The following is a 113,337-nucleotide window of genomic DNA, read 5'->3' as shown; positions in this document are numbered from 1 at the left end:
AATCTGAACAGCATCAGTTGTGACTTTCATGGCCGTGTCTGTTGATTTTAATTTCGCGAACGAAGCGATCTTTTGATTTGGTCTTCCTTCGTCGTACAGTCTTGCAGCTTCTTGAACAAGCAGTCTTGAAGCTTCAGTTTCACAGGCCATGTCGGCCATCATAAACTGTAGACCCTGGAAGTCGAAGATTGGCTGGTTAAACTGTTGGCGAGTTAGAGAGTATTTTACAGACTCATCAAGCGCTCTTTGAGCAAGACCAACACCGATTGATCCAATCGTGATTCTTCCTTTGTCTAAAGCGGCCATGGCCACTTTAAAACCTTCGCCCTCAAGAAGAAGTCTGTTTTCTTCAGGAACAAAACAGTTTTCAAAAATCACTTCGCGGGTTGGACTTGTTCTCCATCCCATCTTCTTTTCTTTTTTACCAAACGACAGTCCCGGAGTTCCGTCTCTAACGATGAAAGCAGAAACACCCTTGCTGCCTTCAGCTCCTGTTCTCGCCATTACGATGTACGTTTTAGCGATTCCACCAGACGTGATCCAAAGTTTTGTTCCGTTAAGGATATAGCCGCCGTCAGTTTTTTTCGCTGTCGTTTTCAGCGAGCTTGCATCTGAGCCAGCACCTGATTCACTTAAACAGAAAGCACCGATTTCCTGACCGGCCGTTAAAGGCGGAAGGAAAGTGCTTTTTTGTTTTTCAGTTCCAAAGTCGTTGATGATTGATTGAACCATCGTTGAAACCGAAACAGTCACAGCGTAGGGGACAGAGTACTTTGCGATTTCTTCTAAAGCGACTGCGCAGTCCTGGTAAGTTAAACCAGCGCCACCGTAAGCTTCAGGGATAGTCATCCCACAAAATCCAAGTTCACCTAAATCAGTGAAGATCGACATGCGGAATTCTTCTGTCTCATCATCGTGTTCCATGAAAGGCTCGATCTTTGCCAGACAGAATTTTTCTAATTGTGACTTAAGTTCTACTTGTAATTCGTTCATTATTTATCCAATTCCTTAAGCATGTTTTTAGCGATGATCATAATCATAACTTCGTTTGTACCAGCGCCGATTTCGTTAAGCTTGTTGTCTCTCATCATGCGCTCAAGCGGGAACTCGCGAGAGTAACCGTATCCACCGTGAAGTTGAATAGCGTCCAGAGCGATCTTCGTTGCCATTTTTGGCAATTGAAGCTTAACCATTGCAGCGTTAACCGGCCCTCTTTCTCCAGCATCGTATTGTTTACAAACAGAGTAGAGGAAAGCTCTCATCATTTCTGTTTCAGCTTTCATTTCCGCGATCATCTTTTGGATCAACTGGAAGTTTCCGATTTGTTTTCCAAATTGTTTTCTTTCCTGAGCGTATTTCACACACTGGTCAACACACGCCTGAGCGATACCAAGCGAGATACCGGCAATCGTGATTCTCTCGATGTCCAGGTTTTTCATCATGTGGTAAATTGAGTCGCCTTCTTTTCCTACTAGTTGAGAAGCCGGAACTTTTGCTTTATCAAAAACCAGCTCTCCAGTTGGAGATGATCTCATACCCATTTTATGAATTGGTTTTCCAACGTGGAAACCCGGTGTTCCTTTTTCGATGATGAACGTCGAAAGATTTTTTCTGTCTTCACCAGTTCTTGTGTACACATAAGCTACGTCAGCGTACTGAGCGTTTGTGATCCACATTTTTGTCCCGTTAATCACATAGTGATCACCGTCTTTTTTTGCTTTTGTCTGGATACCAACAGCGTCTGAACCGAATTCCGGTTCACTCATTCCCATACAACCGATGTGCTCACCAGTGATAAGTTTTGGAAGGTATTTTGCTTTTTGTTCTTCAGAAGCGTTGTTTTGAATGTTGTTTACACAAAGAATAGTATGCGCAAGGTATGACAGGGTAGAGCCTGCACAGGCCTTACCAAATTCTTCCATAACGATTGTCGCAGCAGTGGCCCCAAGCCCAGCTCCACCGTACTTTGGGTCAGCGGTAATTCCAAGAACTCCCAGTTCTCCCATTTTCTTGAATGCATTGATGTTGAAAGATTCATCGTGATCGTGTTTCTCTGCAAATGGAGCAAGTTCTTTGCTCGCAAAATCTCTGCACACAGATTGAAGTTCTTTTTCTTCGCTCGTAAAAAACCACATTGCTTAACCGCCTTTTCAGTGAGTATAATTTTCTTAATAAAAATAGAGAGAATTTATAGCAAATTTCTCTTAACACTGTAAGACATGAGGTGTTAGTAGTGACTCTCACGACCCCTGTTCCGCGCGACCAAGACACTGTTTTTCCCGGAGAGAACTGGTTTTTCTACTGGAAAACGTCGGCGTCCCTATGGAAAACTAAACTTCAGGAGTTTCCTGGAACAAAAATTATTATTCCGCTTAACTGGTCTTTTCATTCGGAAACCGGAGATCAATTTGATTTCGGAGAACACAGGCCAGAGACAAACTTAAAAAAATTAGTTGAGATCGCCCAAGAAGTAGGAAAAATGGTCGTTTTTTTTCTGCCAGTCACACCTGCGCCTTTTCTGCCTAACGGAGGTCTGCCTCACTTACTAGCTAGGAGCATTGCGCTAAATGGCGAGCATATGGCCTACGGGGTGATTGACGCCGACGATCATTTAGTGAAAATTTATTCATTTTTTGATCCTAGAGTTTTTGAAGCCTTTGATAAATTTGTCAAAAAACTTGGACAGTATTTTTCTCAGGCGACGATCAATGCCGACGTTTGGGGTATTCGTTCAGGGTATTTCAAAGAAGGGCAGTATAGAAGTTTTATTGAAGATTCATCAAAAACTTTTGAACAAGCTTTTCACCGTTTTCTTCAGACAAAAAAATCAGCAGATGAAACGCTTTCTCCTATCGAAGAGCGTGCACTGTCGTTTGAATTTAATAAAACAATTCAGAATTTATACGAAACCAATGCCCGTGAATCCATCAAAAATAATTTTGAAGGAACTCTCGATGTGGCTTTTTTGGGAGCGGGAACAGATAACTTTTTAAAGCGTCTTTCGGGAACAATCTCTACGGTTGATTACTCGGGTGAGCTTTATGAAGCCCTGGCAAAAGATATTATCCCATCGTCAGTTCTGCTTCCTCATCGCTTGAAAAAGGGAGTGTTAACCAGAGAGCTTAACGACCTGGTTGCCAATTCATATTTACCGGCGAGATTGGCAAGTTCTGCGTACGATCACGACGACATCAACATGTTTCAGCCGCTGTCGTTTTTTAAAGTTTATGAGAGAGTCGACGGCGTAAGCTCACTCTTCCAAAACTGGAACGATTTGCACTTATGGCCTTATTTAAAAGGCTCATTCGGGTGGAGTTACAAAGTCATTTCCAATGACACGTTGAAACTGCATGAAAATAAAACTCCTTATCAGGAGCATATTCATCTCTTCCATGGTCACGATGTAGACCGCACGATTTTTAATTATATTTTAAAAACGTTTATGAACGGTGGCCGAGTGATTTTAAACCGCTCGGGGCTCTCGGATGAATTTGCAAAACGTTTTGAGACTTTTTTCTTAGAAAATAATTTAAATGTAGAAAAAGTTCACTTCCAGACTCAAATCCAGAATATCGCGCTGGGTGAGGGAAGATTGGTTCTTATCGAAGGCGAAGGCTTTAAAGAAATGGATAAAAATGATTATCTAAATTTCTGGAAGACTTTGGTGGAAACTTTTTCACTGGTACATGTACCAATTCAAAACGTAGACGGGATTGATTTCTATTGGAGAACGAGACCAAGCTCGGCCAATGAATTAAAGTTTGAAGAGGTCAGACGCCTTTCACTTTACAACCCGACTAGTTACCGCAAAAAAATTAAAATGAGCCTGACAAAAAATTTTGTCGTGTACAAAGTGATCGATGAAATCAACGTTATCGTTCAGACTTATCCAAACGAAATTGAAATCGAACTTTCTCCGGAAGGTTCAGTGATTGTAGATTTTGGAGTGTTCTCATGAGAGAAATTGAATATATCGTAGGTATCTACAACAACTTCAACCCTTACCCGGAAGAAGGACAAGAAGAGCACTACTTCATGCTTTATCTTTTAGATGAGAAAGGTCTTCTGGAAAAAGAAGGGGCACAAAAACTTTTTAAGGAGCGTTTTTTAAGCGAACACTTAGAAGGTGTGAAGTGTCCACCGAATATGATTGGACCGTTTCTAGCACTGGAAAACGTCAACCAATTTGCTTTTGCTTTATGTGAAGAGCTTAACGCTGCTCAGGTGAGTTTAATGTCGGTGAGTGAGTACAATTCTCTTCTGGAAAATTCACAACTGGCCTCTGATTTTCATCGCGACCTTTTAGAGAAGGGGAATGTGATGGAGAACATCGAAAGAAAGAAAAAAGGATTCTTAAGCAGATTTTTTAGCTAATTTAGACAAAAAAAAGCCCCTCATAGAGGGGCTTTTTTTATGGATTAAAGAGTTTGAATTTCTTCGTCGATATCCGGAGCAATTTCCTGCTCATGAGGAACCGATACATTATTGATCAGGTCGATTTCAGCTTCTTGTGGAGCTGAGATTTTTTCAACTGCAGTCTTAACCAGCTCTCTTTTTGGAGCTGAAAGTGTTTGAACAGCTTCATCTGTTTGAGCCTCTTCAGAGAATTGAACTGTCGATTTTGGCAATTCAACTTCTGCTGCTTTTGCTGGAGCTTCAGCTGTTAACGTCTGATCTACAATAATTTCTTCTTCTGCAATTTCTTGCTTTGGCTGAGCAGCTTTTGGCTGAACGAAGTTCGCCATTCCACCATTTGTGTAATACAGAGTGAACCCTGCATAAATCACGTTAGGATTTTTGATTAGCGGCTTATTGTTTTCCCAAATTGACTTCCACTTTTTAGGTGTAGAGTACACAGTGTTTGAGATTGTTCCTAAAGTTTCACCAGTTTTAATTAAGTAAGGAGATCCAGCTGGGTTCCAAACAAATGGAGCTTCTGGAGCACGGTACTTAAGTTCTGTGTTGGCACGAAGAGCAGTGTTGTTGCCAAGACCTGGGTTCATGTTTTTGATGTCTTTCCACTTCGAGATATCGCCGTAAAGTTTGAAGGCGATTTGCATAAGCGTTTCACCTTTTTTCACTTTATAAGACTTCACTTGCCCTGCTTCGCTATAAGCTGGAACTTCTGGCTCTGATTTAATTTCAGGAAGAGCTTCTGAAACTTCAACATGTGTCTCTTGAGACTTATCTGGAGTTAAAGCAATTTGTGATTCTTTAACTGTTTCACCTGGTCTGTCAGCAGAGAATTCATCTTCAAGTGACTTCAGGTCAGGATCGTTAGCTGAAATGTTTGATGGATTATCAGTGTGTGTTTCACTTGTTTCTTCCATTGTCTTGCTGAAGAGATCATCTGTTGCATCAGCAGAAGATGTTGTGGCCGGAGCAGAGTTTAATTCATCACTGTTAGACGTTGAAGTGCCATCAGTTGGTTGCTCAGGAGTTTTGAATCTTTCGATTAACCCACACGAAGATAAAACCAACGACAGGAACAATATCTTAAACATCGTTTTATTTTTCAATGAAAACTCCCTTGGAATGCATGCCTATTTAAAACAATAATAACATGTTTATTTTAAGGGAATTAAGAATGTGAAGGCAGAGTGGGGAAAACTTTTCCCTAGTGTGCAAGACTTAAATCTTGAGTAAACTCGTCATTCTCAAAATCAAATTTCAGAGGGGAATACTCAACTTCTACCTGAAGCGGCTTATGATCCGAGCCTTTGAAATCTCCGTCGACTTTTGCGCGCGTGACTTTTAAATCTTTTGTGTGAAGGAAGTGATCCAGTGGATACCCGTTAAAAGTCATTCGATTGTCCGGAAAAAAGCGTGCTTCAACCAGGTTTAGTTTCTGAGCGTACTCCTCCAGAATTGTGATGCGATCTCTATTCCAGGTATTGAAGTCACCTGAAAAAACCAGAGGAGAAGGAATGTCCTTAATGCGTTCATAGATGCGGTTGAGTTCGTGGCGGAAACTTTTTGTCGAAACAAAATTGATTCCATGAAGGTTCACCACCGTCAGCTCTTTAGTTGAAAAACGGATAGGGTAGCTGGTGATCAAAGCAACTTTCGGAGAATTCACCACCGGCTCTAAAGTTTCAGTGCGGATAAATTCAGTGTAAACCGGTTTGACGGCACTGATATTGGCGACCCCTGTTCTCACTTTTTCTTTACCTGAGAAAAAACTAGTCGCAGTTGTGAAATAAAAATGCGGAAGGTAGCGGAAGACATCCATCATGTTAGGATCGAGAAAGACTTCCTGATTCATGACGATATCGCGGTCTAAACTAAGGGCAAGGTACTCGGGTTTGAAGCTCTCTTCAGTTCCTTTGTGCAGGTTCCAGACGAGGAATTTAAACTTTCTGGCCGGCAGTTGGTTTTTGGTTACATTCCCAAAAGTCCTGATAACTTCCTCGTCACCTGGGACGGGAAAAGCAACCTCTGGCCTGTTGACGAAGACGCTCTGGGCGAGAGAGCTCTGGGCATACGAGCTAGAAGCTAATGAAATAAGGGCGTTAACTGCGAATAAGCTAAGGATAAAGTTTTTCATCTTAAAAGCGTAAACCAGCTGTTTTGGTTTGTAAAAATTACTTTTTGAAGGCCATCCCCTGTGAAGTTTGTTATAACGCCCACACTTATGAGCATTAATTTAAAACTAGAAAAACCTTCTTTATACGCCCTGACACTCGTAGAGCTTCGCGATTACCTTGCTGAAAAGGGACTGGCGAAATTTGCGGCCGATCAGATTTACCAATGGATGTACAAATTCCATGAGCGCGACCTTTCAAAATGGTCGAACATTTCTAAAAAAATCCGTGAGGATTTTGAAAATAATTTTGATTTAACTCTGCCAACAGTTGTTTGGAACGGTCTTTCAAAAGACGGGACGAGAAAATTCCTGGTGAAGATGCGCGACGGACAGACAGTTGAAGCGGTAGCTATTCCGGCAAAAGACAGGCTGACTCTTTGTATCTCTTCTCAGGTTGGATGTGCGATTGGATGTACGTTCTGTCACACGGGGACAATGGGATTAAAGAGAAACCTTTTAGCTGATGAAATCGTGGGGCAATTCCTGGCGATTACTGACTGGTTAAAGGCCAATGTCAGCACTGAAGAAAAACTCACAAACATCGTTTTCATGGGGCAGGGTGAACCGCTTCACAACTACGATAACGTCAGAAGTGCTACGATCATCTTTATGGAAGACAAAGGCCTTGGTCTGTCTCAAAGAAAGATCACACTTTCAACTTCAGGACTTGTTCCGCAAATTGAAAAAATGTGGGATTTTCCACCGGTGAATATCGCCATTTCTCTGCATGCTGCTCACAACGATATCCGCTCTGAACTAATGCCAATCAATAAGGCATTCGATCTTCAAAGACTTTTTGAAGCTATCAGAAAAGTGCCACTAAAAGCTTATCGCCGCATCACTTATGAATACATTCTGATTGCTGATCTTAACGATCGTCAGGAAGATATCGACGGGCTTTGTGACCTGTTAGAAAAGAGTAAATCAAAGATCAACATCATTCCATACAATGACTTTCCGGACTCAAAATTCAAACGTCCGAGCAACTCAAAGATCATCTGGTTTCAGGAAGAGCTTTTAAAACGTGGTTTTGTTTGTACGACAAGAACCACAAAAGGCCAGGATATCCTGGCCGCTTGTGGACAATTAAAAAGCGAATACGAAAAACTGAATCTTTGGGACGTGAATAAATCAAAAGCCTTCGAGATGCAGTTTTCTAAGTAAAGTCAAAAAGCTTAGTGTCTGCTTTCTGATTCCATACGATACAACCAAGGTTTTGGTGCTTCGGCCGGTTCTTCTTTAACTTCAGGCTTAACGTCGTAAACCTTTTTCTTCTTCTCTTTGGCGATTACCGAAGAAGGCTCTCTGTCAGAAGCCTCTTCCTCAGATGCGATCTGACGGTCTGTCACGGCGCCCGTTTCCACCTTGTAGTGATCACCAAATTCAGCCGTCTTCATCTCTTTAGAAGGGGCAGCGTGCTTTTTGAAACTAACCTCAGGGTTTTTATATTCAGTGGCCACTGCCATTGAACAAATTGCCAGAGTCAGAAGAGATAGTGAGATCATTTTTGTCTTCATACATTCACTCCTTACCGACCATATCGGATCAAAATGCTCATCGGTTTAATTATTATAGAACTTGAGGGAAAAGGTCGGGCTTTCTCGAAGTTTGTTTACGTTCGCCTATGTTTTTGAGACTATAGAAGGGATTTATTTTAGTTTTGATCAAAAAATGGAGTTTTTGTGACCTCATCTAAAAATACCAAGGCCTTATTTGGCATTTTCGCCATGGTTTTCGTTTTCTTCGTCATCTTAATCGCTTTTGCTTTTATCACTATGAATGCTTTTAATGAGACCTCACTGGTTCAGAAAAAGTCTAATAGCGCTCACATCGGTGTTATCACCGTTGATGGGGTTATTATGGATTCAAAAGACACAATCGAGCTTCTGCAAATCGCTGAAGAAGACAAACAACTTCAGGCCATCATTTTAAGAATTGATTCTCCGGGCGGTGCTGTTGGACCGACTCAGGAAATTTATGAAGAGATTCAGCGTATCGACAAAAAGAAACCGATCTACGCTTCTTTTGGCGGTATCGCGGCCAGCGGTGGATACTACCTTGGTTCAGCAACGAGAAAGATCTGGGCAAGCCCGGGAACACTAACAGGATCTATCGGTGTCATCATGGAGTTTATGGACCTTTCAAAACTTTATGAGTTTGCCAAAGTAAGCCCACAAACAGTGAAGGCCGGACGTTATAAAGATGCGGGAAATCCTGCGCGCGCTTTAACTCAGGAAGAGTCAGATATGATGAACAAGCTGATTGCCGGAGTTCATAAGCAATTTATCAACGACATCTTAAAGCGCAGAGCTGACAAAATTAAAGGCGACATTACTGAACATGCTCAAGGACAAATTTTCTCTGGCGAAGAAGCTAAGAACATCGGTCTGGTAGATGAGATGGGAAGTTTATGGACAGCTGGAAGAGCTATTCATACTGAAATGAAAATGAAAGATGAGTTTGCTTTAAAGTTTATCGAAAAGAAAAAGAAAGTAGGGCTCTTTGATTTGATGGGATCTTTGGAAGAAAGTATCAGCAGATTAAACCTGAGTTCTCTAGCAACGATGGATCAGTCTCCACGTTTAATGTTTAAATAGGTTATAAAGAAATAATGGAAGCAATTCTCCCTTGGATACAAGAACATTTACTGGCCGTGGTGGCGATTTTAATCACCATCGTACTGGTTTATCATTACCTGATTGAAAAAGAGACAGGTGCAAAACTTTCTAAGCGTTATAGAAATTCAATCTTTGAAGCTCAGTCAAAGATTTTCCTCAATGCAACTCAATACCTGATCTCAGGGAACAAAGACCTGGCGATCAAGGAATTTTTAAGCGCAGTAGATATTAACCGTGAAACGATCGAGACTTATTTTGCTCTCGGTGGACTATTTAGAAGTAACGGTGAAATTGAAAAAGCGATCAGTATTCACCGCTCGCTTATTGCCCGCGAAAACATTTCAGAGTCTCACCGTCTGCGCGCACTTAAGGAGTTGGCGCTGGATTTTGATAAAGGTGGATTCATCGATAAAGCGATTGAAACCTACCGCGATGTTTTAAAAATCAACCGCGACCAGTTTGAAGTGATCCAGGCCCTGTGCCGTATCTATGAAGATATTGAGGATTGGGACCAGGCCTACAACTACCGCATTATGCTCTCGAAAGTAGGGCACAATAACCAGGCCGAAACGATTTCACATATCCTGGTTCAAAAAGCGAAACAGTATTTTGAAAAAGGTGATTTCAAGAAATGTGAAGAAGACCTGGAAGATGCTTTTAGGTTTGCTCCAAGTGTGTCGGCAAAAATCCTGCGTCTAAAATTGTTTTTAGTAAGTGGTGATTTAGAGCAGGCAAAATACTTATTACTTGAGATTTTAAAAGAACATCCAATGTATGCCTCTTTTGTTTTCGTTTCAATCGGCGAAGATTTTAAGACAAGTAATGAAGCCCTGAAAAAAGATTATCAAGCGCGCCTGGAAGTTTTAAGAAAGTACTTCCTGGATTTAGATGACAAAGACCTGACGACATCAGCATCTGTGGTTTTATCTAAAGTTCGCTTGTTAAAAGAAGCGGGCATGATCAATGAAGCCTTTGAACTCTTAAAAGGCTGGATGGACACTAATAAGAATTCATCAGAAGTGATGAAGGTAGAATACATTAAACTTTTAATTGAGCTGCAAAAGAAAGATGAAGCTCTTACTCAGACCAGAGGACTACTGGACAATCTTCACCAGACATTGGCAAAACACTATTGCCGTCAGTGTGGATACAATTCAGACAGCCTTTTCTGGAGATGCCCTCAGTGTCACGAGTGGGAGACGATCCAATTTAGATGGAAGGTATAATGTCTAAAACTATTTTAAGCATGATGCTTATTTTAAGTTTTAATCTCGGCGCTCAGACAACGGCACCGTTGACTAAAACATTAGTGGGAGTGAAGTACTTCAACCAGATGATGGGGAACGTACATCAGAATGCTTCCCGCTATTCACAAGTTTTAACCACAATCAGCTGTAATCATCCGGTAAAAGTGATGAAAGAGACATCTAAAGATGGAAAAGAGTTTCTTTTATACGGGGAGAATAACTGGTATTCGGTAGTCGTTGGCCCCTATGAAGGCTTTATCATGGCCGACTACTTAAGCGATAAAAAGAATGTTTGTTTTGAGGAAGAGTACTCAAAGTTTTTTGACGGACTTAACCTTGATATCAATGACCTTTATTACTGGGCGAGACTGTATGATCAGTACGTTCAGGGGAAATCAAAGGTGCGCTAATGAAATTATTCATCCTACTCTCATTACTAATGTCTTTATCGGCCAGCGCCGCTGAAGGGCATGGCGAAGCTAAAAAAGAAGAGGCCGCTCCTGCTGCTAAAGAAGGGGAAGGCAAAGAGCTTTTGGATTTTAACTCCATTAAAGACCTGATTAAAAAAGATGGACTGGAAGATGAGTTAAAAAAGAAGCAGGAAGAAAAACGCGTTTTCTTAGATAAGAAGAAGCGCGACGATATGAAACGCTACAACGTTCCCGGTCAGGAAGAATTCTGGAATATGTTTTCTGAATTATGGCTGGTAAAAAATGCGACGTTTTTAAAATGGGATTTCCACAAGCCGGAATACGACTTGGAAAAGTCATTTATCGAACTTTTGGAAAAGCAGGGAATCTATGAGAAGAAAATTAAAATTCTTCTTTTAGACACAACTGAAGTTATCCATGCGGCCTTGCCGACAAATGACAAAGAATACATCTTCTTATTGTCTCAGCCTTTTATCAGAACAATGGATCTCTCTAAAGTTGAGATCTCTTTAATTCTCTTTGAAGACTTTTTAAGGGCTAGACGCGGCTATTTTAAAAACTATGTGCTTTCAAAAGACCTGGAGTCTTACTTAGGCTCTAACTTCAATGGGAAGCCATTTAATAAAAAGCTTATTGATGACCATCTAAAAAAATACAACACGCTTCTTCTGGAAAAAGGCTTTAGCTTCCAGGAGCAGTTTGAAGTGACAACGGAAATGGATGCTCTTTTAAAAAGTGACCTGAAAATCTGGAACACTTACCTGACTTTATTAGAGAAGATCGATGCTCTGACAAAATCGAACACTCTTTATAAAAAATACGCTCAGATTTACCCTTCGCCCGAGCTTCAGCTCAATTGGCTAAGGCCTAAACCAAGTCGTTTTTAATGAAAGAAACGCTGTCCCACTACTATGAAGAGACACTGGCCTTTTTTCGCTCTCCTTTAGGGCGCCAGATGCTCATTTATTTTTTCTTCTATGCCTTTTTGTGGGGCTTTCATCTTATTTTGATTTCTCTGGTGTCTTATTTTCATCTGCTTTTAAATCACAACATCAGGACAATCGGTGATTGGATTGGAGACAGGGGATGGACTCTCATTATCATCTCCAAACTGGTGGTGTTTTACCTGACAATGCTTTTTGTTAATTTAAAGACCAGAAAAATCTTTTCTCTTAAAAGTTATTTCCGCAACAGCATCCAGACTCCTAGACTGGAGGTGTTTGTGGCGATTTTATTTCTGATCATTGGTTTGATGGGAATCGGAGAGATGAGATTCAACAAAACGATGATTGTTGAAATTGATCGTTTAATCTTATCCATTGCCGGAACGTTCATTTTTTTTTCAGTCGATTATGTCCTCCTGGTTATTCTCGATGTTTTTTATCCAATCAGAGATGACAAAACACGTTTAAAGAGAATTTTTTTATTTCCGTTTTTATTTTACTTTTTTACAGCAGCAACTTTTGTTTACGAGCAAACAATAACGTTCAAACTTTATCCGCTTTTTTTCCTTCTCCTTTATAGTGGAGAGTGGAGACGAAAAAACTGGACGCTTCCGGCGTTGTTTCTTTCAGTGTTTATCATTCCGGCCTTTTCTCTTATGAGCCTTGATCCGGTGTGGGGAGAGATCTACTCGCCATTTGCACCAACAAGAAAAATTGGATGGGCTTCATTTCTTATTCTGGTGGCCTTCGCTGTCGGATATCTGCAATACACTCTGAAGAAGAAACCAGAGTATATCTATCGGGATTAGACGATTTAACTTAATAATTTAAGAAAAATTGTCTATGATATTAAGGCATAAAAAATTCTTTATTTCATCAGGAGTCAAAGACTGTGGAAGGCGCAAAATTAGATATTCTCAACATCATCTGGCATTCAGGAATTATTGTAAAAATCGTACTGGGACTTTTAGTTGCTGCTTCGGTTTATTCTTGGGCCATCATCTTAAAGAAGAAAAAACTTTTTGCTGAAGTTGAGGAGAACAATAAACGTTTTTATGAGATTTACCAAAACTCAGAAAACCTAAAAGACATCATGATTAAGTCAGAGATGCTTCCATTCTCACCATACAAAGCTCTTTATACTAACGGTTATAAAGAACTGGTAAAAATGAAAGAAGCTTATTCTGGTCAACACCAAAGCGGTTTAGCTTTCCACTTCCAGAATTTCGGAATGGGAGTTTTAGAGCGCGGTCTTAAAAAAGGTGCAAACGAAACTAACGACGAACTAAGTAAACTTCTGCCAACACTGGCTTCAATCGGTTCAGTAACTCCATTCGTAGGATTATTTGGAACTGTTTGGGGGATTATCGACGCTTTCGCCGGTCTTGCTGGTGGTGGTGGATCAATCGATGCAGTTGCTCCTGGTATTGCTGAAGCCCTTGTTGCTACAGCTGTCGGTCTGGCAGCGGCGATTCCTGCTGTTTGGTTTTACAACCACTTCAACAGCATCAACGAAAAAGTTAACTCTGAGATGGAAAGCTTTGGACAAGACTTCATTAACGTTGTTGAGCGTTCAGTAATCGAATAGTACGGAGTTAAAGATGGGATTCAGTACAGGTAAGAAAAAAGGCGCAATCTCGGATATCAACGTCACACCACTTGTCGACGTAATGCTCGTGCTTTTAGTTATCTTCATGGTAACGGCACCTTTAATGTTAAACGGAATTAAGCTCGACCTGCCTAAAACAAAAGAAGTTAATCCAGTGAATCTAAATGCCACTCAGGTGATTGTTTCTATCAGCAAGTCTGAAGAGTTTTTCCTGGGGAAAGATAAAATGCTTTTAGGTGAGTTGGTTCCGGAAATTCAAAAGCAGTTTAAGGCCAATAACACAGACACTGTTTTCCTTCGCGCTGACTTCGGTCTCGCTTATGGAAAAGTGGCAAGACTGATGTCGCACTTAAAGCGCGGTGGAATCCATAAGATTGCACTGGTTACAGTTACAGAAGATAAAAAATAAAGACAAGAAGTAATAAAGAATGAGAGTCTTTCAAACTCCAAAATTTAATCATCCAGGGTTTAACTTCTTTTTAAGACGTTCAACCTATATCCACGCAGCACTCGTGGCCTCTACTTTAATTGGTGGAAAGGTCGCTTTTGATCTCAATCGTGCTGAAAGAGAAAAGAACCTGGAATTGATCCAGGCTTCGGTTCGCGTTGATATGGTGGCGATGCCCACTCACACGTTGAATGAACTTAAAAATCTCTCAAGTGGAGTAGAGGAAGCCAAGCGCGAAGAAAAAGCACCAGAGGTTGAAAAGCCGGTGGAGAAAGTTGAGCCAAAACCAGAACCAAAAGAAGAGCCAAAAGTAGCTGAAGAAAAACCGGACGCAGGTCCGACTTTTGAAGAAGCAAAGGCCGCTCAAAAAAGAAAAGATTTCTTAAGCAAGCTTAAGACGATTGGAAATAAGAAAGTTGACTCCGAAGGAACTCAAAAAGCTGAAAAAGGTGCTTACGGCAGTAAAGAGACAGCTTTAAAAGACCTGGTTCTTTCTGGAAATAAATTATCTAAAGGAACGGCGATGTATGGGGAAGGTGGAGCTGCAGAAATGACGGCTTTCCAGGCCTATGCTTCACGACTTCCAGATTTAGTTCGCCCGCATTGGAAACTTCCAAGTTTCTTGATGGATAAAAACTACAAGGCCCGCATTCGCGTATGGCTTAATATGAGTGGTGAAGTCACAAGAGCTGTTGTGTACCAGTCAAGTGGGGACAATGAGTTTGATCAAAGAGCAGTTGAAGCTGTGAAAACAGCATCTCCTTTTCCAGCACTCAAAGAAGAGTTTGGAAGAAGGGCCATGAATGGTGATATATTGTTAGGTTTCCCTTTATAAGAGGTTTTATGAAAAGTTTATTAGTCGCAATGATGATTTTCCTTTCAGTGGGTGCTTTTGCTCAGGATGATAACCTGACAATCGTCGCTGTTGGTGAAGCTACATTAGAAAAAGATAAAATGGTCATTCAAGATCCATATATGTCAGGAACTTTAACAGCTGCTCAAAAAACGGCAGCTTCAGAACTCGTGAAATTGATGAGAAACGATTTTTCTTTTTACCAAAAGAAATTCTTCTTGGTAGAAGCAGCTCCTAATAATACATCTGTTCGCCAACCAACAAACTATGAGTACTGGCAGTCTAAAGGTGTGCGCTTTTTAGGAACGGCATCGGTTGATAAGGCCGGCGAAAGCATGAAAGTAACAGTTGTTTTCGAAGATATTAAAAACAGAAAACAAATTTATAACAAAACAGAAATGGTGACGATCGCTACTCTTCGCAAAGAAGGGCACGAGATGGCCAATGGTGTTTATAAACAAATTATCGGGAAAGATTCAATCTTCACTTCTAAGATCGTCTTTGTTTCAGACAGAAACACAAGAGGGAAAAAAACAGTGAAAGAAGTCTATATGATGGACTTCGATGGAAAGAACGTCACTCAGATTACAAATCATGGTGGGATCGTTATTTCTCCTTCTATGTCTCAAGATGGTCGCTACCTAATATACTCGCTGATTTCCAACTCAGCTAAAAAAAGAAACAACGACCTTTATCTGATGGACATGAGAACTCGCGAAACTAAAATCATCTCTAATAGAGATGGGGTGAATTCGGGAGCTATCTTCTTAACTGGTGGAAAGAGTATTGCGCTTACTCTGACAGTTTCAGGAAACGCTGAAATTTATGAAATGAACCTGGCGACTCAAGAGTTAAGAAAAATCACTAATCACTTTGCTGCAGACGTTGACCCTTCTATTACATACGATGGTTCATTAATGACGTTCTTATCGGATAGACCTGGAAAGGCCATGATTTACACGATGGACCCACGCGGGACCGAGTCCAATGTAAAGAGGATCAGCTTCGTAGGTCAGTTCAATGCAACTCCGCGCTTTTCACCGGACGGAAAAGAGATCGTCTTTTCTTCTTGGCTGGATAACTCTTTTGACCTTTTTAGAATCTCATCTGATGGCCAGGGCCTTGCCCGCCTGACGAAGGATTTTGGCTCTAATGAGGACCCGAGTTACTCGAATGATGGGGAGTTTATCGCCTTTACTAGCCAGCGTGTTATCTCGCGAGTTAAGGCCGACCAAAATATCTACATTATGGACCGTGATGGAGGGATTCTAGGGGCCATTACCGCTGGATTCGGGAATTGTATAAGTCCTAGATGGTATAAGTTCTAGAAATCACGTAAATGTGGAAAAAATTTTAGACAACCGAGCATTTTAGTCTTGTAAAATATTCAGACGCACTGTATTATTTACTGAGTAACGCAACGCAGTTTTTAATACTAAATTGTCCAGGAGTTTTACAATGACTAGTTCAATGATTAACCACAAGACAAGCCTAGAAAACCTAACTTCATCACTTCTTTTAAGCCTAGATGAAGCACACTTTTTTACATCTCTAAACGCTTTCTTCAAAGGTCATATGAACGCTCATAAAGTTCAGGTCTACAAAATCCTGGAAAACGGTTCAGCAATCCTTATGTCAGAAGACGGACACGCAGTAACAAACGGTCTGGTACTGGATAAAGGTGTTGGTGCTGCTGGATATATCGCTCGCACAAAAAGAGGATACTTTTCAAATACAGTAGAAAGAGACCCGGTTTTCACAAGAGAAGCTGCTCTAGGTGTAAAAGCTGAGCTTTGCCTTCCAATCTCTGCTGACGGTGTTGTTATTGGTTCAATCCACTGTCAAATGCTAGATAACTCTCGTGAATTCTCACGTGAAGATATGACTTTTGGTATGTCGGTTCTTGCAGATATCAAGAGCCCAATCCAAAACATGAAAATGTACCTTGCTGCTAAAAACCTTAACGAAGCTCTACTTCGTACAATTGAACTTAAAGAAAAAGAACTTCAAGAGTCACGCTCTGGAGTGAAGATTCAAGATTCTTTCAAAATCTTAGAAAAAGAAATCATCGGTAGATCACAAGCAATGAAAGACCTTCTTTCTCTTGTAGATAGAATCGCTGATAAAGAAATCTCTGCTTTCATCATGGGTGAAGCAGCGACAGGTAAAGAAATGATCGCACGTCGTATTCACTGCAGATCACACCGTCGTGACAGAGCTTTCGTAACTGTAGACTGTTCAACAATGAACGAAGCTCAGCTTGACCGTGAAATGTTTGGTCTTGAAAACCACATGGGAATGCTTGAAGTTTCAAACTACGGAACGCTTTTCATCAACTCAATTGAAAAGATGACTCCAGCTATCCAAAATAAACTTGTTCAGTTCATTAACAATAAAATGGGAATTAAAGCTGACAACGGTTTCTTTAAGTCTGACGTAAGATTAATCTCTGCTTCAACTAAAGACCTTATGGAACTAGTGCGCGAAGGAAAATTCAGAGAAGACCTATACTTCGCACTAAGCACAGTTGTACTTAAAGCTCCAGCTCTAAGAGAAAGAAAAGAAGATATCGAACTAATGGCGAACTTCTTCCTTAACCAAAATAAAGCGAAAGAAGCTCATAAGTCTTTCTCTCCATCTGCGATCAAAGCTCTAACAGAGTTCAACTGGTCAGGAAACGTGAGAGAGCTACAAAACGTAGTAGAGCGCGCTTACATCCTTGCAGAAGGATCAATTATTGAAAAACTACACCTGGACGAGCATATCCAGTCTGCTTCTGAAGCAAAAATCGTAGCAGCAGCTCCTGTAGTAGCTAAGCCGGTTGAGTTCCAACACGTAACACTAGAAGAACTAGAGAAAAACCACATCATGGGAACTCTTGAAAACCTAGGTGGAAACAAGACAAAAACGGCTAAAGTTCTTGGAATTACAGTTAAGACTCTATACAACAAACTTCACTCTTACGGAGTTGAGTTCGATAAGGAAGCTTAATTTGTTGTAATTGTTAGGTGAAATACAGTAATATTAGAAAGTTGGAGGATACACCATGTCACTAGAAACAAATACAGAAGCAGTCGTAGAGAGCCCGAAGACTCCGAGGAACTTTAGAACTGCAATCGATATTGAAAACTTCTACCGCTTCGTAAACGATAACGACCTTAGAAGAGAAGCAAAGATCATGCTTGAGCTTATTCAGCAAAAAGTAATGATCACGGTTAAGAAGAAAAAGAAAGAAACTAAAAATCTTAATAAGAAGAACCTACATTAATTAATTAAACGAAGGCCTGCTCATAGATGAGTGGGCCTTTTTGTCTAAAAAGAAGTGTGAACATGGATGTCGCAAACTCAGAAGGCCTAAAGGCTTCACAACCTAACCAAAAAAATCACGTCATTTACGATCCGATCTATGGCTTCATTAAGTTGAACCCGATTGAATTTGAAATCATCTCCAGCCCTTTCTATCAACGTTTAAGATGGATTAAGCAGCTGGGATTTTCTTGTTATGTTTTCCCGGGAGCTGAGCATTCGCGTTTTCACCATTCAATTGGTGTAATGTTTAACGCTCATAAAATCTTGGAGTCATGTGGACGCGCCGTCAGTGAAAAAGAACTAATGGATGCAAGCTGCTTAACTCCTGAATGCGTCTATCACAAGAGTTTGCGTCTTGCGGCCTTAATGCACGATCTGGGAACGTTTATGTTCTCACACACGACAGAGATGGCCTACATTGAGTACGGTGAGACGACAAAAGCAAAAGGTGGAAAAGGTCTTCCTGATGACCATGAAAACCTGGGTGCTTTCATCATTAAAAACACAGATTACCCTGGAGGGATCACTTATATCCTAAAAAAGTACGGTATCAACCCGCAGAGAATTTCTGATTTAGTAAAGGGAGTAGACGAGTCTATTCTCGCTAACCAAATACTGCACTCAGAGGTTGACTGTGACCGCATGGACTACCTTTTAAGAGACGCTCACTACACAGGTCTTTCATATGGTTCGTACGACCGCGATTATCTTCTTTATCATTTTCAAGTTAAGCGCGTAGACAATCACGACATCTTAACGATTCGTCACAATGCTCTTCATTGTGTGGAAGACTTTTTGACCAGCCGTTTTTCTTGGTACTCACAAGTTATCCGCTCTCCTCGTGGAGCGAAATTTGATTCGATTGCCGAGAGAGTTTGCCACTATCTTTTAGAAAAAGGTTACATCTATAAATACAGTGAACTTCTGGAGATGATCGAAAAAGATCCAATGAAGTTTTACGGCTTCAACGACAACTACTTCATGACTTTAGTCCACAAGCACTACAACAATGGTGACCTGGACAAAAATCCAAAGATTAAAGACATGGCCCGCGTGATTCTTTTAGCGAGTGGTGGAAAAGCGATTCGTTGTGAAGAGTTTAAGTCGAGACTTCTGTCTCAGGACGACCCGCAGGCGGTTGAGCGCTATTATAAGCGCGCCCATGCGAAGTTTTTGGAGATCGAAGAGTTCCTAAAGAAAAAAGGTGGACCCTCTGACTGGGTCATTTCTGATATCCCGAAAAAGTCGATTATGTTCGTCAAATCCCCTAAAAACGTGGCCCGCGGCTCAACGACCGGCAAGCACAACATCCTCCTGGACCGCGATCCGGTGAAGATGGCCATGGAAAACGGGGAGATCAAGCTTCTGGCCGACGTCGAGAATTCGCTAATTTCCAGACTTTTTAACAGTAACAACTTCATCCCGAACGTTTATTGTTCGACTTCTGCCTATGAACTTCTCCTAGCAGAGGGTGTTATTGACGGGTCTTTTAGTTAATCCTATAAAAAGTACCTGAGGAAAATTGGCAATTATTCAATTTTCTATCTAAAAATCCAAATGTAGGCTAAAATTTAGCTAGGGAATCTAGTATGGATTTCCTGCAGGAATCAGGACGATTTCTGTGATGGACTTAGGAGTGATGGTCAGTATGCAAAATTTTTCTCAAACAGCGAACCACAGAACTATGAAAGCTCCACAACAACAAGGCCAGAAAGGTCCCATTTTTTATTGTGAAGACGTCTCGGTTCAATTCGACGAAATTATGGCCCTTAAAAATGTTCAATTAACAATTGAGCGTGGAGAAATTATTTTTCTTACGGGTGCTAGTGGTGCAGGGAAAACAACTCTTCTAAAAGTTCTCTCAGGATTACAAGACCCGACTTCGGGACGTGTGATCAGACCAGAAAAAGGTTCAGGTAAAAAAAGTCTATTCATCTCCAACGTCTTTCAAGATTTACGTTTAATGGGGAAATACACTTGTGAAGAGAACTTAATGTTCTCATATGATTCTTCAATCTATGCCAACAAGGCAGAGTTCGTTCAAGACCTTAATGAACTTGCCCGCATCTTAGGAATCAAAGACAGACTTCACTTAAAAATTAACGACGCCAATGGGGGCCTTAAGCAAAAGGTCGCTATTATCAGAGCGCTTCTGACTCGCCCGGATGTTTTAATTGCAGACGAGCCGACGTCATCACTTGATATCGACAATACCAGAAGACTTTTTGATGTTCTTAACCTGTATAATGTTAAGCGCGGATTAACTGTCGTGTGGGCCACTCACAATAAGGATCTCATTAAGAGTTTCACCGGCCGAATTATTCATTTAGACAATGGACGTTTAGTGTATTCGGGGAATGCATGTTTTATCTAATTCAATTTTTTAAAATTTTATTTAAGTCTCCAGTGAGAGGCTTCTTTCTGTTTTTCTTTTCTATTCTTTTTGTTTTCTCAATCGGACAAAAGAACTATTTAGAAGAGCAATTCACCAGAATGATTCCTGAAAATAAAGCGGGGGATTATTTCTACGCGCTTATTGCTTCAAGTGAATCTTACCAGTCTGTGGCCCGTCAGATGAGCGCGCTTCCTGGCGTATTCAAAGTTGAGATTCTTTCAGAAACGCAGATCAAAGAAGAAGTTAAAAACATCTTAGGTTCACTTCAGGTGGACATGACTGATTCAAACCTGGATTTAAACTATGCCGGGTTAAAAGTTATTTACACAAAAGATCTTAAGCCAAGAGCAAAGGATTTAGTTCGCGATTACCTTTCTCACTTAGTAGGAGAAGGCAACATCACTCTTGGGGCCATCAAATCAAATGACCAGATTGCAGATAAGCGTGCTCAATTTATTGGCGTGATTAAAACATGGGGATACTCGTTGTATCTATTCATCGTTTTCATCTTCTGGACGATCTCTCTTCTTTCAGTAAGAGCGAAAATCGCCGAAGCTTCATACCTGCTTGAAAGTTACCAAAGAAAGAAGAAAGTAGGACTAAAGATGGCCTTAAATGGGCTGACATTAATCTTCATCCTTTCTGTCGCTTTCACTTTTATTTTAGGCATGCCTCAGCTTATTAACCTTCTGGTGGCCCTTGCTGTCTTTGTTGTGGGGATTTTCCTTCACGCCAAAAGATACCAGTGGGAGAGCCGCTCGTGATGATGGCCAAATCTCTTCTTATTATTCCACTGATCGTTTTGACTGGAGCTGTGTCAGCTCAGTCGGCCGTCGGCGTACCGCAAGCGAAGGAAGAGAGTGCTGATAAACTTAACGTCTTTGAGATGAAGCGCAAGCTTCAGGATCAAACTAAAAACATCCAGAATTTAGCTAAAGAAGTGGCCAATGTTGAAGTGACATTGGGGCTTAACAATAAAAAATATCTTAAGCTTGCTGAAGAAAGAGCACGCATTGAAGAAAGCCTGGCTTCGGCCAGAAGAAATGCCGACTTCGACAGCGAGACACTAAAAAAGAATTACTCACAGACAAAAAATCTTTTGATGGGTGTACTTTTAAATAAACTCGAAAATACTGAAAACTCTTCGGATATGCTTGCTAGAAAAGTCATGATCGAAAAGCTGCAGAAGAGACTTGCAGACCTCGATGGAATGATGAAGTCCAACAAGGCCCTTCAGACTGACGTCGATGGCCTATACGCAAAACTCCAAGAATCTATGGACACGGAAAAAGAACTCCTGGCCGTGATGGGAGAACTTGAAGAAAGGCGCCGCGAGCTTAGAAGCTCGCTGGATCAGCAGACAAAAAACAATGCTGACATGAAGGCCCGCTTTGACGAAGAAAAAAATAAGCTGGCCATCAACCAGAAGTCTAAAAGAATCGTCGAAGAGCGCGAACGTCTGGCACCAATGCAGATTACAGAAGAAATCAAAATTCCTTCTCAGCCTCTTTCTGGTGGAGAGTTTTATCCACCAATCTATTCTTACCAGGCAATGGAGTACCAAAAGAAAGGGGTGACGTTTAATTTCCACGGGAAAAACGAAGTGCGTGCGACTAAGGCCGGCAAGATCGTTTATACCGGGACACTGGCAAATTATGGAAACGTCCTGATGATTGACCATGGGAATGATACCCGTACTGTTCTTTTGGGGCAGTTTGATTACTCGGTTAAAAACGGCGACAGCGTCAAGGATGCGCAGGTCGTAGGTTTCACCAATCCAAGATCAGGCAATGGTCTGGGAGAGGGAAGGATTTATTTCGAAGTTAGAAAAAACAATTTAGCTCAAAATACATATTTGCTGTTGGATAAGAAGTCGCTCGCGAAAAATTCATCTCACTAGGCAAATAACCATGGAAGGAGTCGTTATGAAGAGAGCTGTGACAAGTCTCTTGGTCGGTCTGTCGTTGATGTCTAGTGCTGCTTTTGCAGCTCCAGCAGAAGATCTTGCAAAAAAATCACGTTATGAAAAATTAGAACTCTTCAACAAGGTGCTCTACCTTATTGAATCGCAGTACTACCGCGAAGTGAGCACTGATAAGCTTATTGAAGGCGCTATCAACGGGATGATGAATACCCTTGATCCTCACTCTGCTTATCTCGACAGCGAAGTCTTCTCAAAAATGCAGGAAGAAACTTCTGGAGAGTTTGGTGGACTTGGAATTGAAGTCACACAAAAAGACGGAGTCCTGGTTATCATTACTCCAATTGAAGATTCACCGGCATTTAAAGCGGGGATCAAAGCAGGAGATAAGATCGTAGAGATTAACCACGAGTCAATGGTGGGAGCAAGTCTTCAGCAGGCCATTGATAAACTTCGTGGAAAAATGAAGTCTAAAATTGTACTGGGAATCGTCAGAGATGGCGTGGATGGTGTGAAGAACTTTGAACTCACTCGCGAAATCGTTTACCTCAAGCCAGTTAAGTATGAATTGCTACAAAATGCTTATGCTTACGTTCGCCTGACTCAGTTTCAGAAAAAATCTGCTGAGTATATTGTCGATGCTCTAAAGAAAATGAGAGAGCAGTTAAAGAAAGAACCTTTAAAGGGAGTGATCCTTGACCTGCGCTCAAACCCAGGTGGATTATTGGATGAAGCTGTTGATGTTTCTTCAATCTTCTTAAAAGAGGGGATTGTCGTTTCAACTGAAGGTCGCGATCCAAAAAATAAAGAAATCCGTTACGTGAAAAAGAGTGGATACAAAGAGCTTGAAGTACCACTTGTGGTGCTAATTAACGGTTCTTCGGCCTCAGCTTCTGAAATCGTTTCTGGTGCTCTTCAAGACGCTAAACGCGCCATCATCATGGGGACTCAGTCTTTTGGTAAAGGTTCAGTTCAGTCAGTGGCAAAAATCGATGACACAAGTGGAGTGAAACTGACAATCGCTCAGTACATGACTCCTACTGGAAGAAAGATCCAGGCCGTAGGAATCAATCCTGATGTCACAATCGGTGAAGCTGAAGGTGAGTGGTATGATGAAAACAGAAAAGAGTCTAGCTTCATCAGAGAAAAGGATTTAAAGAATCACTTAACAGCGACGATTGAAACGGCAGAAGAAAAAAAGATCCGCGAAGAGCAGGAGCTTAAAGAAAGAATCGAGCGCACAGAAAGATTCAAAGCGATGAGAGAAAAGAAAAAGCAGGCGAAAAAACCTGAGGCAAAAGAGCCGGTCGTTGCTGGAGATGATGAAGACGATTCTAAGCGCGTGGCCCCGGGTGAAGACTATCAAGTGAACCAGGCCATCAATTATTTAAAAAATATCGGTCTGATCAAGACACTAAAATTCTAAAAAACTTACAGACCCGCTTCGGCGGGTCTTTTTTTGCCCAAATAACTCCCAGCAACAGGCCTTTAAACTTTTCACGCTCCATCGTTTTAGTAATACTAGTAGGCAATGAGTCTAGAAGTTAAAAAAGTCTCCGAAATCGTCGGGGAAATCAAAAATTTACTCGAACATGAATTCTCTAACGTTTCCATCGAAGGAGAGATCACCAATTTGTCATTGTCCTCATCTGGGCACTGGTACTTCACACTCTCAGATAAAGACTCAGCAATTAGCGCCGCCCTTTTTAAAATGGATGCCCTGAGAAACCCTTTGATGAAAACCATCAAGGACGGCTCGAAGGTTGTGGTTGTCGGCGACATCAATGTTTATCCAAAAAGAGGAACGTTTCAAATCATCGTTAAAAGAATTGTGCCCGTGGGGACGGGGGATTTAAAAGAGCAGTTTGAAAAACTAAAAAGAAAGCTCGCTAGCGAAGGCCTTTTTGATATGGATCAAAAAAAGCCGATCCCTCAAATGCCTAAACGAGTCGCTATCATTACCGCTCAAAGAGGAGCGGCCCTACAGGACTTCATTAATATTTACCGCCGCCGCTCTATTTGGATGGATCTCTTGGTGATCCCGACATTAGTTCAGGGGGACGATGCTCCAAGAGCAATCCGCGCTTCTCTTCACAATGTTATTAAGTATTCTATGGAAGCTGAGCCAGCAAAAAAAATCGACCTGATTGTCCTTGCCCGCGGGGGAGGAAGTTTAGAAGATTTATGGGCCTTCAACGATGAAGGACTAGCTTACGATATTTTTAATTGCCCGATCCCTATTATCAGTGCCGTCGGACACGAAGTTGATTTTTCAATTTCTGATTTTGTCGCCGATCTTCGCTGTGAAACGCCGTCAGCGGCGGCGGAAGTCATCACTCATCACCAGACGATGATTAAAGATAAAATGACCAATCTTCGCTCGCGCTTAAAGAATGTGATGGATTATAAAATAAGCCGTCTGGAAAACAGGCTTAAGCATGCTCATCCACACGCTATTTTAAATATTCTTCTTTCGAGGCTGGCCTCTTTTCAAAAGCGACTTTCAAGATGTGCGATTCACCAGCGTTTACATGAACTCACGAATATTCATGAGTTCTATTTAAGCCTGGATGAAAATTTGGAAAGAATGAAGCAGATACTAAAAGAACGCTTTAAGGACTATCACCACCGCCTGGATAAATCCCGCGATGTCTTAAAAGTTTTAAACCCTAAAAATGTTTTAGAGCGTGGTTATGGTTACCTGGAAACAGAAGCGGGGAAAGTCGTGGGCTCTACTGCTGATTTTGATAAAGCTCCAAAGGGAGTGTCATTTAACCTTCACTTCCACGACGGTGCAAGAAAAGTAAAATCCAATGAAGGCTAAAGGGAAAACCAAAATCCAATTCGTTGTCGATCCCAGCTTGATCTCAAAAGATCAATCAGAGTTTCTTGTTCGCGTTTTACAAGAAGAGAAAATCAAGTACGCCACCAATATTCAAGATTTAGATGACTTTACTCCCGGGCTTTTTTTCGTAGAGAAAAAAAACCTGAGAAAAGTGAGTCGTTTTAAAAACAAGATGATTGTTCTGCCGGCCCAGGACCAAAGTGATGGGCTTTCAGTAAGTAAGATCAATTTCAATTCTTACGAAGAGATCTCACATTTTATTGATAAATTCTTCCTGGCCGAGCGTCACCTGCAGATTCAGGAGAGAATCAAAGAAAGCGAGAGGCTTTACGATATTATTAAAACCTACCTGGATGAAATTAATATCGAGGCCAATGGAGCGGAGTCAAAAAAGATTTTTGAATCTATTCTCGATTTAGAGATGCTGCTTTTACAAGAAGAGTCTCTTCTTAGTTGGAACACGCATTTTAAAAGCTTTTTAAAAAAGAGCAATGAGCTTCAATCTCTGGCCCTGGTCACCAGCAGTGGGCTTTCTCAGGAAGACTTACAGGTTGATGAGAACTCTCTTATTTTTAAGCTTCCAAGTGAAGATTATTATCTTTTTATGCGCTTTAAGCATTTTGATGTGAAAAAAGACGCAGAATTTGTCGAGCTTCTACTTTCAACTTGTATGCGCACACTTCAGATTCTCGACCAAAAACTAGTTAAGAGTGATGGAGAGATTGATTTCTGGAAAAAGATCTTTTCAAAAATCCCGTACCCGATGGCCGTTATTTCAAGCCTAGGGGATCTTCTTATTTACAATGAATCATTTGCCAAGATTGGAATCCTTCCAAAAGAGTGCCTGCGCTTTAAAGATTCAGAGAGTGCGGAAATCTTTCAGAATTTCTATAAGATCAGACGCATTGATTTTCCTATTAATCTTATTCAAGTTTCTTATTTTGTTTTTTATACAACTGATAAAAACCAAATTCAAAAAAGTGGAGAGAAGCCGGCGAAAAAAGCTTCTTCTGTGGATGAATTGGGGATTATCTCAAGCTCTATTGCCCATGAGTTAAATAATCCTTTGGCTGGGATTTTAGCGGCCCTATCACTGCTGTCACTTGAAGGCGATTGGTCTCCCGATGCCTTGTCCGATTTAGAAGACATGAAGAGTGGGGCCAAGAGATGTAAAGAGCTGGTGGAAATCTTTCTGGGATTTTCTAAGTTTTCTCCGAGCACTCATACACAGGTCTCGATTAGAGGCTCACTTGATCAGGCGATCAATCTTCTTCGATTTAGAATGATTGAATCTAACCTGCGCCTGGATATGAAATACTCACCTACGCTGGAGCATTTTTCTCATCAGATCAATGCCTCGATCATGTCGATGATCTTTTACCTAATCTGTAGTGAACTTATGACTGCTTTTGCCCACCACCGCCTGGTCACTCAGGTTCAGCATGGGGCCTTGTCGGGAGAGGTGTTGGAGTTTTCTAATCAAATCGTTTTAAAACTGGATGAAGACTTTGAGTACGAAGATAAAATTGTCCAGTCAAAACTGATTCAGCACTTACTGGTTTTTGAAAAACTAGAAGTTAACTTCCTTAAGCAGGAAATCCGTCTAATCTATCGTTCTTAGGAATGAACTTAAATTAAAGATACTTGTGAGGGAAATCGTAGTCGTTCGGGTTTTCACTCATAAACTTTTCAATCGGGTCTTTTAAGTCCTGATTGGTGATCTTGGCATTCTGGCGCTGAATAAGAAGCGTGTCGCGGCTTCCTTTTAAGTAGGCGATCAGAAAGTTGTTGATCATTGGGTTTAGGTGATCCTTTTTCATTTTCCCCTGGGCCATTCTCGCACTCTTAGAGTTGATGTATTGAACCAGTTTGTTTTGGTGAGTCGGGTAGCGAAAGACCAGCTCGAGCTTCTGGTGAAGGGCACGAAGCGGGTAGATCACGTACTGCTCAGGGATCAGGTGATTAACCACGATAAAGTCCGCTGGCATTTCCTGTGGGTGCTGAAGATCGACAGTCTTTGGGTCGATACCATTAAATTCGCACAGCTTTTTAATCGTCTCAATTTCGAGCTCATCGCTGATTTTAGAGAAGTAAGACGACATTTCCAGAAGACCCTGGAAATAAGGTCCTGTGAGTTTTAGGGTGAGCATCTCATAAGGGATCTTTTTAACTTTCTCAACGATATATGCTTTTTCATCCGCTCTTCCATGAGAAGGCATAGAAAAAAGCACCACTCCTTCCTGACCTTTTAAAGTCACCAGAAAAGGGGTTGTCAGAGAGTTGATCTGCTCAATAATTCCTTCAAGAGGAACATCTTTTTTATAGTTGATACGATCCAGCTCAAACTTATTTTTCGGGTAATAAAGGCTGTTAACCTTAGCGATCTTCTTGTGAATGAAGATAGAAAGATATTTCAACAGAAGCTCTGCCGAGGCCATTGTGTCATCCAGGGCACGGTGGGCCTTCTGGTGTTTGAGATCGAAAATCTTACTCATGTAATTTAAGTTCGAGCTCAAGATGTTAGGGATCATGTATTTGGTCATGAGGTTAGTGCAAATTGACTTATTTTGCAGTTCCGGCTTCCCCAGGCGCTTTAGGACAGAGTTAAAGAAAGGCACGTCAAATGACGTGTTGTGGGCCACGAGAATTGAATCTCCCATGAACTCCAGGATTTCATCAATAACTGTTTCAATCACCGGAGCATCGGCTACGTCGGTGTCTTTGATTGTCGTTAGTTTTTGGATGAATTCAGGAATGTGAACTTCCGGATTGATCAGGAAGCTTTTGTGATCAACGATCTGCAGGTTCTGAATACGTACCATGCCGATTTCAATGATCTTATCGTGCTGATGATTCCCACCGGTCGTTTCCAGGTCGAATACACAGAATGTTAATGAATGAAGTAAATCGTACGAAGGCGTTTTTGAGAAAGTCGTTGTCATTGTCTATCCTTAGTCGAACATTCGTTCGATTAGTTGAGACCCAATCATATAAAAAAAAGGCCCCTTCGTAAAGGGGCCTCAAGTTTGCCGATATCAATTTTGCAATTAATTATCTGTTTAAGTTAGAGATGTTCATCCATGGAGGAGTTTCTTCATCTTCAAAACCACTTACTTCAAGAATTGTTTTTGGGTGGTGGTAACCAGAAAGAACTCCGGCGTCAATGTAGAATACACCGTCTGACATATCTTTAGTTTTCACCCCGTAAACGTTACCTTTTCTTCCAACAGAACGTTCAATTTTCCCCATTTTTTCACCTGGAGTGTAATTGATTACAGTTGGTTGAGTGTCAACTGTATAAGTTCCAACTTCAAGGATCTTGTTAAGTGGACTTTTTGGGTCAAGAATTAATTCACCACCCGCGCGTTTAGCTGCCCAGTAAGCATCTGCTTCTTGTCCAGAAATTTTAAGTGACTTAAGCACTTCTTCACGGTCTGATTTTTCACCGGCCGTTTTAGTTAAGATGTACTTCCATTCTTTTGTTTCGTCACGGTAGTCAGAAAGGGCCGGGTCAAGAATAGCTTCTTTCGCGTAGATCTTAATCATTGGAGCACCTGTATCGATGATCTGTCTGATAAATGCGATTGCTTCGTTATTGTTTCTTGTACATCCAGAGCTTCTTGGGTTTGAGATTACGTTAGTAACAAGTTTCTTTGTTTTCTTAACGTATGAATCTTTATCTTCACCCCAACCAATTGTTCCGTGTGTCCATTGTCCGTATGGGTTTGGAGCAACGAAACCAGCGTACCATCCAAAAGCTCCTCTCATTACACCATGTTTTTTGCCTTCAGCGTCTGCCGGCATATGCTTATTTTTAAGCCAGTTGTTGAATCCAGCATTAACTTCTGGAAGATCAGGGTAACCATCTTTGTACCAAGCAGGGTAGTGACCTTCAGAATCCTGATAGAATTTTGCCCAACCAGTTAAACGGTATGATCCAAGAACTGAGCGTCCTTTTCCTTTTTCAGCAGCTGGGTGGTCGCGGTCTTCACCAACAACAACTTCAGTTTCCATAATCATTTTGTGTGGACAAGAGTTGTCTGCACATTGTCTTTCATAAAGACGAAGAGTTTCTGTCGCTACGTTTAGAACAGTGAAGTACTTTCCTGTGAACTCTTTGTAGTCGATAACTTTTTCAGAAAGGTACTCGCGCACAACATAGTATTTTTCTGATGGAAGCATTTTGTTTACAGTTTTGATGATTTCGATCTGAACATATTTACCATTAATAAGTTCAGGGCTAACCAGACGAACTCTTTCATTTAATGAAAGAACGCCCATTGTTTTACCAGCGTCTTCTGGAGTTGAACGAACTCTTAGTCCGTTTAGAGCAATATAATAAATATTGCTTGAAGTAGTAACCGCAGGTGTTGTTACTTCTGCGTTGTCAAGAGCAGCTTCTTGTGAGTGAGCTACTGGTGAAATGGCCAATGCTGAAAGTAGCATCATAGGCGCAATGTGTTTTCTCATGTGTGTTCCCCCGTTAATATGGATTGAGAATGAGTCCTAAAATAGTGGCCATCTTTTAGCCCCCCCGATTTTGAAAGACCAGCAAAAATCCACCTATATGAAAAATCTTCATGCCCTAAAAAAAATACAGCCCCCCTTGAAAAAGGCCTTTTCGAACAAGTAAAAATCCACAAAATTTATGGGGGGCAATCTATGACAACAAAATTATTGGGGACTATCGCAGCACTTTCACTCGTAACTACATCAGCTTTCGCTGGAGAGCCGGCACGTAACAAGGCTCTAGACAAAATGATGTACACAATCAACCCGGAAATCACTCTAGCGGGTCCAGTTTTCCGCGACCAAGGGGACGCAGCTTCTAAGAACAAGTACGGATCAGACCTGGTTCGCTTAATTCTTAAAGAGGCCGACAGACAAGGACAAAAGTACCTTGAGGCAGGGGACACTCAAGCCTATTACGCAATTCTTACTATGGCACTTACAGTTCCTATGCAAGAAGGTCTTTACATCCAGTACAGAGGCGTAGAGGGATCAGACGTTTGTAGAACTGAAGTTAACAACGGTGACCTGGTTAAAAAAGCAGGGGAAACAAACTACAGCCTGTTTAACCAATACTTCAAGACTGCAGAAAAACCATTTCTTCCAAACTGCGAAGACATCAAGACTGACAAACTTACACAAATTATCCGCGGTGGAGATGGTACAGATTTATCTCTAATGCAAGTTTCTATCAGATGGCACTTTGACGATTTCTTAGCTAACAAGAAATACGAAAGTGTTCAATCAACTCTTGAGTACGGAATCGGTCACCTGATGAAAGGGTTCAACCCGGTTTACAGAAACGTAACAGAGTACAAGTGTATTGCTGAATCAGGTCTGTTTAAAAAGAAAAAAGTTAGCTACATCAACCTAATCAGAGGTGTGTGGGCCGGACAATATAACTCAGGATCAATCTCTAAGACTTGTCGCTTTGATGATTCATCATCTCCATACAAGCACCACGACAAGGGATTCGAAAAAAACCTGAACAAGATTTTAGACTTCAAAGGAACTCTATCAGTAGATATGGTTGCTGACTTTAAACTTGAGCAAGAAGTTGCTGACGCTGTAATGGAAGTAACAAGCAACCTAAAAGCTGCTACTAACAACAGAACTGCACTGGATAAAATTTTAAAGTAATTAAAGTATCAGATGAAAAAAATAATTGCCCTTATTTTAGTTGTCATGGGATTAGCAGGTGTGTGGTGGAAACTTTCCACCACCACTCCTGTCCCTACAGAGACAACTGAAGTCCAAGCAGAGAAGACGCCGGAAGAAATTTTAGAAGGCGATTTCGAAAAAATCACAAAAAATTTAAAACCAGAAAATATCAAAGGCGACGAGTGGAAGCAGATTACCAATTACGCTGCTAAACCTGAGACTCTGGTAAGCCGTGAGAACGCCCAGAGCTTCTTTAAAACCGCTCAAAATAATATCCCTGATATGTATGCCTGCTTGAAAAAAGACTTCTGTGGAATGACGACAAGAGGTGAGGACGATGCGTACTTTGATGATCAAAGAACGCCGGCGCACATTCTTATCAACAGAAACTTAAAAATTATGAAAGAGAGTCTGAGAAAAGATGAATCTCTTAAGTCTCAAGTGAATTGGGAAATGCTACATGAATTAGCTGCTTCTGATGCAGAAATGCTTCAGGTTGAAGCGCTGGATATCCTGCGCGAATTTGACAGTGAAAGCATGAAAACGGATGAGCTGATCAAATTGACAGCTGATTACACGGGAACAGCGAAAGCAGACGCTCTTCTTCGTATCGCCAAAGGAAAAAATCCTTCTGATAAACGCCTGGTCGCTCAGGATGTTGAAGAAGTCTTTGCTATGTCTGATGCCAACACGGTCATCAGCGTTTTAGAAAATGTAAAAAAAATGGCCCTGGGTGGAAGTGACACTAGCCGCGTCCTTAGAAACCTCTGTCGTTTTAAAGATAACCCTGATGAAGCTCATAACTGGAAGATGATCAAGTATGAGGCAGGGAAAGTGAATCCTGATTTTGAAAAACTTTGCAACTAACAACCACGGATAAAAAATGAAAACATTAGCACTTTCAGCACTATTACTTTTATCGTCTCTGGGCCACGCTCAGGTGATTACAGATAAACAATTCCCGGAAGAGGGAAAAGACTATAGGCCAGGAAGAGACACTGGTTTTGATCAGTATAAAACGCGTTCACTTTTTGGAACGAAAAAAGTGGTTTTAACTTTTGATGATGGACCAGATCCAGTTCAAACTCCACGTCTTCTGGAAATCCTAAAGAAGTACAATGTGAAAGCGACATTTTTCATGCTTTCAGAAAAATTCAACGATAAAACTCTTCCACTTATTAAGCGTGTCGCAAGCGAAGGTCATATCATCGCTAGTCACCACCACGACCACGAGAACAACAATTCAAAGTCAGAAGTGGATTACAGAGAAGGATTGAAGAAATCGATTTTAAATGTCGCTCAGGTGCTTGAGAGCGTCGATGCACCTAATAGAGAGATCTACTACCGTTTTCCATATGGAGCTTACGGAGCAGGTTCTCTTTCTTACCACCACATGAATGTGATGAAAGAGGTTTCTCAGGAACTTTTTGGCGATAACTGTATCAACTTTGCTTTTTGGGATATTGACTCTCTGGATTGGTTAAAACCAATGGATCAGGGAGATGTTATTTCAAACATCCTTGCGAACATCGAAGGTGGAACGGCCTACAATATGGTAAAAGGAAGATGGTCAGGAAAACCTAAAAAAGAGAAGTATACGATCAGAAATCCAATGGGCGGAGGCGTGGTTTTAATGCACGATATCCATTCTCGTTCGGTAGACACAGTAGAAGTTCTTTTAAAGACTTTCAGAGACAAAGGTATTGAAGTTGTACCTCTTAACGAAGTCACTGAATACTCATACCAAGGGCGTGAATGCCGCCTGCTTAAGAAATAATTTCGAGGCTGTTTTTTATTTAGATCTTATTGTAGAATTGGGGCATCAATCTTTTTGGGGGCCCCAATGTTCATGGATAAAAAGTTTCTTAAAATGCGCGACGGAGCAGAGCTCTACACTCAGGTGAAAGAGTCAGGAAGCCCGGTCTGGATTATCGCAACTCACGGAGTCCAGGAGCACCTTGAGCGCCACAAATACTTAGTGGACCTCTTCGGCCACGATTTCAACATTTTTCAATACGACTTAAGAGGCCACGGCAGAAGCACGGGGAAAAAAGCTTATATCGAAGATTTTAATCTTTATATGGAAGACCTTTTAGAGATCACGAGATTTTTAAAAGAAAAATACCGCATGAACCGCTACGTGCTTTTTGGACACTCTATGGGTGCTCTGATTACGTGTTCATTTATTCAAAACTATGTAGACGAAAATATTTATCCAGAGCGCCTGATCGTCAATGCTCCACCATGTGGTGCTGACGGTTTCTTAGGAACACTGGTAAAAGTTCTACCAATGGGATTTTTTAATTCGGCAAGTAATCTTCCATATTCTGTAGGGCTTGGTGGACTTGTTGATTTAAAATACCTTTCCCACGATCCACGCGTGAAAGATGATTATATCAAAGACCCGCTAAACTCACTTAAGCTTGAATCAAAACTTATGTTTGAAATCATGAAGACAGTTAAGAGCACTTTCTCAAGACCACTTAGATCGACTTGCCCGAGTTATGTTTCAGTTGGTGGAGCAGACCACGTAGTGGGAAGCCGCGATTTAATTGAATACTTTACGACGGTGGATAAATCGTTTCAGCTTAAAGTTTTTGATGGTGCTTACCATGAGATACATAATGAGATCGAAAAATACAGAAAACCATACTTCGATCATTTAAAAACTGTTTTTAACGAAGTGCTTTTTAGCAAGACGGCTTAATATGGATATTTATTTCGCGAAAGTTCTAGCGTGGCTTGAAACTCTCAAATCAAAACAACCAGCAGTGTGCGATTGGATTGGGATTTACTACAAAGAAAGTTACCTGCATAAACTGAACTCGACAGACTTAGTCTTAGGGCCATTTATTGGTGAACATACTGATCACGTCCGCATTCCTATTGACCGCGGTTTTTGTGGAATGGCACTCAGAGAAGAGCGCACAGTGAATGTGGCCGATGTGACTAAAGACTCCACTCATATTGCCTGTAGTTTGAAGACTCGCTCGGAGCTTGTGGTTCCGATTGCCGATAAGGCCGGACACTTTGTGGCCGAGCTGGATATCGATTGCAACAGACTGGCAGCTTTTACTCCAGAGCTCGAAACTTTTTTTAAAGAAGCAGTGAAGAGCTTTCCTCTTTTAGAAGAGTTTGCGCCTTTTCCTGTGGAGTCATTTGAAACAGAGCGCCTGATTTTAAGAAAAGTAAAACAAACAGACTTAAATGATATTTTTGAATACTGCCAGAATCCAAATGTGGCCCGTTATGTAACGTGGGAGCCACACCAGACGATTGCTGACACTCAAAAGTTTATTGATTATGCCCAAAGCTCTTACGCTAAAGGTGCACCTGAACCAATGGTCCTGGTTTTAAAGGATGATCCTAAAGGGAAAGTGATTGGAAGTGTAGGGCTTATCCCGGCAAGTCCTAAAAACCGCATCTTTGAACTTGCTTACGCTTTAAGTGAAGAGCATTGGGGGAAAGGATTAGTCGTTGAAGGATCAAAGGCGATCATCAATTACGCTTTTAAACATTTTGCGATTGAAAGACTTCAGTGCCGTTGTGATGTTTTAAATCCGCAGAGTTCACGAGTGATGGAAAAGTTAGGGATGCACTACGAGGGGACCTTAAAAGCTTCGATGTACTTAAAAGGTAAACCCCGCGATATGCATATGTATTCTTTAGTTCGTTCGGACTTCCGTCCTTACACCTTGTAATTTTTCTAAGAAACTCACTCTCTCCAATGCGGGAGGGTGAGAATAATAAAATTTACTAAAAACAGGATCTGGTGTCAGTGAGCTGGCGTTGTCCTTATACATCTTCACTAAAGCTGAAATAAGTTTTCCCGCCTGAGCATTCTCAGAGGCAAATTGATCGGCCTCATACTCATACTTTCTTGATGTGTAAGAAGAAAGTGGAGTCAGCAGGAAAGTGTAAGTCCCGGCCACCATTGAAAATAACGTTAAGGCCATATAGTCTGTGATGGTCTGAACACCGTGGCCGTTAAAGAAGGCCGTGTTGTTTTTTAAATAACCTAAAACCGCAAGGCCAATAAAGCTAAAAAGAAATCCCTTAATCATTCCTTTGATCACGTGTTTCTTTTTCATGTGACCAAGTTCATGAGCAAGAACAGCTTCAACTTCTTCAGCATCAAGGCTTTTTAAAAGAGTGTCAAAAAATACGATGCGCTTGTTTTTCCCAAAACCTGTGAAGTATGCGTTTCCGTGGCCGCTTCTTTTTGAAGCATCCATAACGAAAAGACCTGAGCTGGTAAACCCACAGCGAGCGAGAAGATTAAGAATTTTATTTTTGACTTCACCTTCTTCAAGTGGAGTGAACTTGTTAAAGATCGGTGCGATAAAAGTCGGGTAAATAAAAAGAAGCAGTAACTGAACTGCGCTCAGGAAAAGAAAAGTGTAAACCCACCACAGGTTCCCCATCTTGGCCATTAACCATAAAATAGCGTAGGCGATAGGGCCACCAAGAACCACCGTCAATAAAGCACCTTTAAACATATCTGCCAGAAATGTTTTCCATGTGGTTTTGTTAAAGCCATACTTCTCCTCGATAACGAAGGTGAAATAAAGTGTCTTGGGAAGCGAGACGATGCTGCTAAAAATTCCCAGGAAACCAAAAAAGATAAGCCCGGTCATAATCGGTGAGGCCGAAAAGCCCATGGCGAAGTGGTTAATGAGCTCCAGTCCACCCAGAAGAGTCAATCCTAAAAAAACCACTAAATCAACTAAGTGAAAAACTTGTGACGCTTTGATTTTTTCGACTGAATAACTCGCAGCTTTTTGATGATCAGCGAGTGTGATTTGATCTTTGAATTTTTCCGGCACTTCATTTTTGTGCTTGATAATGTGATCCATATTGCGTTTGTCTAATAGGCTTTCGATCAAGCTTTTAACAAACAGGGCCACTAAAAAAATTTTGGTAAAAAAACTAGCTTCCATAATTTATTTCCTCTCTTAACTATTATAGTATGAAGCCTATGAAAGTTCAGCAAATCTTCTTTAAGAATACCCTACGAAACTTCTGCTATATCATCACTTTTTCTGATGGCGCCATTTATTGTATTGATCCATTTAATGCCTCGGAAGTTAAGGACTTTTTAGGTGAGGGTAAGAAGCTCGCAGGGATTATTAATACCCATGACCACTGTGATCATTACTCAGGCAATGAGGAGCTTTTAAAAGCTTACCCGTGTCCTGTTTATGCCCATGAAAAGGCCAATATCCCTGGAAAAACCAAAGACCTCGTAGATGGAGATGTGGTTTATCAAAATGGCGACTGGTCGCTGGAAGCTGTTTTTACTCCGGGGCACACGATGTCTCACATTTGCTTAATGCTTAAAGAAAAAGGTGTGCCGCACGCTCTTTTTACTGGTGACTGTTTTTTCAATGCGGGAGTCGGAAACTGTCATAACGGTGGAAACCCGGAAGTGCTGTATGAAACAATCAGTGGGATTTTTTCTCAGTATCCAGATGAACTTCTGATTTATCCCGGACATGAGTATTTAAAAAGAAACCTGGAATTCACTCTCAATATTGAGGTCAGCAATAAAAATGCGAAGGCCTACTTGAATAAGTTGGAAGGCGTTAATCTCAACGAAGTTTTTTTCATCAACAATATGAAAAAAGAACGCGAGATAAATACGTTTCTTCGTTTGAGAGAAGCAGAGATTCAGAAGCATTTGCAGCTTCAAGGTGAGAGTGATAAAACTATTTTCATTAAACTTCGTGAATTAAGAAACAAGTGGTAGGAGATCTCATGGCCTTTCCTAAAGTCGGAACTAAAGCACCTTTATTCTCTCTTTTAAACCAAGATGGTGAACAGGTAGATCTAAAAAAAATCAAAGATAAAACGATCGTACTTTATTTCTATCCCAAAGCGATGACTCCAGGATGCACGACTCAGGCCTGTGGTATCCGCGACTCTAAAAAAGAACTGGCGAAAGCTAACACTGTTGTTTTTGGAATTAGCCCGGATGAGCCGGCAAAACTTAAAAAATTCATTGAAAAAGAAAAACTCAATTTCGAACTTCTTTCTGACCCAGACCATGCGATTGCTGAAAAGTATGGAGTCTGGGGCCTTAAAAAATTCATGGGACGCGAGTACATGGGGATCCTTCGCACAACATTTATTATTGGGAGCGATGGTAAACTCAAGCACATAATGGATGACGTCAAAACGAAAACCCATCATGACGACGTGCTTTCGCTAGTCACTGAACTCTAAGTCTGTTAGATTTTAGGCTCATTCACTTAAGAAGGAGCTTACTTTCATGAAAATGATTTTATCATTGCTACTTGCGATTATGGCAGTCAATGCACAGGCAAAGTCTGTGGAGATTATGTCATACAACGTAGAAAACCTTTTTGATGCCACTCATGACGAAGGCAAAATTGACTGGAGCTTTTTACCAAAAGATGCCCCGGGAAAAAAAGAGGCCTGCGCTAAAGAAAAAAGTAAATACAGAAGACAAGAGTGTTACGACGCTGATTGGACTGATGAAAAAGTTGAAATCAAACTTTCTCAGATCGTCGATGTCGTGACTAAAGAAAGAGCAGGCACTCCTGACTTTCTTGGTTTAGTTGAAGTGGAAAACCCAAATGTGGTTGGCCGTTTAGCTAAGAAGCTTGGTTACGAAAATATGGAGATGACAGACAGCCCGGATAACCGTGGTGTCGACGTTGCTCTTCTCTATAAAACATCACCAGACATTAAAAAAATCTCTCGCGCTGAACACCACGTTCCAGTTGACTACCCATCAAGAAATATTCTTGAAGTGGAGTTCACTGTTGGCGGTCAGCCGTTAACGATTTTTGTTAACCACTGGCCTTCACTGGCAAACCCGGATTCATGGCGTGTGAAGGCCGCTGAAGTACTGGCCACAAGAGTAAAAGAAATCCTGGCAAAAAATCCTAATATGGGAATTATTGCGATGGGGGATTTCAACACTATCGATGAAAACAACCCACACCCATTTAAAACAGTTCTTTATAAGGACAATCTATTTTCTGACCTGGCCGATACATTCAAAGCTGATAAATCGATTAGCGACGATGTAAAAAAGAAATTACCGGAAGGAACTTACTATTACCCTCCGAAAAACCAGTGGAACATGCTAGACCATATTTTCTTCACTAGCGCTCTTAAGGACGGAAAAGACCTAGAGATCGACGTCGCAAGCTTTGAAATCTACCTTCCAAAGTTTGCACTAAAAGAAGTGAGAAAAGGTCTGGGAAGTGAAGACGAAAAAGACGTTAAAACTTTTATGGTGCCGAATCGCTTCGATACAAGTGCCAAGACAAAAGAAAAGATGGGATTTTCGGATCACTTTGCGGTAGTGGTAAAACTTAATTACCCAGAGCCTGCGCCAGTTAAAGAAGAAAAGAAAGTAGAGAAGAAAGCTGATAAAAAGAAAGCGAAGAAAAAGTAGAAAGTAAAAGGCCCTCGTTATGAGGGCCTTTTTTTATTATAAATTTTTTCCAATTCCAAGTTTTGCTGAGTTTTCGTAATCGGGAAGAACCTTTGGCAGAAGCTCTCTTAAGTGATCCCTACGGTTAGTGCTGTTGGGGTGAGTTGATAAAAATTCAGGTGGCGCTTTCCCTGCACTCGCTTGAGAAAAGCGATCCCAAAAATTAACAGACTCGCGAGGGTCGTATCCTGCTTTTGACATAAGCACTAATCCAATCTCGTCAGCTTCTGTTTCATGCTTTCTTGAGAAAGGAAGAATGATTCCGTAAGTCGCACCTGCTCCAAGAGCGGCCATGACTACAGTCTTTTTTGTATTGTCCATTTTTGAAAGACCAACAACGGCCAATCCTGCAAGAGCAGCGTTGGTTGCCATTTGTTGGCTCATGCGCTGACCACCGTGGCGGGCGATTGCGTGTCCAATTTCATGTCCCATAACTGTTGCCAGTCCAGCTTCGTTTTTAGCGTATTTAAAGATCCCAGTGTAAACGGCCACTTTTCCGCCTGGAAGACAAAAGGCATTGGGCTCATCACTTTGTAGAGTTCTAAATTCCCATTTGAAGTCTGGCTGATTAGCGACAGCGGCGATGCGCTTTCCGATTTCTTCGACCATTCTTGCTTCAGGTGTTCCTTTCACTTCTTTTTCTTTTGAAAGGATTTCTTTGTAAGCGTCTTCACCTTGTTTATTTTCAGTTTCTGATGACGTTAATAAAAAAGCTTTATTTCCCGTCACTGGAGTTGTTGAACAAGAAGCACATATAAGGAGTAGGGCGATTAAAAAAATATTTTTCATACTTAACCTTTTTTATCTGCAATAGTTTCATCAAGTAATATATCGATCTTAAATTTCTTAGAACACTCTTTTAGGATCTGTTCCATTTCACCTTTTAAGTTTAAATCGCCACGAAGTTCGATGTCTCTATACTGAGCGTGATGAGGGTGCTCAATGGTTGAGTAAAAGCAGATGCCATCGTTGGCCTCGAGCTGGAAATAGAAAAAAGCTGAATCTTCTTTATTAAGTCTGATGATGTAGTGAAAAAGTTGACTGGATTGATTTGACATAGAACCCTTAAAACACGTTTGACATGTATCTGATCTGATTTAGAATAAAAGTTAAGTTATCGCATTCACATTTACAAGTCATGGAGGACAAAAAGTGAAGAGGATTTATGCCAGTAAGGCCATAAACAGCGGTTTGCTATTATGTAGCACCCTGTTTTTAACCTCATGTTCATCGCTTTGGTTGCATCGCGATCAAACAGTGGACTCTGCTTTAAATGATGGAGTGCAATCGCAGTCGTCGACAGTTCCAAAAGAGCAGTATGACGAGCTTGCTAGAAAGTACAACGATCTTTTAAATCAATCCAAGAATTTAAAATCACAAGAGGTTGCAGCTGCTCAGCCAGCAGCAAACCCTAATGAACAGAAGAAGCCCGAAATTGCGGAGAGCACGGTGCTTGATCCTTCTGAGTTAGTCAATAAGATTGATCACGCTATTCCAGATGCACCTAATCTTGATGGTGTAGATGCGCTTGCAACAGTTAAAGAAGAAAAAGGTCCGGCCCTTCCAACCAGTTTGGGAGTGAAGACTGTTAATAACACAGATGAAATTGATGACCAGATCTCAAGACTGCGCGAAGTGCAGGAGTTAGTTAAGGTCAATAAGTTTGAACAGGCGCTAATCATCTTAAAGGAGCTTGAAGCTTCAAAAGAAAAACAAATCGTTGTCCGCGCAAAAATGATGTTGGGCGATCTGCTTTTTGCTCAAGGTGAATTCGACCTGGCCTCACAAGTGTATGAAGAAATCATTGGCAAATATGCATTCTCAGGATTTGTTATTAAGGCCCTGGGGAAGTTGGTTGTGTGTAGTGAAAAACTAAAGCAGCCTGAAAAACAAGCGAAGTACTATTCGCTGTTACACGATTTCTTTGAAGCAACTTAAAAAGTTAAGGATAGGCTAGGATGGCAGTATCTAAGAACAAGTATTTATTTTTGGTTTTATTGGCGAGTCTTGCTAGTGGGAAAGTTCACGCGCAGGAGCCGACAAATGCTGACCTGGAAGAAGTAAATGTTTTTGAATCACTGAATCCATCTGGCGATTCCGCTCCGGCACCAAGCTCTGATGTACAGATGTCGACTCTCGAAGAACAAGATGACCTTCAATCTCTGAAAGAAGATGTGGGGGAAATTGTTTTTGATAAAGAGCCAGCTAAAAACCCAACAGTCATGGAAGGCAAAGCTCCTGTTGAGCCAGCCGATCAAAAAGGCCCTTTAAACGTAGTGAGTCCTAAGGGGCAGAATGTTTCTAGTGCGGCCGATGATAAAGCGGAAATTATCGCCGATGAAGGCGTTAATTTTGATGTCGGAAGTGAAGAGAAGAAGCTTTTAGAGCTCTCTAAATACGTTCAGCACAAAATCACGGGAAAAGAGTGGGATGACCTGGCGATTAAGTCAAAATTAGAGAAATACGAAGTTCAAAAAGGTGATTACCTTTGGAAGATTTCGAAGTCGCTATTTGGTTCAGGCTTTTATTATTCAAAAATCTGGTCGCTAAATCCGCAGATTACTAACCCGCATGAGATTGAACCAGGAACAATTCTGGCCTTCGATACAGGGGATGCCGACACTTTCCCACAAGTTCAAGTGGGTGAGTTTAGCGATGATGAAATCGAAAGAGCAAAAGGCGGTGGGGCTTACACAAGTTCTGATGATAAGAACCGTCCTTCTTGGATTCAGGAAAGAAAGAAACTTCTGGATCAAGGGGTGTATTTCCAGTTTGCTTCAGAAGAGACGTATGAAGATTTAGAGCGTTTGGAAAAACAACAGCGCAACACTGAATACGAAAAATACGATCCACCAATGTCAGATATCGTTATTGCAGAGCCGTCTGAAGTTTATGACAGCACCGGTTTTGATAAGAGCAATAAAATTGTTTTCAATTACAAAGAAGGTTTCTTCTTAAATACTTTTGTTACAACGAACGTTGTTCAGGATTTAGGGGAGATTAAAGCATCACCGAAAGAGTCTGTTTTTATTAATAAACTTGAAACTCTTTATGTTAATTTTGACAAATCAACGAAGGTAAAACCAGGGGACATGTTCTCTGTCTACACTTCAGGTGGAGAAGTGAAACATCCGGTGTCTGACCGCTCAGGATTCTTATACACGACTACGGCCCAAATAAAGGCCGTCAGAAAAATTGATGATGTGTGGGAGTGTCAGGTCGTAGAGCAGTCGGGGCTTGTTCAAAGAAAAGACCGTATCACAGTGTACACACCAAAGATTGGAAAGCTTGCCAAGACGTTTAGCAGAAGAAATGTTGAAGCTGCGATTATTGGAAGTTACCGTGATTCGATCTCAGGGCTCTCTTACGGAGATGTCGTTTATCTTGACCGCGGGCGCGCCGATGGTGTGGAGTTAGGAAACGTTTTTGATATTTATTCTTTTGTTGATCGCGGGACTCAGAGAAAAATCACTCCAAGTCCGACGTATAAAATTGGTGAATTGACAGTTATTAACATTACTGACAATTTTGCTACGGCCTTAATTACTGGTTCAATGAATGAAATTGCAGTGGGAAGTATTGCAATTACAAGAACTCAGGAAGAGCAGGCAAGAAGCATTCGCTTAAAAGGCAAAGACAAGCTTATCGATGTCAAGAAAATGGAAGGCAAAGCACTTGATGAGTTAGACGTAGAGTTAAATCTTGATGATGTAAGCCAAGATATTTTAAATAAAGCTGATAAAATTCAATTAACCGAAGACGAGCTAGAAGAGCTAGAGCGTCAGGAGCGCGACAAGTCAGTAATCAAAGACTCTGAGCGCGATGTTAAAGAGTTAGATCGTCTCGAGTCGGAAATTAGAGATGCTGAGGGCTCTCTCAATGAATCGAAAGTGGATGAAGACAAGTTCTTAGAACAGCAGAGTCTTGAAGAATTAGAGAAGAAATCTAAACAACAAGATCCTAATGCGTTTGAGTCACTAAACGAAATTGAGAAGGACATCGGAAGAAAATATCTCGATGAAGACATCAATAACAAAGAGAATCCATACGGTCTAACAGAGTTTGACCTTGAAGAAGTGGATGAGTTGTTGAATACTGATCTCAAAAAGTAGTTACCAAAAAATTAATTAAGACACTAAGGTAAAAAAACATGTGTGCAAAAGCAGTTGCTAAAAAAGCGGCGAAAAAAGTCGTCGTGAAAAAGACACCAGCAAAAGCAGCAAAAGCTGTCGTGGCCAAAAAAGCTCCGAAAGTAGCTGGCAGCAAGGCAGATAAAGACGATAATGAAAAAGTGTACGGAGATTATGACCTGGTGGTCGTTGAGTCTCCGTCAAAAGCAAAAACCATTAAAAAATATTTAGGGAAGGGATTTCAGGTTGTGGCGTCTAACGGACACATCAAGGACCTTCCAAAATCAAAGCTGGGCGTTGATGTTAAAGATGACTTCGCACTAGACCTTGTTCCGATTACCGGAAAAAAAGATAAGATTGAAAGAATTCAGGAACTCGCAAAACACGCCAACCAAATCTACCTCGCACCCGATATGGACCGCGAAGGAGAGGCGATCGCTTTCCATCTTGCTGAAGAAATCGGAAAAAAGAAAAGCATCCATAGAGTTGTTTTTAACGCCGTAACAAAAACTGCCGTTAAAAATGCGATTGATAATCCAACTGAACTTAATCAGCCAATGTATGACTCGCAAAAGACAAGACGTGTTCTTGACCGCCTTGTGGGTTATAAAATTTCGCCAATCCTTTGGGACAAAGTTCAAAGAGGGATTTCTGCGGGACGTGTTCAGTCAGTAGCTTTAAGAGTTATTGTTGAGCGCGAAGACCAGATCAAAAAATTCGTTTCAGAGAAATGGTTTTCAATTCAAGGTGAACTTGAAAAGAAAGGCATTAACTTTGAAGTGCGCTACTACGGTGAAGAGCAAGGGAAGAAAACTGAACTTGATGGAAACGCCGGGGAAAAGCTTGCAAAGAGTGTTCTGTCAGACATTAAAGGCAAGAGTCTAAAAGCGATTGAAGTTAAGAAAAAAGAAAGAAGACAAAATCCAACTGCACCATTCACAACATCTAAGCTTCAACAGGAAGCAGCTAACAAGCTGGGCTTTACTGCGAAGAGAACGATGATGGTTGCTCAGATGCTCTATGAAGGGGTTCAGCTAAGAGACCACGGTCTACAAGGTTTGATCACTTATATGAGAACGGACTCGGTGAGAACAGAGCCGGAAGCGATGAAGTCAGTTCGCGACTACATCAAAAAGAAATATGGAAAAGATTTTTTATCAGCAGAAGAAATTGTTTATAAGAAAAAAGGAACTAGTAAGGTACAAGATGCCCACGAGGCCATCCGTCCAACTAACCTTGAGTTCACGCCGGATGAAGTGCGTGGGGATTTAGATCCTGACCAACAAAAACTTTATGAACTAATCTGGAACAAGTTTATCTCTTCTCAAATGTCTCAGGCCGTTATCGATCAAACAACTGTGACGTTTGAAGCAGGCGGACACTTTTTTAAATCAAATGGGTCAATTGTAAAGTTCCCTGGGTTTAGAACTGTTTATCTTGATTCTCTTGCGGAAAAACAAAGCAGAAAGAATGAAGATGAGTCAGAAGAGAGCGAAGAGCCAAAAACAGGGCTTCTTCCGGATATTTCGGAAGGAGAGTCATTTGCTCAGAAAAAAGCCATTGATATGGAAGAGCACTGGACTTCACCTCCTCCAAGATTTAATGAAGCTTCTCTGGTTAAAGCTCTTGAAGAAGATGGAATCGGACGCCCGTCTACATACGCGGCGATCATTTCCAATATTCAAGATAGAAACTACGTAGAAAAAATTGAAAACCGCTTCGTTCCAACAGAGCTTGGAAACGTGGTTTGTAAAATGTTAGTGGAGAGTTTCCCTGACGTTATGGATATTGAATTCACAGCTAAAGTTGAAGAGCTTCTGGATAAAATCGAAGAAGGCGATGTCAGCTGGAAAAAAGTTTTACGTGAATTCTGGAAAGGGTTTGAGTTGACGCTTGAAAAAGCTAAAGACGAAATGAAAAACCTGAAGAAGCAATCCATCCCAACAGGGGTTCATTGCCGTAAATGTGCTGATGGTGAATACCAGATTAAATGGGGGAAAAACGGGCAGTTCCTTGCTTGTTCAAACTACCCGGACTGTAACTCGACTGAGGACTTTAAAAAGTCATTAGATGGCGTTATCACAATTATTGAAAAAGAATTTGCTAAAGACCCATGCCCAACTTGCGGTAAGCGTTTAGCGATTAAGAAAGGGAAATACGGAAAGTTCCTTGCCTGTGAGGATTACCCTCAGTGTGCGACAACTTTACCATTTACTCTGGATGTTCAATGTCCGCTTTGTAAAGTTGGAAAATTCGCAGAGAAGAAGAGCCGTTATGGAAAACTATTCTACGGATGTTCAAATTACCCAGAGTGCTCAAATGCTATGTGGACGAAGCCATACGCGTTTGACTGTTCAGCTTGTGGGCACCCGGTGATGGGAGAGAAGTTCACGAAGAAAAACGGCAAGCAGTTAGAATGTCCTAAGTGTCGCCACCGCGTCGATATCGCGGACACTCCATTTCATGTAGACGAAGAGTCTGGTGAGATTATGGAAGAAGCAGCAGAATAAAAATAAAAAGGGCCTCTTATCGAGGCCCTTTTTTTTATCTGCTTGCCGGGAGTTAGGGCTCCCTGACCGCTTTAGAATTTATAGACGAGTGTTCCCATTGTTCTCTTTTCAATTCCTTTCGTCTCAAAAGCATCACCATTCATTGAACCAGTTCTGATGTTGTATTCATGAGAAAGTTGAAGTTTTAAGTTCTTTGTTAAGCTAAAGCTTACATACACGCGGTTGATGTGCATTGTATCCGAGAATGTGTTACCACTTGTCGCTTCAACTCTGTTTCTATTGTTGATACTTGTAGCACTAGAGTGTTGTCCCCAGTATCCCACTTCCCATCTTCCTTTTGAGATAGAGATCGCAGCGATTGCTGAAGCACCAGCTCCCCAGTAGTATCCTTTTCTCTTCATTACACTTGATTCATTATCAATACCGCCATTAGCTGTTCTGTATTTTTCCAGTGAGTATGCTTTTACCATCGCGAAGTCACCGTAGATACCGAAGTCCGCTCTGATGTTAAAGCCGTTGTAGTTGATGTTTGCGTGAGCAGTTGCACCTAAAATATTAACTGTACCGTAGAAATCTTCTTTATCTGAAAGCTCTGCGCCTCCGCGGTCATGCCATGTAGACCCTGAGCCGATACCAACAATTAAGTCATATCCACGCAGTTGTCCTTTTTCATCTTTTGTCATGTTCTTCTGGTGGTAGGCCGCCATTACAACTTGTGCTACAACTCGAAGATCTGTCAGACCTTGGTTACCGTTTAGTTCTACGATCATTTTAGACATTGCTGTATCGTAAACTAGTTGTCCGCCTTTACCTTCTTTGTTGTAGTCTTCCATCTTTACAACTGTTGCATTCATACCAATAACGTAATCGCTATTTTTTGATGGCTCGTAGGCCTTTTGTCCTTTTTCAAGACCAACGTAAACTGAGATGTCTGACCAGCGAGGCTTTTTACAGTCGGGTTGAGCTGCGTATTTGTCGCCTTTATAAGCTTTATCCAGGGCATGGTTTAAGGCCATGTTCGGGTTTAGTGTATAACCAAGGGCCTTTGCTCCTAGAGAGTTTTTAGAAACAAGTGCACATGAAATTTGGTAAGTTGCTTCACCGATAACATAACCACCAATCGGAGTTAAGATCTGGTCGTTGATCGACATAACTTCGTGGTACTCAAGTGTTTCCCATGCAGTTGAAGAAGCAAATCCGATAAGCGCTGATTCAAGAGAGTTAAATCCGTTTGTACGCGCTGTCTGGTAGTACATAACTCCGGCGTAAGTGTGTCCGTAGTTTGAGAATTTATCGTTGTCATCAAAAAGGATGGCGTCACCTGTAACGTATTTTCCTTTTAGACCTGATGAAAGAGAGTAGTCGAAGTCAACTTGGTTAAAGACGAGGTTCTTGTAGTAGATCCCCATGGCCGCTGAAAGCTGGATACCAATTTCAATACCAGTTCTTAAATAGTTCTTCTTTCTTGGTGATTCATTTTCATAAAGTGTGATTGCTTTGTTAATAGAGATGGGCTCCATCGTCATATTGTCTAAGAATACGCCTTTTTTCTCGTCGTATGAAATCTGGTTAGATTCAAACGCACCGTTAGCAAGAACACCGGCCTTGTAGGCAAGTTCGTTGTCAGTATATAAGAAAATGTTCCCAAGAACTTTGGCGAAGGCATCTTCTTTAGAAGCTTTTGATGTCGCACTATCTTTGAATTCCCAACCTACAGCTTTAAAGTCCGAGTCGTGAACGCGCGACCAGTTTGTGATATCCATCGATAGAGAAGAGTCTCTATTTTTTGTAATTCGCAAGTGGTAGTCGTATGACTTAGAAAGTTTTTGTAGATCTGCATCCATAAAGTTATCTGTGTCGAACTCTCGACAAGTAACGTTTGTTCCGTTTTCTGTAATTTGATTGGCAATAGTGTAGACCTGAAGACATGTGCTTCTTTTCCATTCTTTGCTTTTATTGTCTTTTAAATCACCAACAGAAACTAAGACTTTCTTTTGTGGGATCAATCCCGCAGAAGCTCCAAAAGAAACTGTAAGTAGTAAAAGAGCAAATAATGAGTAAGTCTTCATAAAAAGATCTCCCACAGAAATGACATTAATTACAGAGCATAGAGCAAGAAGAATGCCGAGGGTTTTGGCTTAAAATTCCATGAGATAGGAGAGAGAGGGTGTCTAAGGTTTAGACAGGTGCAGATTTCCTAACAGGTTCCAAACAAAAAGGCCCCATCCATTGGATGAGGCCTTCGTTTATACAGGGGTTTTAGAGGCTTATTTCTGTTTCATCACTTCGGCCATGCACGCCTTAGCTCTTTCGATTTGGTCGCTGATTTTCGCACATTTTAGCGTTGAGGCCTTTTGTTTAGGAACGTAGTTCACATTCACCATCAGCGTTCCTGTTAGTGGATCAACTCCAGGAGAAACTGAGAGTCCACCATTTTCTTTACTCTTATCTTGCTTCATAAAACTTAGGAATAATCTTGTCACAAATGTTCCCATAATCGCACCAGTAAGTACGTCTGAGGCCCAGTGGTTTTCACCATACACGCGAGCGTAAGCCGTTAGAGAGGCCAGACCGTAGGCCACGTAGGGAACAACTGGGTAGTCGTCTTTATACATTTCAGAGACGATAGTTGCGATGGTAAAGGCCTGAGTTGTATGTCCTGAGAAGAAAGATTTACTTTTTTCCTGGTAGAATTTATACGGGTTTTCACTCTGAGCTGGTCTCATTCTACCGAAGAAGTTTTTAGCTCCTTCTGTAACTAGCTGGCCGGCAATTGTAGCGCCTACAGTGAAGAGGGCCACTTGCTTAAGCTTATTGTCTTTATAAACCACACCAAGGAAATACGATCCAGCGACAAGAGGAATAGTGGCTTCTCTTCCTAGGAAATTTCCTACAGTGGTGATTGGGTCAGACATAACAGTTTTATGTTCTACAGCGAAATCAGTGATAGCTCTGTCATTGGCAAAAGCAACAACACCTAAGCTGGTTGCTGCGGCCAGGGCGACGAGTTCCTGGTTTTTCATGTCGAGAGGAATGTACAGAGGCTGTGCCTGTTTATCGGCCTTAATAAAGTTACTTAATTGTTTTGTAGGAGTCGTTCTCCCCATAATTGTCGCGATTTGCAGCTCTTGTTCTGCACTACAACCTTGAAGCGTGTTTTGGCAGGATAAAATGGAGTCGACTTCGTGTTTCCAACGAGAGTCGTAGATATCGGCTGCATAAACGTTCAGGTTTAAAGTCAGAGCACTTAAGAGTAGAAGAGCTGTTTTCATTAAACATCCTTTAGTGATGATCGCTATTTTATTCTTTGCTAAGAAAAGCAAGATGAATACCAAACTTAAAGATTGAATTTGCCACTAGTTAAGAAAAAGTGCCTGTCTCTCTTTTTTTACACTGCCTAAATTGTCGACGATTTGCTAACATATCAAACATGATTGAAGTGTTGTATGAGGATTCTGATTTTCTAATCGTGAATAAGCCATCTGGTTTAATCGTTCACGCGACTGTGGATAAGTCCCGCGAGAATCTCTATGACCTTCTAAAAAAAGACCACCCTGAGCTGGCGATCCTTCACCGTCTTGATAAAGACACTTCCGGGGCCATGCTCTTTTCTAAAAATCCTGAAATCAACAAAGACATTCAAACCATCTTTGACGAAAGAACGATTGAGAAGACCTACATCGCTTTAGTTCATGGCGAATGGGAAAGCGAGAAAGGGACGATGGAAGACTTTCTTAAAAAAGAGAAGGTGAAGAATAAAGAAAAGATGGTGAAGGTTTTAAAAGGCGGACAGAAGGCCATCACATACTTTGAAAAGAAAGATTATAAAAATGGTGTCTCGCTCATGAGTTTCACTTTGGAGACCGGACGCATGCACCAGATTCGTGTGCAGTCAGCTCTTCGCAATCATCCGCTACTAGGCGATACATTCTACGGCAAAGCTGATAAAGCAGAACGACTGTTCCTGCACTCTCACCATTTAGAGTTTCAGTTTCAAGGTAGACTGATCTCAGTCACGGCCCCTTTGCCTTTCGAATTTAAACGATATTTTTAGCTAGTGAATAGATTCCCGCTGGAAGAACTCTCGGGTCATTCGAGTGGCGAACTCCAAGCTCTCCAACCACAACTTCTTTTTTCGATTTATGATCGTTCATGATGTTTCTTAAAGCTTCCGACTGCACACCGTGAGTGTGAGACGATAGAAAGAAGAAACTCTTTTCGCGGTTTAAGATATTGTAGCAGTCAGTGACCATTTCATGGATCATCTGTTCAAATTCCCAGACTTCTTTATTGGCCCCGTGACCCCAGCTCGGTGGATCGGCAAGGATAGCGTCGTATTTAAATCCTTTGCGAAGTGAGTGCTTAATAAAGCCTCTAACGTCTTCTTGAACGAATTTAATTTTTTTAGTGTCGAGTTTAGAAAGCTCAGCGTTTTCTCTTCCCCAAGTCAAAACCCCTTTGCTTGAATCGACGTGGAAAACTTCTGCTCCTGTTGAAAGAACTGCAAGGCTTGCGCAGCCAGTGTAACCAAACAGGTTTAAGAATTTAATCGGGCGTCCCAGTTCTTTTTGAAGAGCTTCAGTCTCGCGAAGAAGTGTGTTCCAGACAGCTTGCTGTTCAAAGAAAACTCCGCAGTGACCAAACGATGTGAACTTCAATTTGAATTTTAATTTTTCCCATTCAAGCACTAAGTCTTGTGGCTCTTTGTCGCCTCTGTGTTTCCACGTTCCGCCGCCATCAGATTTTCTGATGCAAACAGATGTGGCCTTTTTCCATTCACCTTCAGAAAGGCGCGGGGCCCAGATGGCCTGAGGAGAGGGACGTTCAACAGTCACGCCTGCGATGATTTCGAGCTTTTTACCAAAACCAGAATCGAGCAGAGTGTAGCCAGGGATATTTTCAGAAACTAAATTTGTCATGGGTGGTTTATAGCGGTGGAGGTCAAAACTCGCAAGCTTTTGTGTAAAAAGGTGGCATTTTTAGGGGGTTATAAGGCCTTTTGGGAGCTAAAAGTTGTTAAAGTGTGCTTTCGTTTTTATACTAGGGGTTCCAGATCAGCGCACCTTTAGCTCAGCTGGATAGAGTAGCTGGCTTCGAACCAGTTGGTCGGGGGTTCGAATCCCTCAGGGTGCGCCATTTTAATCGTGAAAATTACCTATCTACGTCGTTGCTTGTTCCACTGCGCTTGTCGCGTACTGAAGTACGCGACAAGCGCACTGAAACGCGCGCCTAGTATCTAGGCAATTTTGACGATTAAAATGTAGGGGAGTGGGTTTTAGTCGCATTCGCCGTCGCTATCGCCGCTTCCGATTTCGATGATTTCACAGCTGTCTTTTTTTACTGTGATGTAGAAAAAGTCAGATGGACCACAATCGTCGTAGTGAGCAGTTTCTTTTTCTGGGTTATTTTTCCAATCAAGTTTTAAATCACTAAGAATATCTTTAGCGTTTGATTGAACTGATCCTTCACCAATTTCAGATAATACTTTTTGAGCACAGGCCTTTGGCATAGTGGCCGTAAAGGCAAAGCTAGAAAGTGAAAATGACATCATTAATACCGCTAGAGCAAGTTTCATAGTGACCCCCTATAATAATTGTTGAAAGGGACATAGCAGATGGAGGAAGAGAGGGGCAAGTGCCTGAAAAAGAATCTTTTCACGGTTGGTGAAATGTGACCTGCCTCATGGTTTCTTTTTGGCAAATATGGTTTTTTAGAGTAAAGAGGAAATCATATGTTATTTGATACACAAAAAATGAATAAAGTCCCATTCGAAGACATGAACGAAGTTCACGCGGAAGAGCTTGAACTGGCCAACACTATCTACGAATACCTCATATCAACTAAAGACTACGACCACGCTCGCATTGAAAAAATGCTGGAAGAGTTTGCTTTTCATCTAAGAGATCATTTTCTTTTTGAAGAAGACATGATGGCGGAAACAAATTGTCCTATTCTAGGATGTCATTCAAACGAGCATAAACGTGTTCAAAAAATTATGTACCAATTGTTTCAAGAGTACGCTTTAACTAAAGACGTGAGTCTTTTGAAGTTTTATTTTGAATTTGAATTCAAGTCGTGGATTGAAAATCACATTGTGACGATGGACATGGTGACAGGTGCTTACTTAAAAGACCCCGAAGCCTTTATGAAACAAGCGGCGAGCGCTCAGGGATAAAGTTTCCCACAAAGACTCATACATTCTTCATCGTTAGTGGCCTCTTTATTTTTAGCAAAAGTAATTCCTGCCACGTTGGCACGGATGTCGGCCGTTTCTGGATTTCCCATTCCCATCATGTCTAGTAGTTCTTTGAGAAGGCCGGCGCTATAAGCGTCGAGCGTTCCGCATCGAAGTGTCAGCATGCACGAAACTGAGCAGTGCTTGAACTTGTCGCGTGCATTAGGTGCATTGACCTTGGCCACAAGAGGCTTCACGTAAAAAGCTGAGCAGATAAAGTTTTCTTCTTCATTGGCAAATGAAGGAGCTGAATTCAAGAGAAGTAAAAGAGAAATTAATTTTAACATGCAATAATAGTAGAACGTCTTTTATAGTTGAGCAATTCAGATTTGCTGACATTCATCATCATAAAATTTATTTTGTAAAAAATATTCTTCTTGTTATACTTCTTTTGAAAAAGGAGAGAGCTTGAAAAGCAAAATAACCATCTTCGTTATTCTTTGCGCAGTGATAGGTCTCTTCTTAGGATTGGGTTCTTTTACCTTTATTTACGGAAAAGGGTATTCATATCTTCAGGATGATCCAAAGGCCTGTGTTAACTGCCACATTATGAAAGACCAGTACGATAGCTGGTCTAAATCGTCGCATAAAAGTGTGGCGACTTGTAATTCATGTCATGCTCCTCAAGAATTTTATCTTAAGTATCTCAATAAAGCGGAAAATGGTTTTAACCACGGATGGAAGTTTACCACCGGAAAATACCGCGACCCCATCAGAATAAGAGAACACAATTTTGATATTGCCATGAAGTCGTGCCTGCACTGCCATGGAGATCTAATGAACTCGGCCCAACATGAAAAACCTTTGCTCGAGGGACGCTCGTGCGTGCAATGCCATAGGGATGTTGGTCACAGCCATTAAGAGGGGAAAATGAATAAAAAACAAATGGCCTTAATCGTTGTCATCTTTATCATCGTCGGAGCGGGAATTGGTTTTCTGGCCACTGACATTGCGGTGAAAAAGAGTGAACAGAAAAATCCATTCTTTCGCGTGGTCGAGATTTCACCATTGGAAGATGACCCGGCAGTTTGGGGAAAGAATTTTCCTCTACAATACGACACTTATTTAAGAACTGTTGATCAAGTCCGCACCAAACACGGTGGTTCTGAATCAATCCCGCGCATGCCTTCAAGTGCTGATCCACGCGATCATGTGGCCCAAGATAAATTAAAAGAAGACCCGCGTTTAAAAATGATGTGGCTTGGGTATGCATTCAGTAAAGACTTTCGCGAAGAAAGAGGTCACGCTTACATGCTTGAAGATCAACTCTTCACTGGCCGCCAGCAGGTTCCTCAGCCAGGGGCCTGTTTAAACTGTCACGCTTCGACTTATCCTATGATGTATAAACTTGGGAATGGAGATATTCAAAAAGGCTTCGAGATTATGAATAAGATGCCTTATCACGAAGCGGCCAAAGGGGTGAAGCACCCGGTGAGTTGTATCGACTGCCATGATTCACAAAGCATGCAATTGAGAGTCACTCGCCCGGCCTTTATGGAAGGGATTGCAAAATACAAAGCAACTCTTGGTGTTCAAAAGTATGAAGTTAATAAAATGGCCACACGTCAGGAGATGCGCACGTTTGTGTGTGCTCAATGCCACGTTGAATATTACTTTAAAGGAACTGAAAAGCGCTTAACTTTCCCTTGGGATAAAGGGATTAAAGCGGATGAGATTTTAAAAGAGTACCAGGAGAATGGACATAAGGACTGGATTCATGCAGAAACAAAAGCTCCAGTCTTAAAGGCCCAGCACCCTGAGTTTGAAATGTTCAGCCAGGGTGTTCATGCGAAGTCTGGTGTTTCGTGTGTAGACTGCCACATGCCTTATCAGCGCGTTGGTGCAATGAAGATTACAGACCACCAGGCGAGAAGCCCGCTTCTGAACATTAATAAGTCATGTCAGACATGCCACCACTCACCAGAGTCAGAGTTACTTAGTAAAGTTGAGTTGATTCAATCAAGACACCTGGAAATGCGCGATAGGGCCCTGGATGCTCTCATGGCATTTATCACTGACTTAAAAAATGCTCAGGCGAAAAACTTTGACCCGGCAAAAGTTAAAAAGGCACAAAACCTACAAAGAGAAGCTCAGTTCTTAATCGATTTCGTGGAAGCAGAAAACTCTGCGGGATTCCACGCTCCTCAGGAAGCCGCCCGCTTGATGGTGCAGGCGCTGGATAAGATCAGAGAAGGGCAATTGATGTTAAAATAGAAAAGAAAGGCCGCTTTTAAGCGGCCTTTTTTATTTGAGCTTTTTTAATCTTTCAATAAGTGACTTATTGGCCGCTTCATAGTCTGGAAGGTCCGAGCCTTTTGTTAAAAGAATCCTCACTTCCTCAACGATAGCGTCACCAATCTTTTTTAACATCACTTTCTTTTCATCCAAATTTTTCGGCCACAGGTTTTTTCCGATATATGTTCTAGTGTACGCGAAGTATCCGTGCTCTTCAGTCATAAACACTTTATGACGGTCAGTGAACTCCGTATTAAAGTCTCGAGTCTGAACCATTCTAAAGGCCCTGTCATTCATCTCATCGTAGTATAGGGCCGTGAAGATGGCGCTCTTGTCATCAAACTGGTAATTGGCCACAACGTCAGCATAGAGTTCAGAATAGGCCGTTGTCACGCGGGCAAAACGAATAAAATTTTTATTGTTAAGAAGTTCTTTGTTTTTTGCTTCAAGCTTTTGTTGAATATCTTTTGAGTCCGGGTTTTTAACCGCTGCAATTTTAAGTGCAGAAATATCCTGGCTAAAAGTAATGTAGCCTGCATATTGAGGAAATTGTTTTAAAAGAGCATTCTCTAATTTCTTTTCAAGAAGAGCGTGACCATATTCATGGGCGACTGTGGCCAGGTTGGCAACAACTGTCGTTGGGAACTCTTGCCCAAACTCGCTGGTAAAAATCAAGCGTTCAGGAACCTGGATAATAGTCCCACCATCAAAGCTGGCATTATCAAAGATATGCTGGACAAAAAGATTCACTGGAACTTTTTCTTCACTGAATCTTTGGACTCCAATAATCATGTCTTCCACATTAGTGACATACCCACAGTCCATTTGGCCGGAGCTGGAAACGGCATAGGCTTCAATAACCGGACTGTTCTCTTTGAGAGGGCAGTCATGGGCAAAGGCCAAGTTGGTAAGAAGACCACCTAAAAGCAGGACAAGTGTTGGGATTGTTTTCATGCGGTTATTGTAGGACGAATCGAGGGGGGCAGGGGGTTTTATGTAAAAAATACTGTATCCCTTGAGAGCTGCCCTGACTCAGGCATAATCGAATTAAATAATTAATGGAGCCCTTATGAAAGAGTTTATGACGTTCGCCCTGCTTTTAATGTCTGTTTCTGCTTTTGCTGAAACTCGAATTACAGGTAAAGATGCTGAAAATCTGTTTAATAGTCTTGAAGGTCAATACGAATACACTTCTGGGGCCAAAGTAAGGGGTCTTTCAATTGAAACAATCGTCAGACATGATAATGAAATTAGCTGCCAGAAAGAGATTGTAGAGTATTCAGGTGCACTGGCGACAATTAGCTACGAATGTATTGTGAAAGAGTAAGAAAGTGTATCACTTTTGAGCACTACCACCATTTTTCGAAGTGGATGTGATCTGCTGAGACGCCTGCTTCTTTAAGTTCGCTCACCATCGAATCAATCATCGGTCGCGGGCCACAGATAAAAAAATGTGACCCCAAATCCGTTCCATATTTTTTTAGCATTGCCAGATTTATGCGAGTGGTTTCACCTTGCCATGATGGTGAATGCCCTTTGGTTGCGCAAAACACACTGTAGGGGGCTAGTTCTTCGCGAAAGAGGATGTCTTCCTCGTAAGAAACAGAATAGAAGAGTTTAAGTGATGTTTTCGTTTTATCCACGCTTCTAAACATCGAAAGAAGAGGAGTGACACCAATACCTCCAGCGATAAAAACTAAAGGAGAGTTCATGTGCTCTTCCTTTAAAAAGAATTTTCCCTGGCCTTCAGTAATCATGACCTCTTGTCCTGCTTTAACCTGATGAAGGAACTGAGTCACTGGATGCGTATTGGATTCGCGCACAGCAAGGGTTATAAGACCTTTTTCCTGGATAGCGGAGGTGATGGTATAGCCACCAATATTTTTGCCTTCAATTGGGGCATAGAGATCTATCCATTGGCCTGGTTTAAAATGGTATGAACGAGAACCGTACTCGATTTTAAAGGCCTTGATTCTGGCCGTGACTTGTGTGACTTCGGTGATGACTGCTTTAAAAATGTCAGGTTGATTACTCATGCAACCAACCTAACATAGAATTACTGAATTTGAATATTAGAAATACTTCCGCCCTTTCCAGAGAAAGCTTCATCACTGATAACTTTGAATTTTAAGTCAATGTTCTTACCGGCAAAGGCCGCGAGGCTGATTTGGAAGCTTCCGTTTTGCGGTTGAGACACTGGCTCCATTAATGTCGTTTCCACGCCATTGACGATGGCCACGATTTCAAAGAAGTCATAATCAGGCTCTGTATCCATGATCAGGTCAAATGAAAGAATGGCTTCAGTTTGAGGAAGTTCAATTGAGAGTGTCGCCTCAGTAGATGTTTCCGGGCAATACCCTTCAAGTACGAGAGCATTGGCCGATTTTTGCCATCCGCAATCTGTATTTTTAGGATAAGTAGTGGTGATAGTGTCACCAATAACGTTTAAGTCTTGAAGTTTTTTAAATTCAGGTAGAGTCTCGAGAAGAAGCGAGGTTCTTAAAACCGGCAAACGCGTAGATGAATCGCGGTCAAAGCCGTAAATTTCTACTGACTCTGTTCCATACGCAGTATTTTTAGAATTGAGGGTGATAGCAATCTTATCCTCTTCATCTTTTTCAAAGCGCTGAACAAATTTTTTGTTCTTGAAGACTGAAATGTAATCGATGTTACCTACAGAGGCAATCAGGTTAACCAGGTCATTGCCGTGAACTTGAAATGATTTTTGCTCAAAATTCACGAAAGTCTCTGAAGATTTTTTCAGCGCAGGGTCTTTTAAAAAATCGTTGTAGATCTTGGCAACGACTGTAGAGTTTTGAGTTAAAAGATCATCAGTTTCTTCGTCAAGAATAATATCAGTCGCCACACCACGGTCTTCAATTAAAGAGTTATCCGCCAGGCGATGAGCATGTCTAGCAGTTACACGCATCGAAATGTTTTGTGGTGGTACTGGCATATCAATTGATTCGAATGCCGGTTTCATATAGCCGGTTGCCCAGACGTTGGCCCCTCCACCAAAAGTAGAGTGGTCAGTACCATAGATTTTAACGCGAGCGTAGTCTTTCATAACAGCAGAGAAAAGATCACATGATGAAAAGCACTCACTGTTTGTTAAGAGAACAACTTTACCAAAGTAGCTTTGAGAAACGCGAGAAAGGTCTGTCAGAGTCGTCAGGTTTCCCGGTCCAACTAATGTGTTATTGTTTGCTTGAGGGATCATCAACTTCAGCCATGATGGATCATCTTTAAACATAAAAGTCATAAAATCATTGGCTCTTACATAAAAAGGAATACTCTTAACTGGCATCGCTCCAAAAAGGGCTGCCATCTTTTCTGCAAATGAAATTTGTCCACCGTAGTTTCCGCGCAGGTCGATAACCAAAGCACTTGTGTCTGCCAGGTTTTGGGTCAGGACTTTTTTAACCTCTGCCACGGCAGCATTTGTTCCTTCAGGTGCATCAAAGCTGTCTAGTTTTAAATAGCCAAAGTTCTGTCCCTGGTAAGGAATCACTTTCCAGAAAAGGTTAGGGTGTTTTGTCGTATGGGGAGTACTCAGGTCTACTAACGTTGTATCAGAGTTAAGAAATTTTTTCTTCACTAGTGGAAGCTTATTCTTAAAGAAGGTAATAAATTTATTTTTCCAGTTAAGGAAGAACTTCTTACGCTCTTTTAATTTTACTTCTCTTAAGTTCTCATCAGTCTTACCTGATTGAACTTTCTCTTCGGTTTTTTCCTTTAAACAATCAGGATTAAAACGCGCAATCCATGGAGCAACAACAGAGTACTCTTCTCCATTGGGTTTTTTAAAGGAAGCGGTAATTTCATTATCTTTTTGAAGGATTGATCCATAGTAGCTGCGGAAATAAAGATCAAAAACACCCTGAACGATAACGGCGTCAGGTGTTGAGGCCCCAACAGCTGACGAGCGAGATTTAATATAACTTAGGGGTGATGTATTTTGGTAGCTTACGAGCTCATCTCCCGGTGTTAGCTTTTGAAGATCGGGAGAAAGATTTTTAAGGTTGAGGTTAACAGAAGTCACAATGATTTTGTTGGCCTTCATTTTTTGAAGAGAAAAACCAGTCAATGAACTATAGCAAGCATAAGGCTTAGGCAAATTGTAGTTTACATGGAAGTCGCGAACGCTGGTATAAATAGCCAGCATCCTTTGGTGGAATTCAACTTCATCCATTTCGTGGTAGCGGTCTTCAATGATCTTTAAATCTGCTAGAGGATTGGTCGGATAGATCGACATTTTATGTTCAAGGTTTACATAGACTTTGGAAAAAAGAGTTCTGGTATAAGAGATAATAAGCTCTTTATCTTCATCAGATAATGGCTTAAAGACAATCTGATTGCGGACATCTTTAAGTGGCCTGAACTGATTTTCTTCAGCGGCAAAAGCACCTGCAGAAAAAATCAAAAGAAGACAAAGTAATGACTTCATTAAACATCCTTTATTAAGAATAGATGTGATTAAAAGAGCAAAGCTTATGCCGACAAAAGGCTTCTGAATTCAGTACGCTGGAGGCGAAGTAAAGGAAAAGAATTGGTCAGTGTTTAAACTTTAGACAGTTTTAAAAGGGTGATTTCGGAAGAAATACCAAAGCGGTGAGCTGGTCCCCAGTACCCTGTTCCCGGGTTGACGTAGAGCCAGAGTTTTCCATGGCGATTGAGGCCCTTGTAGTAGCGGTGGGCGATAGGGATGAGCAGACTAAAAGGAAAGAATTGTCCAGCGTGAGTGTGTCCGGAAAATTGCAATTGAAAGCCATATTTTTCGGCGTTCACATAGGGATCAGGTCTATGGGCAAGTAGAATATTAAAATCAGTTTTTTCCTGAGTTTCACGGGCCTTTTTTAAATCAGGGCGGTGTTCTTCTGAAAAAGATCTGCCTACTGGATCGGAAATACCGGCCACTAAAAGTTTAGCAGGGCCAACATTGAGAACGCGGTTGGTGTTGATTAAGAGTTCAAAACCCAATTTCTTTAATTCTGGCAGTAAACTTTCGACACCCCAGTAATACTCGTGGTTGCCGGTGACATAAAAAGTTCCAAAACGAGACTGCAATTCTCCCAGTGGTCGTAAGTGTTTTTTGATTGGTTCTGTATGAGCGTCAGCAAGATCACCAGTAATCACAACTAAGTCAGCATGAGTGGCATTTGTTTTTTTCACAACTTTATTGACGTAGCGGCTTTGAATCGTTGGCCCAATGTGCAGATCGCTGATTTGGGCGATCTTTAAATTTTCTAACCCCGAAGGAAGATCTTTAATTGGCAAATCTACTTCGACAACTTTTGGGCCGCGAAGCACTTCAATAAATCCCAGGAATGTCACAAGAGCAGAAAGGGCGAGAATGATAGCATAACCGTGAGGACCAATAAAAAATTCGCCATCTTTAAACATGGAAAAAACAAAATGAACAATATCGATGGGAATAGAGATCATAATAAATGTTCCCCACCATCCCATAAAGAGTGAGCCAATCCACGTTAATACCATAAACCATTTGGCCTCAAAGGCATCAGGTTTGTTGCGCGAAATAAACATGGAAGAAATCATGAGTGAGAAAAAAACGGAGGTTCCTGCAAACATGATATAGGGGTGCGTAGGAGCGATCTGTAATCCTTTAAAACAGGTGTAGGCAAACAATGAAGAGAGGACAAATAAAAATGGAATCACATCTTTCTCACTGCCTCTCATCATACGAAAACGTCTTCCTAATGCAAATCTAAAATTGTGAATAACTCCATGCTTACTTTGATGTGACTTCCGTTTTTGCCCCTTTCTTTTTGGAATAATGTCCGTTCTTAAGAGTGAGCACCGCGTTTTATGCTCTTCGAATTTGGCATGCAAACTGCTTTTAAGAGTGAGCTTATGTTTCTTTAAAACTTAAGAAAAATTTCTACACGTCGTAGAACTTAAAACATGGAGGACTTTTATGAACCGCAAACACCAAGGACAACAGCCTACTAGGAATGCCAGCACTTCTTCACTTAATAGACAAAGAGGAGGCCAGTTTAATTCAACTTCATCATATGGACAAAATTATGATCAAGACCAAGAGTATGAAACAAGTGGACAATACCGCAATGAAAACAGAGCAAACTACTCAGGCACAACTAGTTCGTGGGGAGACGATGCTTATGAGGCCGGAAGGGCACCAAGCTTCAGAGACACAGATTATGACCTGGACGGAGCTACTTATGATCGTCCAGACAGACACCAAAGAGGAATGAGCTCTTCTTACGATTCATATGAAACAAATGATCGCAACAGAACGCCATCAAGGTTTTCATCTTTAGATGATGATAGATCTTCTTATGGAAGATCATTTAGCGGCCATAGACCAGAGAGAGGGCTAGGTCAGGATAGAGAAAGATCTTGGGATAGACCTGAGAGAAATTTTTCAAACAGAGGTCTTGAAAGATCAGGATCATCTTCTGAAAGATTTGGTTATCCATCAAGCATGGATTCTTGGGGGCATCAAGGTCAATACGACCGCTATCAATACAACTCTGGAATCGGTCGTCAGGGTCAATCTGGATGGATGGGATCTTCTTCATATGGAGAAGGCTCAGTAGACCGCGATTACGATTCACAAATGGGAATGGGGCATTCAAGCTTCACAGGAAAAGGGCCAAAAGGTTACAAACGTTCTGACGATCGCATCAAAGAAGAAGTTTGTGAAACGCTGGCAAGAAACCCAAGAATTGATGCAAGCGATATTGAAGTGAAAGTCGAAGAGGCCTGCGTGACGCTTTCAGGAACTGTTGAAAGTAAAGAAATTAAACGTGCCGCTGAAATGGCCATTGAAAACCTTTCAGGCGTAGATGATGTAAAAAATGAAATCAGAGTTAAAAGAGCAGACGACTCAATGTTTGCTTCTTCGGCCGGTGGAAAAAATGCAACATCATCAAGCTCTAAATCATCAACTTCACAGTCAAAAGGCTCTGGTCATCTTTAGTCTGCGATAAATATTTTAATAAGGTCCCGGATTCGTCCGGGGCTTTTTTATTAAGATTTTATCAGGAACGAGTTGACTGAATCTTAACGAGACAAGACAGAGTTTTTCTCGCAATCTTTAGTCAATGAAGATGACAGATTTGCACATTCATTCGACGTACAGTGATGGGAAGCTAACCATTCCTGAAATTGTCGACTTGTATGGCAAACGAAAGTTCAAGATCATTGCGATCACAGACCATCTTTGTGAAGAGGAATCTTTTTTAGGGAAAGCGTCTAATTTCCTGGATAAAACCCTGACGAAAGAAACCTTTAACTCATACTTAAAAGAAATCGAACTCGAAGCTAAGAGAGCGATGGAGATGTATGGGATGCTGGTCATTCCAGGTGTAGAGTTCACTAAAAACTCACTGTTCTTTAAGCGCTCAGCCCATGTTCTTGCTTTAGGTATTAAAGAGTATGTGCCGGCCGACAGAACGATTATTGAACTATTGGATGCAATCAAAAAACAAGGCGCTGTCTCCATTGCAGCCCATCCCGTATCAACCAGAGTGGTAGAACATCAGACTTTCCATCTTTGGGATAACCGCGAAAATTTACGCGATAAATTTGATGCCTGGGAAGTGGCAAGTGGTGCGCATTTTTTTGAGGAAGTTTTTGAAAGTGGCCTTCCTATGATTGCCAGTTCAGATTTTCATCATCCCAAGCAAATCAATTCGTGGAAGACCATGATTGATTGTGACCTAAATTTTGAATCAATGGCGAAGGCCATCAGAGAGCAAAGAATTGAATTTATAAACTACTCCGAGTTCAATTCGAAATCCGTCAGGCTCCAGCAAGGTCTTGTGTTCGAAGGTGTGCACATTTAATCCTTGCTGGAGTTTTTTATTTTAAACAGCTTTTACAAACTGAACATCAATTGAAATACTGACGTCGTCACCGACGAGTAATCCACCAGCTTCCAGGGCCGCATTCCAAGTTAAACCGAAGTCTTTGCGCTTAATCTTAGCTGTGGCACTCGCACCAACCTTAGCATTTCCCCACGGGTCTTTTAGCTCTTCTGTTGGCCCGTCAACTTCCAGAGTCACTGAATTAGTCACTCCATGAATAGTCAGGTCTCCGACAATTTTTAAATCTCCACCAGATTTTTCAAAGCGAGTCGATTTAAAAGTAATCGTTGGGTATTTTTCTACATCAAAAAAGTCTGCACTTTTTAAGTGAGCGTCTCGTTGCGCTTCGCGAGTATTAATGCTTGCTGCTTCAATTGTAACGTCTACTGAAGAGTTGGCCAAGTTAGCTGCGTCGTATTGAAACTTGCCGCTTAATTTTTCAAATCCACCGTGAACTTTAGCGATCATCATGTGTTTAATAGAAAAGTTTGCTGAAGAGTGAGAAGGGTCGATGTTGTAAGTATTCATATAGTCTCCTTTTGTATGTGAGGTTTGTTTTCTCTCTTGTAATTACTTTATCGGAGTTTGAGATATTTTATTAGATAGGAAAAACTGGAATTATAATTCAGCCTAATGTATAATCTTTTTCATGGATTTCAATGAAGTAGCGATATTTATCAGTGTGGTACAAGAGGGAAGCTTTAGTCAGGCAGCTAAAAAGCTGGGCATGCCCAACTCAACCGTAAGTGCAAAAGTCTCAAATCTTGAAAAGAGATTAGGGGTGACTCTTATTCAAAGAACAACCAGAAAGTTAAATATCACTCCGGCAGGCCAGGCCTATTTCAAAAGATGTATCCAGGGATTAGAAGAAATCAAAGCTGCTGAATCAGAAATCGCAGCAGTTCAAGGAGAGCCTCAAGGACTCCTGCGCATTACTGCACCCAATGAACTTGGAAGTAGTATTCTTCCAGGCATTGTTTCTCAATACACTAAAAAATATCCTAAGGCGCGCATTGAAGTTTTATTAACAGATAGAAGGGTAGACCTGCTGAGCGAAAATGTAGACCTCGCGATTCGTGCAGGTGAGTTAAAAGATTCTAGTTTGATTGCCAAAAGAATTGGGACTCTTTATTTTGCTCCATTTGCGTCACCAAAATACTTAAAGACAAAAGGAACGCCAACACATCCTCGCGAACTTCGCAATCACAGCTGTCTTCAGTTTACACCAGTTGGAGTGGATGAGTGGAAGATGACAAGCGCTAAAGGTTCTCTAAATGTTCCTATCCCAGGCCGCATCCTTATTAACGATATGTTTGCTTTAAAAAAAATGGCCTTGATGGATGATGGTATTGTTTTTCTTCCTACCTACTATTGTTATCAAGAGGTAAAGTCCAATAAGCTTATAAGGATTTTACCAGAGTGGAGATCACACTTAACTCCGATTCACTTTGTTTATCCAGCACAGAGATTCGTGACGCCAAAACTTAGTGCCTTCATTACTCTTGCAACAGACATCATCAAACGCAGTTTTGAAGATTACGAGATTTAAAAAAATTCTGTTCAAATACTGTCAGCTTCTTTAGACTTTTATTAGTTCTTTCTCTTTTCCTTATTAATTCACAAGGAGTGTAACTGATGAAGCGTAATGTTATTTTAGTGGGGCTACTTTGCTTAGCTACCATGTTTGGTTGTAACAAAAAATCAGACGAAATTAAAATTGGTGTTTATGGACCATTCTCTGGTGGATCTGCACCGATGGGTGTTTCAATGAGAAACGGTGTAAAGATTGCGATTGAAGAGATCAACGCTGCTGGTGGTGTTCTTGGTAAAAAAATCGTTATGATCGACCGTGATGATGAAGCAAAAAACGAGCGTGGTGGACAAATCATGCAAGAGCTTCTTGATAAAGAAAATGTTGTAGCGGTTCTTGGACCTGCTAACACTGGTGTAGCGAATGCTTCAACTCAGTACACACAACAAAAGAAAATCCCTCAAATCATCAACCTTGCTGCTGGAGCAAAGGTAAATGAATTCTTCGCTACAAATCCTGAAAACTATATTTTCAGACTTGCAGCTGGTGACGATGTTCAATCAAAAGTTATTGTTAACCAGGCATTAAAAAGAGGAGCTAAAAAACCGGCTCTACTTTGTGATGACACTAACTACGGACAGAACGGACGTGAAAAAATGGAAGCAGCTCTTGCTGCTGCTGGTGTAAAGCCAGTTTACGTTGGTAAATTCAAAATTAAAGACACTGACATGACAGCTCAACTTCAAGAAGCAAAAGCTGCAGGTGCAGACGTTATCCTTGCTTACGGAATCGGGCCTGAGTTAGCAGCTGTTTCTAACTCAATGGATAGAATTTCATGGAAAGTTCCGATGATCGGATCATGGACTCTTTCTATGTCAAACTACACAACAAACGCTGGTAAAAACGGAAACGGAACAATGATGCCACAAACATTCATTGAATCTAGTGCGACTTCACCAAAGCAACAAACTTTCCTTAAGACTTATGCAGATAAGTTCAAAGAATCTCCAATCTCTTCAGCGGTTTCAGCTGCTCAAGGATACGATTCAGTTTACCTTCTAAAGCTTGCTATCGAGCAAGCTGGAAACACAGAAGGACCAAAAATCAGAGAAGCTCTTGAAAACCTAAATGCTACTTATGAAGGTCTAACTGGAACATACACAAAGCCGTACTCATCAACAGATCACGAAGCAGTAAAAGAAGCTAATGTTCTTCTTGGTATGGTTCAAGACGGAAAAATCATTTCATCGGAAAAATAAAAAATGACTGAAGTTCTACAACTTTTAATTTCAGGTTCAATTCAGGGCATGATCTATGCCCTGATTGCATTTGGATACAACCTGACGTTCTCTACTTCAAAAACCATTAACTTTTCTCTCGGGCAAATCGTAATGCTCGGAGGTGTTGTGGGCTACATCCTTTATGTGAACATGCAAAGCGGCCAGCACTCTGGTATCCCTTTCATCGTTCCACTTATTGCCGTTTTATTGGTGGGTATGCTCTCGGGTGCATTAGTGCACAAGAGTGCAGTTGAGCCATCTCTAAAATTTAAGTCAGAATACACCTGGATTCTTGCGACCCTCGCAATGGGGATCATTATGAAAAACGGTGTAGAGCAACTTTGGTCGACAGGGGATTATAAAATGCTCTCTCCACTAGGGGATGACATTTTAAGATTTGGTGGAATCGGGGTTTACGCTCAGGAGATTTTAATTGTTATTGTCTCCCTGGGAATTGTTTGTGGAGTGGAAATCTTTAAACGCAGAACAATTTACGGTAAAGCGATCCAGGCAGTAAGTGAAGATAAAGCGACAGCAAGCTTAATGGGGATTCCTGAGAAGTTTGTTATCACTGTCTCTTTTATGATGTCTGCCTGTATTGCTGCCATCGCCGGTCTTTTAGTTGCTCCACTAACTTTCGTTTCCGCTTCAATGGGAACGGTTTTAGGGATTAAAGCTTATTCAGTTTCCATCATCGGTGGTCTTGAATCAGGTTTTGGTCCGTTAGTCGGAGGATTAATTCTGGGAATTTCTGAAGCCTTCACAGCGAGATATATCTCGACGGGGTATAAAGAGATGCCAGGATTTATTTTCTTAATCATTGTTATTTTATTTAAACCAAACGGATTGTTTGGGAAAAAGATCATCAAGAAGGTGTAGTCGAAATGGAAAAAGCACAACTGACAGGTTCGCAAAGAACCATTAAACTCCTTCAACTTCTTTTGATTCTTGTTCCTTTTACTCTGCCGTTATGGGTTCAGAACGAATACTACGTTCACAGTATCTTAGGACGAATCTTTATTTATACCATTCTCGTTGTATCCCTTGACCTGGTCGTCGGATACATCGGAGACATCTCTATCGGTCACGCCGGTCTTTTTGCGGTTGGGGCCTACACGATGGGTGTTCTTAACTCAACAGCAGCAGCGAACATGGGCTCAACGATGACTCTCTTTTTAGAGTGGCCATTTTTCCCAGCGCTTATCGCTTCTGTGATTGTCACCGGATTTTTCGGTTTCCTTCTTGGCTTCCCGTCGCTTAGAACCTCGGGTCCATACCTGGCCGTAACAACGATTGCTTACGGACTTATCATTTATACTTTTATTAATGAGCAAGAAACTTTAACCAACGGTACTAAAGGGATTCAAATGGCCCCTTTAAAGTTTTTTGGCACGTCTTTTAACGACAACAAATTTATCTGGTTGGTTTATCCGTTTCTTCTTCTCGTTATGTACTTTAAGAGCAACCTTTCAAAAAGTTTTTGGGGGAGAGCATTCGAGGCGATTAAGTTTAGTCCGATTGCCGCTGAGAGCTCTGGGATTTCAAAAGTACGTTATAAACTTACGGCCTTCATCATGTCGGCCTGTATTGCTGGCCTTGCCGGTGCTCTTTTTTCTCACTTAGACAGCTACATTGCTCCCAACACATTCAGCATGGACTTTTCAGTTCTTGCTCTTATGGCCCTTATCTTTGGTGGAGTTCGCTCGACTTTTGGTAACGTTGTCGGGATGGCCCTGGTTGTAATTCTTCCGGATCTATTTACATGGTTTAAAGATTACCGCCTGATGGTGTTTGGTCTTTTACTTCTTTTAACTCTTTTCTTCCTGCCAAATGGTCTTGCGGGATTAATGAAGAAGTTCTTCCCGAATCTTTTTGCAAAAAGACTTCCGGTTTTTACGGCAAGTGATAAATCAAAAATCGAATTTAAGATTGAAAAATGTAAAGACGGACACACTCCTTTATCGCTGGATAAAGTAGAGATGCGCTTTGGCGGTCTGGTTGCTGTTAACCAGCTTGACCTGAAAGTAAAACCAGGATCAATCCACGGATTAATGGGTCCAAATGGTTCTGGAAAGTCGACAACTGTTAACGTTATTACTGGCCTTTATAACCAGACCACTGGTGACGTTAATGCTTTTGGTAAATCAATCGGTAAACTAAAGCCGCATGAAAGAGCAGAGATGGGAATCGCCAGAACATTTCAAAACCTTCAGCTTTTTGGTGACCTGACTGTTTTAGAAAACGTACAGGTTGGTTTACATAAACACTATAAGTCTTCTTTCTTTGCCGTTCTTCTAGGACTCCCATCGGTTGCCCGTGAAGAGGAGCAAAAACAAATTGAAGCTTACCGCCTGCTTGAATTCGTGGGCCTTGATAGCCTAGCAAACGAACAAGCAAAGAACTTAGCTTACGGTCAGTCGAGACGTCTGGAAATTGCCCGTGCTATGGCCTTGAGACCAAAACTGATTCTTCTTGATGAGCCGGCAGCGGGATTAACAACTCTGGAAATCAACGAGTTCAACGAAATTATTTTAAAAATTAAAGCTGCCGGAATCGCTGTTCTTCTGATTGAACATCACATGGATATGATGATGAAGATCTCGGATGAAATTACTGTTCTTGATTTCGGAAAGAAAATTGCTGAAGGGAAACCTTTAGACGTTCAAAAAGATCCAAACGTTGTTAAAGCGTACCTAGGGTCTGAAGGGGCAAGCCATGCTTAAGGTAGATAATGTTGGTGTAAGTTACGGTGGGATTAAGGCCGTTAGAGGTGTATCCATCGAATTAAGGCCAGGAGAGCTGGTGTCTCTTATTGGTTCAAACGGTTCAGGGAAAACCTCACTTCTAAGAGCGATTTCTGGTCTGGTCGATATTGATCAGGGAAGTATTTCAATCGATGGAAAGGATCTTTCGGGGATCAGTGCTCATGACCGCGTGAAAATGGGGCTTGCTCATTGTCCTGAGGCCAGAAAAATTTTCGGGCAACAAAGTGTAATGGATAATCTTCTTCTGGGAGCATTCCTGCGCTTTAAAAAAGAAAAGAAGAGTGAAATCAATCAAACGATTGAAGAAGTTTTCAATATCTTCCCAAAACTTAGAGACCGTCAGAATCAACAAGCGGGAACAATGTCGGGTGGCGAGCAGCAGATGCTAGCAATCGGCAGAGCTTTGATGTTAAAACCAAAGATTCTTATTTTAGATGAGCCATCAATGGGTCTTGCTCCGGTTATTATCGACGAAGTATTCAATGTTGTTGGAAGAATTAAAGAAACGAGAACGACATCTATTCTTTTAGTTGAACAGCTTGCTTACCGTGCGCTTCAGCTTGCTGACCGCGCTTACGTACTGGAGCAGGGTGTGGTTCGTATTGAAGGAACAGGAAAAGAGCTTCAGGATAGCCCGGAAGTTAAGAGTGCTTACTTAGGTGGTCATTAAGAGTCTTCACTCTGGATTTTGATATCGAGAGAATTTTTAACAAAGTCATCAATCAATTTTTTTTCTTTTTTATTTTTGTTGCGCTCGGATTTCATTAGAAGTCCGCGCGCTTTTTCTGCTTGTTCTTTGCTGATCGGAGCGTACTCACGGCCCTTAGTCCAACCGTAGCCCCATGAATAAGAAGCATCTCCAGGGCGTCCGCCAAAACGCACACCAATGTACATGAGAAAGCCACTTAATGATGAACCGGTCATCTTCACGCACTCTTTGAGCTCTTCGTCTGATTTCTTTCTTTCATCATCTGTTCCTCCGATCCAATAGTGAAGGTCGTGAGTAAAGCAACAACCTGCCCACTGCTCAGGGTTTTCTTTTTTCCCATCAGGCCATTCAGAACAATAATCCGTTGTGAAAGGAACCAGGACTGGACTTTCATTTAGATGTTCGTTTTGACGAATGGGATTTGGGCTTAAAAGAGCGCACGATGAAAGAGAGAGAAGTAAAAGAAGAGTGAGGAAATGTTTCAGCATAATTTAAATATCAACGGCATTGATGATTTTAATTTTATTGGCCGTATTCTTTCCTTCTTTTAACATTCTTTCAGTCAGGACTTCAATAGGTGTAGCGAAGCTTTTTTCAATTCTTTCCGGAAGTATACTTGAGAGAACTTGGGTTATTTTGATTGTCGCTTTCTCCAGCGGGCGGCTGGCCTTTCTTTCACCCATAAGTAGACCTGGTCTCATCAGGATTAAGCGGTTTAAAGAAAGTTTTAAAAGCGCTTCTTCGGCTTCACCTTTAACTTTGTTGTAAAAGATAGAAGAGTGAGGATTCGCTCCAGCAGCGGAAATAACAACGAGAGATTGAGACTTGTGATATTCAGCTAGCTTTCCAAAATTAACAACAGCATCGAAATCAACTTTTCTAAAGTTCTCTTGAGTGCCGGCGATCTTTATTGTCGTTCCCAGGCAGCAAAAATAAAGTTCACCTTTAAGTTCGTCCGCATGATTCATGAGATCAGCGAAGTCTGAAACGATAACATTTTTTAATTTGGGGTGGGTGAGATCAAGAGGTCTTCTGGTGGGAGCAATCACCTGAGTTATTGATTGGTCTTTTAAAAGTTTGGATAAAAGCAGGGCCCCTGTGAGCCCTGTTGATCCTGCTATTACTGCAATCAAATTATTGTGCTTTCGCGATAGCTGTACCGTAGTAAGAAACAACTACTGAACAGAATTTTCCGTCAGCTCCGGCCCATGTGTTGTAAGTTGCCGGGCGCTTACTTGTTTCATCTACAGTGATTTGAACGAATGTAGGAGTTGTTGTTGCGTTTGAAACAACACCACAAAGCTCAGCGACTTTGCGCTCTTGATTGATATAAACATATGAAGTGATTTTTACAGATGGCCCTTCAGCAAAAGCGCTGAAGCTTAATAGAGCAAGAGAAAGAAGCATAAGTTTACGCATAAAAAACCTCCGAGTTGTTTTTTCTTCTTCTTAAAAAAGACCTCTCATAGGATAGCGCAGGCGGGGGAGTCAGTATGGGGAGTTTTCAATCTTTTTCTTACAAATAAAAAAGCCCTCTTTCGAGGGCCTTTCTTACTTCCAGCTTGATGGATATTTGTAACCTTTAAATTTATTTTTGGCATAAGCTTGAAACTCTTTTGAATTCAGCGCTTCTTTAACCGCTTTAGCAAAATCACTTTCAACTTCCTTAGTTCTCACAACCGCCCAATTGATGTAAGCGTCGCTTTTTTCTGCCATTAACTTCGAAGTCAGTGACATACCTGAGCTAACGACATAGTTACCATTGATGATCGCGAAGTCCACATCTTGAGTTGCTCTAGGGATTTGTGCCGCTTCAAGCTGAACGATCTTGATGTTCTTTGGGTTTTTGACGATGTCTTTTGGTGCAATTTTAAACGGGTCGAATTTCTGAGGAAGTTCAATCCACTTTAAATCAGCTAAGATTAAAAGAGCGCGTGCCAGGTTTGTCGGGTCATTTGGCATGGCCACAGTGCTGCCATTTTTAACTTCTGAAAGTTGTTTTAGTTTCCCCGGGTAAATCCCAAGTGGCGCTGTTGGAACTTGAGCAATGGGAGTCAGGCTTAGGCCTTTTTCTTTGGCGAATTGCTCTAGGTATGGTTTGTGTTGAAAAATATTCAGGTCTAATGAACCTTCTGAAAGAGCGATGTTTGGCTGAACGTAGTCAGTGAATTCTACTACGCGAACCTTGTAGCCTTTCTTTTCTAAAAGAGGCTTTAAGCTCTCTCTTGATAACTCAGCAAAGTCTCCAACAGTAGCACCGATAACTTTTTCAGTGGCACTCATTGCAGGCGTTACACTTAATAAACTCATTAAAGACAAAAGTAACAACTTCTTCATCACTAACTCCTAACGTTTATCTAATTTTCGTGAAATATAGTTTCCGATCATTTGAATGATTTGAACAAAAAGAACCAGTCCCAAAACAGTGACAATCATAATGTCTGTTTGGAAGCGGTAGTAACCGTAACGAATCGCCAGGTCTCCAACACCTCCACCACCGATAATTCCGGCAGCTGCAGAGTAAGAAAGGTAACTAATCGTTAAAGTCGTAAAACCTAAAATGAGTGGGGATCTTGCTTCTCTTAAGAGAACACTGAAAACAATCTTGGGAAGAGTGGCACCCATTGATTGGGCCGCTTCAATCGTCCCGCGAGGAACTTCCAGAAGAGCAAGTTCAACTAATCTGGCAAAATAAGCGATACCGGCAATCGAAAGAGGAACAGTGGCGGCAATGGGACCGATAGTCGTTCCAACCACTACGCGGGCAAGAGGTCCGGCCGCGATCATTAAAATAACAAAAGGAAATGAGCGGACGATGTTAACTAATCCACCAACAATAAAATGAAGTGTGTTGTTTTTTAGCAGGCGCTCTTGTTTCCATAGATATAAATAGATACCGATCAATCCACCAAAAAGAGTGGAAGTCGTTAGACCTAGAATGAGCATGTAGAACGTTTCTAAAACAGCTTTTTGCAGTTCAGGCAAAAGTGAGATGATATTTTCCATTAGAAATCCCTCACTAGTGCTTTACCGTATTCTGTCTCTGGAGAGACCGAGCCGTTTTTAACTTCCAGAGTTTCCTGAATCTTTCCATCTTTAAAAAGCGAAACGCGGTGACAAAGTCTTTTAACGACTGTCATTTCGTGAGTCGCGATAACAATGGTTAAATTTAATTTCTTATTTAAGTCGATTAAACAATCCAGGATTTCCCCCTTGGTTAGAGGGTCAAGAGCGCTGGTTGGTTCATCGGCAAGAAGAACTTTGGGATGATTGGCAATGCTTCTGGCAATGGCCACTCTTTGTTTTTGCCCGCCTGATAAAAGAGCAGGGTAGGCATCTTTTTTTTCTCGCAATCCTACGAGGTCGAGACATTCTAAAACGCGCTTTTCAATATCTTCTTTTTTCCAGCCAGCAATTTCCAGAGGAAGAGCGACGTTATCGGCAACAGTTCTGTTGGCCAGTAGATTGAAGTGTTGAAAAATCATTCCTACTTTTTGTCTGACTAAACGAAGTTCTGCCGCATTCTTTTTTACCAGATCGACACCTTCTAAGAAGATGTGTCCGCTGGTCGGGACTTCAAGCAGGTTAAGGGTTCTCAGTGCTGTTGATTTTCCCGCGCCTGATAAACCGATAAGACCGTAGACTTCACCGCTTTTGACATTAAAGCTGATATTATCCAGAGCTTTGGTTGCTCCATGTTTTGCACTGTAGGTTTTAGAAACTGAATCAACAACAATCATAATTATTCTTTTAAAAGATTTTTATGCAGGCCTTTTACAATTAATTGGGCCGAAGAAAGGTTCGTGGCCAGCGGAACATCATGAACTTCACAAATTCTTAGCAGTGAAGAGATGTCTGGTTCATGGGGGTGCATTCCTAGTGGATCGCGCATGAAAATCACAGCGTGGCATTTTCCAGTTGCCACTAAAGCAGTGATTTGAGCGTCACCGCCTAATGGTCCTGATAAGTAACGTTTTACTTTAAGACCAGTCTGCATCACCATTTTTCCAGTTGTAGAAGTAGCGACGAGATTAAATGTTTTTAGAAATTCAATGTTATCTTTTACGAAGCTGATCATATCAGCTTTTTTTCCATCGTGAGCAATAAGGGCGAGAGTTTTTTTCTTAGGGGATGCCATAGGGACCTGCTTCTAGAGTTATTAGAAGCAGTATAACGCTTGAAGGGGCTTTCTGACAATTAAATGAGACCCACTTCTTTAAGAATTGCGTAGGCCTTATTGCTCTTAGCTTCGTCTACATTTTTCGGGTAGTTCTGTAGCCAAATGTCTACTAAAGCTTTCTTGCTGTCGGTAAACATTTGTTGGAAAGTATACTTTTCAGCTGCATCGGCAGGCTTCTTTTTTGACTGGGCCACAATGCTCTTTAAGATCCCTTTATTGCTCTCTAACACACTCAAGGCCTTGGCCGGATCATTGTCATAGTAAAGAGCGATATTAGCTTCAGCTAATACCCGGGCCTTACTTGCCTGGGCACTAATATGGGCCGAGTCTTTATATTGCAGGGCCATATCAAGGTTGGCCTGTTCATCCTTAGAAAGTTTTGGAAACTTTGATTTAAGGATTTTTGCCATCTCGGTTCCAACCGGGGCCATGATCCCAGCATTAGCACGGGCAAAGAGAATGATCCCACTTTGGCTTTTGGGATTCTCTTTGATGTAATTAATAACGGCCTTAAGCGACTGGTTGTTGTTGTAAGTGACTTCACCCCAGACAACAGCATCTTTTACATAGCTTTCTGCACCGGCCTTATTAGATTCATATTGACCTGAACAGATTTTGCAAGAGGCAGCGACAGCTTCTTTGGAGTCATCTGTGCTTGGAAGACAACATGTCTCACACGAGTAAGGATATTCGATTCCTTCACCGTGGCGGATTCCCAGATTGTGAAGCTGTTCATGAAAGATTGTTTTGGTCAGTTCGGCCACTTCTTCTTCTGTCCCTTTTCCTGGTTGTTTTGGATAAGCAGGTGAGAGTGAAATAAAGGGATGGTTCGCTTTTGGATTAGTGATTTTATCTTCTTTGGAAGTTGAAGCATGCCCCGCCGTTCCTTTCCAGTCGTAACCAGCTTCATTACAGACGATACTGACGTGGTCTTTTTCAATTAATCTTTTTAGTCCCATGAGGTTGTTGAGAGCACCATTAGGGGCTTTCGGATTGGCCTTAGTATTTTTTTGAGCAAGATCGCTTAAGCAACTAAGGCCTTGCCCCATGGATTGAGACATAATAGACGAGAAAGTTTTGACTCCCCAGCTATTAAAACAAGATTGGTGGATCTTGTAACCAAAGTCCGTTTGAACAAAACCATTGTTAAGTTTTCCCATCGCCTTGGTGATATCGCTCTCAAGTAAAGTGGCAGCGTTAAGAAAAGGGGAGATCGTTGGATCGCAGGCTTCGCCTTTTTTCTGTCCGATGACTTCATGATCAGTAATGGTCTTGTCGTACTTGCCATCGCCGTCAGTATCGATCTCAGTTGTTGTGATAAAGAATTTTAATTTTTCATTGCGGTAAACTTTTAATTGGCGGTCTTTTCTGGTAATGATCTCTACTGGTTCAGTGTCACTGACATAAGATTTATACTCGCGGGTCTCATCCATTTTGCCGTCGAAGTCGAAGTCTTGTTCTTTTTTTACCAGCTCGCCATTTTCATAGGTTTCAATCAAGTCGATCTTTTTATCATCGTTGTAATCGTATGAGACGACTTTCGTTTTTCCCGAGGCTTTTTGCGAAACAGGGTTTGAACCTGCAAGAGCGGGGTAGGTAAAGAAGTTGATAAAAATGATTGAGTATGCAAATAGGGTTTTCATCTCTTCTAGTATCGGAGCGTCAATCTCTTTTATTAAGAGTTGTCACGTTTTTGGGAGCATTGGCGTATAATCTTTTTGGTAATCAATAAAATGGGAGTAAACATGAAAACTTTGATTTTAGCTTTTTCTCTTTTAAGCACCAGTGCCTTTGCCAAGGAATACAAGATGCAGGTAACTGAAAAAGGTTATGAGCCAAGCACGCTCAAGGTAAAAGCAGGGGAGTCAGTGACATTAAAGATCACAAGAAAGACTAACGCTACTTGTGCCAGAGAGATCACAGTTCCTTCTCAGAAATTAAAAGTAGATCTTCCACTGGATAAAGAAGTAACAGTAAAAGTAGCAGCACTACAAAAAGGTGAGATCAAGTTCGGTTGTGCAATGGATATGATGATTGGCGGAGTAATGATCGCAGAATAAGGCAGAGAGTTTCCTCTCTGCCCCTTTCTTTATTAAGCAGCGTTTTTCTTCGTTCCGTAAACTTCTTCTTCAAGCATTAGGATAATGTCAGACAGGTTGTCAGCTTCTTTAAACAGAAGCTCCGACTGGTTCGCCGTTTGGTGAACAGTTTTAGTGTTGTCCTGAGTTGTAATATCCAGCATATTCATAGCATCTGAAATATTTTTTACACCTTTAGACTGCTCTTCAGCTGCAACTGTTACATCTCCCATCAGGTGCTTTACTGATGAAACGTTGTGAACGATCTGATCAAGGATCTCTTCACATCTTTCAGCAACTTTTGTCCCGTGATCTACTTTTGCTTTTCCTTCGTGCACTAAACTCTCAACGCGTTTTTTCGTTTCAGCGATGATTCCAGATACACTTGAAATAGATTTTTCTAAAAGTTCATTAATCTCTTTAGAAGAGTTACCACTCATTGCCGCCAGGTTACCAACTTCTTCAGCTACAACGGCGAACCCTTTTCCCATATCTCCGGCACGGGCCGCTTCAACAGAAGCGTTGAATGACAGAAGTTTTGTCTGAAATACGATGTCGTTAATCACTTTTGTTTTCTCAGAAATATCCTGAATAACACGGATGATTCCTTCGATTTCTTTGTTACTATTTTCAATCTGAAGAACGATATCATGATTACTTTGTCTGATATCATCCATTGACTGGCGCATCTGTTCTACAGTGCGTTTTCCTTCTGTAGCGATTTCAAAACTGTTATTGGCCTGCTCAGAAGAGTTTTTAGCATTGTCCACACTCTTGACAACCATAGCGCTGATTTCTTCCAGAGTTGTTGCTGTTTCCTGAATAGCTGAAGCTTGTTCCTGAGTTGCACTTGAAACCTGGAAAGAAGCATCTTTAACAGTGTTACTTCCGTTTCTTGTCACGTCTGCCGACTCTTTTAAACGGTCAGCAAGAGCGATGATCTTCCCTGTAATCTTTCCAATCAGGAAATACCCGATAAGTAGAGCTGAGAAGGCAAGAGTTAAACCGATAGCAGAAAGAATACCAATTTGTTTATAAATTGGACCAACAATAGCAGCTTTTGGAATGGTGACTTCAATGTACCATGCTTCATTATTCATATTGATTTGAGTCAAGATACTCATGTTATGTTCATCAAGAATGATCTGCTCTTCTTTATTTTGAAGACGTGAAGCTTTGTATGGAGCATAGTTATCAATTTTTTCAGTAAAAATATTTTTTAGTAGTCGACTTTCATCACCAGTGAAACCAACAATTGATCCAGCTTTATCATAAATAATGATGCGAGATCCTTTTGGAAGATTTTTTGTATCAGTTAAAGTTTGAAAGAATGTTAAGTCGACATCAGCTCCAACTTCACCATAAAATTTGCCATCTTTAATGATAGGAGAAGCAAGTGTGATAAGAAGAACAGTCTTTCCGTTAACTGGATATGCGTAAGGAGCAACGATAACATCTTTCTGCAGTTTTTTAGGAAGTTGGTAATAGTCACCAGGACCTTCTTTATCATAATCAACCAGGGCTTCAAGTCTTACTTCTTTTTCTGAGACTCTGGTAATATAAGGGACAAATCTCCCTGATGCATCTGAAGGAACTTTACCTGCGTATTCAGCATCTTTACCATCAAAAGCATTTGGCTCCCATCCTGTGTTGAACCCAAAAATGGTTGGGTTTGCAAGGAATTGAACCTTCATCATTTCCATAACCTCTTCACGATTAACTTTCATCGGGTGATTTTTATCTTTTGTCTGTGACAGGTTTCTGGCAAATGATCGAGTGACTTCGAAGGCCTGTGAAATTTTAAATTCGATTTCAGCAGCTACATCCTCAGCATATTTCTTTGATTCAAGTTCAGCTTTTTCAAAGAGCTCATTTTGAAGAGAGTAGGCGCTGTAGGCGGTAAGAGCGATAGAGACTACGAAAATACTGGCCGCGGCCCAGGCCAATAAACGGAAGTTGAGAGATTTTTTCATTAATCCATCCTTAAGAGGTTGAAATACACAGATGGTACCTATTCGTAATCTAAAGAAATTAGTTTATAAGTAAAAACCAGTTGATGAGAATCTTGATAATGAGAAGCAAAGTAACTTAAATTACGAAATAAAACTCAAGTTAAAAGTGTTTTCGTCAAGATTGAAAGAGCAAAAACTACCTAGGCGGATTTAGTTGATGGAAGTGAGAAGAGCTCAAGTTGGTTTTGAGGATTTGAATAATCTTTCAACGTAAAATTTTGCTTACACTGAAGACGTGATGAAAAAATTGCCGAGATCATAATGTCTACTTCTGAAAGTTCTTTTAAGATTTAAAAAATGTAACAGTTTTTGTCACACTTCTTTTGTCTCAGTCCTTTGAGTCGTTATTCTGAGAAAGATATTTTGAAAAAGTAAGTTCAAGAGAGTAGAGAGTTGTTTGATGTTTGTCTTATCAAAATGAAGAAAAAAATTTTTTAGTCAGAATCCTTATATTCCCCTTAAGGTAAAATTTTATTTTCCTCAATTATTCTTTATCTTTTATTCAGCATTGAATTTTTCCCATATGTTTTAGAATGTTACGAGGTGAAACGTTTTTAGTTCAGTAAAGGACTTGAGACGCTAAGTAATGCGAGCAATTTTAGAGTGATAAAGTTTATTTTTCCCTATTCGATACGAAATTCGAAAAGGATTAAATCGTGCAGATTAATTGAAAAAATATAGGCTACATCTTCGGGAGAAAACATGGAAGCAGTAAAGAAAAAAGAAACGTTTCAGAGTGAAGAGGAATCAATCCACATTTACAATGCTCTTAACAAAGCACAAGCGATTATTGAGTATGACCTTGATGGGATTATCCTTAATGCTAACGAAATCTTTTTAACGCCATCTGGATATACTCTTGAAGACCTGAAGGGAAAGCACCACCGCATTTTTTGTGATGAAGAATATGCAGGAAGCTTGGCCTACAAACAATTCTGGGACAAGTTAAGCCGTGGAGAGTCTGATAGTGGTGAGTACAGACGTTTTGGGAAAGGTGGTAAAGAAGCCTGGATCAGAGCAACTTATACTCCAGTATTAGATGAAAAAGGAAAACCATATAAGGTTATGGTTTTTGGAATTGATGTCACAGCGGAAAAAATGCAGACATCTGATTATGAGAGTAAGACAAATGCCATCAACCGCGTTCAGGCAGTCATTGAGTTTAACCTTGATGGGACAATCATTAAGGCCAATGATAACTTTACTGGCGCTGTGGGATACTCGCTTGATGAAATCAAAGGCAAACACCATAGAATGTTCTGTGAACCTGAATACGCAGCAAGCCCAGAATACAAAGCATTCTGGGAAAAACTAGCTCGTGGTGAATTCGATGCCGGAGAGTATAAGCGTTTTGGAAAAGGTGGAAAAGAGATCTGGATCAATGCTTCTTATAATCCAATCTTTGATGCCAGTGGGCGTCCCTATAAAGTTGTAAAGTTTGCAACTGATGTCACTGCGGCCAAAATGGCCAATGCAGATTTTATAGGAAAGATTAAGGCCATTGATAGAGCACAGGCCGTAATTGAATTCAATCTCGATGGCTCAGTCATTGTCGCCAATGACAACTTTCTTAAGACTCTTGGTTACACCATGGATGAAATTAAAGGCAAACATCACCGCATCTTTTGCGACTCAGCTTACACAGGAACAAGTCAATATGCTCTTTTCTGGGACAAACTAGGGCGCGGGGAATTCGATTCTGGACGTTATAAACGTATCGCCAAGAGCGGGAAAAATATCTGGATTCTTGCTACCTACAACCCGGTTTTTGATATGAATGGAAAACCATATAAAGTTGTAAAGTTTGCGACAGATATCACTGCTCAGGTTGAAAAAGAAGAATCAATTCAGAGAATGTCAGAAGACTTCGCAAAAAGTGCATCTGAATTAAAAGATGTAACTGAAAAAGCAAATAACGTAGCAAAAGGAGCACAGGCCCTTGGAGCGACGACAGAAGAAATGAATGCATCAGTTGAAGAGCTGACAGCTTCAATTAATTCAATTGCTCAAAACACGAAGAATGCTGATGGAGTGGCCAAAGCAACATACGCAGAAGCTGAAGTGGGAACAAAAGCAATCGGAAAGGCAATTGAAGCGATGGAGCTTATCAGTAAATCGTCAGAAGATATCAGTGAGATTGTTAAAGTCATTAGCGAGATTGCGTCTCAGACCAATCTTCTTGCTTTTAACGCGGCCATCGAAGCGGCAAGAGCTGGAGAGCATGGTCTTGGGTTCTCAGTTGTTGCTGATGAAGTAAGGAAGTTGGCAGAAAGATCTTCTCAGGCGACAAAAGAAATTTCAAAGTTAATCAATGAATCATCTAAGAGAGTGTCGCAGGGAAGTGAGATTTCAAAACAGGCCGGTCAGGCTTTTGAAAAAATTGTTGCCGGTGTTAATAAAACAACGCAATCAATTTCTGAAATCTCGAGTGCAACTGAAGAGCAGTTGTTGACGGCAAGAGAAGTAAGCTCGGCGATCCAGCAAGTGGCCGATGAGACTGAAAAGTCTGCTATCGCTTCAGAGTCAATTGCGACAGCTACAAAGATGCTTTCTGTAGGAATTGATGATCTTAATAAAACAATTGAAAACTTAACGAAGTAAATTATGTCAGAAGCTTTAAAGGTACTTGAAGATATGCGTCCCGGAACAGTTGAGCGAGTGATTAAAAAAGTTCATTCACTCACCGGGATTTCGATGAACGAGCAGAAGAAAACGATGCTGCAAAGTCGTATGCGTAGACGTATGCGCGATCTTAACATTGGCTCTTATGAAGCTTATATGGATTACCTGGATAAAACTCCGGGAGAGACGCAGAACTTCATCAACATCATGACGACAAATGAGACTTTTTTCTTCAGGACTCCAAGAGTTTGGGAGCATTTTCAAAAAGAGTTTCTTCCAGAGTGGTTTGCCAAAAATCCGAACGGGACACTAAAGGTCTGGTCGGCAGCTTCTTCATCGGGAGAAGAAGCCTACAGCATTGGCATTTCCTGTAATGAATTTAAGCTTAAAAACCCTTCGTTTGATTTTAAGATCATGGGGAGTGATATTTCCAGCGAAGTGCTACAGGAAGCAATGGATGGGACTTATCCGGAAAAATCGATTGAATTTGTGAGAAGAAGCCAGCCTGAATTGTTTGCGAAATATTTTACAGCGAAAGATGAAAATCTTTTTGCGATATCAGCTGAAATAAAAAAGAAGGTGCAGTTTCATCCTCACAATCTTTTTACAGTTAAAAAAGAAATGTTTGACATTATTTTCTTGAGAAACGTCCTGATCTACTTTACGGGGGAAGACCAGGAGAAAGTATTAAAGAATGTGGCCAGAAGCCTAAAGGAAGAAGGCACTCTTATGATCGGGGAGTCAGAGTCACTTAATAGACTCGATACCCCTTATGAATTTAAAACAGCGTGTGTGTATAAACTGCCAAAAAAGGCATAAGGGCAATATGAACGAGATACATGTAAAAATTGCTGAATTGAAGACGGGAAAGAGTGGAGACATTCTTCGCGCTACGCTCGGCTCATGTGTCGGAATTGCCTTTGTCTGGAAAGAAAAAGATCTTTGTGGACTGGCCCACTGCTTTTTGCCAGAGACTGAAACTGAGGCCCATCTTCCCGGCGGAAAGTATGTTAACCAGGCGATTCTCAACCTGATGAAGGTCATGGGAATTAAAAAAGAAAATATCAAAGAGATTGATGTTTATCTTGCTGGCGGTGGCAATATGATGAATAAGCTGTTTAAGTTAAACCGTTCACAGGTCGGACAGTTTAATGCAGAGGCGGCCCATAAGTATCTTGCGTTTCACGGCTTTAAAATTAAGGGTGAGATGATGGGATCAAATACCGGCAGTCGAATTTCTGTCGATTGTACCAGCAAGGAAGTAGAGTTTGCTGTTTTAGAAGAGATAAATAATTATGCATGGAAAGCGAGTTGACGGGATCGTTATGAAGCAATCATCAACAAACATTTATACATCTTTTCATCTAGATAAAACAGAGATGGCCATTGATGTAAAAGCAGTCCAGGAAGTCGTAAACTTCCCGGAGAGAATTATTCCGATGCCGCTGGCCCCGGATTTTCTTCTCGGAATCTTTAATCTTCGAGGGATGATCATTCCCATTATTAACTTGAAGGCCCTTTTAAAATACCCGGATACAGAGGTTAACTCTTCTCAGAAAGTGGCCATAGTTGAAATTGAAAGCGCCAAAGTTGGATTAGTTTTTGATTCAACCAGTGAAATCCTGCGCGTTCACGAAGAGCATGTCAGCGATTTTGGTTATGTCTCAGAGAAATCTCACAAAGTCATCCGCGGGGGAATCAAGTTAGATAACGGCGAGAGAATCCTGCAGATTATCGATACTGAAGCATTGATCACGATTGAGAATATTCCACAAATTCTTCAACAGCAAAAAATCACTCAAAAAGAAAAAGAAGAGATCCGCATTGACCAAAGACATAAATGCATTTCTTTTTGCGTTCAAGACATCAAGATGGCCATTGAAATCTCTAAAATCCATGAGATTGTTAAAGTGCCTGAGATCAAACCTTCAAGTATTCAAAGTGATATTTTCCTGGGGATTATCAATCTCCGCGGGCGCACGATTCCCGTAGTGAGTTTTGCCAAGATTTTAAAGGTCAAGGTTAATGAGAATGACACCGGCGATATTGAAGACCAAAGAATCATTATTTTGAAAATGGATAAAGAACTTATTGGGATGGCGGTTGACTCAGTAGAGTGTATTAATAGCTATTACGAAAAAGAAGTGATGGCCGTACCTGTACTTAATAAAAATAGAACGACTATGTTTCAGGGATGCATCAGCTTCCAGGATATTGGTGAAGTCTTTTTGCTGTCGCATGAACACATTCTAAGCAATCACGAAGTCATGGAAGTGACTGAAGGGCATAGTAAGATGTATCAGAATGAAGCTCTTCAAAATACGTTGAAGATCAGAAATCGTGAATCTTATATCTCTTTTAGGCTCGATCACTTATTTGGTATTTCGATTAAAGATATTAAAGAGATCATTAACTACTCGGATGACATTCTCAATGCACCTGGAATGCCTCATTACGTAAAAGGGATGCTTAACTTAAGATCAAATTTGGTGACGATTATTGATACGCGTATGCTTTATAAGATGCCACTAAATCATGAAGTGAACTCTGAAACCAAAGTTTTAATCTTTGAAAAAAATAATGAAAGATTTGGCCTTGTTGTCGATGCTCTTGAGAGTATCCTGGCCATTGATGAAGATAAAAAGTTTAAAGTGCCTTCTTTATTGACCCAGAAAATCCAGACCCAATTTCAGGACGATATTAAAGAAATCGTCTCTGTGCCTATCGGTGAGAAGGAAGGGGCCTTGATTATTCTTAATGTCGACTCTATCACTGAGCGAATTAAACTCTCAAAAGCCGCTTAAAATCAATAACTTATCCAGTCGTCTGATTCGTAGTCAGGCGGTATGTAATCTTTTCAAGACCCCGCCTTTCGAGGGGGTTTCGCCTTATAATCGACCCATACACAACACACAGGCGAAGTCTTATGAAAGATTTATTATTAGTTTTAGTTCTAAGTTTAATCGTTGGAGCGGCCACATCGCTAAAGACTGATTCAAACCTGGTACAGACAAAAAAACTGAATACATCTAAGCTGTATACGACAGCGAACTAAGTGTAGATCCAGTAGTAAATCAAATAGAAGAACACCACGTTCGAAAAAATCAGCGAATCCATTCTATCTAAAATCCCACCGTGCCCCGGAATTAAATTACTCATATCTTTGATCTTCAAATCGCGCTTGATTGCCGAGATGTTGAGGTCGCCGAAAAATCCGCAAAGTGAAATCAATCCAGAAACTAAAAGCACTTGTTTGACGTTAAAAGGCAGAAGCCCTTTAAAGAGATAACCAAAACAAAGTGAACCAAAAATTCCTCCTAATAATCCTGCCCATGTTTTATTGGGAGAGATAAGAGGAGAGATCTTCCTTTTTCCAAAGAGCTTACCAAAAATAAACTGACTGACATCGTTGAGCTGTGTGATAAGAATCAAAAAGAAAATAAGCCCTGGAGCTCCTTCACCCATTGTTTCAATATTTGGCAGAGACATCATGTAGGCCATGTGTGAGAGCGAAAACACCGTCAACATCAATGACCACTGAAGCTGACTAAACGTTTTGATACTATCTTCACTCTGGCCTTCAAGAATTGAACGGAAAGGAAGAAGTAAAAGCATCCCGACAGGGATGAAGACTAAAAAAGGGATAAATAGTTTGGCGTACGCAAAATAATATTGAAGAGGAATGGCCAGGTAGGCGAGTAAGATTGTCCTTCTATGTTTGTGACTAAAGTTGAGTTTACTTGTCAGTTCTCTGAATGAAATAAAAGAAATAATGGCAAAAATAATGAAAGCTAGTTCTCTTGTCGTACCAATAGCAATAAGAACGATAGTGAAAATCACCCACCACGAGTTAACTCTCTCCTTAATACTCTTTAAAAATTCCTTCTTCGCAAAAAAATCCCACCCGTAAAATAGCAGAGTGAAAAAAACCAGTATCCCTAAAGTCATGAGGACGGCACGTTCAGTGCCCGGGGTGAAAGAGAGAAAAGGAATCATCAAAACCTCATATTTTTAAAAGCTTTGCCGAGAAGTCTGCAAATAAATTATATCGGAGAGGACGCATGAGTAAAAGGGTAGAAAAAATATCTAGTTTCAAAACGTTCGATAATGTAGATCTTGTTTACAGAGCATGGGAACCTGAAACGAAAAAAGATGGGCCAAAAAAAGCTCTCATTGTGATTCATAGAGGACATGAACACTCTGGACGTTTAATTGACCTGATCGATGGTATTAATCAACCTGAATTTTATGCTTTCGGATACGACTCTCGTGGGCACGGAAAATCTCCTGGACCTCGCGGGTACGCACCAAGCTTCGCTCATATCGTTAAAGACTTGGATACATTTGTTAATTTCATTTCAAAAGAATATGGAATTGAAATGCAAAATATTTTTGTGGTGGCAAACTCTGTTGGTGCTGTCGTTTGTAGTGCGTGGGTACACGACTACGCTCCACAGATTCGCGGGATGGCCTTAGCGGCCCCAGCATTCCAGGTAAAACTTTATGTTCCGGCCGCTCTTCCAGGGTGTCGCTTACTGGATACAATTAAGCATCCGGCCTTTATTTCTAGTTATGTTAAGTCAAAATTCTTAACTCATGACCCGGAAGAACAAAAGAAATATGACTCTGATCCACTGATTACTCCAGATATCGCAGTTAACATTCTTGTTGGTCTTTTTGATACAGGCTGCAGAGTGGTCAGCGATGCAGGAGCGATTCACACTCCGACAATTGTTTTTTCTGCCGGGAGTGACTGGGTTGTAAGTAATAAACCACAAAAACAATTCTTCGACGGCTTAAGTTCGAAGAAAAAAGAATACATCGTGCTTGATGGTTTTTATCACGGTGTTCTTTATGAAAAAGACAAAAAAGTTCCGTTTGGACACATCCACCGTTTTATCAATGAGTGTTTCGCCGCTCCAGTTGAGTCAGTAGACTTAGTAAGAGCAGATAAAGAAGGTTACACATTCAATGAATACGAGCAGCTTAAAAAAGGTGAAGTGAGCCTGTTTAACAAGATTAACTATATGATTCAGGTGGCTTCAATGAAGACCCTGGGCTCACTGGCCGAAGGTATTCGCGTTGGTTACAAATACGGATTTGATTCTGGTATCTCTCTTGACCACGTTTATAAAAACAAGGCGAGAGGATGGCTGGGGATTGGTCAGATCATCGATTACTTCTACATCAATGCAGTTGGGTGGAAAGGGATCCGCGCTCGTCGTGTGCACATCCGTGAAGCTCTAGACTATGCTATCCAGGATTTAATTAAACAAGGGCGCCCGGTGCGCATTATGGATATTGGTTCTGGCCCAGGTCGCTACCTTTTGGAGACGGCTAAAAAATATGAAAAGAACGACGTTAAAGTTCTTCTTCGCGATTATAGCGAAGCCAACGTAAATGAAGGAAAGGCGATTGCAAAAGAACTTGGAGTCACAAACTCTGAGCATATGCAGGCCGATGCTTTTGACCCGGAGACATACCAAAAACAATCCTTCCGTCCAAACATCCTGATTGCTTCGGGATTGTTTGAGCTTTTCCCAAGTAACGAAATGGTCAATAAGGCGATTGAAGGTGCGAGTGCGATCTTGGAAGACAAAGGCTATATCGTTTATACTGGCCAGCCATGGCACCCGCAGTTGGAAATGATTGCTCAAACTCTTCCAAACCGCGAAGGTGAGATGTGGGTGATGAGAAGAAGAACACAAAAGGAAATGGATCAGCTCTTTAAGCGCGTAGGGGCCAAGAAGATTGATATGAAGATCGACCAGTGGGGGATCTTTACAGTAGCGACGGCGACATATGACAAAAAATAAAGAACTCGAAACCTACTTCAGCCTGATGCTTGCGAGCGGCTCGACGGCCCTGTATAACTTCGTACAGGAAAACGAGCTGTTTAAAGATTATAAAATGGGCGTTGAGTTTTCGGCAAAAGACTTTGCTGACAAACACCAATACAAAATGATTCCGGCCGAGGTTCTGTTGAACTCGCTGGTGTCTTTGGGACTTTTAGAAAAAAAGAATGACCATTATGTAATGGCCCCAGTGATGGAGCTTTTATCCGGCAATTATAAAAATTTAAGTGCTGAATACTGGGCCCATCTTCCAACGCTGTTAAAAACGGGAACGCCATTTAAAAGAATGGACGCTGTTGCTGATAGTGAAAAAGAGTATCAGGTACAAGTTAAATCCCTTGAGTGGATGATGACTCCCTGTGCGGAACTGATGGTGGAAATGCTCGCGAAAACGAGAGCTGACATTAAAACGAAAAAGGATTTAGAAGTCCTGGACGTTGGAGCTGGCTCTGGAGTATGGGGATTTAACTTTCTTTATCAAAATAAAGATGCCAAAGCGACCTTGGCAGACTGGCCAGCTGTTTTAGTTGTAGCGAAAGCAACAGCTGAAAGAAAAGGGATTAAAGAGCGCGTGACAACGATTGAAGGGAACTTTCATGAGAGTGTGTGGCCGGAAGATAAATTCCATTATGCGACTCTTGGAAACGTCACTCACATCTTAACAGCTGAAGCGAATAAAACTCTTTTTAAAAAGATTTATAAAGCGATGAAGCCCGGTGGCGAGCTGGTTATCCTGGACGCCTATGGTGAAGTGCCGGAAGGTGAATTAGCGCGTGCTCTTTATCAAATGGGGCTTACGATCAGAACGATTCAGGGAAGAGTGTTTCAACCGAATGAACTTAAACCATGGCTGGAAGAGGCCGGTTTTAAAACATTTGAGTTTCACTCACTCAATGTCGTTCCACGCTCAATGGGGATGCTGGTCGCTAAAAAATGAAAGAGCAAAGTCAAACGATTCCTATTTTACTAATACTGGTTGCCGCTATCTTCGGAGCAGCGGCCCAGTATTTTTTTAAACAAGGCTCAATTCGTTTGATGGAAGTTTTTATCCTGAAAAACTATTACCTGATTGCTGGTCTTATTAGTTTCTGGATTGTCCTGGCACTGATCCTGATGTCATTTCGTTATGGCGGAAAGATGATGGTCGTTTATCCCACCTATGGGACGACTTATATCTGGGGACTGCTGTTAGCTCATTACATCGACAAAGAAGCGGTTAATCCCGTTCAGATCGCCGGTATTTTCGTTATCATCTTAGGGATTGGTTTAGTTTCTTACCAAAGATAACTAGATCGATTTTCTCGTCCTGTTAATCAACGTTGCAACTAAGAGAAACATTACAATCGTCAGAATCGTCGAGTAGAGTCCTTCGTTCTGCATTCCTGAACCAACCATAATGGCCATCACTCCAAAAATAAACGCGCGGTCGCTTTTTCCTGAAGGGCCGGCGTAACAGCGAGGTTTGCCATTTAATAGGGCGGCAAGCCCGATGATTTCAGAAAGCGCCGAAAGTAAAATGATAAAGTGAAGAAGAGGGGCATTGAAAAAAGGAAGTGCGGTAAAAGAGTAATAGAGCACACCATCAGAAAGCACATCGGTAGATTCGTTAAGAATGGCCCCGAGCTTTGATTGCATATTATGCTCTTTAGCGAGCATTCCATCGATGGCGTTTAAGGCCATGCGAAGAAAGAAGAAAACCGGAAAAAGAAAAAACCATACAGGGCTTGCAAGGTGATAAACCAGGGCCCCTAAAAAAACCGAGAGAAGACAGGTGAGGATCGTCACTTGGTTTGGTGTCACTCCCATGGCGGCGAGGAAAACCACAACGGGACGAAGGAGATTTTGAAACTTTGGTTTTAAATCGTATATTGTCATTAGACTTTCACATCCGGGCTTACCGTATTCGGTTTATCGCGATTAACAGAAAAGAGGCTCATGGCCTGGACTTGTGTCCCTGGTGCGATGTTTGTTCCCGGTCCCATTTTTGTAAAGGCGCCAATAAAACTGAAACTTCCGATCTTAACTGTTTTGACATAGACAAAAAAACGGCCGTTCTTCACGCGCAGGAAGTGAGACGACATATAAGTGTTGTGTCCGAAAATAACGAAGTCGCCGACATCCATCAAGCTTCTGTCATTGATGATTGTTCCAGGAGTCCAGAAAACATTCTTTCCAATCTTACTTCCCCAGGCGCGAAGCCAGGCACTGTACATCCCTGGAAGATAAAAAAGCAGTCTTTCTAGTTGAGGAAATACCAAGTAGATTTGCTGAACGCGAAGAGAGAATAACCATGGTGAAAACGTATGCTCTTCCAGGCCGATATAAGATCCGCCTTCTTTCATCGGATAAATCCCCAGGACAACCCTCTGGATGAGAAGTGGAAGCAGGTAAGGAGTGAGCGCGAACTTAACGAAGTAGAAAAAGTCACCCGTTTGGACGAACTTCACGAAGAAGTAGACCATTAGGGAAAAGAAGATCAGTGGGAAAAAATGTTGAAGGCGCTTAAAGAGTAAATTTAAGATAAAATCTTTATTGATAATCATATTTTTAAGTATAAACGAGATTCAGGATTGTGTTTTATGGATAAAAAATTGCCTGATTTAAAAAACGAATCAAAGAAGGCCTTCACTCCTGCCCGCGACCCATTTTTTGGTTTTATCACCGGGCATGCTCTGAGTTTGAGAAAGGGCAGGCTGGATTTTATGTACAAGAGCTTTCTTGACCATGGAGATTTTCTCATTATGTTTATTGGGAAAAAGAGAACTCTTTTGGTTAATGACCCAGCAGGACTCAAGCACGTTTTCTTTGAAAATGCCAAGAACTACCCTAAAAACACTCCTGGTTATCAGCGTGTGGCCGAAGTTTTAGGCCAGGGAGTTTTCACCGATGTTGGAGAAGAATGGAGGCGAGGAAGAAGAGTTATCCAGCCAATCTTTAACCCGAGCAAATTCGATCATTATTTTGGTTTGATTAACGAAGAATCTGATCAATTGGTCGAGAGTCTGGTAGGGGCAGTTGACGAAAAAGAAGTGAATTTCAGTTACTGGTCAACCCGTTACGCTCTTCATGTTATTGGCAGGAGCTTACTTAATGAACGACTGGAAGAAAGTTTTAATATCATCAGCCAGAAGCTCTCGGAGCTCATTGACCTGACAGAAAAGAAGATGACGAGAATCTTTCCTTTTAAAACCCCGAAGGTGAAAAAAGAGGATACTGAGTTCACTCTCGCTTTAAAAATTCTGGATGAAGAAATTGAAAAGGTTATCATCCGCGAAAAAGAAAAGCCGCGCACCGGAGCGCAGGGGAATTTTATCCATGCTCTTTTAGATTCATCGGAAAAATTTAGCGATAAAAAAATCCTCTCACAAGTTAAGACTATGATCTTCGCCGGGCATGAAACATCGGCTAACGTGATGATGTGGGGCTTTTACTTTTTAATGAAGTATCCAGATTGGCAGGATAAAATTTATGCCGAGTTGAAGGAACATGATTTTAAAATTGAAAGTGAAGAAGAAGTAAAAAATTATAAAAACGTGAATCTCTTTTTAAATGAAGTTCTGCGCATGCGCCCGCCCGCATGGTCATTTGGCCGCCTGGCCGTCAGCGAAGATCAGATTCATGGTGAGAAAGTTTTCCCGGGAGACTTGATTTCGATTTCTCCATACCTGATTCAACACCACCCGGATTATTGGGAGAAACCAGAAGAGTTTAACCCTTATCGCTTTCTACAGGAGCCAAAACCCTTGACCTTTATTCCTTACGGAGCAGGACAAAGAGTGTGCATGGGGGAAAGACTCGCCAACTTAGAAATGGCGACGATGTTTTTAAAAGTGCTGTCGAAATTTAAGATAGAAGCGCTTGAACCTAACTTGCATATTGAAATGAATGCGCAAGTTTCATTGAGACCACAGACAGCAGTGAAGGGAAAACTTATTAAGCGTTAAGTGTTTTCTGCGTTTTCTAAGTCGAGAACACTTTGTCTGACAATCGCCGTGATTTGGGACATCGAAAGTTCAGAGACGTTAGGAATTAAGATCGGTTGCCCCACGATGACTTTAGAGTCGTGGGGAATAATCACAGAATCCCCTTTAGGCATGGCCTTTCCTAATCCTTGCATATAGATCGGAACAAAAGGAACATTTGGGTGAGTCTTTAAAATATAGGCAATCCCATTTTTAAATTGCCCCATCACTTCAGGAACCCCGCGAGAGCCTTCAGGAAAAAGGAGAATCGATTTCTTTTGAGAGAGAGCTAAATTAATCGCATCCATCGACTTTTCAAAGTTCTTAAGTCCTTTTCGCTCAATAAGAATTGTATTAAAGAAAAATTCAAAGAAGCTTCTGGCCCAAGGGCTTTTGCCGAAATAATCATTGGCGGCAATCGGGTGAGAGTCCAAGTGATGTTTCATCGGCACCATAGATAAAAAGGCCGCGGTATCGAGGTGGCTGTTGTGATTGGCCACAAAAATACACTGTTCATATTGCGGAAAATTTTTTGAGTGCGGGAATGAGATTCCAACAAATAAACGAAGAAAGTTTTTTAAAACAATCTTAAAAAGAACAAAGTGAATGGTGTACTTCAGGTAACGTTTCATCATTGTTTTACAGTTTAGCACAATATTGGTATCAATCCTCCATGCCAAAAATAACTTATTCCATCATTCTGGCGGTGGGAGTTCATATTATCGTCCTGCTCTTATCGGGTTTATTCTTGAGTAAGGATTCCTGGCGCGAGCGCAACCTGATAGATATTCAATTTACTTCTTCAGGTGGTGGATCAAGGCTTTTTCCTGATCAACCTGACGTGAAAAAAGCAACAGGTGTGAAAACAAAAAAGGCGATTGCTCTTGGTCAAGAGAGTGCTTCTGCAGCTGCCGCTTCAATTGGAGCTTCGGCCACAACAAGTGAGGCCCAAGGAAGTGCTCAGGGCCCTGGATCAGGTCCAGGTCCAGGTTTTAATGAATCAGTCACTAGTTTTAGCGAGCCGGATTATCCAAGATTGGCCGTGAAAAGAAGTCTTGAAGGTCAGGTTAAACTTCGAGTGAATGTTTCCTCAGAAGGCCTTCCCGAAAACACCGCTATTCTTGAAAGTAGCGGCCATGACATCCTAGATCGGGCCGCTTTAGAGGCCACGAAAAAGTGGAGATTCCAGAAGAAGGGCTACCCTTACGCCGTAGAGAAGAACATCGTTTTTAAACTTCGCGGATAATGAAACTAGATTTCAGTTATTTATCAGTATGAGACTTTGTGCGTCACCCTAGGAAGAATTAACTTCTTCTTACAGCTCTTTCTTAACAAAAGATTTATTAGACAAATAGTTTTCCAGCAGAGATATTGCACGCACCAAATTCTAGGGGAGGTACTCAATGTTTAAGTCGTTTTTCATTGCGAGCTTTTTGTTACTAAGCACTGTTTCTTTCGCGCAGGAAGTAGATCCAGCTCTTGTGATCTCAAGTGTAGAAGTTCATGAAGTAGAAACTCCGGATGACAAAGCAACTGTCGAGCTTCCAAAAGTTCCCACAAACCCAATTGATGAAGTGGCAATGTACCTTGATGGTCTGATTGCTATCGGTAAAAAAATCTGGCCGATCATCGAAGCGGGAAGACCAGTTATTACAACGAATGGTCTGATTCCTTCTTTAAGCGTTCTTCCGCACATTGAAGGAAGTGCAGCTAAGACTGAGCTTTACCAGATGGCCAACTGGTCAGCACCTAAAGCTGTCAGCTACCGCGTCTCTTACAAAAACCTATACGGAAGTGAAGTTATTGGATTTACCTATACAGTTTTCTTCCAATACAATGGCTCGTACAAAGGAAATGGAAAATACATTACAAGTCTTAAGGTTCAGGCCAGTCAGGTCTATGCAGCTTGGGGATTTAACTTCGATGCAACTTCTGAGTTAGTAAACGTGGCAAACGTTGGTAGCGAAGAAAACCCAGTGGCCTCTGCGATTATTCAAATTTCATACAAGGCCAAAGGGCTTTTAAACGAAATGAGAAATTCAGAGAGCTTCTATGTTGATGGTACAGGGACAATGCAATTACTAAACCCATAATTCCTTTATCAGGGATCACAAAAAGGCGAGACTAAGTCTCGCCTTTTTTTTTCAAAGAGATCAAGTTTTGATGAAAAATTTTGAAAACAAAAAAGTTCTTATCACAGGTGCAGCTTCCGGAATTGGAAAGCTCATGGCCGAAAAACTGGCCAAAAGAGGTGCCGTGGTTTTTGTCGTCGATATGAATCTTGAAGCTGCTCAAACTGTAGTGAGCTCGATTAAGTCAAGTGGCGGTAAGGCCCATGCCTTTTTTGCAGATGTCTCAAACCTTGAGAGTCTTAAAAAATTAAAAAGTGATATCTCTGCTTTAGGTCTAGGACTTGATGTCCTGGTTAACAATGCCGGAGTTGTCTTTGGTGGAGAATTTGAAAAACTTTCCCTGGAAAAGCACCTGGCCACATACCGAGTGAATGTCGATGGTCTGGTGGCCATGACTCATTTGTTCTTTGATGACTTAAGAAAAAGCAAAGATGCTAATATCGTCAACTTGGCGAGTGCTTCAGGTTTTATCGGTCTTCCTTATGGAACGACTTATGCTTCTTCAAAGTGGGCGGTGATTGGTTTCTCGGAATCGCTTCGCCTGGAACTTTTGGAGAGAGGAATTGAAAATGTTCACGTGACAACTGTGTGTCCGAGTTATATCAGCACGGGGATGTTTGCCGGAGTCAAAGCTCCAGTGCTTCTTCCATGGCTTAAGCCGGAAGTTATCGTTGAAAAAATCATTCATGGAATTGAGAAAGACTGCGCCTTTATCAAGGAGCCTTTCGTGGTGAAGTGGGTGGACTTATTAAAGGGGATTTTACCTCTTAAGATTTTTACATTTGTTAATAAACTTCTGGGAGTCTCGACGAGTATGACTCACTGGAAAGGGAGAGCTTAATGAAACTACAAGAGATTTTAAAAAATCTTTCGGACTTAAAAGCGGATTATATTTCGCTTCGTGAAGTTCACACTAAAAACCTATCTATGAGTGTCCGCAATGAAGTTTTTGAAGGACTAAGCACATCTGAAGACCATGGACTCATGGTTGAAGTGATGATGAATGGTCAGTTTGCTTACGGAGCAACAAACTCATTTGAACTGGAAGATATCAGAGAGTGCGCACTAAAAGCTAAAAATGCTGCTCTTGAAGCAAGCCGTTTCAGTCTTTCAAAGTTCACGCTTGATGAGCGCCCTGCGACTGTTGGTGAATACAACAGTCCAGGTAAAAAAGGACTGGAGAGTTTTGACCCAAAAGAAGCCACAGAGCTTTTAATGGAAATCTCAAAGACGATGAAAGTGCACGATCACATCATCAATAGAAGTGCTTATATGCAAGTCAGTGACATGCAAACTCACTTTGTGGCAACTAATGGCGCGGACATTAAGCAAAACATCAACCGCTCAGCGGTAGCGATGAGTGCTGTGGCCTCAAGCGAGCTAGGCAACCAGAGAAGAAGTTTTGGTGATGACCAAAGCACTCAGCTGGGAATGGAAAACTGGAACAAAGAAAGACTTCTCACTCATGCTAAGAGAATTGCAGACGAAGCGCTTGAGCTTTTAAATGCAGAAGAGTGCCCAACTGAAACGATGGACCTGCTTTTAGCTCCAGATCAATTATATCTTCAGATCCACGAAAGTATCGGTCACCCATTAGAGCTTGACCGCATCCTGGGGGATGAGAGAAATTACGCTGGATGGAGCTTTGTAAAACCTGCTGACTTTGGAACATTAAAATACGGCTCACCTTTAATGAACGTGACTTTTGATCCAACTGTTCACGGGCAATTTGCAAGTTACTTTGCTGACGATATCGGAAACAAAGCGACTCGCGAATTCCTGATTAAAGATGGAGTTCTTTTAAGAGGACTAGGAAGTTTAGAATCTCAAAAGAGATTGAATCTTCCTGGAGTAGCAAGCCAGAGAGCAACGTCGTGGAATAGAGCGCCGATTGACCGTATGGCCAACGTTAACCTTGAGCCGGGAACATCGTCACTTGAAGAGATGATTAAGTCTGTGAAGCGTGGGATTTTCATGCAAACCAACAGATCGTGGTCTATTGATGACTACCGCAATAAATTTCAGTTTGGTTGTGAGTACGGCCGTCTGATTGAAGATGGAAAATTAACTAAGCTAGTGAAGAACCCTAATTACCGTGGGATCACGGCTCCATTTTGGAATCAGTTAAAAATGGTAGGGGACAAATCAACATTCGAAGTTGGTGGACTTGGAAACTGTGGAAAGGGAGAGCCGAATCAGGTGATCTTCGTAGGGCACGCAAGTCCAGTGTGTCTGTTTACTAACATCGAAGTTTTTGGAGGAGGGAAATAATGAAAGCTCTTGAATCCTCATATTTAGAAATTTTTGCCAAGCAAATTTTCAACGACCTAAAAAGTGATGAAGCATTAACATTAAACTTCACGGGAGAAGAAACACTTTTCTCGAGACTATCAAAAGCAAAAGTGCGCCAGGTGACTAATCTTCAGCAGGCCTTTATTGATTTTGTTTTTGTTAAAGGAAACAAGGTCCTGACTTTCAATATGCCTTTTAGAGCAAATGAAAGCGACGTGACTTTAGCTCTTAAAAAATTAAACCAATCTCGCGAATGGATTGCGGCCTTGCCGGAAGATCCTTATTTAGTTCGTCCAAAATTTTACGGAGTGACTAAAGAAGAAAACTTAAATCAGCTTCCAAAAAATGAAGACATGATGGGGCAGGTTTTAGATATCGCCGGTAACGTTGACTTGGCGGGAGTTTTCTCAAGTGGAGATGTTGTTCGAGCGACTATTAACTCAGAAGGACAGTTCCACTGGTTTAAGACAAGAAACTTCTACCTGGATTACTCGCTTTATAATGACAAACAAAAAGCAGTGAAGTCGCTTTATGCTGGTTCAGACTGGGATAGCACTGAACTAAAACGTAATATTAAAGATGCTGAACATAAACTCTCATTAATGAACCGCGATTCAAAGAAAGTCGCGCGTGGTGATTACCGCGTCTACCTTGCTCCTTCTGCAGTCAACGAACTGCTAGGGACTCTTTCATGGGGAGGCGTTTCGATGTCTGCTCACCAGCAGGGGAATGGTTCTTTAAAAGACCTGTGGCAGACAAAGAAAAAAATGTCTCCAATGTTTACACTAAAAGAAGACTATTCACTTGGTCTTGCTCCACGTTTTAACGACGCTGGAGAGGTGAGCCCGGCAGAGCTGATGCTGATTGAAAAAGGTGAGTTCAAAAACTTCCTGGTTTCAACCAGAACCGCCAATGAATATAAACTTGAATCAAACTTCGCTTCTGATTGGGAATCGATGAGATCTCCAGTCATTTCAACAGGTGATTTATCACGTGATGATATCTATAAAGAACTGGGCACAGGTCTTTATCTTTCTGACCTTCACTATCTAAACTGGTCTGACCGTGAGACAGCTCGTGTAACCGGAATGACAAGATACGCTTGTTTCTGGGTAGAAAATGGGGAGATCGCCAGTCCGATTGAAGATTTGCGTTTTGATGAAAGTTATTACTCAATGTTTGGAGACGCTCTTGAGAGAATCACGAACTTCTCTGAGATTAGTCCTTCGACAGGTTCATACTTCCAGCGCGACGTCGGTGGAACAAGAACTCCGGGGCTTCTGCTTTCAAATTTTAAATTTACTTTATAAGGTATGGGTTTAAAAAAGTACGTCCTTGATTTTTACCTGAGTTTTTATGAGTTGATTGCTCATGAAAGAATCAAGAAGAAAGATATTTCTGAAAGATATATTCACGCACACCTGGTGTCGATGTTGACTACAGGTGTGCTTATGTGGTCGTACGCCTTTGTTGCTTGTTTTACCATTTCAAATCCGGTCCCAGGAATTGTGGGGATTATCGCCAGCACTATTCATCTTCTTTCTCCATTTCTTTATTTAAAAAATAACAATTACATGTTTAACACCAACGTCATGATTGGCGCAGGAATCGTCCACCAGATGACTTTTGCCTATTTCACCGGTGGTTTTGACAGCAATGTTTTAATCTGGCTGGGAATCTTGCCGATGCTTGCAGGAGTAATGGCCGGAAGAAAAGGGGCGAGCCTTTGGGCAATGATCACGACATTGTCTATTGGTGTTTTCATGGTGCTAAAACTAAGCGGGCATAAATTTCCGTTTATGATTTCAGAGATGGGGCTTGTTGTTGCACAGTCTTTGATTCTTTTTGGCTGGATTTTTATTGCTTCAATCGTTATTTGGGTTCATATCTTTTTAGTGGAACAAAATGCCAGCATGCTGGAAGCAGCTAAACAGAGAACACAAAATCTGGTGAATATATTAAGTCATGATATCTCAACTCCTCTTTCGGTTATTATCGTAAAGCTTAATCAGCTGGTGAAATCTCCTTTAAATGAAGCTCAGCTGAGCGCGACCACGAAGGCCCTGAAAGCTTCAGAGAGAGTCATGGAAATAACAGATTCGATTAAAGAGCTGCGTTTAACGGAAATGGGGAAAAAAGAAATCACCTACAGTGAAGTCATTATCCGCGAATTGATTTTGGAATTAAAAGACATTTTCTCCGAGAAGTTTGAGCATAAGAACTTAAAATTTCATTGGTCGGCCGGAAGTGAAGTGTATTCATTTTCTTCGAGTAAAAGCCTTCTTTTACATCAGATCTTAGGTAATTTACTTTCCAATGCAGTGAAGTTCTCTGAGCGAGGTAACGAAATTAGATTGCGTGTTTCACGTGTAGAAAATTTTATTCAGTTTATTATCGAAGATAGTGGTTTGGGCATTCCTTCTGATATGCGCGAGACGGTGTTTGAGGCCAATCTTTCGCGTTCATCAATGGGAACAGATGGTGAAATCGGAACAGGTTTTGGTCTTCCGATTGTCAAAGGTTGTGTGGATAGGCTTGGAGGGAAAATTTCTTTTGAAACCCGCACGGCCAGTGAAGGTCCATCTGGCACGCGCTTTAAACTTCTTTTTCCGATTTCTTAATTATTTTCCAAGAGCACTTGGTGCTGTTGTTTTCTTCATTAGACCCACTAGTACAATAAGAGTCAGAATGTATGGCAGAGTCGCCAAGAGCTGTGAAGAAATCTGGATTTCAGGACGTCCACCGATGTAAACCACCAGCGCCTGAGAAAACCCAAAAAATAGGCACGCAAATAAAGTTCCTACCGGATTCCATTTTCCGAAGATCATTGCCGCTAGAGCAATGAATCCTTGCCCGGAAATAAGTGTCGGGCGGAAATTGGATACGATCGCGATTGAAAGACTTCCCCCGCCGATTCCCGCAAGAAGACCAGAAGAAAGCACTCCGATGTAGCGGTAGAGAGAAACTTTAATCCCTGCTGCACCCGCGGCCTTCGGATGTTCACCTGCACTAATAAGTCTTAGTCCCAATGTCGTTTTATTAAAAATAAACCAGATGAGTGCTGTCGCTAAAAACGCCAGGTAAACTGTCGAGTACTGGCCAAAGATCACCGGAATCTTTTTTTCCAGATCAAGTGGTGGAGTCATGCTTGTTCCATCAAAGAAAATGCGGCAGAAGAAAACGGCCAGACCACTTCCTAAGAAGTTAATCGCCATTCCTGAAACAACCTGATTGGCCTGGAAACGAATGGAAGCCACAGCATGCAGAATGCTTAGAAGCAATCCAGCGATTCCCCCGGCAAGAAGACCCATCCAAGGGTTTCCAGTTGTGATCGCTACCCATGAAGCGGCAAAAGCTCCAAAGGTCATCATTCCTTCAAGACCGATGTTGATGACTCCTGATTTCTCAGAAAGCACACCACCTAAGGCCGTAAAAATGAGCGGAGTCGAATACATTAACGTTGTTGAAAAAAGAAACAGAAGATCACTCATTAGTTTTTCCTCCACGCTTTAGTCACAAAGTTAAAGATGCTTGGAATCGCAATAAAGAAAATAATCGCACCAATCATAATGCCGATAACTTCTGAAGGAGCTTCAAGTGTCGATTGGATTTTTTGTCCTGAGTACTTTAAGGCCCCCAGGAAAAATCCAGAAAAAAGAACACCCACCGGATGGTTTGACCCGATTAAGGCCACGGCGATCCCGTCAAAACCATATCCTTCATGAGCAGCAAGAACGGCAACGTTTTTTGAAACACCCATCACGTGAGTGGCACCTGCAAGCCCTGAAAGAGCTCCGGCAATCATCATCGATTGAGTGACTTTTAATTTTGTACTAATTCCGGCGTATTCAGCAGCGTTCGGGCTAAAACCCACGGCCTTAAGTTTATATCCGAAAGCAGTTTTATTCAGAATAACCCAAACTAAGACCACACAAATAAGCGCGATGAAAATACCGGCATTAACAGGTGGTCTCATGAAAGAATGCCAGAACTCATGGTTGGCTAACCATTCCATTCCCGCATCACTCATTTTCCATTTATCTAAAATCCCGATGCTGCTTGAGTCTTTAATGAACTCTGTCGTTTCAGTATCCGGGCGTCTGAAGCCTGGAATGAAGACGGCGTAGTTTGAGAGATAAAGAGCAATCCAGTTAAGCATGATAGTTGAGAGAACCTCATGCACACCAAAGCGCGCTTTTAAAAATCCACTAATCCCGCCATAAAGCGAAGCCGCCATTGTTGCGAGCATCATCACCAGGGGAACTTGAATCCATGGTGAAAAATCAAAGTGGTAACCAAAATAAGTGGCCGCTAAGGCCCCAATGACAAATTGTCCTTCAGCGCCGATATTAAAGAGTCCTGTTCTGAAAGCAAACGCCACAGAAAGACCAGTGAGGATTAATGGAGTTGAACGGATAATGATGTATGAAATATAGTTTGGCCGTGAGAAAGCGCCTTCCCACATAACCTGATAAGCTTCAAGAGGTGAGATGCCCGATAGTTTTAAAACAAGCCCACCAACCAAGAGACCTAAGACAACTGAAAGGATACTGATGATAAAATTTTTCATACAGGTTTTCCTCCTGCCATATAAAGTCCGATGTCTTCTTTTAAGTGTGGATTGTTTTTAATCTTCTCACCTGAAACCTCTGCCCACAGTTTTCCTTTGTGGATAACACCAATGCGGTCAGAAAGGTTGATGATTTCATCAAGCTCATAAGAAATCAGAAGAACCGCTTTGCCAGCGTCTCTTAGTTTAATCAATTCAAGATGAACGTATTCAATCGCTCCAACGTCCAGACCTCTGGTTGGCTGAAAAGCAATCAGGACATCCGGGTTGTGAACGATTTCACGGGCCAGGATGATCTTTTGCTGGTTACCACCTGAAAGGTTAACGGCTTTTGCTTCGCAGTCAGCTGGTCTGATATCGAAGCGGGCAATCAGTTCATTGGAAAAACGAGTGAGCTCACTGCCGACAATAAAACCCCAGTTTGAAAATGGTTTTTCATCAATACGTTGAAGCACACAGTTTTCTTTTACTTTGAAATCCATAACCAGTCCCACGCGCTGGCGGTCTTCTGGAATAGTCCCAAGTTTTTTATGATAGATTTTTTTAGGGCTAAGCCCGGTGATGTCTTCACCGTTGATAATGACTTTTCCACTTTGAATTTTGCGAAGCCCGGTTAAAGCTTCGACCAGTTCACTTTGTCCGTTGCCGTCGATTCCGGCAAGACCAGTAATCTCCCCACGGCGAAGTTTAAAACTAAAGTTTGAAACCACTGGGAAGTTTTTCGTGTTGACTACATTTAGGTTTTCAATGGAGAAGACGATCTCATCAGTTGGGATGGCATCTGTCTTGGGAACCTTTAGGTCGACTTTTCTTCCAACCATTTTAGAAGCGAGTTCTTCTTCGCTCGTTACTTTTACATCCACAGTTTCAATGTAAGCGCCTTTCCTGATGATCGTACAGCGATCGGCGATTTCTTTAATCTCGTGAAGTTTGTGAGTGATGATAATGATCGTTTTTCCCTGGGCCTTAAGATTTTTAATGATACGGTAAAAATCTTTAATCTCCTGAGGAGTTAAAACGGCAGTTGGTTCATCGAGGATGATGATCTCTGCATTTCTATAAAGTGTTTTGATGATCTCAACTCTTTGTTGAGTCCCGACACTGACGTTTTCAATTTTTTGATCGAGGTCTAAATCGAAGCTATAGGTATTGATGATTTCTTCGATTTTCTTGCGGGCCGTTTTATAATCAATCATGCCCAGGAAATTTTTTGGCTCAATCCCAAGAATGATGTTTTGAAGAATAGTAAAAGGGCGGACCAGTCGGAAGTGCTGGTGAACCATTCCAATTCCCAAAGCGATGGCATGAGCAGGGGATTCGATTTTAATCTTTTGCCCGCGCACGAACATTTCGCCTTCACCCGGATCAGGTTGGTGTTCGCCGTAGATGGTTTTCATCAACGTTGATTTACCGGCACCGTTTTCTCCGAGAATAGCGTGTACCTCGCCGGTTTCCACCGAGAGGTACATATTGCGATAGGAGATACAGTCCCCAAAACTTTTTGTGAGGTTCTTAAGCTCTAGTGCCAGCATTATTTAACAGTCTTGGCAAAGCTTACGAAGTTCTTTTCAGTCGCTGGAACTTTGATTTTTCCATCGATGATTTGTTTTTTGATTTTAGCGACTTCTTCCAGAAGAACAGCTGGAACCATTTTAGAAGTTGTCGGAGCGATATCAACAGCACCGTCTTTTAGACCGTACTCGATAGTCGTTCCACCTTTGAATGTCCCTTTATTTAAATCAGCAACAACGTTGAAGATCGCTGAATCAACTCTCTTCATGCTTGAAGTGATAACGTTCTTTGGAGCAAGGTAGTTTTGGTCGCGGTCAACACCAACGGCCATTTTATTTTTTTCTTTAGCGGCTTCGATAACCCCGTCACCAACTGCACCAGCAGCGTGGAAGACAACATCAGCACCTTTTCCGATCATTTGGTTAGCGATCGCTTTTCCTTTAGCAGCATCAGTGAAAGACTCAGCAAATTGCTCGATGATGTTAATTTTTTTGTTGGCGAATTTCGCTCCGGCCTTAAATCCGTATTGGAAGCTGTGGATGATAGGAACACTCATTCCACCGATGAATCCGATAGTTCCAGACTTGCTCATTTTGGCAGCGATGTAACCAGCAAGGAAAGATCCTTCTTCAACTTTGAACATAACACCGATTACGTTCGCTGGAGTTTTAGCTCCGTAAGAGTAATCGATAACGGCATACTTTTGTTTAGGGTTTTGCTTGGCCGCAATGAGGATGGCGTCGGCCATTTTAAAACCGATACCCCAGATCAGGTCATTTTTTGCATCGTAAAGAGTTTCTAGGTTCGCAGGATAGTCCGCATCTTGTTTAGATTCCTGGTAACTTACTTTAATTCCCAGTTCTTTTTTTGTTTTTTGTAGGCCTTCCCAAGCAGATTGGTTGAAAGATTGGTCGTTTACGCCCCCGACATCGGTGACCATACCAACCTTAAGTGGCGCAGCGTTAACTGTGTTTAGTGAACAAAGTAAGACAAGTGAGAAAACGACATTTTTAATTCTCATGAAACCCTCTTCAATATTGACCGTATAACTTTTTAAGTTAGACACTTTTAGCACTTATCAATGAATATTGGTAGAAAGATTTACACTCCTTTCACCCTTTGTTTTAATAAGTTTGCACTATTTACACCCCCGAGAGGACCCATGCCTAATAGACCAATGATTTTAGCTTCATTCCTGACATTTATGACACTTTCAAATGCCCAGGCCATCACACTTGGAGAGAGTTTTAATAGCGCTCTTTTAAATAACCAGGCCGACAACATCAACGAGTCTCGTCTTCGCCAAAGTTTTGAAGAAAAAAGACAAGGACAGGGGACATACCTTCCAACTTTATCAATCAGAGGAACCTACTTAAAGCAGGAAAATTACGATGACCAAAAGACATTGGGATTAAACCTGACGACGAGTCTTTATAATGGCGGTCGCGATAAGCAGTTGATTGAGAACTCAGAGACGAATGTTCAGATTGCTAAAAACCAGAGACAAATCGACCGCGTGAACTTGTATATGGAAGTGGTTGAGGCTTACTACAACTACGTTTTGAGCTGGAACGATTTAAAGAACCTGGACCTTCTGAAAAAACAAAGTCAGGAGCGCGCGGATGAAATTAAAAAGCGCGTGCAAATCGGAAGATCAAGAAGAGGAGAGCTTCTTCAGGCCGAAGCTCAACTCGCTTCAGTTGATGCCCAGACCTCAGACGGGCAAGGGCTTCTACAACAAAACGAAGCGAAATTTTACATTCTTACGGGGATGGCAAAAAACGAAAAAGTAGACCTGGCCTTCGACGAAGTGAAAGAGGAAAAAACTCTGGATGAGTACCTAAGTCTTGCTCTTAAACGTGAAGATGTAAAAAACAAACAATTAGAAATTGACCGCTTAAACGGACAACTGAATATTTCAAAAGCTCACTATATGCCAAAGCTTGATTTATTATCGAACTACTATGCGCTTAAAGAAGGTGGCTCGAGCGCTTCAAGAAATTCTGACTGGGATGTTGGTCTAAATCTATCAATCCCACTTTATGAAGGGGGAGTTTCTCAGGCCCTTGTAAGAGAAGATTTAGAGAGAAAAAAGACGGCCGAGTACCAGTTAACCGACTACCAAAAAAGCGTTAAAATCGCCGTGACGACAAGATATGAAATGTTCCGCCGCTACCACGACCAGATCAAAAAATTTGAAGTGGCCCTGGATAAAGCAAAGAGAAGTTATGAAGAAACGGTAAGAGATTATCGTTTAGGACTAGTGACAAACCTTGACGTGTTGTCATCTCTTAACTTATACCTGAGCAGCAAAAGAGACGCAGAAAAAACAAAAATCCAGTCTGTCATGAATCAAAAACTACTGGAAGCAACTGCAGGGATTATTCCAGAAGCATGAGTTCAAACCCGGTCATTACATTACAGGAAAACGCCTCAGGATTTTTTGATAAAATCCACGCCAAGCACTCTACTCAAATGGAGTGCAAGAAGGGCTGCTCTAAATGTTGTCAGACCGACATAAGCGTTTTTGAAATTGAAGCTGACCGAATCAGCGATTGGTTTGCTTCTCAATCACCAGAGGAGCAAGCAAGGCTTCTGGAGCTTTGGAAGACGCCTCATCAGGAGAGTTATTGTACATTTTTATACAACGACCAGTGCACTGTGTATGAAGGGCGTCCGCTTATATGCCGCACACAAGGGCTTCCTCTTTATGTGGCCACTGAAAATGTCCTCGATTACTGCCCGCTTAATTTTAAAGACGGTGACCCGCCGAAAGAGGATTGGCTTAACTTAGAGCGCATGAACACACTCTTGTCATTTGCTGCAACGACAACGAAAAAAGACCAGCGTATCAGGCTCAAAAAACTTAAGACTAAACTTTTAAGTGCTACAAAATGATTAGATCCCGCGAATCTTAATCAATTCCTGAAAAATTCATTATTGTATAAGCAAAAAATTTTTTACATAATCGTCCGATGCCTTTAGGAATAATAAAAAATATTTTTTACAGTTTGCTTATTATCCTGTCGTTGAACGCACAGGCCAAAGCGACTGACAAAAGCATCGTAGTCCGCGTGGGTGGTTATGACTTTGCTCCTTTTGTAGAAAAAGAAGGGAGTGAAGGAGTGGTGCGCGAATTGCTTGCCAAGCTCAACAACAGTCAGAAAAAATACCATTTTGAATTTGTCTACACGAGCCCCAATAGAAGATACAAAGATTTTAAACTTAGAAAATTCGATATGATTTTCTTTGAAGATGAAGCATGGGGATGGAAAGAAAGGGGAATCAATTACGCACGTACAGGCATCCTCGCTGAGGGGGAAGAAATGGCGATTGCTCTTAAGTACGATCGCGACCAATCCTATTTTGATAGCCTGGATAAAAAGAAAGTCAGGATTATTCTGGGCTTTCATTATCAGATCACTGACATGAAGACCGATCAGGAGCGCATCCTTAAAAAAGGTCTTGAACAGGGAAGAAGCTATCACGAAAATGTGATGGATCTTCTGGATAAAAAAATCGATGTCACTTATGTGAATTCACTTTATTTAAAACGCATGTTTGAGCTTGATAAGGAATTAAAGGAAAAGATTTTGGTGGCACAAAAACCGGATCATTCTTTTGTTCTAAGAGGGCTTATTCATCCCAGCTCTCCAATCACGGTCAGTGAATTGGAAAAACTGGGATTAAATAAGATGGTTGAAGATTAAGGAATAGCTCTTTCGATAAATCTTAGAAGAGCAGCTTTGTTTTGTTGATAGTAGTAATCAACTCGAGAGTATTCCGGCCATTTATTGTTGGAAACTTCAATCGTGATTTGCATATCTTTTCTGTAGTAAATACTCCAGTCTTGCATCCCACCATTCACTTCATACCATGCATAGCCGTTAGTGATACCGTTTTGGAAAGCCGTCGATGTACTGATGTATGGAGTAAGACCTGCGTATTCAAGACATAGTTCTTTAATGAAAGCTTCTTGCGGGAATTTGTCTGCTTTTGTATCCCAAGGATAGTTTACGACTTCGGCCCCACCGTGGAAGTTAGCAGAAAGAACAAAGTTTCTTGTCTTTTGCCAGTCCATCACAGCTTTTGTTTCCGGTTGTCTTCCTTCTGTCGTGTCTTTGTTGTCTGTTGTTGAGAAATCCGGGAAGTCGCGGTTAAGATCGACATATTTTGCATTACCACGAGTGCTGGCCGCAGCTCCGTCCGGGTTCATTGAAGGCATGATGTAGATTTGAACGCGGTCAAGGAGGTTGGTGATTTGCGGGTCTTTTCCGTAATTCATGGCCAGGTCTTTTACGAGTCTTACCATCATTTCACGTCCGACGATTTCATCTCCGTGCATGTTCGCGATGTATTTAAACTCCGGGCGCTCATCATTAACATTTACGTTGCTTGAGAGTTTAATCACCCATAGGTCGCGGTTCTTGATGCTTTTTCCGATTGAGAACATGCGGGCAATTTCAGGATACTTTGAAACGACACCTTTGAGTTCTTTTTCGATTTCTTCCGGAGTCGGGTATTGGCCCTTAGCCTTCTGTGCACCAGCTGCGATTTTCATCGAGAAGTGGGGGATGTTGTTGGTAACCAGGAATTGTTTTAATCCCTTTGGCCCGTAAAGTTCAAATCCACCTTTTTCAATGTGATCGATGGTTAACTCTGGCCTTGATTTTAAAAGTTCAAAAATGTGCTGGTCAGAGCTTTGGATGTAAAAAGATTCTTCGACAATTTTCGCCTGTGATGTTGAAAGGCACAGGAAGGCCACAAAAGAAACTGTAAGAGCAGTAAGCGTTTTTTTCATTCATCTCATCCTTGAGAAATTATGTATTGAAAGAAAGCTTACTCCTCCGGATATGACTTTCCCAACGAAAGAATGAAGTGTTGGATTTATTAAGATTATATGACTTAAAAGATCAGGCATAGTTCCTTGACCATAATGACCCTTCAAGGTAAATTTTTAAGGCTTAAAACTCGAAGGAACTTGCTATGTTAACGCGTTACTTATCTATTCTTTTACTCTCACTTTTGGCGGTTAGCGCCCAGGCACAAATACCGACATCAGTAGTGAGAGACGCCATTGAAAAAACCAAACCAGCTAAGAAAGAAGCGGCCCCTGAAGAAAATTCGCAGGCCTACTTAAAATATGAAGAGCTGGAGAAACTTAAAAACCCTCAAGAAACCATGCGCACTTTTGTTGAGGCCATGGATGAAGTTAAAAAAGGCAATGGCCAGTCCCGCGCTTATTTTGATCAAGCGGTACGAACATTTAACCTTTCAAAGGTAGATGAAAACTTAAGAGAGAAGACGGGAAGAAAGGCCGCTGAAAAGCTCATCAACACTCTCGATCGCATTACGAAAGTAGATTTCACACACATTCCTGTCGATCCCAACGGAACGAAATGGTACTTCAGGAAACAATCAATCACTGAAGGCAACCAGGTGATTGAAGCAGAGATTGCGATTGAAAAAAATATTGATGGAGCATGGAGATTCACACCTGAGACGGTAAACACTATTGGAGACCTGTATAATTCAGTTTCTCACTTACCGGTTGTGGCCGGAGTAGTGGAATACAAAAACTGGAAGACGAGGCTTAAAGATCATATGCCGGCATGGACGAGTGAAGAGCTTCTCATGTTCACTAAAGGACAATGGCTTGGTTTCCTGGCCATTTTTGTGGTGGCGATTCTTGCTCTTAGCCTGATTCGTTTTTTGACAACTCTTTATATCCGCGACCTGGTGAAAAAGGAATCGCTGGATTTTAAGGAAAAAGACCAATACAAATCGACTCTTTCATTTGGACTCCTGGCCTTCTCACTCGTGTGTATGGCCGGCGTGAAGACGATGGAGCTCGACATTGAAACTTACGATATTTTAGTGCGCGCTTTTTATATCCTGATTGCGCTCTCTTCTGTCTGGTCTTCGGTAAAGATTGTCGACATTATCAGCATGCACTTTGCAAAAATTGCTAAAGACACTGCTAATAAGTTTGATGATGTTCTGGTGCCAATGCTCTCTAAAACCGCCAAGGTTTTAGTTGTGGCCTTCGGGACTATTCTCGTGGCCCACAGTTTAACCTTCGATATCGGCAGCATCCTTGCCGGGCTTGGGATCGGGGGGGTGGCCGTTGCCCTTGCTGCTAAAGACACGATTTCAAATCTCTTTGGATCGGTAACAGTTATTATGGATAGACCATTTTTAATTGGGGACTATGTCATCCTGGATAAAGGTCTTGAAGGGACAGTCGAAGAAGTTGGTTTTAGAAGTACGCGCATCAGAACTCCACTGCAGTCCCTTGTGAGTCTTCCCAATAACGTTCTAGCAAACATGGCGATTGATAACTACGGCATGAGAGGGATGAGACGTTACAGGACTTTTTTGGTGATGGATTTATCTAACCCGATGGAGAAGTTGGAAGAGTACTGTGAGCGCTTAAGATATATCTGTCAGATTCACCAATTGATTGAGACATCTAATGCTCAAATTTACATCAACGACATCACTGATAAATCAGTAAACATTCTGGTTAACGTTTTCTTTAAAACGAGAGAAGGAAGTGTTGAGCTTGATGAGAGACATAAGTTTATTGTGGAAGTTCTAAAGATTGCCAAAGAAATGGACGTGAAGTTTGTTTCTTCAAGCACGACTCTGATGATGCATCAGAATGCAGGATTACCAAAGGTCGAAGCAGCTAAGCCCGACAGTCTTCTATAAGGAAGTTTGCCGGGCCTGGCGTTTAATAATTACTTAACTGGTACTTCGTGTTCGCCGTAAAGTTGGCCATCGATGATTGAGAATCCATCTGGGTGGCTTCCGTGTGGATCGAAGTGAGTCCAGTGAACCATTCCGTCACCAACTCTTAAGAATTCACCACAAACAGAAATCTTTTTACCAACCACTAGAGGAATTCTTCCGAAGTCCAGGTTGCTTACGATTTGAAGTTCGATGTCTTTATCAACTTTGATAAAGAATTTTTGGTGTGGAAGTCCTGAGTGGTCTTCGCTTTTAATTTCGCTGATGATACCTGCTACATAAACCTGAGGCTTATTAGCGCGGCGGTTGCCCATAATTGATCTTAACTGGCTTACGTCAGTTTTTAGGATCTCTCCGTTTCTGTTTCTACAGTCAGGAAGAAATTCAGATGCAGATGCACCGATTGAGAGAACTAGAGTCAAGCCCACTAGAAATGCTTTCATGAAACCTCATTATAAAAAAGTTGCCATTAAAATACGTGAACCATGATCAGGGCGTCTAGTTCTTTATCAGTTTTCTAATACCTTTTAAATCTTTTCCCAGGCCCTGTAAATAAGCGTTGTATCTCAAGGTTATTTTTTGGTCAGGACCCAGGGTTTCACTTGCCACAATCTTATTATAGCTCTCCTGATTTACAGGGAAGGCCGTCACTAAGAGTTCTTTATTTAGCTTTTTGCTGATGGTTGAATAGATGAGAAGGTAGTCGTTTTCTTCACCCGCTTTCTTTCTTGGAAGCTTCACCAGCGTTGTGACCAGAGTGTATTCCGGCAGGATTTCTTCTACGCGAGTGACATCTAGTTTTGAGTAATCAAAAGTGAAGACTTCGTTGGCCACATTTTTTAACAGGCTCAGTTGAGTCTTATCTTTGAAGGCCAGTGAGCCGGCAAAAAAAGTGATATTGGAAAACATTCCCCCTTCAATCGCTTCAGGTGAAAGACTGTTGGCCTCCATATTAAAAGCAAAATTTAAAGTAGGAGCAATCCATCTTTTTCTTTTGTACCCATAGGGAGTGTTGATCACGCTAAAGAGATACCCGTAAGTGTGGATGATCCCCGCGTGAACGATGTTGTTGTCGTTTTTAATATTAAAGCGGCCCTGAAGCTCACCGATGATTTTTGGATCGACGATGATTTTCTTAGCTCCTGAATCGAAGTTATAACTTTGACCCCAAAACATTGGAAGGTATGGGTCTTTGGCATCAGTGATAATTTGGTTGTAGAGAGCAGGGTGGTTTTCTTCAAGGACATCAAAGAATGATTCTTTTTCTTCAATCGCTTCCATAGAGAGTTCATTCCAGAATTGGTCTTCGCCCGGCGTGTGGGCCGAGATGTTTCTAGTGCTTTTAGGTTGAGAAGGAGAGTGAGAACAAGACAGAGTGATTAAAAGAACGGCAATAAGAAGAAGAGTTTTTTTCATGTTATTGGGCCTCGTAAAGTTTTGTGTAACCTTATCATTTGGGTGGCGAAAAAACCTCAAAAAATGGGCATTTTAAGTGATAAAAAGTTCGTACTATTTTTCATTAACTTAGCGATTTCTGAGGCAGCCCCAATAAAATTTTAGAATTTCCCCAATGGCTCCTATAATGACCACATCGCATCTGCCACCCAAACCATCAGGCAGGTCAGCGATAGGAGTTAAGTCTATGCATATGACAAATGAAAACAGTGAGACACCAAACGGCTACTCATTCTGGAGTGCCTGTATCGCAATGGTGACATTCTTTGCGATTGCGGATGTGTTGACTGGAGGTCTAGTGAGAGAGTCTGTCGTGAGGAATCAGGCAGAATATGCAGTGACGTTTGCCTTTGTGATTGCCACTCTTGGAGTTTTTGCCAAAGAGTCTCCGCCTGGGCTGAAGTTCGTTCGCGCGTGCTCACGCCACAAATTATGACGACTGCATGATTAAAAAGGACGTTTGAAAAAAGGGCTGGTTAAAGGACAGCCCTTTTTTTTTTTGTATTGAGTGAAAATGGTTTCTGAATGCCATCTACGTCGTTGCTTTCGTCACTCGGTCGTGCATTGTCCTGACGTACGTCTCCTCCCTTGCTCCTCGGGCGCCTAGTATCTGACATCCATAAACCATTTTGCGGATTATTTTGGATTATCTTTTTTGAATTAGGCCTTGGCTCGCAAGGGCAGCCGAAGTCATTTTATAAAGTAGTCTCATGCCTACGTTTGCGTCCCATTCGTCGGCCTTGTCTTTTGGTGATGGGGCCACTTCAACCAGGTCAAATCCAACGAGAGTGCGCTTAGATCTGATGAGTTCATTGATGATGAAGACGACCTCTGAGTAGTCAAGGCCGCCGGGAACTGGGGTTCCTGTGTGTGGGCAGTACCTAGGGTCGAGTCCGTCGATATCAAAAGAGATATAAACGTTTTTTGGTAAGTGAGAGACGATCTCGCGGGCGATCTTTTCGAAAGATTCACCAGCTAGTTTTCTTCTTGTTAGGTTTTGGTCGAAGTAGACTTCAACTTTTGGGTTTGCTTGTGTGTATTCGTATTCTTGTTGGCAGAAATCGCGGATACCAACTTGAACTAATTTTCCAACTTGAGGGATTTTTTCCATCACGTTGTGCATGATTGATGCGTGAGAGTTTTCAAATCCCATGTAAGCGTCGCGAGTGTCTGAGTGGGCGTCGAAGTGAAGAACTCCCAGGCCTTCGTATTTTTCAGCGTAAGCTTTGATCGCTCCAAACGGAGTGGCGTGATCCCCGCCAACAACAACTGAAATTTGGTTGTTGTCTAAAAGCGCTTTTGTTTCTTTGTAAACTTCATTGTTAAGATCGTTACAAAGTGAGTTTACTTTTTTAAGGGCGGCTTGAAGTGTTTTGTTTTTTGCCATCGCTGCATCGTCAGCGTCGATGATTTTTTTTGCCAGAGCACGTCCTTCGCGGTTTAGCTTTTTAATTTTTGCACTTTCTTTTTTCATGAAAAGACCAGCTTGGTAAGCATCGATGTAGTCGAGGTCGAAGAAATCGATTTGCTCACTCGCCATTAAAATCGCTTCAGGACCTTTTGATGTTCCTGCTTGGTATGACGTTGTCACATCCCAAGGAATTGGAAGGTAGACGACTTTTGCTTCGTGCTCTTTAAAGGGAAGACCGTAGATGCCGTCTTTGCTTGAGGCTTTAGCATTTGGGTCAATCACAGTTCTTTCTTCTGTCACAGGTGCAGCTTTCATTTTTGTTTTAGCTTTAGGTGTGGCCTTCTTTTTTGCAGTTACTTTTTTCGTCATAAGAATCGCTTCCAATTTAAGGTTTTTTAGGTGAGAATTTTTCAGGCGTAGACTATCACAGGGAGAATTTTATGCGAAATGTTTTTCTTTTTTTGGCCTTTATTTATTCAAGTACACTTCTGGCAGATAACGTCAGATTAATCTCGGTAAGCGGCCAGGTGGAAAAGTCATTTCAACCGGATATCGTCCGTTTAAATATCACGGTGTGGGGCAAGGGAGCGTCAGCAAAAAACGCTCAGGAGAATAACCAAAAATCCTTTGATGTTTTTAAAAAGAGCATTGAGACCTACAAAGTGAAAAAAGAAGATGTTCGTACGACGACTTATGAACTTAATCCGGAATATGTTTACGATCCAAAAACAAATAAGAACAATATCGTTGGTTATACAGCGAACCAGGGACTTTCAATCACTTTAAGAAAAGTTGATGAAGCAGGGGCCTTTGTTGATTCTCTCAATGCAGCTTCTAAAAGCAACAATGGTGGAGTGAATGTCGTGTCGCTGGGCTTTGATATTGATAAGCGTGCAGAAGAGGAGAGAGCTCTCTTGGGAGATGCTGTAAGAGCGGCAGAGACCCAAGCTGAAAACCTGGCAAAAGCAGCAAAGGTAAAACTAAAAGGTGTTTATCGCCTGAGTCCCCAATCTGGGAATCGCCCTATTCCTATGATGGATGGTGGTGCGGCCATGGAAATGGTTTCTGCAAAGCGCATGTCTGCTCCAACTCAGTTTATGAGTGGTGAAGTGAAGATTGAGGGCATTGTGTCAGTCGATTACTTAATCGAGTAGTAAGTTTTTTAAGTCAATTGTCAGAAAGTTTGAGTGGTCAAACTTTCTGACTTTCAATACCATCTGCCCATGAAATTCACACACCCTACTTTTTTTAGCCTGGCCCTAGGCCTCTTGTGCACATCTGTGCATGCAAGCAGTTTAGACAATTTTATCCGCAACCGTATGGAGCTTTTTGATATCACTCCCTATCAAACACAATCCTTAGAGCAAACAGATGAGTTTCAATCCAAAATGAGACTTGGGCGCATGCTTTTTATGGACACTAATCTTTCTGGAAATAGAAATATTAGCTGTATGGTTTGTCACCACCCGATGAAAGGGACGAGTGATGGACTTCCATTGTCTCAGACGCTTGATGGCAAAGGTGTTTTAAAAAGAAATTCACCAGGGCTCTATAACGTCGGCGATAAATTCAGCACATTTATGTTTTGGGATGGAAGAGTGCACTTTCATCCAACGAAAAAAGTTTTTACAACTCCTGAGCCTGCGCTTAACGGGCCCACACCACAGGCAGCAGAGATTACTAAAGCGATGACAAGCGCGCTTGCTGCTCAGGCCATCTTCCCACTGGTTTCTCATGAAGAGATGAGTGGAAAAAAAGGTGAGAACGAAATTGCCGACGCTAAAACAAACCTTGAAGCGTGGGATTTAATCATTAAAAGAATCACGACAGAAACAAACTCTGCCGGATATATCAATCTCTTTAACCGCGCTTTTCCTGGCCAGCTTAAAATGAACATCGGTCACGTGGGTGAGGCGATTGCAACATTTGAGCGCTACCAGTTTCAATCAAACACTTCTGGCTTTCACCGCTACGTTGCTGGAGATAACTCGGCCATGACGGAGCAGGAAAAAAGAGGGCTTGTGGTGTTCATGGACCGAGGAAGATGTATTGCCTGTCACCAGGGAAATCTTCTGGGGCTCAATACTTTTTTTGCCTCAGTCGGAGTTCCAAGTTACGGGGCCAAGCCGTTTGAAATGGATATTGGAAGAGGTGAAATCAACAATGAAAGATTCAGGGCCTTTTTCTTTAAAACACCAAGCCTAATTAATGTGGCCTTGACTGCACCTTATTTTCATAACGGAGCTTTTGGCACGATTAGAGAAGTGCTCAATCACTACAACAATATTGAAAAGTCTCTCAACACTTACACTATCACCGATGAAAGAAGAAAACTCTTTCCAGTAGAAGTCGAAGTGAGAAACTCACAGAGAGACCTGAGTGAATTATTTGCTTCAATTGAGGCGGGATTCTTGAGAAATGGTCTGGGATTATCAAATGCGGAACTGGATGATCTGGAGGCCTTTTTAACCGGGGCCCTGACAGATCCTAAGTGGGATCCGCGAGGGCCAAAGTCTAAAAAATAAAATTACATTCTAGGGTTGTGGTGAAGCAGGTATCTTGCCGATTCGTACAGCCCTTTTGTCAGAGTTTCCATTTCTTTGTACTTCTCCGGGTATTTGTCTTTTACGTTCTCATCAGAAGGATTTTCACTCCATTTAACCAGTTTCCCAGTTTCTCTTGAAGGGATGTATTCAAAGTAAAAATCTTTGTCTACTAAACTGATGTTAAAAGGTGCGTACCAGTTGTATGAGAAAGCGGCACGGTATTCATCAAAACGAGGATTGAATAAATCGCGTCCTAAGCCTCTTGTCTTGTATGGTATTCCTGCAAGACCTGCTACCGTTGGCATGACATCCATTTCAGAAGCAATTTTTGTTTCCACAGCTGGAGCAAAACGCTTTGGTGAGTGGATAATCATGGGAACGTGGAATCCATTAGCTAAACTTTTTTGCCAGTCTGGAACGTTCTTCGCATTATTGTGTGGAAGACCGTGGTCACCGAAAACAATGAAGATTGTGTTGTCGTACCAGTCTTCTTTTTTGGCCATTTCAAAGAATTTTCCAAGTGAGAAATCCTGAAGTCTCATGGCATTGTATTCTTCAAAAGACTCGAAACCGTATTCTTTAATCTGAGCTTCAGAAATATCTTTTGGTGTTTTAATCACAAACCCATCGCTGTCTTCAGGGATAGTGTAAGGGCGGTGGAAACCTGCTGATTGAATGAAAGCAAAGAATGGCTTTTTCTTTTCAGTATACTCATTGTTAAGTGTCGCAGCTGATTCTTTAAACAGGTTAAGATCTGAAATCCCCCAAACATCTACGCGAGGAGCTTTGTATGAACCCTCTTCGAAGATATGGAGGTCAGGAATGTTGTAGCTGAACACTCCGCGGATATTTCCCCAGTTCGCACTTCCACCAAGGAAGTAGTATTTTTCGTAACCTTTGAACTCACCCATGATGGCGTGCTGGTTAACGATAAAAGGGTTTCTCGATCCGGTTTTGACTCTTGATGTATCTGGAAGACTTGTCACTGCGGCAAAGATTGAACGAGCCGTTGCGACAGTAGGTGTATAGAAATTAGAAAAGAGGATCGACTCATTTGCCAGTTGGTCCAGGTAGGGAGTTGGGTTAACTTCCGATCCGCCGACACCTGTTTTATACCAGGCCATTGACTCCATAACGATCACAACAATGTTTGGCTGTTGTGAGCTCTTTGTTGTGTCGCCCGGAAAAGAGCGGACAAAATTCAGGTTTTTACTGTCTGGTTGATCTACACCTAAAAATTTTGCCACGACATCGTATGAAGCAAGTGCTTTGTCTTTTTCATACTCTGCATTTCTAAATGTGTAGGTGTCGGCCACATAAAGAATTGGGTTAAGAGAAAGGTTAGAAGTGAATGCATCAGGAGTTGAAAAAGCCTCTGACCATCTCAGTGGATACATTTGAATGCTGCCGTAAAGACCCCATCCGAAAAGTACCAGGAAAATGAAGCCGCCTAAAAAACGTGTCTTATTGTTGTTATTAAGAGGAGAGCCCATCAGCTTAGGAGTGATGAATTTCACCACAATAAAACTCAATACCACTGTCATTACCACAATCAACGCCAGAAGTGCCGGCCATGGGTAAGACTCTCGGACCATTTCAAATGAGATGATCGGATTTTTTAAGAATTGAATCACAGTCGCATTCAAACGTGACTTCAGGTAAGCAAAGTAACCAATGTCAGTGACATAAAGGAAACTAATAAGCCCGAAGAAAATCGTGTAGAGGATATTCATCAAACGAACTTTAAAGGCCGGGTTGAGTGGAAGATTGATCAAAATCATGGCCGGCAGAAGGAGCGCCATGGCCAGACGAACGTCAAAGCGGAACCCAAGCCATAAGTTTTGAAGCACCAAGTGAGTAGTGCCAGGCGTGATGTTGTCTTTGAAGTAAATCAGGAACCCTATTCTAAAAAGCGTATAGAGAACGACTTGAAAGAGTAATAACGAGTAAAGAAACTTCAGTTTCGGTGTGCCAAAATATTTATTTTTCATATCCCTATTTATACGCTTAGGCTTGGAAAAATAAAACAATAAAGATAGAGTTAAAGGACTATTTTTGACTGTGCCCAAGGAGCTTTATGAAAGATTTAATCACACGTTATTTTGAAGTTTTCAACAAAGGCGACGCAGCAGCGATGCTGGCCCTGGTGGACGATAATATTGAACACGATATCAACCAAGGCAAAACTCAGGTTGGGAAAGCGAAATTTGAGGCATTTCTTCATCATATGAATGAATGTTATAAAGAAGACCTTAAAGACCTGACAATCATGGTTTCAGAAAATGGGAAAAATGCTTCTGCGGAGTTTATGGTCCATGGAACTTATTTAAAAACTGACGGCTCTCTTCCAGAGGCGAGAAACCAA

The 113,337-nt window shown here is 41.5% G+C and carries 110 protein-coding genes and 1 tRNA gene (2 of these 111 cut by a window edge); 69 read left to right on the top strand and 42 right to left on the bottom strand.

What is annotated here, in order from left to right:
* Both AC6JA8_RS14890 and AC6JA8_RS14885 read right to left on the bottom strand, forming a co-directional pair.
* Positions 1-993 carry the 5' portion of an acyl-CoA dehydrogenase family protein gene (locus AC6JA8_RS14890; protein ID WP_497974511.1) on the bottom strand. 144 nt of this gene lie to the left of the window's left edge, so only the first 993 of its 1,137 coding nucleotides appear in the window; the start codon lies at positions 991-993; its stop codon lies off the left edge, out of view.
* A complete protein-coding gene (locus AC6JA8_RS14885) occupies positions 993-2,135 on the bottom strand; it encodes an acyl-CoA dehydrogenase family protein (protein ID WP_497974510.1) in 1,143 nt (380 codons plus the stop codon). Before AC6JA8_RS14885 ends, AC6JA8_RS14890 begins: the two co-directional genes overlap by 1 nt.
* A 98-nt stretch (positions 2,136-2,233) precedes the next feature.
* Here AC6JA8_RS14885 and AC6JA8_RS14880 point away from each other — a divergent pair, with 98 nt between their 5' ends.
* Both AC6JA8_RS14880 and AC6JA8_RS14875 read left to right on the top strand, forming a co-directional pair.
* The gene (locus tag AC6JA8_RS14880; RefSeq protein ID WP_102244597.1) at positions 2,234-3,958 is read left to right on the top strand and encodes a hypothetical protein; all 1,725 of its coding nucleotides are present in this window, start codon (positions 2,234-2,236) and stop codon (positions 3,956-3,958) included.
* Entirely contained in the window at positions 3,955-4,374 is a 420-nt protein-coding gene (locus AC6JA8_RS14875) for a hypothetical protein (RefSeq protein WP_102244596.1), read from the top strand. The genes AC6JA8_RS14880 and AC6JA8_RS14875 overlap by 4 nt, the downstream gene beginning before the upstream one ends.
* Positions 4,375-4,418: 44 nt before the next feature.
* Here the strand turns inward: AC6JA8_RS14875 and AC6JA8_RS14870 are convergent, their stop codons facing one another.
* Complete coding sequence (locus AC6JA8_RS14870; RefSeq protein WP_497974509.1) at positions 4,419-5,504, bottom strand: LysM peptidoglycan-binding domain-containing protein; 1,086 nt, start codon at positions 5,502-5,504, stop codon at positions 4,419-4,421.
* Positions 5,505-5,617: 113 nt separating this feature from the next.
* Entirely contained in the window at positions 5,618-6,547 is a 930-nt protein-coding gene (locus AC6JA8_RS14865) for an endonuclease/exonuclease/phosphatase family protein (RefSeq protein WP_497974508.1), read from the bottom strand.
* Positions 6,548-6,634: 87 nt separating this feature from the next.
* Between AC6JA8_RS14865 and rlmN the strand changes: the two genes are divergently transcribed.
* Positions 6,635-7,750 carry a dual-specificity RNA methyltransferase RlmN gene (gene rlmN, locus AC6JA8_RS14860; RefSeq protein ID WP_497974507.1) on the top strand — a complete coding sequence of 372 codons (1,116 nt, stop codon included), beginning with the start codon at positions 6,635-6,637 and terminating at the stop codon, positions 7,748-7,750.
* An 11-nt stretch (positions 7,751-7,761) separates the two neighbouring features.
* On the opposite strand, the gene AC6JA8_RS14855 is transcribed toward rlmN, so the two are convergent.
* A complete protein-coding gene (locus AC6JA8_RS14855) occupies positions 7,762-8,103 on the bottom strand; it encodes a hypothetical protein (protein ID WP_497974506.1) in 342 nt (113 codons plus the stop codon).
* Between the two features lie 165 nt (positions 8,104-8,268).
* Between AC6JA8_RS14855 and sppA the strand changes: the two genes are divergently transcribed.
* The 18 genes from sppA to AC6JA8_RS14765 all read left to right on the top strand — a co-directional run bounded on the left by sppA (position 8,269) and on the right by AC6JA8_RS14765 (position 26,827).
* Complete coding sequence (gene sppA, locus AC6JA8_RS14850) at positions 8,269-9,183, top strand: signal peptide peptidase SppA (protein ID WP_497974505.1); 915 nt, start codon at positions 8,269-8,271, stop codon at positions 9,181-9,183.
* Between the two features lie 14 nt (positions 9,184-9,197).
* Complete coding sequence (locus tag AC6JA8_RS14845; protein ID WP_102244590.1) at positions 9,198-10,430, top strand: hypothetical protein; 1,233 nt, start codon at positions 9,198-9,200, stop codon at positions 10,428-10,430.
* Positions 10,430-10,861 carry an SH3 domain-containing protein gene (locus tag AC6JA8_RS14840; protein ID WP_102244589.1) on the top strand — a complete coding sequence of 144 codons (432 nt, stop codon included), beginning with the start codon at positions 10,430-10,432 and terminating at the stop codon, positions 10,859-10,861. The genes AC6JA8_RS14845 and AC6JA8_RS14840 overlap by 1 nt, the downstream gene beginning before the upstream one ends.
* Positions 10,861-11,769, top strand: coding sequence for a hypothetical protein (locus tag AC6JA8_RS14835; protein ID WP_497974504.1), 909 nt, complete (start codon positions 10,861-10,863; stop codon positions 11,767-11,769). The genes AC6JA8_RS14840 and AC6JA8_RS14835 overlap by 1 nt, the downstream gene beginning before the upstream one ends.
* Entirely contained in the window at positions 11,769-12,635 is an 867-nt protein-coding gene (locus AC6JA8_RS14830; RefSeq protein WP_497974503.1) for a hypothetical protein, read from the top strand. Before AC6JA8_RS14835 ends, AC6JA8_RS14830 begins: the two co-directional genes overlap by 1 nt.
* Positions 12,636-12,718: 83 nt before the next feature.
* Positions 12,719-13,414, top strand: a complete 696-nt coding sequence (locus tag AC6JA8_RS14825) for a MotA/TolQ/ExbB proton channel family protein (protein WP_497974502.1) — start codon at positions 12,719-12,721, stop codon at positions 13,412-13,414.
* Between the two features lie 13 nt (positions 13,415-13,427).
* Positions 13,428-13,844 (top strand): biopolymer transporter ExbD, encoded by a 417-nt coding sequence (locus AC6JA8_RS14820; RefSeq protein WP_491637383.1) that lies wholly within the window; start codon positions 13,428-13,430, stop codon positions 13,842-13,844.
* A gap of 19 nt (positions 13,845-13,863) precedes the next feature.
* Positions 13,864-14,718, top strand: coding sequence for a cell envelope integrity protein TolA (tolA, locus tag AC6JA8_RS14815; RefSeq protein ID WP_497974501.1), 855 nt, complete (start codon positions 13,864-13,866; stop codon positions 14,716-14,718).
* A gap of 8 nt (positions 14,719-14,726) precedes the next feature.
* Positions 14,727-16,064, top strand: coding sequence for a hypothetical protein (locus tag AC6JA8_RS14810; RefSeq protein ID WP_497974500.1), 1,338 nt, complete (start codon positions 14,727-14,729; stop codon positions 16,062-16,064).
* Positions 16,065-16,194: 130 nt separating this feature from the next.
* The gene (locus tag AC6JA8_RS14805; RefSeq protein WP_497974499.1) at positions 16,195-17,727 is read left to right on the top strand and encodes a sigma 54-interacting transcriptional regulator; all 1,533 of its coding nucleotides are present in this window, start codon (positions 16,195-16,197) and stop codon (positions 17,725-17,727) included.
* 55 nt (positions 17,728-17,782) lie between these two features.
* Positions 17,783-18,004 carry a hypothetical protein gene (locus AC6JA8_RS14800; protein ID WP_497974498.1) on the top strand — a complete coding sequence of 74 codons (222 nt, stop codon included), beginning with the start codon at positions 17,783-17,785 and terminating at the stop codon, positions 18,002-18,004.
* A 62-nt stretch (positions 18,005-18,066) separates the two neighbouring features.
* Complete coding sequence (locus AC6JA8_RS14795; RefSeq protein ID WP_497974497.1) at positions 18,067-19,542, top strand: HD domain-containing protein; 1,476 nt, start codon at positions 18,067-18,069, stop codon at positions 19,540-19,542.
* Between the two features lie 151 nt (positions 19,543-19,693).
* The gene (locus AC6JA8_RS14790) at positions 19,694-20,419 is read left to right on the top strand and encodes a cell division ATP-binding protein FtsE (protein ID WP_158649697.1); all 726 of its coding nucleotides are present in this window, start codon (positions 19,694-19,696) and stop codon (positions 20,417-20,419) included.
* Positions 20,407-21,204, top strand: a complete 798-nt coding sequence (locus AC6JA8_RS14785; RefSeq protein ID WP_497974496.1) for a hypothetical protein — start codon at positions 20,407-20,409, stop codon at positions 21,202-21,204. The genes AC6JA8_RS14790 and AC6JA8_RS14785 overlap by 13 nt, the downstream gene beginning before the upstream one ends.
* The gene (locus AC6JA8_RS14780; protein WP_497976886.1) at positions 21,204-22,340 is read left to right on the top strand and encodes a murein hydrolase activator EnvC family protein; all 1,137 of its coding nucleotides are present in this window, start codon (positions 21,204-21,206) and stop codon (positions 22,338-22,340) included. Before AC6JA8_RS14785 ends, AC6JA8_RS14780 begins: the two co-directional genes overlap by 1 nt.
* Before the next feature lie 25 nt (positions 22,341-22,365).
* Positions 22,366-23,787 (top strand): S41 family peptidase, encoded by a 1,422-nt coding sequence (locus tag AC6JA8_RS14775; protein ID WP_497974495.1) that lies wholly within the window; start codon positions 22,366-22,368, stop codon positions 23,785-23,787.
* 105 nt (positions 23,788-23,892) lie between these two features.
* The gene (xseA, locus tag AC6JA8_RS14770) at positions 23,893-25,185 is read left to right on the top strand and encodes an exodeoxyribonuclease VII large subunit (protein ID WP_497974494.1); all 1,293 of its coding nucleotides are present in this window, start codon (positions 23,893-23,895) and stop codon (positions 25,183-25,185) included.
* The gene (locus AC6JA8_RS14765; protein ID WP_497974493.1) at positions 25,175-26,827 is read left to right on the top strand and encodes a histidine kinase dimerization/phospho-acceptor domain-containing protein; all 1,653 of its coding nucleotides are present in this window, start codon (positions 25,175-25,177) and stop codon (positions 26,825-26,827) included. The genes xseA and AC6JA8_RS14765 overlap by 11 nt, the downstream gene beginning before the upstream one ends.
* A 13-nt stretch (positions 26,828-26,840) precedes the next feature.
* On the opposite strand, the gene AC6JA8_RS14760 is transcribed toward AC6JA8_RS14765, so the two are convergent.
* Positions 26,841-28,148 (bottom strand): 3'-5' exonuclease, encoded by a 1,308-nt coding sequence (locus AC6JA8_RS14760; RefSeq protein ID WP_497974492.1) that lies wholly within the window; start codon positions 28,146-28,148, stop codon positions 26,841-26,843.
* A gap of 109 nt (positions 28,149-28,257) precedes the next feature.
* Positions 28,258-29,676, bottom strand: coding sequence for a L,D-transpeptidase family protein (locus tag AC6JA8_RS14755; protein ID WP_497974491.1), 1,419 nt, complete (start codon positions 29,674-29,676; stop codon positions 28,258-28,260).
* Between the two features lie 192 nt (positions 29,677-29,868).
* On the opposite strand from AC6JA8_RS14755, the gene AC6JA8_RS14750 reads away from it, so the two are divergent.
* The 5 genes from AC6JA8_RS14750 to AC6JA8_RS14730 all read left to right on the top strand — a co-directional run bounded on the left by AC6JA8_RS14750 (position 29,869) and on the right by AC6JA8_RS14730 (position 34,577).
* Entirely contained in the window at positions 29,869-30,855 is a 987-nt protein-coding gene (locus AC6JA8_RS14750; protein ID WP_497974490.1) for a hypothetical protein, read from the top strand.
* 12 nt (positions 30,856-30,867) lie between these two features.
* Entirely contained in the window at positions 30,868-31,743 is an 876-nt protein-coding gene (locus AC6JA8_RS14745) for a hypothetical protein (protein ID WP_497974489.1), read from the top strand.
* A gap of 16 nt (positions 31,744-31,759) precedes the next feature.
* Positions 31,760-32,653, top strand: coding sequence for a polysaccharide deacetylase family protein (locus AC6JA8_RS14740; protein WP_102244569.1), 894 nt, complete (start codon positions 31,760-31,762; stop codon positions 32,651-32,653).
* Positions 32,654-32,719: 66 nt separating this feature from the next.
* The gene (locus tag AC6JA8_RS14735) at positions 32,720-33,583 is read left to right on the top strand and encodes an alpha/beta fold hydrolase (protein ID WP_497974488.1); all 864 of its coding nucleotides are present in this window, start codon (positions 32,720-32,722) and stop codon (positions 33,581-33,583) included.
* 1 nt (position 33,584) lies between these two features.
* Positions 33,585-34,577: a GNAT family N-acetyltransferase gene (locus AC6JA8_RS14730; RefSeq protein WP_497974487.1), complete on the top strand. Its 993-nt coding sequence runs from the start codon at positions 33,585-33,587 to the stop codon at positions 34,575-34,577.
* Here AC6JA8_RS14730 and AC6JA8_RS14725 read toward each other — a convergent pair.
* Positions 34,542-35,816, bottom strand: coding sequence for a M48 family metallopeptidase (locus AC6JA8_RS14725; RefSeq protein WP_497974486.1), 1,275 nt, complete (start codon positions 35,814-35,816; stop codon positions 34,542-34,544). The two genes, AC6JA8_RS14730 and AC6JA8_RS14725, sit on opposite strands and share 36 nt — an antisense overlap.
* Before the next feature lie 29 nt (positions 35,817-35,845).
* Here AC6JA8_RS14725 and AC6JA8_RS14720 point away from each other — a divergent pair, with 29 nt between their 5' ends.
* Genes AC6JA8_RS14720 through AC6JA8_RS14710 form a run of 3 tightly spaced genes read left to right on the top strand, consistent with a single transcriptional unit; the run spans position 35,846 to position 38,305 of the window.
* Positions 35,846-36,625, top strand: a complete 780-nt coding sequence (locus AC6JA8_RS14720) for a hydroxyacylglutathione hydrolase (RefSeq protein WP_497974485.1) — start codon at positions 35,846-35,848, stop codon at positions 36,623-36,625.
* An 8-nt stretch (positions 36,626-36,633) separates the two neighbouring features.
* The gene (gene bcp / locus AC6JA8_RS14715; RefSeq protein ID WP_497974484.1) at positions 36,634-37,101 is read left to right on the top strand and encodes a thioredoxin-dependent thiol peroxidase; all 468 of its coding nucleotides are present in this window, start codon (positions 36,634-36,636) and stop codon (positions 37,099-37,101) included.
* A 46-nt stretch (positions 37,102-37,147) separates the two neighbouring features.
* Entirely contained in the window at positions 37,148-38,305 is a 1,158-nt protein-coding gene (locus tag AC6JA8_RS14710; protein WP_497974483.1) for an endonuclease/exonuclease/phosphatase family protein, read from the top strand.
* A 36-nt stretch (positions 38,306-38,341) separates the two neighbouring features.
* Here AC6JA8_RS14710 and AC6JA8_RS14705 read toward each other — a convergent pair whose 3' ends face one another.
* The gene (locus AC6JA8_RS14705) at positions 38,342-39,133 is read right to left on the bottom strand and encodes a M48 family metallopeptidase (protein WP_497974482.1); all 792 of its coding nucleotides are present in this window, start codon (positions 39,131-39,133) and stop codon (positions 38,342-38,344) included.
* Between the two features lie 2 nt (positions 39,134-39,135).
* Positions 39,136-39,402, bottom strand: a complete 267-nt coding sequence (locus AC6JA8_RS14700; RefSeq protein ID WP_102244561.1) for a hypothetical protein — start codon at positions 39,400-39,402, stop codon at positions 39,136-39,138.
* Positions 39,403-39,496: 94 nt separating this feature from the next.
* On the opposite strand from AC6JA8_RS14700, the gene AC6JA8_RS14695 reads away from it, so the two are divergent.
* From AC6JA8_RS14695 to topA, 3 genes are read left to right on the top strand one after another with little or no spacing between them, the layout of a single operon-like run.
* Positions 39,497-40,282: a tetratricopeptide repeat protein gene (locus AC6JA8_RS14695; protein ID WP_497974481.1), complete on the top strand. Its 786-nt coding sequence runs from the start codon at positions 39,497-39,499 to the stop codon at positions 40,280-40,282.
* A gap of 20 nt (positions 40,283-40,302) precedes the next feature.
* Positions 40,303-42,456: a LysM peptidoglycan-binding domain-containing protein gene (locus AC6JA8_RS14690; RefSeq protein ID WP_497974480.1), complete on the top strand. Its 2,154-nt coding sequence runs from the start codon at positions 40,303-40,305 to the stop codon at positions 42,454-42,456.
* A 38-nt stretch (positions 42,457-42,494) separates the two neighbouring features.
* Positions 42,495-44,984: a type I DNA topoisomerase gene (gene topA, locus AC6JA8_RS14685; protein ID WP_497974479.1), complete on the top strand. Its 2,490-nt coding sequence runs from the start codon at positions 42,495-42,497 to the stop codon at positions 44,982-44,984.
* Between the two features lie 71 nt (positions 44,985-45,055).
* On the opposite strand, the gene AC6JA8_RS14680 is transcribed toward topA, so the two are convergent.
* Both AC6JA8_RS14680 and AC6JA8_RS14675 read right to left on the bottom strand, forming a co-directional pair.
* Complete coding sequence (locus tag AC6JA8_RS14680; RefSeq protein WP_497974478.1) at positions 45,056-47,053, bottom strand: DUF3943 domain-containing protein; 1,998 nt, start codon at positions 47,051-47,053, stop codon at positions 45,056-45,058.
* Between the two features lie 198 nt (positions 47,054-47,251).
* Positions 47,252-48,256 carry a phosphatase PAP2 family protein gene (locus AC6JA8_RS14675; protein WP_497974477.1) on the bottom strand — a complete coding sequence of 335 codons (1,005 nt, stop codon included), beginning with the start codon at positions 48,254-48,256 and terminating at the stop codon, positions 47,252-47,254.
* A gap of 158 nt (positions 48,257-48,414) precedes the next feature.
* On the opposite strand from AC6JA8_RS14675, the gene AC6JA8_RS14670 reads away from it, so the two are divergent.
* Complete coding sequence (locus AC6JA8_RS14670; RefSeq protein ID WP_497974476.1) at positions 48,415-49,038, top strand: RluA family pseudouridine synthase; 624 nt, start codon at positions 48,415-48,417, stop codon at positions 49,036-49,038.
* On the opposite strand, the gene AC6JA8_RS14665 is transcribed toward AC6JA8_RS14670, so the two are convergent.
* Positions 49,022-49,903 carry a class I SAM-dependent methyltransferase gene (locus AC6JA8_RS14665; protein WP_497974475.1) on the bottom strand — a complete coding sequence of 294 codons (882 nt, stop codon included), beginning with the start codon at positions 49,901-49,903 and terminating at the stop codon, positions 49,022-49,024. The two genes, AC6JA8_RS14670 and AC6JA8_RS14665, sit on opposite strands and share 17 nt — an antisense overlap.
* 140 nt (positions 49,904-50,043) lie before the next feature.
* Here AC6JA8_RS14665 and AC6JA8_RS14660 point away from each other — a divergent pair.
* Positions 50,044-50,120: transfer RNA gene (locus AC6JA8_RS14660), tRNA-Arg, on the top strand.
* Positions 50,121-50,259: 139 nt separating this feature from the next.
* On the opposite strand, the gene AC6JA8_RS14655 is transcribed toward AC6JA8_RS14660, so the two are convergent.
* Entirely contained in the window at positions 50,260-50,559 is a 300-nt protein-coding gene (locus AC6JA8_RS14655; RefSeq protein ID WP_497974474.1) for a hypothetical protein, read from the bottom strand.
* Positions 50,560-50,736: 177 nt separating this feature from the next.
* Between AC6JA8_RS14655 and AC6JA8_RS14650 the strand changes: the two genes are divergently transcribed.
* Positions 50,737-51,159 (top strand): bacteriohemerythrin, encoded by a 423-nt coding sequence (locus AC6JA8_RS14650; protein ID WP_497974473.1) that lies wholly within the window; start codon positions 50,737-50,739, stop codon positions 51,157-51,159.
* Here the strand turns inward: AC6JA8_RS14650 and AC6JA8_RS14645 are convergent.
* Positions 51,150-51,506 carry a hypothetical protein gene (locus AC6JA8_RS14645; RefSeq protein WP_497974472.1) on the bottom strand — a complete coding sequence of 119 codons (357 nt, stop codon included), beginning with the start codon at positions 51,504-51,506 and terminating at the stop codon, positions 51,150-51,152. The two genes, AC6JA8_RS14650 and AC6JA8_RS14645, sit on opposite strands and share 10 nt — an antisense overlap.
* A gap of 121 nt (positions 51,507-51,627) precedes the next feature.
* On the opposite strand from AC6JA8_RS14645, the gene nrfH reads away from it, so the two are divergent.
* Both nrfH and AC6JA8_RS14635 read left to right on the top strand, forming a co-directional pair.
* Positions 51,628-52,080 (top strand): cytochrome c nitrite reductase small subunit, encoded by a 453-nt coding sequence (gene nrfH, locus AC6JA8_RS14640; protein ID WP_497974471.1) that lies wholly within the window; start codon positions 51,628-51,630, stop codon positions 52,078-52,080.
* A 9-nt stretch (positions 52,081-52,089) separates the two neighbouring features.
* Positions 52,090-53,433, top strand: a complete 1,344-nt coding sequence (locus AC6JA8_RS14635; protein WP_497974470.1) for an ammonia-forming cytochrome c nitrite reductase subunit c552 — start codon at positions 52,090-52,092, stop codon at positions 53,431-53,433.
* Between the two features lie 30 nt (positions 53,434-53,463).
* On the opposite strand, the gene AC6JA8_RS14630 is transcribed toward AC6JA8_RS14635, so the two are convergent.
* The gene (locus AC6JA8_RS14630; RefSeq protein WP_497974469.1) at positions 53,464-54,408 is read right to left on the bottom strand and encodes a hypothetical protein; all 945 of its coding nucleotides are present in this window, start codon (positions 54,406-54,408) and stop codon (positions 53,464-53,466) included.
* A gap of 115 nt (positions 54,409-54,523) precedes the next feature.
* Here AC6JA8_RS14630 and AC6JA8_RS14625 point away from each other — a divergent pair, with 115 nt between their 5' ends.
* Positions 54,524-54,781, top strand: a complete 258-nt coding sequence (locus AC6JA8_RS14625) for a hypothetical protein (protein ID WP_497974468.1) — start codon at positions 54,524-54,526, stop codon at positions 54,779-54,781.
* Positions 54,782-54,803: 22 nt separating this feature from the next.
* On the opposite strand, the gene AC6JA8_RS14620 is transcribed toward AC6JA8_RS14625, so the two are convergent.
* The 3 genes from AC6JA8_RS14620 to AC6JA8_RS14610 all read right to left on the bottom strand — a co-directional run bounded on the left by AC6JA8_RS14620 (position 54,804) and on the right by AC6JA8_RS14610 (position 59,001).
* On the bottom strand, positions 54,804-55,490 hold the full coding sequence (locus AC6JA8_RS14620; RefSeq protein WP_497974467.1) for an FAD-dependent oxidoreductase: 687 nt from the start codon (positions 55,488-55,490) through the stop codon (positions 54,804-54,806).
* A gap of 20 nt (positions 55,491-55,510) precedes the next feature.
* On the bottom strand, positions 55,511-57,901 hold the full coding sequence (locus AC6JA8_RS14615; protein WP_497974466.1) for a S41 family peptidase: 2,391 nt from the start codon (positions 57,899-57,901) through the stop codon (positions 55,511-55,513).
* Positions 57,902-58,014: 113 nt separating this feature from the next.
* Positions 58,015-59,001: a metallophosphoesterase gene (locus tag AC6JA8_RS14610; protein WP_497974465.1), complete on the bottom strand. Its 987-nt coding sequence runs from the start codon at positions 58,999-59,001 to the stop codon at positions 58,015-58,017.
* A 391-nt stretch (positions 59,002-59,392) separates the two neighbouring features.
* On the opposite strand from AC6JA8_RS14610, the gene AC6JA8_RS14605 reads away from it, so the two are divergent.
* Both AC6JA8_RS14605 and AC6JA8_RS14600 read left to right on the top strand, forming a co-directional pair.
* On the top strand, positions 59,393-60,418 hold the full coding sequence (locus AC6JA8_RS14605; RefSeq protein WP_497974464.1) for a BON domain-containing protein: 1,026 nt from the start codon (positions 59,393-59,395) through the stop codon (positions 60,416-60,418).
* A 130-nt stretch (positions 60,419-60,548) separates the two neighbouring features.
* On the top strand, positions 60,549-61,286 hold the full coding sequence (locus AC6JA8_RS14600) for a PHP domain-containing protein (protein WP_497974463.1): 738 nt from the start codon (positions 60,549-60,551) through the stop codon (positions 61,284-61,286).
* A gap of 21 nt (positions 61,287-61,307) precedes the next feature.
* Here the strand turns inward: AC6JA8_RS14600 and AC6JA8_RS14595 are convergent, their stop codons facing one another.
* Complete coding sequence (locus AC6JA8_RS14595; RefSeq protein WP_497974462.1) at positions 61,308-61,835, bottom strand: YceI family protein; 528 nt, start codon at positions 61,833-61,835, stop codon at positions 61,308-61,310.
* Positions 61,836-61,956: 121 nt separating this feature from the next.
* Between AC6JA8_RS14595 and AC6JA8_RS14590 the strand changes: the two genes are divergently transcribed.
* The 5 genes from AC6JA8_RS14590 (at position 61,957) to AC6JA8_RS14570 (ending at position 67,553) form a co-directional block, all read left to right on the top strand.
* Positions 61,957-62,856 (top strand): LysR family transcriptional regulator, encoded by a 900-nt coding sequence (locus tag AC6JA8_RS14590; RefSeq protein ID WP_497974461.1) that lies wholly within the window; start codon positions 61,957-61,959, stop codon positions 62,854-62,856.
* A gap of 86 nt (positions 62,857-62,942) precedes the next feature.
* On the top strand, positions 62,943-64,097 hold the full coding sequence (locus AC6JA8_RS14585) for an ABC transporter substrate-binding protein (protein WP_497974460.1): 1,155 nt from the start codon (positions 62,943-62,945) through the stop codon (positions 64,095-64,097).
* Positions 64,098-64,100: 3 nt separating this feature from the next.
* Positions 64,101-64,997, top strand: a complete 897-nt coding sequence (locus tag AC6JA8_RS14580; protein WP_497974459.1) for a branched-chain amino acid ABC transporter permease — start codon at positions 64,101-64,103, stop codon at positions 64,995-64,997.
* 5 nt (positions 64,998-65,002) lie between these two features.
* Entirely contained in the window at positions 65,003-66,841 is a 1,839-nt protein-coding gene (locus AC6JA8_RS14575) for a branched-chain amino acid ABC transporter ATP-binding protein/permease (RefSeq protein WP_497974458.1), read from the top strand.
* Positions 66,834-67,553, top strand: coding sequence for an ABC transporter ATP-binding protein (locus AC6JA8_RS14570; protein ID WP_497974457.1), 720 nt, complete (start codon positions 66,834-66,836; stop codon positions 67,551-67,553). Before AC6JA8_RS14575 ends, AC6JA8_RS14570 begins: the two co-directional genes overlap by 8 nt.
* Here the strand turns inward: AC6JA8_RS14570 and AC6JA8_RS14565 are convergent.
* From AC6JA8_RS14565 to AC6JA8_RS14530, 8 genes are all read right to left on the bottom strand, one after another.
* Entirely contained in the window at positions 67,550-68,080 is a 531-nt protein-coding gene (locus AC6JA8_RS14565; protein ID WP_497974456.1) for a hypothetical protein, read from the bottom strand. The genes AC6JA8_RS14570 and AC6JA8_RS14565 overlap by 4 nt on opposite strands.
* A 3-nt stretch (positions 68,081-68,083) precedes the next feature.
* The gene (locus tag AC6JA8_RS14560; RefSeq protein WP_497974455.1) at positions 68,084-68,725 is read right to left on the bottom strand and encodes a Rossmann-fold NAD(P)-binding domain-containing protein; all 642 of its coding nucleotides are present in this window, start codon (positions 68,723-68,725) and stop codon (positions 68,084-68,086) included.
* Between the two features lies 1 nt (position 68,726).
* Positions 68,727-69,011 carry a hypothetical protein gene (locus AC6JA8_RS14555; protein WP_497974454.1) on the bottom strand — a complete coding sequence of 95 codons (285 nt, stop codon included), beginning with the start codon at positions 69,009-69,011 and terminating at the stop codon, positions 68,727-68,729.
* Between the two features lie 132 nt (positions 69,012-69,143).
* A complete protein-coding gene (locus tag AC6JA8_RS14550; protein ID WP_497974453.1) occupies positions 69,144-69,929 on the bottom strand; it encodes a MetQ/NlpA family ABC transporter substrate-binding protein in 786 nt (261 codons plus the stop codon).
* Positions 69,930-69,938: 9 nt separating this feature from the next.
* Positions 69,939-70,598 (bottom strand): methionine ABC transporter permease, encoded by a 660-nt coding sequence (locus AC6JA8_RS14545; protein WP_497974452.1) that lies wholly within the window; start codon positions 70,596-70,598, stop codon positions 69,939-69,941.
* The gene (locus tag AC6JA8_RS14540) at positions 70,598-71,332 is read right to left on the bottom strand and encodes a methionine ABC transporter ATP-binding protein (RefSeq protein ID WP_497974451.1); all 735 of its coding nucleotides are present in this window, start codon (positions 71,330-71,332) and stop codon (positions 70,598-70,600) included. The genes AC6JA8_RS14545 and AC6JA8_RS14540 overlap by 1 nt, the downstream gene beginning before the upstream one ends.
* Before the next feature lie 2 nt (positions 71,333-71,334).
* Positions 71,335-71,730, bottom strand: a complete 396-nt coding sequence (locus AC6JA8_RS14535; RefSeq protein ID WP_491637281.1) for a methylglyoxal synthase — start codon at positions 71,728-71,730, stop codon at positions 71,335-71,337.
* A gap of 59 nt (positions 71,731-71,789) precedes the next feature.
* Complete coding sequence (locus AC6JA8_RS14530) at positions 71,790-73,415, bottom strand: hypothetical protein (RefSeq protein ID WP_497974450.1); 1,626 nt, start codon at positions 73,413-73,415, stop codon at positions 71,790-71,792.
* A 102-nt stretch (positions 73,416-73,517) separates the two neighbouring features.
* Between AC6JA8_RS14530 and AC6JA8_RS14525 the strand changes: the two genes are divergently transcribed.
* On the top strand, positions 73,518-73,832 hold the full coding sequence (locus AC6JA8_RS14525) for a cupredoxin domain-containing protein (RefSeq protein ID WP_497974449.1): 315 nt from the start codon (positions 73,518-73,520) through the stop codon (positions 73,830-73,832).
* A gap of 32 nt (positions 73,833-73,864) precedes the next feature.
* Here AC6JA8_RS14525 and AC6JA8_RS14520 read toward each other — a convergent pair whose 3' ends face one another.
* Positions 73,865-75,823: a methyl-accepting chemotaxis protein gene (locus AC6JA8_RS14520; protein WP_497974448.1), complete on the bottom strand. Its 1,959-nt coding sequence runs from the start codon at positions 75,821-75,823 to the stop codon at positions 73,865-73,867.
* Positions 75,824-76,564: 741 nt separating this feature from the next.
* Here AC6JA8_RS14520 and AC6JA8_RS14515 point away from each other — a divergent pair.
* The 5 genes from AC6JA8_RS14515 to AC6JA8_RS14495 all read left to right on the top strand — a co-directional run bounded on the left by AC6JA8_RS14515 (position 76,565) and on the right by AC6JA8_RS14495 (position 81,539).
* Positions 76,565-78,463, top strand: coding sequence for a methyl-accepting chemotaxis protein (locus AC6JA8_RS14515; RefSeq protein WP_497974447.1), 1,899 nt, complete (start codon positions 76,565-76,567; stop codon positions 78,461-78,463).
* Positions 78,464-78,466: 3 nt separating this feature from the next.
* Entirely contained in the window at positions 78,467-79,303 is an 837-nt protein-coding gene (locus tag AC6JA8_RS14510) for a CheR family methyltransferase (RefSeq protein ID WP_497974446.1), read from the top strand.
* A 7-nt stretch (positions 79,304-79,310) separates the two neighbouring features.
* Positions 79,311-79,799: a chemotaxis protein CheD gene (locus AC6JA8_RS14505; protein ID WP_497974445.1), complete on the top strand. Its 489-nt coding sequence runs from the start codon at positions 79,311-79,313 to the stop codon at positions 79,797-79,799.
* Entirely contained in the window at positions 79,780-81,288 is a 1,509-nt protein-coding gene (locus tag AC6JA8_RS14500) for a chemotaxis protein CheW (RefSeq protein WP_497974444.1), read from the top strand. The genes AC6JA8_RS14505 and AC6JA8_RS14500 overlap by 20 nt, the downstream gene beginning before the upstream one ends.
* Before the next feature lie 122 nt (positions 81,289-81,410).
* Complete coding sequence (locus AC6JA8_RS14495; protein WP_272868933.1) at positions 81,411-81,539, top strand: hypothetical protein; 129 nt, start codon at positions 81,411-81,413, stop codon at positions 81,537-81,539.
* Here AC6JA8_RS14495 and AC6JA8_RS14490 read toward each other — a convergent pair.
* Positions 81,536-82,432, bottom strand: coding sequence for a phosphatidate cytidylyltransferase (locus tag AC6JA8_RS14490; RefSeq protein ID WP_497974443.1), 897 nt, complete (start codon positions 82,430-82,432; stop codon positions 81,536-81,538). The genes AC6JA8_RS14495 and AC6JA8_RS14490 overlap by 4 nt on opposite strands.
* A gap of 113 nt (positions 82,433-82,545) precedes the next feature.
* Between AC6JA8_RS14490 and AC6JA8_RS14485 the strand changes: the two genes are divergently transcribed.
* From AC6JA8_RS14485 to AC6JA8_RS14475, 3 genes are read left to right on the top strand one after another with little or no spacing between them, the layout of a single operon-like run.
* Positions 82,546-84,300, top strand: a complete 1,755-nt coding sequence (locus tag AC6JA8_RS14485; protein WP_497974442.1) for a bifunctional alpha/beta hydrolase/class I SAM-dependent methyltransferase — start codon at positions 82,546-82,548, stop codon at positions 84,298-84,300.
* The gene (locus AC6JA8_RS14480) at positions 84,287-85,276 is read left to right on the top strand and encodes a methyltransferase (protein WP_497974441.1); all 990 of its coding nucleotides are present in this window, start codon (positions 84,287-84,289) and stop codon (positions 85,274-85,276) included. The genes AC6JA8_RS14485 and AC6JA8_RS14480 overlap by 14 nt, the downstream gene beginning before the upstream one ends.
* The gene (locus AC6JA8_RS14475; RefSeq protein ID WP_102244517.1) at positions 85,273-85,626 is read left to right on the top strand and encodes a hypothetical protein; all 354 of its coding nucleotides are present in this window, start codon (positions 85,273-85,275) and stop codon (positions 85,624-85,626) included. Before AC6JA8_RS14480 ends, AC6JA8_RS14475 begins: the two co-directional genes overlap by 4 nt.
* Here AC6JA8_RS14475 and AC6JA8_RS14470 read toward each other — a convergent pair whose 3' ends face one another.
* Positions 85,627-86,214 carry a CDP-alcohol phosphatidyltransferase family protein gene (locus AC6JA8_RS14470; RefSeq protein ID WP_497974440.1) on the bottom strand — a complete coding sequence of 196 codons (588 nt, stop codon included), beginning with the start codon at positions 86,212-86,214 and terminating at the stop codon, positions 85,627-85,629.
* Positions 86,214-86,882, bottom strand: a complete 669-nt coding sequence (locus tag AC6JA8_RS14465) for an acyltransferase (RefSeq protein WP_497974439.1) — start codon at positions 86,880-86,882, stop codon at positions 86,214-86,216. Before AC6JA8_RS14465 ends, AC6JA8_RS14470 begins: the two co-directional genes overlap by 1 nt.
* A 36-nt stretch (positions 86,883-86,918) precedes the next feature.
* Here AC6JA8_RS14465 and AC6JA8_RS14460 point away from each other — a divergent pair, with 36 nt between their 5' ends.
* On the top strand, positions 86,919-88,283 hold the full coding sequence (locus tag AC6JA8_RS14460) for a cytochrome P450 (protein ID WP_497974438.1): 1,365 nt from the start codon (positions 86,919-86,921) through the stop codon (positions 88,281-88,283).
* Here the strand turns inward: AC6JA8_RS14460 and AC6JA8_RS14455 are convergent.
* The gene (locus AC6JA8_RS14455) at positions 88,280-88,936 is read right to left on the bottom strand and encodes a lysophospholipid acyltransferase family protein (RefSeq protein WP_497974437.1); all 657 of its coding nucleotides are present in this window, start codon (positions 88,934-88,936) and stop codon (positions 88,280-88,282) included. The two genes, AC6JA8_RS14460 and AC6JA8_RS14455, sit on opposite strands and share 4 nt — an antisense overlap.
* A gap of 38 nt (positions 88,937-88,974) precedes the next feature.
* On the opposite strand from AC6JA8_RS14455, the gene AC6JA8_RS14450 reads away from it, so the two are divergent.
* The 6 genes from AC6JA8_RS14450 to AC6JA8_RS14425 all read left to right on the top strand — a co-directional run bounded on the left by AC6JA8_RS14450 (position 88,975) and on the right by AC6JA8_RS14425 (position 95,346).
* Complete coding sequence (locus tag AC6JA8_RS14450; protein WP_497974436.1) at positions 88,975-89,547, top strand: energy transducer TonB; 573 nt, start codon at positions 88,975-88,977, stop codon at positions 89,545-89,547.
* A gap of 157 nt (positions 89,548-89,704) precedes the next feature.
* Positions 89,705-90,394: a hypothetical protein gene (locus AC6JA8_RS14445; RefSeq protein WP_497974435.1), complete on the top strand. Its 690-nt coding sequence runs from the start codon at positions 89,705-89,707 to the stop codon at positions 90,392-90,394.
* Positions 90,395-90,464: 70 nt separating this feature from the next.
* A complete protein-coding gene (locus tag AC6JA8_RS14440; RefSeq protein ID WP_497974434.1) occupies positions 90,465-91,274 on the top strand; it encodes an SDR family NAD(P)-dependent oxidoreductase in 810 nt (269 codons plus the stop codon).
* Complete coding sequence (locus AC6JA8_RS14435) at positions 91,274-92,704, top strand: TldD/PmbA family protein (protein WP_497974433.1); 1,431 nt, start codon at positions 91,274-91,276, stop codon at positions 92,702-92,704. The genes AC6JA8_RS14440 and AC6JA8_RS14435 overlap by 1 nt, the downstream gene beginning before the upstream one ends.
* On the top strand, positions 92,704-94,035 hold the full coding sequence (locus AC6JA8_RS14430) for a metallopeptidase TldD-related protein (RefSeq protein ID WP_497974432.1): 1,332 nt from the start codon (positions 92,704-92,706) through the stop codon (positions 94,033-94,035). The genes AC6JA8_RS14435 and AC6JA8_RS14430 overlap by 1 nt, the downstream gene beginning before the upstream one ends.
* A 3-nt stretch (positions 94,036-94,038) precedes the next feature.
* On the top strand, positions 94,039-95,346 hold the full coding sequence (locus tag AC6JA8_RS14425) for a sensor histidine kinase (RefSeq protein ID WP_497974431.1): 1,308 nt from the start codon (positions 94,039-94,041) through the stop codon (positions 95,344-95,346).
* On the opposite strand, the gene AC6JA8_RS14420 is transcribed toward AC6JA8_RS14425, so the two are convergent.
* The 4 genes from AC6JA8_RS14420 to AC6JA8_RS14405 are packed head-to-tail and all read right to left on the bottom strand — an operon-like array spanning position 95,347 to position 99,828.
* A complete protein-coding gene (locus AC6JA8_RS14420) occupies positions 95,347-96,216 on the bottom strand; it encodes an ABC transporter permease (protein WP_497974430.1) in 870 nt (289 codons plus the stop codon). It lies immediately after the preceding gene.
* Entirely contained in the window at positions 96,216-97,295 is a 1,080-nt protein-coding gene (locus tag AC6JA8_RS14415; RefSeq protein WP_497974429.1) for an ABC transporter permease, read from the bottom strand. The genes AC6JA8_RS14420 and AC6JA8_RS14415 overlap by 1 nt, the downstream gene beginning before the upstream one ends.
* A complete protein-coding gene (locus AC6JA8_RS14410; RefSeq protein ID WP_497974428.1) occupies positions 97,292-98,827 on the bottom strand; it encodes an ABC transporter ATP-binding protein in 1,536 nt (511 codons plus the stop codon). Before AC6JA8_RS14410 ends, AC6JA8_RS14415 begins: the two co-directional genes overlap by 4 nt.
* Positions 98,827-99,828, bottom strand: a complete 1,002-nt coding sequence (locus AC6JA8_RS14405; protein ID WP_497974427.1) for a BMP family lipoprotein — start codon at positions 99,826-99,828, stop codon at positions 98,827-98,829. Before AC6JA8_RS14405 ends, AC6JA8_RS14410 begins: the two co-directional genes overlap by 1 nt.
* A 141-nt stretch (positions 99,829-99,969) precedes the next feature.
* On the opposite strand from AC6JA8_RS14405, the gene AC6JA8_RS14400 reads away from it, so the two are divergent.
* The 3 genes from AC6JA8_RS14400 to AC6JA8_RS14390 all read left to right on the top strand — a co-directional run bounded on the left by AC6JA8_RS14400 (position 99,970) and on the right by AC6JA8_RS14390 (position 102,517).
* Complete coding sequence (locus AC6JA8_RS14400) at positions 99,970-101,205, top strand: TolC family protein (RefSeq protein ID WP_497974426.1); 1,236 nt, start codon at positions 99,970-99,972, stop codon at positions 101,203-101,205.
* The gene (locus AC6JA8_RS14395) at positions 101,202-101,705 is read left to right on the top strand and encodes a YkgJ family cysteine cluster protein (protein WP_497974425.1); all 504 of its coding nucleotides are present in this window, start codon (positions 101,202-101,204) and stop codon (positions 101,703-101,705) included. Before AC6JA8_RS14400 ends, AC6JA8_RS14395 begins: the two co-directional genes overlap by 4 nt.
* A gap of 131 nt (positions 101,706-101,836) precedes the next feature.
* Positions 101,837-102,517, top strand: coding sequence for a transporter substrate-binding domain-containing protein (locus AC6JA8_RS14390; RefSeq protein WP_497974424.1), 681 nt, complete (start codon positions 101,837-101,839; stop codon positions 102,515-102,517).
* On the opposite strand, the gene AC6JA8_RS14385 is transcribed toward AC6JA8_RS14390, so the two are convergent.
* Complete coding sequence (locus AC6JA8_RS14385) at positions 102,514-103,608, bottom strand: M14 family zinc carboxypeptidase (protein WP_497974423.1); 1,095 nt, start codon at positions 103,606-103,608, stop codon at positions 102,514-102,516. The genes AC6JA8_RS14390 and AC6JA8_RS14385 overlap by 4 nt on opposite strands.
* Before the next feature lie 185 nt (positions 103,609-103,793).
* On the opposite strand from AC6JA8_RS14385, the gene AC6JA8_RS14380 reads away from it, so the two are divergent.
* Positions 103,794-105,521, top strand: a complete 1,728-nt coding sequence (locus tag AC6JA8_RS14380) for a mechanosensitive ion channel family protein (protein WP_497974422.1) — start codon at positions 103,794-103,796, stop codon at positions 105,519-105,521.
* 29 nt (positions 105,522-105,550) lie between these two features.
* Here the strand turns inward: AC6JA8_RS14380 and AC6JA8_RS14375 are convergent, their stop codons facing one another.
* Both AC6JA8_RS14375 and AC6JA8_RS14370 read right to left on the bottom strand, forming a co-directional pair.
* Positions 105,551-106,003, bottom strand: a complete 453-nt coding sequence (locus AC6JA8_RS14375; protein WP_497974421.1) for a DUF3465 domain-containing protein — start codon at positions 106,001-106,003, stop codon at positions 105,551-105,553.
* Positions 106,004-106,058: 55 nt separating this feature from the next.
* Positions 106,059-106,976, bottom strand: a complete 918-nt coding sequence (locus AC6JA8_RS14370; RefSeq protein ID WP_497974420.1) for a hypothetical protein — start codon at positions 106,974-106,976, stop codon at positions 106,059-106,061.
* 226 nt (positions 106,977-107,202) lie between these two features.
* Here AC6JA8_RS14370 and AC6JA8_RS14365 point away from each other — a divergent pair, with 226 nt between their 5' ends.
* The gene (locus AC6JA8_RS14365; RefSeq protein WP_497974419.1) at positions 107,203-107,451 is read left to right on the top strand and encodes a hypothetical protein; all 249 of its coding nucleotides are present in this window, start codon (positions 107,203-107,205) and stop codon (positions 107,449-107,451) included.
* A 210-nt stretch (positions 107,452-107,661) separates the two neighbouring features.
* Here AC6JA8_RS14365 and AC6JA8_RS14360 read toward each other — a convergent pair whose 3' ends face one another.
* Complete coding sequence (locus AC6JA8_RS14360; RefSeq protein ID WP_497974418.1) at positions 107,662-108,795, bottom strand: agmatinase family protein; 1,134 nt, start codon at positions 108,793-108,795, stop codon at positions 107,662-107,664.
* A 71-nt stretch (positions 108,796-108,866) separates the two neighbouring features.
* On the opposite strand from AC6JA8_RS14360, the gene AC6JA8_RS14355 reads away from it, so the two are divergent.
* Both AC6JA8_RS14355 and AC6JA8_RS14350 read left to right on the top strand, forming a co-directional pair.
* A complete protein-coding gene (locus tag AC6JA8_RS14355; protein ID WP_497974417.1) occupies positions 108,867-109,580 on the top strand; it encodes an SIMPL domain-containing protein in 714 nt (237 codons plus the stop codon).
* Positions 109,581-109,649: 69 nt separating this feature from the next.
* Complete coding sequence (locus tag AC6JA8_RS14350; RefSeq protein WP_497974416.1) at positions 109,650-110,951, top strand: cytochrome-c peroxidase; 1,302 nt, start codon at positions 109,650-109,652, stop codon at positions 110,949-110,951.
* A gap of 2 nt (positions 110,952-110,953) precedes the next feature.
* Here the strand turns inward: AC6JA8_RS14350 and AC6JA8_RS14345 are convergent, their stop codons facing one another.
* A complete protein-coding gene (locus AC6JA8_RS14345) occupies positions 110,954-112,963 on the bottom strand; it encodes an LTA synthase family protein (protein WP_497974415.1) in 2,010 nt (669 codons plus the stop codon).
* An 86-nt stretch (positions 112,964-113,049) separates the two neighbouring features.
* On the opposite strand from AC6JA8_RS14345, the gene AC6JA8_RS14340 reads away from it, so the two are divergent.
* On the top strand, positions 113,050-113,337 hold the 5' portion of the coding sequence (locus AC6JA8_RS14340; RefSeq protein ID WP_497974414.1) for a ketosteroid isomerase-related protein. 105 nt of this gene lie beyond the right edge of the window; the window shows 288 of its 393 coding nt (coding positions 1-288); its start codon is at positions 113,050-113,052; its stop codon lies beyond the right edge, outside the window.

It is taken from the genome of Bacteriovorax sp. HI3, assembly GCF_059738875.1.
The sequence above is the reverse complement of the archived record's forward strand: the minus strand, read 5'-3'. Positions and strand labels throughout refer to the sequence as shown.

Excerpts from the sequence above, each read along its gene's own strand:
- AC6JA8_RS14735 (WP_497974488.1), top strand. The coding sequence starts at position 32,720 with ATGTTCATGGATAAAAAGTTTCTTAAAATGCGCGACGGAGCAGAGCTC.
- AC6JA8_RS14690 (WP_497974480.1), top strand. The coding sequence starts at position 40,303 with ATGGCAGTATCTAAGAACAAGTATTTATTTTTGGTTTTATTGGCGAGT.
- AC6JA8_RS14650 (WP_497974473.1), top strand. The coding sequence starts at position 50,737 with ATGAATAAAGTCCCATTCGAAGACATGAACGAAGTTCACGCGGAAGAG.
- AC6JA8_RS14845 (WP_102244590.1), top strand. The coding sequence starts at position 9,198 with ATGGAAGCAATTCTCCCTTGGATACAAGAACATTTACTGGCCGTGGTG.
- AC6JA8_RS14460 (WP_497974438.1), top strand. The coding sequence starts at position 86,919 with ATGGATAAAAAATTGCCTGATTTAAAAAACGAATCAAAGAAGGCCTTC.
- AC6JA8_RS14730 (WP_497974487.1), top strand. The coding sequence starts at position 33,585 with ATGGATATTTATTTCGCGAAAGTTCTAGCGTGGCTTGAAACTCTCAAA.
- AC6JA8_RS14645 (WP_497974472.1), bottom strand. The coding sequence starts at position 51,506 with ATGTTAAAATTAATTTCTCTTTTACTTCTCTTGAATTCAGCTCCTTCA.
- AC6JA8_RS14550 (WP_497974453.1), bottom strand. The coding sequence starts at position 69,929 with ATGAAGAAGTTGTTACTTTTGTCTTTAATGAGTTTATTAAGTGTAACG.
- AC6JA8_RS14810 (WP_497974500.1), top strand. The coding sequence starts at position 14,727 with ATGAAAAGTTTATTAGTCGCAATGATGATTTTCCTTTCAGTGGGTGCT.
- AC6JA8_RS14405 (WP_497974427.1), bottom strand. The coding sequence starts at position 99,828 with ATGAGAATTAAAAATGTCGTTTTCTCACTTGTCTTACTTTGTTCACTA.
- AC6JA8_RS14515 (WP_497974447.1), top strand. The coding sequence starts at position 76,565 with ATGGAAGCAGTAAAGAAAAAAGAAACGTTTCAGAGTGAAGAGGAATCA.
- AC6JA8_RS14740 (WP_102244569.1), top strand. The coding sequence starts at position 31,760 with ATGAAAACATTAGCACTTTCAGCACTATTACTTTTATCGTCTCTGGGC.
- AC6JA8_RS14705 (WP_497974482.1), bottom strand. The coding sequence starts at position 39,133 with ATGAAAAATATTTTTTTAATCGCCCTACTCCTTATATGTGCTTCTTGT.
- AC6JA8_RS14765 (WP_497974493.1), top strand. The coding sequence starts at position 25,175 with ATGAAGGCTAAAGGGAAAACCAAAATCCAATTCGTTGTCGATCCCAGC.
- AC6JA8_RS14565 (WP_497974456.1), bottom strand. The coding sequence starts at position 68,080 with ATGCTGAAACATTTCCTCACTCTTCTTTTACTTCTCTCTCTTTCATCG.
- AC6JA8_RS14775 (WP_497974495.1), top strand. The coding sequence starts at position 22,366 with ATGAAGAGAGCTGTGACAAGTCTCTTGGTCGGTCTGTCGTTGATGTCT.
- AC6JA8_RS14485 (WP_497974442.1), top strand. The coding sequence starts at position 82,546 with ATGAGTAAAAGGGTAGAAAAAATATCTAGTTTCAAAACGTTCGATAAT.
- AC6JA8_RS14375 (WP_497974421.1), bottom strand. The coding sequence starts at position 106,003 with ATGAAAGCATTTCTAGTGGGCTTGACTCTAGTTCTCTCAATCGGTGCA.
- xseA (WP_497974494.1), top strand. The coding sequence starts at position 23,893 with ATGAGTCTAGAAGTTAAAAAAGTCTCCGAAATCGTCGGGGAAATCAAA.
- AC6JA8_RS14840 (WP_102244589.1), top strand. The coding sequence starts at position 10,430 with ATGTCTAAAACTATTTTAAGCATGATGCTTATTTTAAGTTTTAATCTC.
- AC6JA8_RS14870 (WP_497974509.1), bottom strand. The coding sequence starts at position 5,504 with ATGTTTAAGATATTGTTCCTGTCGTTGGTTTTATCTTCGTGTGGGTTA.
- AC6JA8_RS14520 (WP_497974448.1), bottom strand. The coding sequence starts at position 75,823 with ATGAAAAAATCTCTCAACTTCCGTTTATTGGCCTGGGCCGCGGCCAGT.
- AC6JA8_RS14780 (WP_497976886.1), top strand. The coding sequence starts at position 21,204 with ATGATGGCCAAATCTCTTCTTATTATTCCACTGATCGTTTTGACTGGA.
- AC6JA8_RS14625 (WP_497974468.1), top strand. The coding sequence starts at position 54,524 with ATGAAAGAGTTTATGACGTTCGCCCTGCTTTTAATGTCTGTTTCTGCT.
- AC6JA8_RS14455 (WP_497974437.1), bottom strand. The coding sequence starts at position 88,936 with ATGATGAAACGTTACCTGAAGTACACCATTCACTTTGTTCTTTTTAAG.
- AC6JA8_RS14595 (WP_497974462.1), bottom strand. The coding sequence starts at position 61,835 with ATGAATACTTACAACATCGACCCTTCTCACTCTTCAGCAAACTTTTCT.
- AC6JA8_RS14465 (WP_497974439.1), bottom strand. The coding sequence starts at position 86,882 with ATGATTATCAATAAAGATTTTATCTTAAATTTACTCTTTAAGCGCCTT.
- AC6JA8_RS14395 (WP_497974425.1), top strand. The coding sequence starts at position 101,202 with ATGAGTTCAAACCCGGTCATTACATTACAGGAAAACGCCTCAGGATTT.
- AC6JA8_RS14885 (WP_497974510.1), bottom strand. The coding sequence starts at position 2,135 with ATGTGGTTTTTTACGAGCGAAGAAAAAGAACTTCAATCTGTGTGCAGA.
- rlmN (WP_497974507.1), top strand. The coding sequence starts at position 6,635 with ATGAGCATTAATTTAAAACTAGAAAAACCTTCTTTATACGCCCTGACA.
- AC6JA8_RS14495 (WP_272868933.1), top strand. The coding sequence starts at position 81,411 with ATGAAAGATTTATTATTAGTTTTAGTTCTAAGTTTAATCGTTGGAGCG.
- AC6JA8_RS14795 (WP_497974497.1), top strand. The coding sequence starts at position 18,067 with ATGGATGTCGCAAACTCAGAAGGCCTAAAGGCTTCACAACCTAACCAA.
- AC6JA8_RS14745 (WP_497974489.1), top strand. The coding sequence starts at position 30,868 with ATGAAAAAAATAATTGCCCTTATTTTAGTTGTCATGGGATTAGCAGGT.
- AC6JA8_RS14655 (WP_497974474.1), bottom strand. The coding sequence starts at position 50,559 with ATGAAACTTGCTCTAGCGGTATTAATGATGTCATTTTCACTTTCTAGC.
- AC6JA8_RS14475 (WP_102244517.1), top strand. The coding sequence starts at position 85,273 with ATGAAAGAGCAAAGTCAAACGATTCCTATTTTACTAATACTGGTTGCC.
- AC6JA8_RS14355 (WP_497974417.1), top strand. The coding sequence starts at position 108,867 with ATGCGAAATGTTTTTCTTTTTTTGGCCTTTATTTATTCAAGTACACTT.
- AC6JA8_RS14610 (WP_497974465.1), bottom strand. The coding sequence starts at position 59,001 with ATGTTTATTTCGCGCAACAAACCTGATGCCTTTGAGGCCAAATGGTTT.
- AC6JA8_RS14800 (WP_497974498.1), top strand. The coding sequence starts at position 17,783 with ATGTCACTAGAAACAAATACAGAAGCAGTCGTAGAGAGCCCGAAGACT.
- AC6JA8_RS14605 (WP_497974464.1), top strand. The coding sequence starts at position 59,393 with ATGAACCGCAAACACCAAGGACAACAGCCTACTAGGAATGCCAGCACT.
- AC6JA8_RS14430 (WP_497974432.1), top strand. The coding sequence starts at position 92,704 with ATGAAAGCTCTTGAATCCTCATATTTAGAAATTTTTGCCAAGCAAATT.
- AC6JA8_RS14630 (WP_497974469.1), bottom strand. The coding sequence starts at position 54,408 with ATGAAAACAATCCCAACACTTGTCCTGCTTTTAGGTGGTCTTCTTACC.
- AC6JA8_RS14585 (WP_497974460.1), top strand. The coding sequence starts at position 62,943 with ATGAAGCGTAATGTTATTTTAGTGGGGCTACTTTGCTTAGCTACCATG.
- AC6JA8_RS14530 (WP_497974450.1), bottom strand. The coding sequence starts at position 73,415 with ATGAAAACCCTATTTGCATACTCAATCATTTTTATCAACTTCTTTACC.
- AC6JA8_RS14580 (WP_497974459.1), top strand. The coding sequence starts at position 64,101 with ATGACTGAAGTTCTACAACTTTTAATTTCAGGTTCAATTCAGGGCATG.
- AC6JA8_RS14805 (WP_497974499.1), top strand. The coding sequence starts at position 16,195 with ATGACTAGTTCAATGATTAACCACAAGACAAGCCTAGAAAACCTAACT.
- AC6JA8_RS14425 (WP_497974431.1), top strand. The coding sequence starts at position 94,039 with ATGGGTTTAAAAAAGTACGTCCTTGATTTTTACCTGAGTTTTTATGAG.
- AC6JA8_RS14635 (WP_497974470.1), top strand. The coding sequence starts at position 52,090 with ATGAATAAAAAACAAATGGCCTTAATCGTTGTCATCTTTATCATCGTC.
- AC6JA8_RS14525 (WP_497974449.1), top strand. The coding sequence starts at position 73,518 with ATGAAAACTTTGATTTTAGCTTTTTCTCTTTTAAGCACCAGTGCCTTT.
- AC6JA8_RS14435 (WP_497974433.1), top strand. The coding sequence starts at position 91,274 with ATGAAACTACAAGAGATTTTAAAAAATCTTTCGGACTTAAAAGCGGAT.
- AC6JA8_RS14665 (WP_497974475.1), bottom strand. The coding sequence starts at position 49,903 with ATGACAAATTTAGTTTCTGAAAATATCCCTGGCTACACTCTGCTCGAT.
- AC6JA8_RS14620 (WP_497974467.1), bottom strand. The coding sequence starts at position 55,490 with ATGAGTAATCAACCTGACATTTTTAAAGCAGTCATCACCGAAGTCACA.
- AC6JA8_RS14600 (WP_497974463.1), top strand. The coding sequence starts at position 60,549 with ATGACAGATTTGCACATTCATTCGACGTACAGTGATGGGAAGCTAACC.
- AC6JA8_RS14440 (WP_497974434.1), top strand. The coding sequence starts at position 90,465 with ATGAAAAATTTTGAAAACAAAAAAGTTCTTATCACAGGTGCAGCTTCC.
- AC6JA8_RS14575 (WP_497974458.1), top strand. The coding sequence starts at position 65,003 with ATGGAAAAAGCACAACTGACAGGTTCGCAAAGAACCATTAAACTCCTT.
- AC6JA8_RS14360 (WP_497974418.1), bottom strand. The coding sequence starts at position 108,795 with ATGACGAAAAAAGTAACTGCAAAAAAGAAGGCCACACCTAAAGCTAAA.
- AC6JA8_RS14670 (WP_497974476.1), top strand. The coding sequence starts at position 48,415 with ATGATTGAAGTGTTGTATGAGGATTCTGATTTTCTAATCGTGAATAAG.
- AC6JA8_RS14380 (WP_497974422.1), top strand. The coding sequence starts at position 103,794 with ATGTTAACGCGTTACTTATCTATTCTTTTACTCTCACTTTTGGCGGTT.
- AC6JA8_RS14365 (WP_497974419.1), top strand. The coding sequence starts at position 107,203 with ATGCATATGACAAATGAAAACAGTGAGACACCAAACGGCTACTCATTC.
- AC6JA8_RS14345 (WP_497974415.1), bottom strand. The coding sequence starts at position 112,963 with ATGAAAAATAAATATTTTGGCACACCGAAACTGAAGTTTCTTTACTCG.
- bcp (WP_497974484.1), top strand. The coding sequence starts at position 36,634 with ATGGCCTTTCCTAAAGTCGGAACTAAAGCACCTTTATTCTCTCTTTTA.
- AC6JA8_RS14450 (WP_497974436.1), top strand. The coding sequence starts at position 88,975 with ATGCCAAAAATAACTTATTCCATCATTCTGGCGGTGGGAGTTCATATT.
- AC6JA8_RS14725 (WP_497974486.1), bottom strand. The coding sequence starts at position 35,816 with ATGGAAGCTAGTTTTTTTACCAAAATTTTTTTAGTGGCCCTGTTTGTT.
- AC6JA8_RS14865 (WP_497974508.1), bottom strand. The coding sequence starts at position 6,547 with ATGAAAAACTTTATCCTTAGCTTATTCGCAGTTAACGCCCTTATTTCA.
- AC6JA8_RS14785 (WP_497974496.1), top strand. The coding sequence starts at position 20,407 with ATGTTTTATCTAATTCAATTTTTTAAAATTTTATTTAAGTCTCCAGTG.
- AC6JA8_RS14830 (WP_497974503.1), top strand. The coding sequence starts at position 11,769 with ATGAAAGAAACGCTGTCCCACTACTATGAAGAGACACTGGCCTTTTTT.
- AC6JA8_RS14710 (WP_497974483.1), top strand. The coding sequence starts at position 37,148 with ATGAAAATGATTTTATCATTGCTACTTGCGATTATGGCAGTCAATGCA.
- AC6JA8_RS14700 (WP_102244561.1), bottom strand. The coding sequence starts at position 39,402 with ATGTCAAATCAATCCAGTCAACTTTTTCACTACATCATCAGACTTAAT.
- AC6JA8_RS14505 (WP_497974445.1), top strand. The coding sequence starts at position 79,311 with ATGAACGAGATACATGTAAAAATTGCTGAATTGAAGACGGGAAAGAGT.
- AC6JA8_RS14540 (WP_497974451.1), bottom strand. The coding sequence starts at position 71,332 with ATGATTGTTGTTGATTCAGTTTCTAAAACCTACAGTGCAAAACATGGA.
- AC6JA8_RS14480 (WP_497974441.1), top strand. The coding sequence starts at position 84,287 with ATGACAAAAAATAAAGAACTCGAAACCTACTTCAGCCTGATGCTTGCG.
- AC6JA8_RS14750 (WP_497974490.1), top strand. The coding sequence starts at position 29,869 with ATGACAACAAAATTATTGGGGACTATCGCAGCACTTTCACTCGTAACT.
- AC6JA8_RS14545 (WP_497974452.1), bottom strand. The coding sequence starts at position 70,598 with ATGGAAAATATCATCTCACTTTTGCCTGAACTGCAAAAAGCTGTTTTA.
- AC6JA8_RS14470 (WP_497974440.1), bottom strand. The coding sequence starts at position 86,214 with ATGACAATATACGATTTAAAACCAAAGTTTCAAAATCTCCTTCGTCCC.
- AC6JA8_RS14500 (WP_497974444.1), top strand. The coding sequence starts at position 79,780 with ATGCATGGAAAGCGAGTTGACGGGATCGTTATGAAGCAATCATCAACA.
- AC6JA8_RS14590 (WP_497974461.1), top strand. The coding sequence starts at position 61,957 with ATGGATTTCAATGAAGTAGCGATATTTATCAGTGTGGTACAAGAGGGA.
- AC6JA8_RS14855 (WP_497974506.1), bottom strand. The coding sequence starts at position 8,103 with ATGAAGACAAAAATGATCTCACTATCTCTTCTGACTCTGGCAATTTGT.
- AC6JA8_RS14350 (WP_497974416.1), top strand. The coding sequence starts at position 109,650 with ATGAAATTCACACACCCTACTTTTTTTAGCCTGGCCCTAGGCCTCTTG.
- AC6JA8_RS14760 (WP_497974492.1), bottom strand. The coding sequence starts at position 28,148 with ATGACAACGACTTTCTCAAAAACGCCTTCGTACGATTTACTTCATTCA.
- AC6JA8_RS14755 (WP_497974491.1), bottom strand. The coding sequence starts at position 29,676 with ATGAGAAAACACATTGCGCCTATGATGCTACTTTCAGCATTGGCCATT.
- AC6JA8_RS14820 (WP_491637383.1), top strand. The coding sequence starts at position 13,428 with ATGGGATTCAGTACAGGTAAGAAAAAAGGCGCAATCTCGGATATCAAC.
- AC6JA8_RS14680 (WP_497974478.1), bottom strand. The coding sequence starts at position 47,053 with ATGAAGACTTACTCATTATTTGCTCTTTTACTACTTACAGTTTCTTTT.
- topA (WP_497974479.1), top strand. The coding sequence starts at position 42,495 with ATGTGTGCAAAAGCAGTTGCTAAAAAAGCGGCGAAAAAAGTCGTCGTG.
- AC6JA8_RS14510 (WP_497974446.1), top strand. The coding sequence starts at position 78,467 with ATGTCAGAAGCTTTAAAGGTACTTGAAGATATGCGTCCCGGAACAGTT.
- AC6JA8_RS14675 (WP_497974477.1), bottom strand. The coding sequence starts at position 48,256 with ATGAAAACAGCTCTTCTACTCTTAAGTGCTCTGACTTTAAACCTGAAC.
- AC6JA8_RS14445 (WP_497974435.1), top strand. The coding sequence starts at position 89,705 with ATGTTTAAGTCGTTTTTCATTGCGAGCTTTTTGTTACTAAGCACTGTT.
- AC6JA8_RS14420 (WP_497974430.1), bottom strand. The coding sequence starts at position 96,216 with ATGAGTGATCTTCTGTTTCTTTTTTCAACAACGTTAATGTATTCGACT.
- AC6JA8_RS14415 (WP_497974429.1), bottom strand. The coding sequence starts at position 97,295 with ATGAAAAATTTTATCATCAGTATCCTTTCAGTTGTCTTAGGTCTCTTG.
- AC6JA8_RS14835 (WP_497974504.1), top strand. The coding sequence starts at position 10,861 with ATGAAATTATTCATCCTACTCTCATTACTAATGTCTTTATCGGCCAGC.
- AC6JA8_RS14400 (WP_497974426.1), top strand. The coding sequence starts at position 99,970 with ATGCCTAATAGACCAATGATTTTAGCTTCATTCCTGACATTTATGACA.
- AC6JA8_RS14410 (WP_497974428.1), bottom strand. The coding sequence starts at position 98,827 with ATGCTGGCACTAGAGCTTAAGAACCTCACAAAAAGTTTTGGGGACTGT.
- AC6JA8_RS14535 (WP_491637281.1), bottom strand. The coding sequence starts at position 71,730 with ATGGCATCCCCTAAGAAAAAAACTCTCGCCCTTATTGCTCACGATGGA.
- AC6JA8_RS14570 (WP_497974457.1), top strand. The coding sequence starts at position 66,834 with ATGCTTAAGGTAGATAATGTTGGTGTAAGTTACGGTGGGATTAAGGCC.
- tolA (WP_497974501.1), top strand. The coding sequence starts at position 13,864 with ATGAGAGTCTTTCAAACTCCAAAATTTAATCATCCAGGGTTTAACTTC.
- AC6JA8_RS14875 (WP_102244596.1), top strand. The coding sequence starts at position 3,955 with ATGAGAGAAATTGAATATATCGTAGGTATCTACAACAACTTCAACCCT.
- AC6JA8_RS14490 (WP_497974443.1), bottom strand. The coding sequence starts at position 82,432 with ATGACTTTAGGGATACTGGTTTTTTTCACTCTGCTATTTTACGGGTGG.
- AC6JA8_RS14555 (WP_497974454.1), bottom strand. The coding sequence starts at position 69,011 with ATGCGTAAACTTATGCTTCTTTCTCTTGCTCTATTAAGCTTCAGCGCT.
- AC6JA8_RS14790 (WP_158649697.1), top strand. The coding sequence starts at position 19,694 with ATGCAAAATTTTTCTCAAACAGCGAACCACAGAACTATGAAAGCTCCA.
- AC6JA8_RS14720 (WP_497974485.1), top strand. The coding sequence starts at position 35,846 with ATGAAGCCTATGAAAGTTCAGCAAATCTTCTTTAAGAATACCCTACGA.
- AC6JA8_RS14370 (WP_497974420.1), bottom strand. The coding sequence starts at position 106,976 with ATGAAAAAAACTCTTCTTCTTATTGCCGTTCTTTTAATCACTCTGTCT.
- AC6JA8_RS14385 (WP_497974423.1), bottom strand. The coding sequence starts at position 103,608 with ATGAAAAAAACGCTTACTGCTCTTACAGTTTCTTTTGTGGCCTTCCTG.
- AC6JA8_RS14615 (WP_497974466.1), bottom strand. The coding sequence starts at position 57,901 with ATGAAGTCATTACTTTGTCTTCTTTTGATTTTTTCTGCAGGTGCTTTT.